The organism is Hymenobacter metallilatus (assembly GCF_003944705.1).
GTDB classification, from domain to species: domain Bacteria; phylum Bacteroidota; class Bacteroidia; order Cytophagales; family Hymenobacteraceae; genus Hymenobacter; species Hymenobacter metallilatus.
Genome location: NZ_RWIS01000015.1, coordinates 57672 through 143523, shown reverse-complemented (window position 1 = coordinate 143523; position 85852 = coordinate 57672). Strand labels below are relative to the sequence as shown.

Annotated in this window: 68 protein-coding genes, 1 tRNA gene, 1 other RNA gene and 2 riboswitches (1 of these 72 running past the window's edge); of the genes, 30 read left to right on the top strand and 40 right to left on the bottom strand. The window is 61.4% G+C overall.

All coding sequences use genetic code 11. The annotated features are described in order from the left end of the window. Positions 1-230 precede the first annotated feature (230 nt). Complete coding sequence (locus EI290_RS19265) at positions 231-599, top strand: DoxX family protein (RefSeq protein WP_125433293.1); 369 nt, start codon at positions 231-233, stop codon at positions 597-599. 168 nt (positions 600-767) lie between these two features. Here EI290_RS19265 and EI290_RS19260 read toward each other — a convergent pair whose 3' ends face one another. Then, complete coding sequence (locus EI290_RS19260) at positions 768-1790, bottom strand: J domain-containing protein (RefSeq protein WP_125433292.1); 1023 nt, start codon at positions 1788-1790, stop codon at positions 768-770. Positions 1791-1998: 208 nt separating this feature from the next. Next, complete coding sequence (locus EI290_RS19255) at positions 1999-2901, bottom strand: histone deacetylase family protein (RefSeq protein WP_125433291.1); 903 nt, start codon at positions 2899-2901, stop codon at positions 1999-2001. 254 nt (positions 2902-3155) lie between these two features. On the opposite strand from EI290_RS19255, the gene EI290_RS19250 reads away from it, so the two are divergent. Both EI290_RS19250 and EI290_RS19245 read left to right on the top strand, forming a co-directional pair. Next, positions 3156-4157, top strand: coding sequence for a Kelch repeat-containing protein (locus tag EI290_RS19250; protein WP_185817079.1), 1002 nt, complete (start codon positions 3156-3158; stop codon positions 4155-4157). Then, a complete protein-coding gene (locus EI290_RS19245) occupies positions 4141-5475 on the top strand; it encodes a DUF4270 family protein (protein ID WP_185817078.1) in 1335 nt (444 codons plus the stop codon). Before EI290_RS19250 ends, EI290_RS19245 begins: the two co-directional genes overlap by 17 nt. A 124-nt stretch (positions 5476-5599) precedes the next feature. On the opposite strand, the gene EI290_RS19240 is transcribed toward EI290_RS19245, so the two are convergent. The 3 genes from EI290_RS19240 to EI290_RS19230 all read right to left on the bottom strand — a co-directional run bounded on the left by EI290_RS19240 (position 5600) and on the right by EI290_RS19230 (position 7956). Then, positions 5600-6337 (bottom strand): LytR/AlgR family response regulator transcription factor, encoded by a 738-nt coding sequence (locus EI290_RS19240; RefSeq protein ID WP_125433288.1) that lies wholly within the window; start codon positions 6335-6337, stop codon positions 5600-5602. Continuing rightward, positions 6312-7373, bottom strand: a complete 1062-nt coding sequence (locus tag EI290_RS19235; RefSeq protein WP_185817077.1) for a sensor histidine kinase — start codon at positions 7371-7373, stop codon at positions 6312-6314. Before EI290_RS19235 ends, EI290_RS19240 begins: the two co-directional genes overlap by 26 nt. Before the next feature lie 130 nt (positions 7374-7503). After that, positions 7504-7956: a hypothetical protein gene (locus tag EI290_RS19230; RefSeq protein ID WP_125433286.1), complete on the bottom strand. Its 453-nt coding sequence runs from the start codon at positions 7954-7956 to the stop codon at positions 7504-7506. A 1015-nt stretch (positions 7957-8971) separates the two neighbouring features. On the opposite strand from EI290_RS19230, the gene EI290_RS19225 reads away from it, so the two are divergent. From EI290_RS19225 to EI290_RS19215, 3 genes are all read left to right on the top strand, one after another. Beyond that, positions 8972-10258, top strand: a complete 1287-nt coding sequence (locus tag EI290_RS19225; RefSeq protein ID WP_125433285.1) for a PcfJ domain-containing protein — start codon at positions 8972-8974, stop codon at positions 10256-10258. 309 nt (positions 10259-10567) lie between these two features. Continuing rightward, a complete protein-coding gene (locus tag EI290_RS19220; protein WP_125433284.1) occupies positions 10568-11401 on the top strand; it encodes a TIGR02452 family protein in 834 nt (277 codons plus the stop codon). Between the two features lie 240 nt (positions 11402-11641). Then, on the top strand, positions 11642-13045 hold the full coding sequence (locus EI290_RS19215) for an RtcB family protein (protein WP_125433283.1): 1404 nt from the start codon (positions 11642-11644) through the stop codon (positions 13043-13045). 556 nt (positions 13046-13601) lie between these two features. On the opposite strand, the gene EI290_RS19210 is transcribed toward EI290_RS19215, so the two are convergent. The 3 genes from EI290_RS19210 to EI290_RS19200 are packed head-to-tail and all read right to left on the bottom strand — an operon-like array spanning position 13602 to position 15362. Beyond that, positions 13602-14126 (bottom strand): MOSC domain-containing protein, encoded by a 525-nt coding sequence (locus EI290_RS19210; RefSeq protein WP_125433282.1) that lies wholly within the window; start codon positions 14124-14126, stop codon positions 13602-13604. A gap of 51 nt (positions 14127-14177) precedes the next feature. Beyond that, positions 14178-14603, bottom strand: a complete 426-nt coding sequence (locus tag EI290_RS19205) for a hypothetical protein (protein WP_125433281.1) — start codon at positions 14601-14603, stop codon at positions 14178-14180. Positions 14604-14657: 54 nt separating this feature from the next. After that, entirely contained in the window at positions 14658-15362 is a 705-nt protein-coding gene (locus EI290_RS19200) for a VIT1/CCC1 transporter family protein (RefSeq protein ID WP_125433280.1), read from the bottom strand. A 119-nt stretch (positions 15363-15481) separates the two neighbouring features. Here EI290_RS19200 and EI290_RS19195 point away from each other — a divergent pair, with 119 nt between their 5' ends. Then, a complete protein-coding gene (locus EI290_RS19195; RefSeq protein ID WP_246009005.1) occupies positions 15482-16168 on the top strand; it encodes a Dps family protein in 687 nt (228 codons plus the stop codon). Between the two features lie 106 nt (positions 16169-16274). On the opposite strand, the gene EI290_RS19190 is transcribed toward EI290_RS19195, so the two are convergent. Then, complete coding sequence (locus EI290_RS19190; RefSeq protein ID WP_125433279.1) at positions 16275-16745, bottom strand: low affinity iron permease family protein; 471 nt, start codon at positions 16743-16745, stop codon at positions 16275-16277. A 238-nt stretch (positions 16746-16983) separates the two neighbouring features. On the opposite strand from EI290_RS19190, the gene EI290_RS19185 reads away from it, so the two are divergent. Next, a tRNA-Leu gene (locus tag EI290_RS19185) sits at positions 16984-17065 on the top strand. A 136-nt stretch (positions 17066-17201) separates the two neighbouring features. Next, positions 17202-19079: a DUF4153 domain-containing protein gene (locus EI290_RS19180; protein ID WP_125433278.1), complete on the top strand. Its 1878-nt coding sequence runs from the start codon at positions 17202-17204 to the stop codon at positions 19077-19079. A 69-nt stretch (positions 19080-19148) separates the two neighbouring features. Here the strand turns inward: EI290_RS19180 and guaA are convergent, their stop codons facing one another. Next, positions 19149-20681: a glutamine-hydrolyzing GMP synthase gene (gene guaA, locus EI290_RS19175; protein ID WP_125433277.1), complete on the bottom strand. Its 1533-nt coding sequence runs from the start codon at positions 20679-20681 to the stop codon at positions 19149-19151. Positions 20682-21009: 328 nt separating this feature from the next. Here guaA and EI290_RS19170 point away from each other — a divergent pair, with 328 nt between their 5' ends. The 6 genes from EI290_RS19170 to EI290_RS19145 all read left to right on the top strand — a co-directional run bounded on the left by EI290_RS19170 (position 21010) and on the right by EI290_RS19145 (position 24683). Continuing rightward, complete coding sequence (locus EI290_RS19170) at positions 21010-21486, top strand: carboxypeptidase-like regulatory domain-containing protein (RefSeq protein ID WP_185817076.1); 477 nt, start codon at positions 21010-21012, stop codon at positions 21484-21486. 124 nt (positions 21487-21610) lie between these two features. Beyond that, positions 21611-21707: signal recognition particle sRNA small type (gene ffs / locus EI290_RS19165), an RNA gene on the top strand. Positions 21708-21924: 217 nt separating this feature from the next. Continuing rightward, positions 21925-22581 (top strand): fructose-6-phosphate aldolase, encoded by a 657-nt coding sequence (fsa, locus tag EI290_RS19160; protein ID WP_125433275.1) that lies wholly within the window; start codon positions 21925-21927, stop codon positions 22579-22581. Positions 22582-22676: 95 nt separating this feature from the next. Beyond that, complete coding sequence (locus EI290_RS19155; protein ID WP_125433274.1) at positions 22677-22880, top strand: fructose-6-phosphate aldolase; 204 nt, start codon at positions 22677-22679, stop codon at positions 22878-22880. A gap of 47 nt (positions 22881-22927) precedes the next feature. Continuing rightward, on the top strand, positions 22928-23617 hold the full coding sequence (locus EI290_RS19150; protein WP_125433273.1) for a cell division ATP-binding protein FtsE: 690 nt from the start codon (positions 22928-22930) through the stop codon (positions 23615-23617). A gap of 175 nt (positions 23618-23792) precedes the next feature. Next, positions 23793-24683 (top strand): glycosyltransferase family 2 protein, encoded by an 891-nt coding sequence (locus tag EI290_RS19145; RefSeq protein ID WP_125433272.1) that lies wholly within the window; start codon positions 23793-23795, stop codon positions 24681-24683. A 67-nt stretch (positions 24684-24750) separates the two neighbouring features. Here the strand turns inward: EI290_RS19145 and EI290_RS19140 are convergent, their stop codons facing one another. Beyond that, on the bottom strand, positions 24751-25620 hold the full coding sequence (locus EI290_RS19140; protein ID WP_125433271.1) for a hypothetical protein: 870 nt from the start codon (positions 25618-25620) through the stop codon (positions 24751-24753). Between the two features lie 164 nt (positions 25621-25784). Here EI290_RS19140 and EI290_RS19135 point away from each other — a divergent pair, with 164 nt between their 5' ends. The 3 genes from EI290_RS19135 to EI290_RS19125 all read left to right on the top strand — a co-directional run bounded on the left by EI290_RS19135 (position 25785) and on the right by EI290_RS19125 (position 29777). Continuing rightward, positions 25785-26936, top strand: coding sequence for a DegT/DnrJ/EryC1/StrS family aminotransferase (locus EI290_RS19135; protein ID WP_125433270.1), 1152 nt, complete (start codon positions 25785-25787; stop codon positions 26934-26936). 164 nt (positions 26937-27100) lie between these two features. Further along, positions 27101-28807: a flavin monoamine oxidase family protein gene (locus EI290_RS19130; RefSeq protein WP_125433269.1), complete on the top strand. Its 1707-nt coding sequence runs from the start codon at positions 27101-27103 to the stop codon at positions 28805-28807. Between the two features lie 160 nt (positions 28808-28967). Beyond that, entirely contained in the window at positions 28968-29777 is an 810-nt protein-coding gene (locus EI290_RS19125) for a M48 family metalloprotease (protein ID WP_125433268.1), read from the top strand. Positions 29778-29861: 84 nt separating this feature from the next. On the opposite strand, the gene EI290_RS19120 is transcribed toward EI290_RS19125, so the two are convergent. Continuing rightward, on the bottom strand, positions 29862-30584 hold the full coding sequence (locus EI290_RS19120; RefSeq protein WP_125433267.1) for a M48 family metallopeptidase: 723 nt from the start codon (positions 30582-30584) through the stop codon (positions 29862-29864). On the opposite strand from EI290_RS19120, the gene EI290_RS19115 reads away from it, so the two are divergent. Together EI290_RS19115 and EI290_RS19110 are read left to right on the top strand one after the other, a co-directional pair. Then, positions 30532-31731, top strand: a complete 1200-nt coding sequence (locus EI290_RS19115) for a Gfo/Idh/MocA family protein (RefSeq protein ID WP_262706474.1) — start codon at positions 30532-30534, stop codon at positions 31729-31731. The two genes, EI290_RS19120 and EI290_RS19115, sit on opposite strands and share 53 nt — an antisense overlap. Then, complete coding sequence (locus tag EI290_RS19110) at positions 31728-32462, top strand: EcsC family protein (protein WP_125433266.1); 735 nt, start codon at positions 31728-31730, stop codon at positions 32460-32462. The genes EI290_RS19115 and EI290_RS19110 overlap by 4 nt, the downstream gene beginning before the upstream one ends. 210 nt (positions 32463-32672) lie before the next feature. Here EI290_RS19110 and EI290_RS19105 read toward each other — a convergent pair whose 3' ends face one another. Beyond that, positions 32673-33113 carry a guided entry of tail-anchored proteins factor 1 gene (locus EI290_RS19105; protein ID WP_125433265.1) on the bottom strand — a complete coding sequence of 147 codons (441 nt, stop codon included), beginning with the start codon at positions 33111-33113 and terminating at the stop codon, positions 32673-32675. 448 nt (positions 33114-33561) lie between these two features. Then, positions 33562-33653: riboswitch (SAM riboswitch) on the top strand. A gap of 285 nt (positions 33654-33938) precedes the next feature. On the opposite strand from EI290_RS19105, the gene EI290_RS19100 reads away from it, so the two are divergent. Further along, positions 33939-35396: an amino acid permease gene (locus EI290_RS19100; RefSeq protein ID WP_125433264.1), complete on the top strand. Its 1458-nt coding sequence runs from the start codon at positions 33939-33941 to the stop codon at positions 35394-35396. Between the two features lie 109 nt (positions 35397-35505). After that, on the top strand, positions 35506-36384 hold the full coding sequence (locus tag EI290_RS19095; RefSeq protein ID WP_185817075.1) for a CPBP family intramembrane glutamic endopeptidase: 879 nt from the start codon (positions 35506-35508) through the stop codon (positions 36382-36384). A 117-nt stretch (positions 36385-36501) separates the two neighbouring features. Here the strand turns inward: EI290_RS19095 and EI290_RS22955 are convergent, their stop codons facing one another. From EI290_RS22955 to EI290_RS19050, 9 genes are all read right to left on the bottom strand, one after another. Further along, positions 36502-38016: a TSUP family transporter gene (locus tag EI290_RS22955; RefSeq protein ID WP_125433262.1), complete on the bottom strand. Its 1515-nt coding sequence runs from the start codon at positions 38014-38016 to the stop codon at positions 36502-36504. Positions 38017-38162: 146 nt separating this feature from the next. Further along, positions 38163-39878 (bottom strand): NADPH-dependent assimilatory sulfite reductase hemoprotein subunit, encoded by a 1716-nt coding sequence (locus EI290_RS19085; protein WP_125433261.1) that lies wholly within the window; start codon positions 39876-39878, stop codon positions 38163-38165. 5 nt (positions 39879-39883) lie between these two features. Then, entirely contained in the window at positions 39884-40624 is a 741-nt protein-coding gene (locus EI290_RS19080; protein ID WP_221766285.1) for a DUF2490 domain-containing protein, read from the bottom strand. A 32-nt stretch (positions 40625-40656) separates the two neighbouring features. Further along, the gene (locus EI290_RS19075) at positions 40657-43560 is read right to left on the bottom strand and encodes a TonB-dependent receptor (protein ID WP_125433259.1); all 2904 of its coding nucleotides are present in this window, start codon (positions 43558-43560) and stop codon (positions 40657-40659) included. Positions 43561-43849: 289 nt separating this feature from the next. Continuing rightward, positions 43850-45703 carry an assimilatory sulfite reductase (NADPH) flavoprotein subunit gene (locus tag EI290_RS19070; RefSeq protein WP_125433258.1) on the bottom strand — a complete coding sequence of 618 codons (1854 nt, stop codon included), beginning with the start codon at positions 45701-45703 and terminating at the stop codon, positions 43850-43852. A 227-nt stretch (positions 45704-45930) separates the two neighbouring features. Continuing rightward, positions 45931-46698 carry a uroporphyrinogen-III C-methyltransferase gene (gene cobA, locus EI290_RS19065; protein WP_125433257.1) on the bottom strand — a complete coding sequence of 256 codons (768 nt, stop codon included), beginning with the start codon at positions 46696-46698 and terminating at the stop codon, positions 45931-45933. 183 nt (positions 46699-46881) lie between these two features. After that, positions 46882-48171 (bottom strand): sulfate adenylyltransferase subunit 1, encoded by a 1290-nt coding sequence (locus EI290_RS19060; RefSeq protein ID WP_125433256.1) that lies wholly within the window; start codon positions 48169-48171, stop codon positions 46882-46884. A gap of 95 nt (positions 48172-48266) precedes the next feature. Further along, positions 48267-49175: a sulfate adenylyltransferase subunit CysD gene (gene cysD, locus EI290_RS19055; protein WP_125433255.1), complete on the bottom strand. Its 909-nt coding sequence runs from the start codon at positions 49173-49175 to the stop codon at positions 48267-48269. Positions 49176-49351: 176 nt separating this feature from the next. Further along, on the bottom strand, positions 49352-50137 hold the full coding sequence (locus EI290_RS19050; protein ID WP_125433254.1) for a phosphoadenylyl-sulfate reductase: 786 nt from the start codon (positions 50135-50137) through the stop codon (positions 49352-49354). Between the two features lie 317 nt (positions 50138-50454). Continuing rightward, positions 50455-50546: riboswitch (SAM riboswitch) on the bottom strand. 282 nt (positions 50547-50828) lie between these two features. On the opposite strand from EI290_RS19050, the gene EI290_RS19045 reads away from it, so the two are divergent. Further along, positions 50829-51062: a hypothetical protein gene (locus EI290_RS19045; RefSeq protein WP_125433253.1), complete on the top strand. Its 234-nt coding sequence runs from the start codon at positions 50829-50831 to the stop codon at positions 51060-51062. On the opposite strand, the gene EI290_RS19040 is transcribed toward EI290_RS19045, so the two are convergent. The 8 genes from EI290_RS19040 to pseB all read right to left on the bottom strand — a co-directional run bounded on the left by EI290_RS19040 (position 51059) and on the right by pseB (position 61380). After that, on the bottom strand, positions 51059-52540 hold the full coding sequence (locus tag EI290_RS19040) for a lipopolysaccharide biosynthesis protein (RefSeq protein ID WP_125433252.1): 1482 nt from the start codon (positions 52538-52540) through the stop codon (positions 51059-51061). The two genes, EI290_RS19045 and EI290_RS19040, sit on opposite strands and share 4 nt — an antisense overlap. A gap of 161 nt (positions 52541-52701) precedes the next feature. After that, positions 52702-54075, bottom strand: coding sequence for a DUF7033 domain-containing protein (locus tag EI290_RS19035; protein ID WP_125433251.1), 1374 nt, complete (start codon positions 54073-54075; stop codon positions 52702-52704). 81 nt (positions 54076-54156) lie between these two features. Further along, entirely contained in the window at positions 54157-55461 is a 1305-nt protein-coding gene (locus EI290_RS19030; RefSeq protein ID WP_246009003.1) for a hypothetical protein, read from the bottom strand. An 8-nt stretch (positions 55462-55469) separates the two neighbouring features. Next, entirely contained in the window at positions 55470-56510 is a 1041-nt protein-coding gene (pseI, locus tag EI290_RS19025; protein WP_125433250.1) for a pseudaminic acid synthase, read from the bottom strand. Positions 56511-56562: 52 nt separating this feature from the next. Beyond that, a complete protein-coding gene (pseG, locus tag EI290_RS19020; RefSeq protein ID WP_125433249.1) occupies positions 56563-58047 on the bottom strand; it encodes a UDP-2,4-diacetamido-2,4,6-trideoxy-beta-L-altropyranose hydrolase in 1485 nt (494 codons plus the stop codon). Positions 58048-58165: 118 nt separating this feature from the next. Then, positions 58166-58891: a cytidylyltransferase domain-containing protein gene (locus EI290_RS19015; protein ID WP_125433248.1), complete on the bottom strand. Its 726-nt coding sequence runs from the start codon at positions 58889-58891 to the stop codon at positions 58166-58168. A gap of 131 nt (positions 58892-59022) precedes the next feature. Next, complete coding sequence (gene pseC / locus EI290_RS19010; RefSeq protein ID WP_125433247.1) at positions 59023-60198, bottom strand: UDP-4-amino-4,6-dideoxy-N-acetyl-beta-L-altrosamine transaminase; 1176 nt, start codon at positions 60196-60198, stop codon at positions 59023-59025. 162 nt (positions 60199-60360) lie between these two features. After that, positions 60361-61380: a UDP-N-acetylglucosamine 4,6-dehydratase (inverting) gene (gene pseB, locus EI290_RS19005; RefSeq protein ID WP_125433297.1), complete on the bottom strand. Its 1020-nt coding sequence runs from the start codon at positions 61378-61380 to the stop codon at positions 60361-60363. A gap of 223 nt (positions 61381-61603) precedes the next feature. Here pseB and EI290_RS19000 point away from each other — a divergent pair, with 223 nt between their 5' ends. Next, positions 61604-63430: a hypothetical protein gene (locus EI290_RS19000; RefSeq protein ID WP_125433246.1), complete on the top strand. Its 1827-nt coding sequence runs from the start codon at positions 61604-61606 to the stop codon at positions 63428-63430. Between the two features lie 59 nt (positions 63431-63489). On the opposite strand, the gene EI290_RS18995 is transcribed toward EI290_RS19000, so the two are convergent. After that, positions 63490-64806, bottom strand: a complete 1317-nt coding sequence (locus tag EI290_RS18995; RefSeq protein WP_246009002.1) for a glycosyltransferase family 4 protein — start codon at positions 64804-64806, stop codon at positions 63490-63492. Positions 64807-64914: 108 nt separating this feature from the next. Here EI290_RS18995 and EI290_RS18990 point away from each other — a divergent pair, with 108 nt between their 5' ends. From EI290_RS18990 to EI290_RS18980, 3 genes are all read left to right on the top strand, one after another. Next, entirely contained in the window at positions 64915-65298 is a 384-nt protein-coding gene (locus EI290_RS18990) for a hypothetical protein (protein WP_125433245.1), read from the top strand. A 74-nt stretch (positions 65299-65372) separates the two neighbouring features. Then, the gene (gene ffh, locus EI290_RS18985) at positions 65373-66722 is read left to right on the top strand and encodes a signal recognition particle protein (protein ID WP_125433244.1); all 1350 of its coding nucleotides are present in this window, start codon (positions 65373-65375) and stop codon (positions 66720-66722) included. Between the two features lie 205 nt (positions 66723-66927). After that, on the top strand, positions 66928-68799 hold the full coding sequence (locus EI290_RS18980; protein ID WP_125433243.1) for a CHRD domain-containing protein: 1872 nt from the start codon (positions 66928-66930) through the stop codon (positions 68797-68799). Positions 68800-68959: 160 nt separating this feature from the next. Here the strand turns inward: EI290_RS18980 and EI290_RS22895 are convergent, their stop codons facing one another. The 6 genes from EI290_RS22895 to EI290_RS18950 all read right to left on the bottom strand — a co-directional run bounded on the left by EI290_RS22895 (position 68960) and on the right by EI290_RS18950 (position 81087). Continuing rightward, a complete protein-coding gene (locus EI290_RS22895; protein WP_125433242.1) occupies positions 68960-73099 on the bottom strand; it encodes a T9SS type A sorting domain-containing protein in 4140 nt (1379 codons plus the stop codon). Between the two features lie 492 nt (positions 73100-73591). Further along, the gene (locus EI290_RS18970; RefSeq protein WP_125433241.1) at positions 73592-75154 is read right to left on the bottom strand and encodes an NFACT RNA binding domain-containing protein; all 1563 of its coding nucleotides are present in this window, start codon (positions 75152-75154) and stop codon (positions 73592-73594) included. A gap of 9 nt (positions 75155-75163) precedes the next feature. Next, entirely contained in the window at positions 75164-75664 is a 501-nt protein-coding gene (locus tag EI290_RS18965) for a hypothetical protein (protein WP_125433240.1), read from the bottom strand. A gap of 6 nt (positions 75665-75670) precedes the next feature. After that, positions 75671-76438, bottom strand: a complete 768-nt coding sequence (locus EI290_RS18960; RefSeq protein ID WP_125433239.1) for an MBL fold metallo-hydrolase — start codon at positions 76436-76438, stop codon at positions 75671-75673. A 107-nt stretch (positions 76439-76545) separates the two neighbouring features. Further along, on the bottom strand, positions 76546-76923 hold the full coding sequence (locus EI290_RS18955) for a response regulator (RefSeq protein WP_125433238.1): 378 nt from the start codon (positions 76921-76923) through the stop codon (positions 76546-76548). Positions 76924-77004: 81 nt separating this feature from the next. Then, on the bottom strand, positions 77005-81087 hold the full coding sequence (locus EI290_RS18950; RefSeq protein WP_125433237.1) for a PAS domain S-box protein: 4083 nt from the start codon (positions 81085-81087) through the stop codon (positions 77005-77007). 121 nt (positions 81088-81208) lie between these two features. Between EI290_RS18950 and EI290_RS18945 the strand changes: the two genes are divergently transcribed. Continuing rightward, complete coding sequence (locus tag EI290_RS18945) at positions 81209-82348, top strand: glycosyltransferase (protein WP_185817074.1); 1140 nt, start codon at positions 81209-81211, stop codon at positions 82346-82348. Continuing rightward, on the top strand, positions 82345-83253 hold the full coding sequence (miaA, locus tag EI290_RS18940) for a tRNA (adenosine(37)-N6)-dimethylallyltransferase MiaA (RefSeq protein ID WP_125433235.1): 909 nt from the start codon (positions 82345-82347) through the stop codon (positions 83251-83253). Before EI290_RS18945 ends, miaA begins: the two co-directional genes overlap by 4 nt. On the opposite strand, the gene EI290_RS18935 is transcribed toward miaA, so the two are convergent. Next, complete coding sequence (locus EI290_RS18935; RefSeq protein ID WP_125433234.1) at positions 83237-83677, bottom strand: hypothetical protein; 441 nt, start codon at positions 83675-83677, stop codon at positions 83237-83239. The genes miaA and EI290_RS18935 overlap by 17 nt on opposite strands. Before the next feature lie 297 nt (positions 83678-83974). Continuing rightward, positions 83975-84946, bottom strand: coding sequence for a 6-phosphofructokinase (pfkA, locus tag EI290_RS18930; RefSeq protein WP_125433233.1), 972 nt, complete (start codon positions 84944-84946; stop codon positions 83975-83977). 275 nt (positions 84947-85221) lie between these two features. Here pfkA and EI290_RS18925 point away from each other — a divergent pair, with 275 nt between their 5' ends. Next, the gene (locus tag EI290_RS18925; protein ID WP_125433232.1) at positions 85222-85653 is read left to right on the top strand and encodes a tellurite resistance TerB family protein; all 432 of its coding nucleotides are present in this window, start codon (positions 85222-85224) and stop codon (positions 85651-85653) included. A gap of 83 nt (positions 85654-85736) precedes the next feature. Here the strand turns inward: EI290_RS18925 and EI290_RS18920 are convergent, their stop codons facing one another. After that, positions 85737-85852, bottom strand: the final stretch of a protein-coding gene (locus tag EI290_RS18920; protein ID WP_125433231.1) for an aspartate aminotransferase family protein. 1078 nt of this gene lie beyond the right edge of the window; 116 of the gene's 1194 nt are visible here — the last part of the coding sequence; its start codon lies beyond the right edge, outside the window; it ends in the stop codon at positions 85737-85739.

The window sequence follows — 85852 nt, the reverse complement described above, 5'->3', positions numbered from 1 at the left end:
GTTAGCCTGCTTTCGCCGCGTGGTCGTTGATTACGAATTCACTCCCGCTAGCCATGTTGCTTGGCTATTACTAGCTAACATCACTATGTCGCTCAATCGGGTCTGAATTCCCAAACACGCTCTAAGTTTAATGGTACGCTTCCCTGCCTGCTTACTACATTGCGCGAATACATTTTATATTTCAGGGAATTGTACACTCATTTCTCCACTTTCAACCCCCCTCACTGCGTATGTCTGCTTCTACCCGCAACATTATTGCCTGGATTCTGCAGGGACTACTGGGCCTGGCCTTTATTGCTTCCGGTGGGCGCAAGCTCCTGAATCTGCCCGAAACCGTGGGCATGTTTGGCCAGCTGGGCCTGCCCGGGGCACTGGCCTACGTGGTGGCAATTGGCGAGGTGCTGGGCGGTATTGGCCTGCTCATCCCGCGCCTGGTGCGCCCGGCAGCCCTGGGCCTGATGCTGATTATGGCCGGGGCGGTGGTGATGCACATCACCAAAATTCCGGGCGGAATAGCCAATGGAATTCCGGCACTGGTGCTGCTGGTGCTGCTGGGCGTGGTATTCTGGCTGCGCCGTCCGACATCAGCAGTGGCCTGAGCCGAAAAAACCCAGCAATAAGGGCCGGGAAGCAACTTGCTTCCCGGCCCTTATTGCTGACAGGACTTACGCACTAAACTTGTAAAACACTGCGAGACCCTGCGTATTCCTATGCGAAACACCGCGAGAAATGAAGTAGGGCAGCGGTTTGCCTAAGTCCTCGTTGAGTTAGAGCGTGTGGTGCCCTTCGGCGGCCAGCTCCCGCAGCAGCTGCCGGAGGCCCGCTGGCTCCCGCACCAGTTGCGTAACGTGCAGCAGGTAGTCGGCCTCGGCGCGCAGATGGCGCTTTATCGTCCGGATTTCCTGTTCCCGCTTTTTGCCGGTGCTGCCGCTAAAGCCATTCTCGCCGTATTTCAGCTCGTTGAGCTGTTGCTTCAGCTCGGTTTGCTGCTGGTGCAGTGCCTGGGTGTAGCGGGTCAGCACGGTGTCGTCGGCGGCCGAGGCGGGGGTTGTGTCCGAAAGCAGCTGTAGCAGCGTGTACAAGTCGTTGGTTTCGTAGGCCTCCGTGATGCGCTGCATCAGCTGGGTGCGCTGCTGTTGGGTGGCTTCGTCCTGCACCAAATCGGGGTGGTGGGTGCGGGCCAGCTGGCGGTAGAGGTCTTTGGTATTGCGCAGCAACTGCTGCTCGGCGGCGCGGGCGGCGTGGGCAGCGGCCTGCTCGGCGCGCTGCTGCTTGGTTTTGCGCCGGGCCTGGGCCGCCGCAGCCGCCTGCTCGTGGGGCGGCAGGGTGGGCTCGGCGGGCCCGGTGGCAGCAGGTTCGGGGGCCTGCACTGGCGGCTCGTCGTCGTCAGCATCGGCCCGGCGGCGGGGTGCATATTTGCGCAGCATCTCGGCCGCATCTTCCCCAAACCGCTCTTGCAGCGCCCGGGCATTGCCCACGATGAGGGCCGTGAGCTGCTGCTCCTCCAGCCGGCTGAAAATCCCCAGCAACAAGGCGTTTTCCAGGAGTGGAAACAGCGCCTGACGGGCCTGCACCACGGTTGCGGCGGCGGGGCCCACCTGCTGCCAGTAGCGGCGGCGCGCCTCGGCCTGCTCCTGCGTCAGGTCCCGCAGCCGCTGGCGTAGTCCTTCCACCTGCGCCACGGCTTCCCGGAACGCTCGTTGCGCCGGGGTGCCCGGCGCTTCGGCTGGCACCGTTGTAGGCAGTTGGTTGGCAGCAGGTAAGTCGGTCAGCGGGTTGTGCAGATTCATGCTGGCAAAGGTAGATGGCTGGATGGTCGGATGGATGGAGGGTTGGATGGATGAAGAATTGAGCTGTCATCCAGAGTGCAGCGAAGGGCCTTTTGATAATAGAACGCCTCTTGTAACAACCATCTGTTTAGACGTGATGAGGTCCTTCGCTCTGCTCAGGATGACAAACTTACTACCTACCCATTCGCCCATTCAGCCAAACACCCATTCACCCAAACACCTCATAAGCCACCCGAAACGTGTTGCAGTGGGCGTCTACGATGTCGCGGAGCTGCTCGGAGTAGCCGCCGCCCATGCTCACGGCTACCGGTATGCCCGCCACCCGACACTGGCGGAGCACGAATTCGTCGCGCTGGCGGCAGCCGGCCTGGGTGAGGGCCAGCTTGCCGAGCTTGTCCGTCGCCAGCACATCAACCCCGGCCTGGTAAAAGATGAAGTCGGGTTGCACTTCGGTCAGCAGGCGGGGCAGGGTTTCGGCCAGAATGCCCAGATAGGCAGCGTCCTGGGTGCCCAGTTCCAGGGCCACGTCCAGATCCGACTGCTCCTTGCGCAGCGGATAGTTGGCCCCGGCGTGCATACTGAAGGTGAATACGCGGGGCTCGTCGCGGAAAATGCTGGCCGTCCCGTCGCCCTGGTGCACGTCCAGGTCCACTACCAGCACCTGCCGGGCCCGGCCGTGGTGGAGCAGGTGGGCGGCGGCCACGGCTATGTCGTTGAGCACGCAAAACCCCTCGCCCCGGTCCCGAAAGGCGTGGTGGGTGCCGCCGGCCAGACTCAGCCCGATGCCATCCTGCAACGCCCGCCGGGCCGATTCCACGGTGCCGGCCACGCTGCTCAGGGAGCGGCGCACCAACTCGGGGCTCTGCGGCAGGCCCAGGCGGCGCACCTCGGCGGCCGAGAGCCGCAGCTCACGCACCCGCTGCCAGTAGTTGGGGGAATGCACGCGCAAAATGTCTTCTTCCGAGGCTAGGCCGGGGTCGTAAAAATCCTGGGGCGGGGCAATGCCCTGCCAGAGCAGCTGCTCCCGGATAAGGGCGTACTTGGCAATGGGGAAGCGGTGGCCGCTGGGCAGACTGATGCTGTAACGCTCGGAAGTGGCAAGGCAGGGCATAGGACAGAGCCAGAACGCGGAGCCAGCACCGGAAGTTTTTCATTTTTTTTCGGCCTCCTGGCAAAAAAAATACGCGGCCGGACTGCCGATGAAAAGCCGGAGGTGGTCTGTGGTATCGGGCCGTTGGTAGAAAGTAGGGCTGCGGCGGAAGTCGTAAAAACAGTGGTTGCATGACCCAGGGGCCATTTCCGGGTGCAACCGTTTGGCGTGGCCCCCGGCTCTCCCTGCCAACACCAACCTATTCTTTCCCCATCATGAAACACGCCCGTGTACTACTCTGGCTGCTGCTGCTGGCCTGCATCACACCCCTGCTTTCCTGCTCCGACGACGATACCGACGCCGACACCGAAATTGTGGGCGACTGGACTTCCCGCTCCCAGTTCGAGGGGCTGGCCCGCAACTCAGCCGTCAGCTTCACCCTCAACGGCAAGGGCTACGTGGGCCTGGGTACCGATGGCGTCGACCGGTTCAAGGATTTCTGGGAATACACGCCCGGCACCAACACCTGGCGGCAGGTTGCCGATTTCCCCGGCGCGGCCCGCATTCAGGCGGTGGCCTTCACGGCCGGCGGCAAAGGCTATGTGGGCACCGGCTACGACGGTACCAACAAGCTCAAAGACTTCTACGCCTACGACCCCGCCGCCAACAAGTGGACCAAAGTGGCCGATTTTGCCGGTACGGCCCGCTACGGGGCGGTGGCGCTGGGCATTGAGGATAAGGGCTACGTGGGCACCGGCTACGACGGTAACTTCAAAAAGGACTTCTGGCAGTATGACCCCAGCACCGACCAATGGACGCAGAAGCCCAGCTTCGGGGGCAACAAGCGGGTGGGGGCTGCTGCTTTCACCCTGCACGAAACCGGCTACGTGCTGGCCGGCTCCGACAACGACCTCATCCTGAGCGATATGTGGGCCTACAACCCCGCCACCGAGCAGTGGACCGAGCGCCACAGCCTTACCAATAATACCGACGAGGACTACGACTATAGCAGCGTACCGCGCACCAGCGCCAGCACCTTCGTGGTGAACAACCGGGGCTTTATTGCCCTGGGCACCAACGGCGGCTACCTCACCTCCTGCTGGGAGTACAACCCCGACGACGATACTTGGGTGGCCAAAACAACCTTTGAAGGGGCGGCTCGCATTCAAGCCGTTGGGTTTGGGCTCGGCGACTATGGCTACCTGGGCCTGGGCACCACTGGCAGCACCCGCCTCGACGACTTCTGGCAACTCTCTCCCGATGCGGAAAGTGAGTAGCCGGCTGAACCAGGGTGGGCGGTGGCTGCAACGGGCCGCCCACCTGCTGCCGGCCCTGGGGCTGGCGGCCCTGCTGGCGGCCTGCGAGGTAACCGGCGAGCTAACCCCCGACGAAACCGACCAGGTACAGTCGGGCACGGTGTACGTAGATACGCTCACGGTGCGCATGTCCACGGTGCTGGTCGATTCGGTGCCAACGTCTACCAGCGACTATTTGCTGGTGGGCCAGGTGCAGGATGCGCGGTTGGGCACTGTTACGGCCCGCAGCTACCTGCGGCTGGGGCTGAGCGGGGCTTTCCGGCCGGACGCGGACGCGCAGCTGGATTCCCTGGTGCTGCATCTGCCCCCCGACACCTACCGCTACGGCGACACCACCCAGCTGCAACACCTGCAGGTGCACCGCCTCACCGAGGCATTGCGGCCTGGCACTACGTACTACGCCTTCAACTCCCGCGCCTACGAGGCCGCCCCGCTGGGCACCCGGGCCTTCCGGGCCCGGGGCAAGCTGGCTACCATCCGGGTGCGCCTGACCGATGCCTTGGGTCAGGAGCTGCTACGGGCGGGCAGCGGCCGGCAGCTGACTTCCAACGACGAGCTGAATGCCCGCCTGCCCGGCCTGGCCCTAACGCCCGGCACCGCCGACAATGCCGCCCTGCTGCGGCTGCTGGCCACTTCCACCAGCCTGCAGTTGCAACTGTACTACCATAGCCCCGCCACGCCCGATGTGAGTACCCTCTACGCCTTCACGGCCGCGGCCGTGAACCAGCACTTCTACCAGCTGCACGCCGACCGGCGGGGTTCCCTGCTGACTGCCCTGACCACCACGCGCCAGAGCCTGCCCAGCGCCCGCACCGCCGCCGAAACCTACCTGCAAGGCGGTCTGGGCCTGCAAACCAAAGTGGAAATTCCCTACCTGCTGCGCCTCAATGAGCTGGGCGGCACCTGGGTAATCAACTCGGCCCAGCTGCTGGTGGAAACGGTGGCCGGTACCGAGTCGAGGAACCTGGCGGCTCCCGGGCAGCTCACGGTGCAGCTCACCGACCGGGGCAACCACTCGGGCCGCTTCCTGACCAACAGCAGCGGCACGGTCCTCACCGTCAGCTACCAGACGGGCGTTTCCCGCAGCACCAATCTGGAGCAAGGGCGCTACGTGTTTTCGGTGCAGGCATATTGCGAGGCCGCCCTCAACCACACCCTTGCTAACAACGGCCTCCTGCTAGCCCCCGCCACCCCCGACACGCCCGAGCGGGCCGTGCTGGGCGCCCCCGGCAACACCAACCCACCCCGCCTGGCTGTGTACCTGACGAAGGTGAAATAATAAACTGGAACTGTCATCCTGAGCAAAGCGAAGGACCTTATGGCGTTAGAACGACTACTGCACGAGTCGTTCCAGTGTGACAAGGTCCTTCGCTTTGCTCAGGATGACAGTTCCAGTTCACCACTCAGTGCATGTTCCGGTCTTCAATCAGCTTAAAGAAGGCTTCGGCGTAGGATTCGCCAATGGGAATGATGGCCTCGCCCATGTAAATGCGGTTTTTACGGATGGAGTCGATGTGAGCCAGGGACACGATATAGGAGCGGTGTACGCGCACGAAATCGGGGCTGGGCAGCCGGTCCTCGAAAGCTTTCAGGGAGTTGAGCGTGAGAATGGGTCGGGCTCCGGCGTAAATCTTGATGTAGTCTTTCAGGCCCTCCAGGTAGCGGATGTCGCGCAGGTTCAGGCGCTGAGTGTGGTAGTCGGCCTTCACAAAAATGTATTCCTCGGTGGAGCTGGCCGGGGCCGGCGCGGGGGGCAGCACTACCGGGACCGGCTCCTGGGGGCGCGGGTGCAGGCGGTCCTGGGCCTTCTGGGCGGCCTGCACAAACCGCTCGAAGGCAATGGGCTTCACCAGGTAATCCACGGCATTCAGGTTGAAGCCCTCCAGGGCATAGGCCTCGTAGGCAGTAGTGAAGATAACCAGGGCCTGAGGCTGCATACTGCGCACAAACTCCACGCCCGTGAGGTCAGGCATCTGAATATCCAGAAACAGCACGTCTACGGCCTCGGTTTGCAGCACCGTGAGGGCCTCCAGGGCGCTGCGGCAGGTACCCACCAGCTCCAGAAATGGCACCCGCTCCACGTACGAAGTCAGCAGGCGCAGGGCCAGGGGTTCATCATCCACGAGCAGGCAGCGAAGCATGGGCAAGAGTTAAGGTGAGTTCCACAATAAATTCGTCGGTGGTTTCTTCCAGGTGCAGCTGGTGGCGGCCCGCGGGATAAAGCAGGCTGAGGCGCTGGCGCACGTTGGGCAGCCCGATGCCTGAGTTGGGGTCGTGGCCGCCTATGGCCGGAAAGCGGGAGTTCTGCACCGTAAACAGCAGTTGGTGGTGGCGCACAATCAGGTCTACGGCAATGCGTGAAAACTGGCGGCTGCTCACGCCGTGCTTAAACGCATTTTCCACGAACGGAATCAGCAGCATGGGCTCAATCAGGGCCCCGTCCAGCGGCCCGTCCACCGTAAACCGAATGTCCACCTGCTCGGGGTCGAGGCGCAGGCGCTGCAGGTCCATGTAATTGCGTAGGTACTCTACCTCCCGGGCCAGCGGCACCCGTGCCGCCTCCGACTCGTACAGCATGTAGCGCATGAGCTGGGAGAGTTTCAGAATAGCCTCCGGGGTATCGTCGGATTTGAGGTGGGCCAGGGAATAGATGTTGTTAAGCGTATTGAACAGAAAGTGGGGGCTCACCTGCGACTTGAGAAAGGCCAGCTCGGCCGAGAGCTGCTTATTGGCCAGCTCCTGCCGGGCCCGCTCCGTGGTAAACCACTCGCCGGTAATGCGCATACCGCTGCTCACAATCCAGGCCAGTACTCCCATCAGCCACAGGCCCTGCGGGGGGCGGGAGTAATGCACCGCCCCCACCGGATGATGCGGGTGGTGCGCCAGCAGGCCCGCCATGCGCAGCAGCATGGGCAGATACACCAGGGCCAGCAGCCCGGCTGCCAGCAGAAAGTACAGGGCAAACTTTTTGCGGGCGTACAGCCGCGGAATCAGGATGTAGTAGTTCAGGTAGAAGTAGCCCGCCAGCGTGAGCGGGAGCAGTACGCTTTTGAGCCTGAACGGGGGGGGATTTTCGGAGAGCAGGCGCGGAATTGCCGCCACGGCCACCCACGCGGCCACGTGCACAATCACGCGCAATACCTGCTGGCGGGTCGGGCGGGGCAGTTGAAACCTCATGCGGGAAGAAAAAACACAGGCCGGCAAAATAGGGTAGCGCGGGAAAAATAGCATACGCCGCAACGCGAGAAGCCCCGGCCGGCCGCTGCCCGGACTCCTCGCGTTACGGCGGCCGTCGGCCGTTGCGCCGTTAACGGCCCCCGCCGGGAGGTGGGCTCATGCGCTGCATCCGCTCCTGCTTTTTGGCCTGGTACTGCTGAAATTGCTCGGGCGTGAGCACCTCCTTTAGCTTGGCATCGGTGCCTTCGTCGAGGGTGCGCATCTGCTGCATCCGGGCAGCACGGTCTTCCGAGCCGCCGCTGCCGCGCAGGGCCTGCATCTGCTGCCGCTGCTCCTGCTGAATGGCGGCCACCTTGGTTTGCTGGTCGGCCGTCAGGTTCAGCTCCTTGGTCATGTCGGCCAGGCGGTTGCTAGGGCCCCGGCCACCGCGGCCCTCCCCGGGCTGCCCGTTGCCGTCGGGGGTGGCTTGGGCTTTTACTTTGTCTTTTTTGGCCTTGACCTTGGTGGGGGTAGTCTGGGCATGGGCGGCCGGGGCGGCGGCCAGCAAACCCAGCAGGAGGGAGGCTGCCAGTAGCTTTTTCATAGGAAGTTGATAGGAGAGGAATCACACTGCTGCTTCGCTCAAGGTTAGCAGCTCATCAAACCTAGCGGGTAGGGCGCCGGCGCCCAAAAAACATCTGCCAACCTCTGGTTTCCCTCGACGCTCCCGCCCATTCCTGGCCCTGTGGGCTTTTCCAGTGATGGTAGCAGGCAGTACGCCGGCTGCCGCCCATAGCTTTCACGCATCCATTGGGGTAACGGGCGGCACCACCAGCTATATACTACACACGACGGTGCTGTAATTATTGTTTGTATTTATCTTCAACAATTGAGAGTTCATAATTTCAGTAAAACACAATTCGTGAACAGATAAAAAATAATTAAAAAAATATTGTGCGGGTATTGACATAAAGAAAATAACTTTTCTACCTTTGTCACGTTCAAGCGCACTACTGCTGCTTGCCCCACTACTTCATCTGCCATGCGTCGCCACTTTTTCTACAATCAGCCAATGCTCAGTGGCCTGGATCGGAAGATTCAGCCGGGGTTCGGCGCGCTAGCTCGTAGATGAGGTTCATTACCTGACACCATCTTATGCAAACGCCCGAATCCTGCCAGATTCGGGCGTTTTTGTTTCATTCTCAGCCGCTATTCAATACCCATTCCCATGCTACGCTTTATGAGTTACCCGCCAATTGGGCCGTGGCCTCTTGCCCTGCCCGGGCGGAAACCCGCCTGCCCTGCGCCTCGTTCTGCGCCCCAAACCGGCCGGAGTTCTTCTTTGCTCAGCTAGCCCCAGCGTATAGCAGGGTCGCTGAAAAAAGTAAACAGTCAATTATTTTCTGCCTACTGCTTACGCTGCAAAATATGCAGTGGCAGAAAAATATTGCCCATTGATTTAGCTGGTTGTTTACGTGCGTTTCCATAATTCCTGATGCTTGCATCAGGCCGAACGAGTGTGCCTTTTTCTTTTCAGATACCATGATTTCAATTGGCAGCCGCTACCCACGTAGCGTCCCGTTTTACCTGGCCGCTTCCTTCCGAAGTAGCACCTTCCGATGTCAAACCGAACGAAACCTCTATCGGCTCAGGCCCAAGCCACCGAACGAGCCCTTACAGTTCTAGCCAACCGGCCCAGCTCCCGCAAGTGGTCAGTTTTGCGCCAGATTCAGGCCATCTGCGTCGGCCGTTCCGTTGCCGCAGTACACGCCCTGCTGGAGCCCGATTCGGTTGGGGCGCTGGTATACTGCCACTGCCTGCAAGGCCGCCCCAACGCCGAGCAGGCCCGGGCCCGCACCGCCCTACTGGCATTGGCCGCCCATACGCCCCACCTGTTTACGGAGCCCCGGCTGGTGCCGGCCCTGGCCGCGCTGGTGCGCTGGTATCATTGCCGGCGGCGCGAGCTGGTGGAGTGGCAACCCCGGCGCCGCAACGTGTACCGGCAGCTGTATAGCCTGGTGCGGCACTTATTCGATGAGTTCGGCGACGTGCCGGGTTGGGTGATTGAGGCCTGGGCAACAGGCCAGCTGGAGCAAAGCGGCGCCGATATGGCCCGCCTGACGCTGCACCTGGGCCGCGGCCAAGCCCTCCGGACCTTCGCGGAGCTGCCCGAAACGCTTAGCCGCCGCCTGGAGCACGAAATGCGCCAGGCCCCGTACGAGTATACCCTGGTGCAGGCCCTGCGCTACGCCCAGCTGGCCACCCGCCAGGCCCTGCCGTTGCTGGAAGCCGTGCTGGCTACCCGCTTCGGCCGGGAAACCAGCCCCGACGATGCCTTCTGGCTCCGCGTGGTGGAGTTTTTTCGGGATGCGCCCATGGTAGATGCCAGCCAGTTTGGGCCGGTGTGCGAGTGGCTGCACGTGAAGCGCACGGTGGGCACCGACGGGGAGCCGCCCCAGCCGGGATTGTCGCTGAAGGGCCGCAGCATGGCCGCTGTGCTGGCCCAATCGGGGCACTGGCACCGCCGCACCCACCGGGCGCGCCGCTACTGGGGCTACGATGTGGCTTTGCATACCGCCTGGAGCGGCTTGCCGGTACCGGACTACGCGCCCACCGCAACCGGCCGAATCCGGATTGTGCAGCTGCGGAGCTACGCGGAGCTGCTGGAGGAAGGCAGCGCCCAGAAGCATTGCGTGTCGTCGTACGTGTACTCGTGCCTGCGGGGGCAGTGCGGAATTTTCTCCCTGCGCATCAACGGGGTGCGGGCGCTTACCCTGGAGGTGCGCGCCAACCGTCAGCTGGTGCAGGTTCGGGGCCGGGAAAACCGCCGGGCAACTGAGGCGGAACGTCAATGGCTCGAACAATGGGCGGCAGTAGCCGGCCTGAGCCTAAGCGCCACCGCCTGATGCCGCCCGCGCCTCCAACTGCCGCCCCGGCCCCGGTTCGCCGGCCCGTGCCGCCAGCTGATATCAGGGCCTTTATTGAGTTCCTGTTTGTGCTTTCCACTTCATCCGCGGCCGGCGGCAAGTAGCCCCAGGCTGGCCCCGGACTTTGCCCGAATTATTCGATGTGCCTCATTATGTGCGCAATTCTTACCCGTCCTATTCACTTTCCTATTCGCGGCCCCGGGAGTAGCGTTACCCGCTACTCTATCCGCTGTGCTACTCCCGGGTTGCGTCTTGATTTACCTGATTGCTTTTCTTTCTCTTTTCCCCATGAACCGTGAAATCCGTCAACAAATTGCCCACTCCACGCTGGCCGCCTTGCAGGCCGGTGGCTACCAGCCGGCTGGAGGGGCAACCGTGTCCCTGGCCGCCGGGCAGCGGGCCGCCGAAACCGGCAGCCGCCTCTACCATCCGGCCGATGCCGAGCTGCTGCTGCGCGAGCTGCACGCTGGCCCCGGCCGCCCGGCGGAGGTGCGCGTGTACCCGGCCAGCACGCTGGAAGCGGCCGCCCCGCTGGTCGGCGAGTTCGGGAAAGTGGGCTGCCTCAACTTTGCCTCGGCCCGCAACCCGGGCGGTGGGTTTCTGGGAGGCAGTCAGGCGCAGGAGGAGAGCCTGGCCCGCTCGTCGGGGCTGTATCCCTGCCTGAAGCAGTTCCGGCAGATGTATGCCCACAACAACCGCCCGGGTAGTACTGGCCTCTACAGCGACTATCTGGTGTATTCGCCGGGGGTGCCGGTGTTTCGGGGGGAAGCCGGGGAATGGCTGGCCGCGCCGTTTCACCTCGACATCATCACGGCTCCGGCCGTGAATGCCGGGGCCCTGCGGCGCAACTTGCTGCCCCAGCTGGAGCCGGTGCTGCGCCACCGCCTGCGGCTGGTGCTGGCCACGGCCATTCGCCACGGGGTAGAGGCGCTGGTACTCGGGGCCTGGGGCTGCGGCGTATTCGGCAATGACCCGGCCCAGGTGGCTCGTTTGTTTGCCGATGCGCTAGCCGACCCGGCCGTTCGCACCCGCTTCCGCCGCCTCGACTTTGCCATCCTCGACCCCAAGCCGCCCCACGCGGTACTCCGCGCCTTCGAGCAGGCGCTGGGCGCCGGGGCCTGATTCGGGCCGGCCGCCTCACTTTGGCTCCTGCCGGGCCAGGCGTTTTTTCTCTTCATTTATCTGTCTGCTATTCAGACATACCGTTTGGGAAGGCGGCTGACCCTTCAGGGCTGCCGCCCGCCGGAGCAGCCCGGTCGCCCGGCTGGGCGGCCAGCTGCTCCCTTCCGACGGGTTTTTTTTCGTATTCCACCCCACGGGCGGGCCCCAAAAATGGCTTCGCCTCGTGTACTACCCCTTCGTATGGCCTCACAACTACGCGGCAACGACCTTCGCCAACTGGGTTTCCCGGAAGGTCGGGCCATTGGACTGGCGCTGGCTCAGCTCCAGCGCAAACACCTCAAAAAACTCTCTCAAACCGACCAGCTGACTTTATTGAAGGAACTGCTGGCTAATCCCACGGCCTTCCTCACTCACCTCGACTGGAGCCACACGGCGGCGGCTTTGTTGCCGGCCCCCAGCCGCCACATTGCCCTCACCGAGCGCAAGGACTACACCGTATTCGGGGCCGAGCACATCGAGGCGGGGGCTATTCACCAGATGGAAACGGCCATGAAGCTGCCCGTGACGGTGGCCGGAGCCCTCATGCCCGACGCCCACTACGGCTACGGCCTGCCCATTGGCGGGGTGCTGGCCACCGACAACGCCGTTATTCCCTACGCCGTGGGCGTGGATATTGGCTGCCGCATGGCCCTGTCGGTGTTTGCGCTGCCGCCCAAGCACCTGGAGCAGCGGGTGCCGGAGCTGCGCAAGCTGCTGCTGGAGCACACCCGCTTCGGGGGCCGGGACGTATTCCGCCACGGCCAGCGCCAGGACCACGCGGTGCTCAGCCGCCCCGAGTTTCAGGACGTGCCGTTTCTGCGCAACAAGCTCGATACGGCCGCCGCGCAAATTGGCTCCTCGGGCGGCGGCAACCACTTCGTGGAATGGGGCGTGGTGGACATCCTCGACCCGGCCAACGAGCTGGGCGTGCCGGTGGGGCAGTACCTGGGCCTCCTCTCGCACTCCGGCTCCCGGGGGCTGGGGGCCAGCGTGGCCAACCACTACACCAAGCTCGCCCAGGACACCTGCCAGCTTCCCGCCGAAGCCCGCCACCTGGCCTGGCTGAACCTCGACACCGAAGCCGGGCAGGAGTATTGGGCCGCCATGAACCTGGCCGGTGACTATGCCTCGGCCTGCCACTACCAGATTCATCAGCGCCTGGCCAAAGCCCTGGGTGAGCGGCCCTTAGCCAAAGTGGAAAATCACCACAACTTTGCCTGGAAGGAGCAGCTGGCCACGGGCCAGCAGGTGGTAGTGCACCGCAAAGGAGCCACCCCGGCCGGGGTGGGCGTGCTGGGCATCATTCCCGGCTCCATGACGGCCCCCGGCTTTATTGTGCGGGGGCGGGGCGAGGCCAGCTCCCTCAGCTCGGCCTCCCACGGGGCCGGCCGGCTGATGTCGCGCACCCGGGCCAAGCAGGAGCTGGGTGAGGCTGAGGTGCGCCGCTACCTCCAGCAGCACGCGGTAGACCTCATCGGGGGCGGCCTCGACGAAGCGCCCCAGGCCTATAAGGACATCCGCCAGGTAATGCAAAGCCAGACTGCGCTGGTAGATGTGTTGGGCTCCTTTACCCCACGCATTGTACGCATGGAAGGAGGAATGTGAGAATGACCCAAAAAAGCCCGTTCTACCAGAGGTAGAACGGGCTTTTGTTTAAAGATGAAAGTACAATCAGGGCCGGTGCCGACGGTGTCGACAAGGGGCCGCAGCCTGAGCAACGCCGTGCCGGTGCGTAAGAGCACACTGGGGGCCGGTTGGAGCGGGCAGCAAATCAGCCAGCAGCAACAAAGCAACTGCTGTAGCGGCCAGGTTTGGGGTGGAAACGTGCGTATCCATGCTGAACAGAATGCGTCATACAATAAAAACTGGTCGACGGCCCGCTACCGGTGTGAAGGCGCTGGGCAATAAGATAAGGCAAGGGCAGGGGCCAGCAGAGCCGAAAGTCTCAGTGGCCTAAGTGGAAGTATATACGTGTGCAAAAGTAAAACGGATTGGACCAGTACGTGCTTTAAGCCGGCTGAGCGGCAAAATACCGCCGCCCAATATAGGATTGGACTCGACAAAAACTACAAGCCGCTAGTTGGTTAAAATTATAGCGTTAGCCATGGTCAACTCCGCATGGCTGGTTTCCCCATTACCCCACAATTGGGTTATCGGGCCATTATTCATCTGTTGCAATTACCCGCACCACGTCGCCTACGGTAAGCGTGCCACCCGTGAGAATACGGGCCGTGAGGCCGCCATGGCCCCGCATGGCGTTATAGCCACCCGGCCCCAGCTCTTCCTCCATGCGCGAGCAAGGGTGACACTCCCCGGTAATTTCCAGCACCACCTGCTCCCCGATGCGTATCCGCCGGTTTTTCAGCGCCAGCAGGTTCAACCCGCTTACTACTAAGTTGCGGCGCAAGCGGGCAGGAGCTACCGGTTCCGAAAGCCCTAGATAACCCGCCACGGCCCCTAGGTGCTCCTGCTGAATGAGCGTTACCTGACGCTTGCCACCGGGTTTGGGGCGGGCATGGTCGCCTTGCAAATGACGGTCGGTTTCGGCCTCCGCAGTCAGTACCGCCTGGAGGGGCTCCCGCCGGCCTGGCCGCAGGCCAATCCACTCGAGGCGCCCCTGTTGAGGCAGTGTGCCCAGCAGCCGGGCAATGGTTGATTTGTCGTCGCCGAAGAAAGGGAAGGGCATGGGGGCTGGTTAGTTGAGAAGGAGCAGTGAAAGCAAGGAAGACCAGTTGCACTACCGGATTTCAGAATGACGAATCTGCCCGCCCAGGTTGCCAGCGCGGGCCAGCAGGCCCACACTAAGAATTGCTCCCAGTAGGGCCGCCAGGGCCAGCGGCCGGGTGCGGTGGCGGGCCATTAGCCCCAGCAGCGCCGCTGCGCCCGTTAGCTCCAGTGCCCAGAACCCCAGCTCGGCGGCTTGCTCGTGGGCTTTAATCAGCTGGAGCCTGACACCGGGAATACCCTTGGCTACCTGCTCCGCGCCCTCGCCGCTGAGCTGAGTAGGCAGACACAGCACTGCCGCCGCCAGCAGTGTAACAAGCCCGGTGCGCACGAGGGTGGAGTTGGCTTTGTACAGGCCGGCGGCCAGCACCAGCAGCCCAAACAGGCTACCTAGGATAGGCGTGTGGTTGAGCAGGAGGTGAAGGTGGGCTTCGTTCATGGCGGCTGCGAGGAAAATTCAACGCTGACAGAGGCTCAAGGTAGTAAACGACCGTTAGGGTGCCTCAAATTGGCGGGCTACCAGAAATGCTGCTCCCGCCGCCAGGGCTCCGGTGCCGGCCATTTTCAAGGCTCCCCATACGGGCGGCTGGCCTGTCATCCGGCTTTTCAGGTAGCCAAATACGCACAGGCACACCAGCGTGATTACCGCCGACCACAGCAGTCCTTCGGTAGGAGTGGCAGTCAGGAAATAGGCGCTCAGAGGAATCAGGCCCCCCACAGCATAGGCTGCGCTGATGGTAACGGCACTTTTGGGAGCCTGGCGGGGGTCGGGTTTCTCCAGCCCTAGTTCGTACTTCATCATGAAGCGTACCCATTGGTCCCGGTCGGCGGTAAGCTCCTGCAGCGCCAGGGCCCTGGTGTGCTCCGATAGGCCCATTTCAGCCAGTAACTCGTCTACTTCGGCCTGCTCTACCTGCGGTACCTCGGCTACTTCCTGATACTCGCGCTGCAGTTCGGCGGCATAGTGCTCTACCTCAGTGCGCCCAGCCAGGTAGCCGCCCAGGCCCATGGCAATTGAGCCAGCCACAATTTCTGCCAGACCGGCCGTAATAACCAGCCCCGACGACTGTACTGCCCCACTCAATCCGGCGGCCAGCGCAAAAGGCACCGTTAGGCCATCCGACAGACCAATGACGATATCCTGGAGCATGGCCGAGCTGGTCAGGTGCTCTTCCGGGTGGGGGTGCGTGTGGTTCATGTGGCTGAAATTAGGGCGCTGAGGCTAACCTGAAGCCCACTCTGCGCGTATGGTGAACAGAGCGTACGGCATATCGGGCCGCACGTTTACCCCCTCGAATTTATTCTTCTGACTGAATCATGGCTAAAACACCCGCCACCAAAGCGGCCGCCCCGGCCGCTGCCTCGAAAGCCGTTGCTCCCAAAAAAACGTCCGGGGCTGCTGCACCCAGAGCCGCATCCAACGGCCAGGCCAGACCCAGCGTGCAGCCCATCATGAACCAGCAGTTCAATGCCCCGGCTCCCTTGCAGAAATATGGTACCGTGTCGCAGCGCCTGCCCATCGGCCTGGACGCCGATACCCGCCAGAAGAGCGTGGAAATGCTGAACCAGCTGCTGGCCGATACCTGCTCCATCCGCGACATGTATAAAAAGCACCACTGGCAGGTAGTAGGGCCCACGTTTTATCAGTTGCACCTGCTTTACGATAAACACTATGAGGAGCAGGATGCTTTGGTGGATATGATTGCCGAGCGCATCCAGATTCTGGGCGGAGTGGCCTTGGCTATGGCCGCCGATATTGCGGAGGCCACCAGCATTCCGCGCCCCCCCAAAGACCGGGAGGAAGCTCCGGTGCAGGTATCCCGCTTGCTGGAAGCTCATCAGATTATCCTCAAAAACGCCCACGACTACGCCAAAAAAGCCGACGATGCCGGCGACGATGGCACCAACGACCTGGTGGTCAGCAACGTGATGCGCACCAACGAGCTGCAAGTATGGTTTGTGTCGGAGCATGTGGTAGATACCCCACTAGCCCGCGCCGAATAGGTTACTTCCTGATAAGTATTAAAAGCGGCTTCTGCTGGTGCAGGAGCCGCTTTTTTGCGTACGGCCAGAACGGCAACGTGAGAACTGTCCTCCGCAACCGGTTCGCTTACCTGTGGGCCCGTTTCTTCTCCTGATGGTTTTCCTCGGCCTCTTCCACGGAGTGTGTGCGGCCCAGGTCGTGGTCCTGGCGGGCCTTTTCGGCCAGCAGGCAGAAGTAGCCATGTAGCAGATTGATTTCTTCTTCCGTAAAATCCTGAGCGTTGATCAGCCGGTTACTGGCGCCTTTATGGGCAGCAATCAGCTCGTTCAGCTTCAGGTGCAGCACCAACGAATCTTTGTTCTGGGCCCGCTGAATCAGGAATACCATCAGAAAAGTGATGATGGTGGTGCCCGTGTTGATGACCAATTGCCAGGTTTCTGAGTACTGAAACAGCGGCCCCGTTACAGCCCATACCAGCACGGTGCCCAAGGCCAGGCTGAACGCCAGGGTGGAGCCCGACCAGGCCGTAACGGTTCCAGCTAAGCGGGCAAAAAAAGCGGAGCCGGTTGGAGCGGCTGGAAGTGGGGCAGGAGGCATATGCAAAAGCTACAGGACGGTGAATAGTCCCTAATAAGCGGTAAATACGTGAGGGAGAAATGAATTTTTTACGGCTGACAATGAGCAGGAAAGCCGCTGGAGTGGTTGGCCGCCGGGAAAAAAAGCCAGGTATGTTTGTTCGCTTGGCCCCAACCCTCTACTTTTGTCCTCGATTCGCCGCCTCAGTGAGTCCGGAAGCTCCGGCTTTTGTTTGTTACAGGAGTGCTTGCCGTTATCTGCGCACGTGGTGAAACTGGTAGACACGCCATCTTGAGGGGGTGGTGCCTTCGGGTGTGGGAGTTCGAATCTCCCCGCGCGCACTCTGAACCTGAAAACCGCTTCGGCCCGCCGAAGCGGTTTTTTTGTGCCCGGCCGGCTGTTGCTGGTTGGCTGTGGGCCCGGAGTAGGGCAGGTGGCGCACTTTTCGTTTCTTGAAGGCCCTATTCTGGTGTCTTCATGAAACTACCTTCCTTGCAGCATCTGGCTGCTGAAGCCGCCCGCGTGGTGCGGCGCTTCCCACTGACCCTGCTGTGTGCTTTTGTGCTGTGCGGAGTAGGCATGAACCTTGTGCAGCTTTCCTATCAGGAACAAAAGCAGCTGACTTGGCTATTCCCGGTGCTTTCGGCGGCCATGCTGGGCCTTTCCTCCACGCTGGCAGTGGCTCTCACGGCCGAGCGGTACCGGTGGCCGCTGCCGGCACGTTGGGGGGCATTGGCCCTGTTGGCGGGTTTGCTGGCAGGCTGGTACGCGGTGGCCCCACCCGAGCCGACTCCAGTGTGGGGAAGCCGATTGGCGCTGCTGCTGCTGGGGGCGCACTTGGCGGTGGCCGCCGGGCCCTACCTCTCTGAGCTGCGCCGCTCGGCCGATACGCCCGGCTTCTGGCGCTACAATGAAACCTTGTTTCTGCGCATCCTCACGGCCGGGCTGTATTCGGGTGTGCTGTTTGTGGGGTGCGCCCTGGCCCTTACGGCCGTGAAGCAACTCTTCGACGCTGACATCAACGAGCGGTGGTTCGGCTACCTGTTCGTGGGGCTATCCACAGTATTCAATACCTGGTTTTTTCTGGCTGGTGTACCGTATAATTTCGAGGCGCTGGAAGAAGAGGCTCCATACCCTAAGCCCCTGAAGCTGTTCACGCAGTTTGTGCTGCTGCCGCTGGTGGTCTTGTACCTAGGCATTCTGTACGCTTACCTAGGCCGCATTATACTGCTCTGGACCTTGCCCAAGGGTTGGGTATCGTTGCTGGTGCTGGCCCTGGCCGTGGCCGGCATCTTCGCCCTGCTCCTGATTCACCCCATCCGTCAAGCGGCCGAAAATACCTGGATTCGTACGTTCGGGCGTTGGTTCTACTTGGCCCTGTTCCCGCTGCTGGGGCTGCTGGCCGTGGCCATTGGCACCCGCATCCGGGCCTACGGTATTACCGAGGAGCGGTATTTTGTATTGGTGCTGGCGGCTTGGCTATTGGGTATGGCCGTGTATTTTCTGGTGCGGCGCGGACAGGGCATCATCTGGATTCCAGCCTCCCTGGCCGTGGTAGCTTTTCTGGCAGCTGGCGGGCCCTGGGGTGCCTATGCCGTGGCCGAGCGGAGCCAGTTGAATCAGCTGCGCGAAATCAGCGCCCGGTATGGATTACTGCAAGCGGGTAAGCTGGACGGGGCCGGGGAGCGGATGCCCAATCTGCCAGATTCGGTCCGGAAGCGCATCAGCTCGGTGTTTGAGTTTTTTGCCGACCGGGAAGCGTTGGAGCGGCTGCAACCGTTGTTTGCCGCCAGCCTTACCTTACCCGATTCTTTGCTGCACGAGCATTCCTGGAGCCGGGAAATGTGGCTTCGCAACCGGCTTACTGATGCCAGTGGCATTGTGCCTACGGGACGGTACGAAAAATTCAATGTCATTGAAGATCAGGCACGTTTCACAAATGGCGACGACATGTACGAGTTAGGCTCGGGCCGGTACTGGCTGCGCGACATCGACCTCTCCGAATTTCGGGATACTGCCGCTGACAGCGTCTTACAGCAGTTAACTACTCCCACCGGTGTCTTTCGCTTACGGGCCCAGGGCCGGGGGCGGCAACTGGTTCTGGAGCGGCAACAGGCTACCGGCAACTGGCAGCAGCAACTAATGCTGACACCAGGTACCCTGGCCGATTCGCTGGCCCGGGTATATGGCCGCCACCCCGAACGCAACATCAACATGACCCGTGGGCTTGGGTTACGGGCTGAATCCAAAAGGATAAAGCTGCGGCTATTTCTGCAAGACCTTGCGCGCCAGGAAACGCATGATACGGTGTTGTACTATTATTCTGGCCATGCACTCCTGGAGGTAACCAATTAAAACATAAAGGGGCCGCTGGCACAATGCCAGCGGCCCCTTTACTCAGTTACTCCGTTACTCAGCTACTCTCTATTCCCACTCAATGGTTGCGGGTGGCTTGGAGCTGATATCATAGACCACGCGGTTGATGCCGCGCACCTGATTGATGATGCGGTTGCTCACGTCGGCCAGGAACTCGTAGGGCAGGTGGGCCCAGTCGGCCGTCATGCCGTCCACGCTGGTTACGGCGCGCAGGGCCACTACTCGCTCGTAAGTCCGCTCGTCGCCCATTACGCCCACGCTCTGTACGGGCAGCAGCATCACGCCAGCCTGCCACACCTTCTCATACAAGCCGTGCTCTTTCAGGCCGTTGATGAAGATGGCGTCGGCGCGCTGGAGCAGGTCCACTTTCTCGGGCGTAATGTCGCCGAGGATGCGGATGCCCAGGCCGGGGCCGGGGAAGGGGTGGCGGTGCAGAATATGCGCGGGCAGCTCCAGGGTGTGGCCTACTTCGCGCACCTCATCCTTAAACAACGCCCGTAGCGGCTCCACAATGCGCAGGTTCATCTTCTCGGGCAGGCCGCCCACGTTGTGGTGGCTTTTGATAGTCACGGCCGGACCTTTCACCGACACCGACTCAATTACGTCGGGGTAGATGGTGCCCTGCGCCAGCCACCGGGCCCCCTCTACCTTCTGCGCCTCCCGGTCGAACACCTCAATAAAGGTGCGGCCAATGGCCTTGCGCTTCAGCTCCGGGTCGGTCAGGCCCGCCAGCGCATCATAAAATTCCTGGGAGGCATCCACGCCCTGCACGTTCAGGCCCAGGCCCTGGTAGGAGTGAAGTACCTGCTCGTACTCGTCCTTGCGCAGCAGCCCGTTGTTCACGAAGATGCCGTGCAGGCGCTTGCCAATGGCCTTGTGCAGCAGCAGCGCCGCCACTGAGGAATCAACCCCGCCCGAGAGGCCCAGAATGACCTGATCCTCTTCGCCAATGGTACGCTGCAGAGTTTCTACCATCGAATCCACGAAGTGCTCCGGCGTCCAGCTCTGGTCCAGTCCGCAAATGTTCACCACAAAGTTTTGGAGCAGGGTTTTGCCATCCGTTGAGTGCGTCACCTCGGGGTGAAACTGGATGCCATAGGTTTCCTGGCCCTCAATTTTGAAGGCTGCCACGGCCACCTCCGGAGTGCTGGCAATGGTGTTGAAGCCCTGGGGCAAGGTCTTGATGGTGTCGCCGTGCGACATCCATACCTGCGACTCGGTGGGTACGCCGTGCAGCAGGGGCGAGTCGTGCAGGACGCGGCTGAGGCGGGCCCGGCCGTACTCCCGGATGGTAGCCGGCAGCACTTCACCGCCTTGCTGGTGGGCCAGCAGCTGTGCCCCGTAACATACGCCTAGTACCGGTACCCGGCCCAGGTAGCGGCTCAGGTCGGGGTTAGGCGAGTCGGCGTCGCGCACGGAGCAGGGGGAACCCGAAAGCACAACGCCCCGGATGTCCTCAGTGAGGTCCGGGGCGTGGGTATACGGATGAATTTCGCAGTAAACATTCAATTCCCGGATGCGCCGGGCAATGAGCTGGGTGTACTGCGACCCAAAATCAAGAATCAGGATTTGTTGAGGCATGGGCAAAATTAGCGCACAGATTTCAGACCAGACCTACTCCGGCCGCTTTTTCTGCGCGCTATGGTAGCAGGCAGTGCCAGCCGGCCAGCCCAGAGAGAAACCACATGACTCAGATGAAACAGATGTCACATTGGTAGCTGGTGGATAGGCTACACCCGTATCAATGGGTAGCCTCTGGTGCCAACAGGAGCCAGATTATGGGTTCGGTGCAATGCTTTTCTGCGGTTAATGCTAGTCACAAACAGGGCCATGATTGCCTTTCCGAACGCCGGATATGAGGGCATATTTGTACACGCTTCAGTACTTACCCCTCACCTGCCCGGTTGCTATGCACTCTACTCTACCCCTCTTGGCCTTGTCGTTGCTGGGTGCCCTGGCGCTACCTGGTATTGCCTTAGCGCAGCAGCCTGCCGAAGTAGCTGCCCCCGAACCCGCCGCAACTCCGGCTCGCCCCGATCTGCTGGCCGAAGCCCTGCCCGCCCCCGCAGCCCGGGAAGCTGGTGCGCCTGCCAAACGGATACTGGCAGGAAATGTAGTAGATGAATGGGGCAACCCGTTGATGGGGGCTACGGTTATGGTAACCGGCGACCAGCTCCATTCCGTGAGCACCAACTCTTCTGGCGACTATCTGCTGCCAGTCACCGGCCCGGCGCCGGTAGTCCGGGTGAGCTTTGCGGGCTATCAGGATGCCGAGCGTATTGCCCGCGGCCCAGCTGATCTGCTCTTTAAGCTTGAACCCATTACCGGCTACAAGCGCGACCTGAAAAAGCGCAGCAAAGCAGCCGTGAAAGCCTGGAAACGCTAGAACAGCGGGGTGTAGCATCAATCAGATGCAAAAAAAGGCGCTGATTCTCTTACTGATATCCGCACGGCGGAAAAAAGATTGGCGCTAATACGTTACATCCGCTGAATAGGTCCCTATCTTTGCACTGGCGAGTCAGAACGACCAGCTCCTGTTGAACTCCCCCAGGACCGGAAGGTAGCAAGGGTAAACGGTTGAGCGGTGCGATTTTGGCTCGCTTTTTTTTGACTATTTCTTACGCGGACTCCCCGGATTTTGTGGGCGGTTTGTTTCCGGTAATAACCATAGAAAAGCGGCCTCTCAGGCCGCTTTTTGTATTTAATTCAGCCCTATAACTGCCGGGTCAGAAGTGCGCTGTCCACAAAATCCGGGTAATCCGCAAGAAATCCGCGTAATCAGTGATTAGCTTTGTACGCATTGTTGTTTTCCCAACCTACCCGCATGAAATTTTTCATTGATACCGCCAACCTGAAGGAAATTCAGGAAGCCGTGGAGCTCGGTGTGCTCGATGGTGTTACCACCAACCCTTCGCTCATGGCCAAGGAAGGCATCAAAGGCACGGATGCCGTGATGTCGCACTACCGCCAGATCTGCGAGCTAGTGGATGGCGACGTGTCGGCCGAAGTAATTGCTACCGACTTTGAGGGCATTATCCGGGAAGGGGAGGCCTTGGCTGAGCTGCATCCCAACATTGTGGTGAAAGTGCCCATGATTCGGGAAGGTGTGAAGGCAATCCGGTATTTCTCGGAGAAAGGCATCAAAACCAATTGCACGCTGATTTTTTCGGCCGGGCAGGCCCTGCTGGCCGCTAAAGCCGGAGCCACGTACGTGTCGCCCTTCGTGGGCCGCCTCGACGATATTGGCGCCGATGGGCTGCTGCTGATTCAGCAAATCGTGGATATTTTCAGCAACTACGGCTACCCCACCCAGGTGCTGGCGGCCTCGGTGCGCCACGTGCCTCACCTGATTCAGTGCGCCGAGCTGGGGGCCGACGTAGTAACCTGCCCCTTGAATGTCATTACCGGCCTGCTCAACCATCCGCTTACCGACAAGGGCTTGGCCACCTTCCTGGCTGACCACAAGCGCGTAAATGCGTAATTTATGAATTGAGAGTTATGAATTATGAATTATGAAGCTGGCCTCCCCATTTACTCATAATTCGTAATTCATAACTCATAATTCCCCCTCCCGCCATGTACATCATCAAAGTAAAAGGCAAAGCCAAAATTCCGGACTATATCCAGCTGCGGGATGAAGAGTTTGTGCTGGTGGCCTACTTCCGGGCCGACCGTCCGTTGAAAGACCTGCACCGGTATGGCCTGGAGGGCAAAGAGGAGGCGTTGTCTGGCGTAATTACCGGCCTGGAATTTGGCAAGCTGCAGAAGCTAGAGCTCTGAGCCCAACGCCTGACTCCCCGTATGCATAACGCCTTAAGTTCACTACTATGACCATTCTGGAGCTGCACGACGCCTACATCATGCAGGATGTGAATACGGTACTGCAGAAAGTAACGTTTGCGCTGGAAAAAGGAGAGTTTGCGTACTTGGTGGGTCGAACGGGTTCGGGTAAAAGCTCCCTGCTCAAGACCCTTTACGCCGATTTGCCCCTGCCCGCCGGCACTGGAGCGGTGGCTGGGTTTGCCCTGCCGAAAAAAGGCAGTACCGATAAAATTCCCTACCTGCGGCGTAAGCTGGGCATCATCTTTCAGGATTTTCAGCTGTTGTTCGATCGGACCGTGGCCGAAAACCTGTTATTTGTGCTCAATGCTACCGGCTGGAAAGGCAAAGCCCGCAAGCAGCAGCGGATTTCGGAAGTGCTGATGCGAGTAGGCTTGGCCAACTCGGCCGCCAAAATGCCCCACCAGCTTTCGGGAGGGGAGCAGCAACGGGTGGTAATTGCCCGGGCCCTGCTCAATGAGCCTGTGTTGCTGCTGGCCGATGAGCCCACCGGCAACCTCGACCCCGATGTGGCCGACAGCATCATGCGTCTGTTCCAGGAAATTAATAACTCCGGTACGGCCGTGCTGATGGCTACGCACAACTACCAGCTCATTCAGCAGTATCCGCACCGGGTGCTTAAGTGCGAACAAGGCCACCTGATTGACTCCGCCGTTACACCCTTTGAGTTAACCTAGCGGAGGTACTTCGTAGGTGCCTGTTCGAGCTTCGGGCGCTACGAGCCAGCGGAACGCGCAAAAAAATGCGGGTTGCTGACAACCTCCCCGGTAATTTGCGGCTCCTGCTCCCGGAGCCGGGCCGCGAAGCGGCCGGCCCCTTGCTATTTTCTTCTTTCTGCTTTCTTTGCTGAGCATGACAGGGCTTTCGGTACTGATTCCGGTGTTCAACTACGATGTGCGGCCGTTGGTCCGTGCCTTGCTGGCTCAGGCACCGGATTGGGGTGGTCCGGTTGAAATTCATTGCCTTGATGATGGTTCGCAGGAGGAGTTTCGGCAGCAAAACCGGGAGCTGGGGCAATTGCCAGGCGTTGTGTACCGGGAGCTTACCCAAAACGTAGGCCGGGCCGCCATTCGCAATCAGCTGGCCGCATCGGCCCGCTTTGCGTGGCTGCTGCTGCTCGATAATGACAGCCGACTACCAGATGCCCAGTTTCTGGCGCGGTACGCCGCCGCCCGAAAGCGGGCTCCGGTATTGTCGGGAGGAACGGCCTACGAAATGGCTCCGCCGCCCGAAATGGCATTGCGGCTGCGCTGGCTCTATGGTCGGCAGCGGGAGGCCCGACCGGCTGCTGTGCGCCAGCAAGCACCGCACGGCCAACTCACCCTCAATAACCTCTTAATTGAGGCCGCCGTGTTCCGGCGGTTGGGGCTGGACGAAAACCTGACCCGCTACGGGCATGAGGACACTAAATTTGGCTGGTATCTGCGGCGGGCGGGCGTAACCGTGCTGCACCTGGATAACCCCGTACTGCATGATGGTCTGGAGCCCGCGCCGGTGTTTCTGCAGAAAACCCACGATGCGGTGCGCAATCTGGTGCAGCTGTATCGGGCTGAGGGCCTGGGAGCCGATACTAAACTGCTGCAGGCTGCTCTGCGCCTCAAGCGGTGGGGGCTTAGCGAAGCGGTGCGTACTGCCTTTGGCTTACGACGGGAGCAGGTACGGCGCAACCTGCTTTCCAACCGGCCCAGTCTGCGCCAGTTGGATGCCCTGAAACTATACTGGTTGCTGAACGAGCTACAGTAGCCCGTTCTAATAACGCAAAAAGCGGGTGCCGGTAGGCACCCGCTTTTTGCGTGTAAAGGCAGCAGAATTAGTCGTTGTCGGTATTTTTTACTTCCGACTTTACTTCCTTGAACGCGCCTTTTACGGCTCCTCCTACTTTTTTGCCCGCGTCTTTCACATCGGTAGCAGTATTGCTGGCGGCCCGGCCCACGGCAGAGCGCTCATCCTGAGTTTCGGCGGCTACGTTGTTGGCACCACGTGCTGTAGCATCGGCTCCCTGAGCTGCCCGGGCTTCGGCCTTATCGTATGACTTGAAAGCGGCGTATTTCAGCTTCTCTTTCTGAATTTCGGCCAGGTCACCGGCCGGAATATCCTTCTTTACTTTATCGTACGCCTCATCCAAAGCGCGCCATTCAGCATTGATGTTGCGCCAATCGTCGATGTCGTACCGGTTTTCGTTTTGCTTAATGTCATTCACGAAGGCCTCATACGTCTGGCGGGCATTGGCGGCCGTGAGGCGGCTGGCCGGAGAGCTGGGCTTGTAGTACTGGCCCATTTTCATGGTTTCTGTACCCGTCATGGCCGCTGTGGCACCGGGGCGGTTGCGCCAAGCCATTTCGCGCTTATCGTAGGCCGTGGTGTAGCGGGTGCGGAGCTGCTCAATCTCCTGGCGGCGGGCATCGTCGTACTGGTCGGCGTAGCGGTCCACGGCGGCTACTTTAGCATCAAAATCAGACTTCAGCTCGGCGGTTTCCCGGTCGTAGTCGGCCTGAGCCTCCGAGGCTACTGCTTCGGTTTTGGCTTCCGTGCTGGCTACGAAGGCTTTAAAATCGTTGTAGGCCTGGTCGCTTTCGGCCGATACTTCCTGTTTTTGGGCCTGGTTACAGCTGGAAAGGGTAACGGAGCCGAGCAGCAGCGTGGCGGCAAGCGCCTGCAGAGTGATGGTTTTACGGAGCATGGTAGCTAAAATAGGTGGGAGAGAAACGCACCAGCACATTAAAGGGGCGCGGGGCTTTTCTTAACGAAAGTGCTACGGCTGTGGTTGCGAACAACGGCGGCAGTGCCTGCAAGGCGAAAGGGCATCCTATCTTTGGTCTCGTTCGTGCTTCGTTTACTCCTTGTATGGCATCTGCTCCTGTCCCTGCTATTCACCTCCTGGACCTGGCGGCCCAGCACGCCCCCATTCAGGCCGAGCTGGAAGCTGCGGCGCGCGGCGCGCTGGCCGCCGGGCAATTCATTCAGGGGCCGGAGGTGGCCTTATTTGCCCAGGAGCTGAGCCAGTATTTGGGCGGACCGCACGTGGTGCCCTGCGCCAACGGCACCGATGCGTTGCAGCTGGCCCTGATGAGCCTGAACCTGCCGGCCGGCACCGAGGTGCTGGTGCCGGCCTTCACCTACGTGGCTACTTTGGAGGCGGCGGCGGTGCTGGGCCTGGTGCCGGTGCCGGTGGAGGTACTACCCGATACCTTCACCCTCGACCCCGCCGCCGCCGCCGCCGCCATAACGGCGCGTACCGGGGCCCTGGTGGCCGTGCACCTGTTCGGGCAATGCGCCGACCTGGAAGCCCTGCGCCGGCTGGCCGACGAGCGGGGCGTGGCCCTGATTGAGGATAACGCCCAGGCCATTGGGGCTACTTTCCAAACCAGCCGGGGCGAAACCTGGGTGGCTGGCACAGTAGGAGAGGTGGGCACCACCTCGTTTTTTCCAAGCAAAAACCTCGGTGGCTTCGGGGACGGGGGGGCACTATTCACCCAGGATGCCGGGCGGGCGGCCTACCTGCAACAGCTGGCTAACCACGGCCAGACGCGCAAATACCACCACCAGCACGTGGGCCTCAACTCCCGCCTTGATACTCTGCAAGCTGCCCTCCTGCGGGTAAAGCTGCCTCACCTGCCCGCCTGGACGGCCGCCCGCCAGCGCGTAGCGGCCCGCTACGACGAGCTACTGTCGGGTATATCGGGCCTGCAAACGCCGCACTGCGACCCGCGCAGTACCCACGTATTTCATCAGTATACCGTAACCGTAGCCGATGAGCCCGGCCGCCGCAACGCACTGCAGCAGCAGTTGGCGGCTCAAGGGGTACCTAGTCAGGTGTATTATCCGTTGCCCAACCATTTACAGCCGGCCTACGAGCACCTGGGCTACCGGCTGGGGCAGTTTCCGGTGGCCGAGCGGCTGAGCCGGACGGTGTTGTCACTACCCCTCCACCCGATGCTCACGGCGGCGCAGGTGGAGTACGTAGCCGATGCAGTGCGCAAATTTGTGGATGCCTAAAAATTAGGGCCATAGCTGGTGGTACGGGTTGCCCGGCAACGCAGATCGAGGATTAAACCCAACGGGAGGCGTGTGCGGCAGGAAAATGGTTTCCGGAATAGGACGGTGACCAGAATCCTATTTACTTCCGGCTGCTTATTCCCACCACTAGTCCTTCCCTTCATATGACGAAACCGTTTACTCCTTCGGCGGCGCGTACTCCGCTGCTGCGCATGCTCCAACAGGTATTTCGGGCGGTTTCCATTGCTACCGAGCCGGGTGCCCCTTCGGCCGATGAACTGGCTGAGCAGCTGGTGACGCAAAGCCGCCGCCGGTTTCTGGCCCGTTCGGCCCAGGCCGGAGTGGTGCTCGGCGCGGGCTCTTTGCTGAGCGCCTGCGCCGAGCTGGCCGAGCCGGTAGCGCCCCGTGGCAGCATCAGCGCCGCACAGGCGGCTAAAAGCGGGCAGCCCCGCATTGTGGTGGTGGGCGGCGGTATGGCTGGCCTCAACTGCGCCTATCAGCTTCAGAAGGCCGGGCTGGTGGCGCAGGTGTATGAGGGCAGCAACCGCCTGGGGGGGCGCATCTACACAGCCCGTAACCTCATGGGCCAGGGATTGACCACCGAGCTGGGAGGCGAGTTTATCGACTCCGGCCACCGCGACATGCTGACGCTGGCCAGTGAGTTTGGCCTCCCGCTCTACGATGTAGAATCGGCCAGCGAAACGGCGCTGATTAAGGATGCCTACTTTTTCAACGGCCGCCACTACAGCCTCAGCGAAATTATCAGCGCCTTCCAGCCCTACGCCCAGCAAATCGGGGCCGACTGTCGCTCGTTGCCTAACGTAATTACGTACGATAACCTGACACCGGCCGCCGCCCGCTTCGATGCCATGTCCATTGCCGGCTATTTCGATTCGGTGGGGCTCACGGGCGTAATCCGGGAACTGCTGGACGTGGCCTACGAAACGGAGTACGGCCAGCCTATCGGCCAGCAAACGGCCATCAATTTTCTCTGGCTGTTTTCGGCTGATACGCACAAAGGATCCTTCGATATTTTTGGCAGCAGCGACGAGCGGTACAAGGTGCAGGGCGGCAACAGCCGGCTGATTGAAGAATTGGCTCAGCGCCTGTCGGGGCACTATACCCTGAGCCACCGCCTGGTAGCCGCCCGCAAAACCGCCGCTGGCCCCTACGTTCTCACCTTCGAACAGCCCTCTGGCACCCGCGTGGAAGTAACCGCCGACTACGCCGTGCTGACGCTGCCCTTTACGCTACTGCGCACCCTGGACCTGACGGGCCTGAGCCTGCCCGCCTGGAAAGCCCAGGCCATTCAGCAACTCGGCTACGGCAACAATGCCAAGCTGATGCTGGGCTTCAATGGCCGGCCTTGGCGCGAGCGGGGCTACACCGGCTACTTTTTCTCCGACACGGCGACGCAGGGCGGCTGGGACAGCAGCCAACTGCAGCCCACAACCCAGGGCACGTTTACGGTGTACCTGGGCGGACAGGCAGCCGTAAATTTGGGCAGCGGCTCGCCCCAGTCGCACGTGAGTACCCATTTAGCGGTACTAGAAGCGGCCTGGCCCGGCACCCAGGGCCGCTACAACGGCCGCGTAGAGCGGTTTCACTGGCCCACTCACCCCTTCACCCGCGCATCCTATGCCTGCTACCGGGTGGGCCAGTACAGCACCATTGCCGGAGCCGAAGGCCGGCCGGTGGGCCGCCTGTATTTTGCGGGAGAGCATTGCAGCGCCTGGTACCAGGGCTTCATGAACGGGGCCGCCGAAACCGGACGAGAGGCCGCCGAGGGTATTGTCGCCGCCATCCGCACGGGCAACACGGCTGCGGTGCTCCGCCAGCGGCTTCGGCACCGCGCCCAACACTTGGCCTAAAATTCGGGTAATTACCGGCCAAAACGCCCCTTCTGGTTTCGCCGGGAGGGGCGTTTTAGCCGGTGCCTTGCTGGCAGCGGGTTGCCTGGCCGCGTGATTTGGCACCGTTTTTTCTTTTTGCCGTATCAATACCTCATTTCCTGACCTAAGCCTCCCTTTTATGCGCCGTTCTGTTCTGACTGTACTACTGCCCCTGGCCGGCGTAGCTGCTCTTACCACCGCTGCCATTACCAAGCCCGCTCAGGGCTTTAGTCTGTTTTCCATCGACCAGGATATTGCCCTGGGCAACCAGGTAGCACGCCAAACCGACTCCTTATACCAGGCCAAAGGCCAGCTGATGTCGCGTGCTGGCAATGCCCGCGCGTATCAGCTGCTGGATGGGGTGGTAAAGCGCGTGCTGGATAATGGCAACGTGAAGTACCGCACCCAGTTCCCGTGGGATGTGAAGCTCATCAAGGATGACGCCGTGCAAAATGCTTTTGCTACGCCCGGCGGCCACATTTACGTGTTTACGGGCCTGGTAAAATTCCTGGATAACGAAAGCCAGCTGGCCGGTATTCTGGGCCACGAAATTGCCCACGCCGACCGCCGCCACAGCACCCAGATGCTGCAGAAGCAGTACGGTACCAGCCTGTTGCTGGGGCTGCTGCTAGGCAACCGCTCATCGGGCCAGCTCGTGCAGATTGCGGCTGGCCTTGGCCAGCTCAAGTTCAGCCGTGCCTACGAGGTGGAGGCCGATAAGTATTCCACCATTTACCTCAACGGAACCCGCTACTACGCCTGCGACGGGGCGGCGGGCTTCTTCATTAAGGCTGAAAAGCAGGGTGGGGGCGGTACGCCGGAGTTTCTGAGCACCCACCCCAACCCCGGCTCCCGCATCAGCAGCATTCAGAAAAGCGCCCAGCAGCTGGGCTGCACCAACCGTAGCGTCAATAATACCAACTTCACCGAGCTGAAGCGGATACTGTAGTTTCAGGTAGGCAAATAACCACGGTGCCGCAGATGATGCATGGCCTTCATCTGAGGCACCGTGGTTATTTGCACCATCAGGGAGTTAGTCGGCGTCGGGATGAGACGAGGGACCCAGCAACACCTGGTTCAGTTCGTTTTTGTGGGTGCGCCAGTCGGGCATAAACTGATCCAGGAGGCCCCAGAACCGGGCATTGTGCAGCCGCTCGTGCAAGTGCGTCAGCTCGTGAACCACCACGTACTCCAGGCAAGGCAGGGGGCGCTTGATGAGCTCCAGATTCAGCCAGATGCGCCGGGCACCAATGTTGCAGGTGCCCCAGCGGGTACGCATCTGCTTCACGCCCCAGCTGGCTGCCTGCCGGCCCACCACCGGCTCCCAGTGCTGAAGCAGGCCTGGAATGCGCTGCTTCAGCTGCTGCCGGTACCAGGCGGCTAGCACGGCGGCGCGCTGGGCACTGGTGCTTTCAGAGGGAACGTGCAGGTGCAGTTGGGCAGTGGCCTCATCAAGCCAGGCGCGTGGCCGGCCGGGGGCGGTGGTTACCTGCAGTTCGTGGAGCCGGCCCAGAAAGGGGTGTTGCTCGCCCGATACGTACTGCAGGCTGGGCCGAGGTGCCCGGGTGGCAAACTGCTGCTGGTGCTTCTGAATCCAGGCGTGGCGGGCCTGCACGAACTCCTCCACGGCTGCGGCCGGGGTGTGCAGCGGCACTGCCACCCGAATCCGGCCGCCGGCGTACACCGTCAGCCGCAGGCTGCGCATGCGTTTGCGCACCAAGTCAATTTCCAGACCGGCAATAGTAGTAAGGGGCATAGGAACCCCAAAGATAATACTGCCCGGCCAGCCCGCCACGCGGCCGAAGCGGGAGAACCGGCCGTTTTTTCGCAGTTTGCGGGCCCTTTCCTTCAACGTTCCCGCAGTGCCCGGTTCCGCTCCGTTATTCCCTATTCAATTTGCTATCTGTGGCGTGGGTCACATCGGCCGCCGCCACGCCGCCCTGGTGGCCCGCCACCCCGAAGCCCAGCTGGCCGCTTTGGTGGATGTGCGCCCCGAACTGGCCACCGACCTGGCCCGGGAGTTTCCGGGTGTGCCGTTTTTTACGTCCCTGGAGGACTACTTGGCCCACGGCCCCGCCGCCGAGGTGCTGACGGTAGCTACCCCCAACGGCCTGCATGCTGCCCAGGCGCAGCAGGGCCTGCGGGCGGGCCGGCACGTGGTCATCGAAAAGCCCATGGCCCTGCGCACCACCGATGCCCAGGCGGTGATTGAAACCGCGCAGCAGAGTGGGCGGCTCGTGTTTGGCGTGATGCAGAACCGTTATTCGCCCCCGGCAGCCTGGCTGAAGCAGGTGGTGGAGGAAGGGCGGCTGGGGCAGGTGCATCTGGTGCAGCTCAACTGCTTCTGGAACCGCGACGAGCGGTACTACACGCCCGGTAGCTGGCACGGCACCCAGGCACTGGATGGCGGCACGCTGTTCACCCAGTTCAGCCACTTCGTGGATCTGCTCTACTGGGTGTTTGGCGATGTAGAAAACCTGCAGGCCCGCTTCCGTACTTTCAACCATAAGCACCTGACGGAGTTTGAAGACAGTGGCCTAATCAGCTTCGATTTGGTACGCGGCGGGAGCGGCACGCTGCAGTACAGCACTGCCGTGTGGGACCGGAATCTGGAAAGCTCCCTGACGGTGGTGGCCGAGCACGGCAGCCTCCGCCTGGGCGGCCAGTACATGGATAAGGTAGAGTACTGCCACCTGCGCGACTACCAACTGCCCGAACTCGCGCCTACTAACCCCGCCAATCAGTACGGCGCTTACCAGGGCTCGGCCGCCAACCACGTCCACGTCATCGATAACGTAGTGGATACCCTGCGCCAGCGCGGCCAGGCCACCACCAACGCCCTGGAAGGCCTGAAAGTAGTGGAAATGATTGAGCGGATGTATGCGTTGAAAGCAAAGCTATGAACTACCCTCAGCAAGCCCTAACCGACCTGCGCGACTGGCAGCGGCGGATGCAGCAGAAACCTACGTTGCTGAACCGCGTGACGCGCCGGGTGCAGGCCCGTCTGAATGCCCTGCTGCCCGAAAAGGTACACGTGGCTATTACCGTGGCCATTCAGAAAATGGTGCAGGGCGTGCTGTTTGGCTCCACGCACACTACCCAAAAGCCGGTGGTGGAGGGCACGTTGCAGGAGCGGGAGGAGCGGGTGCGGGCTCGCATTCGGGCGTACCGCAACACGGCGGCGGTGGAAGGCGGCGTGACCGGGGCCGGTGGCTTCCTGCTGGGTCTGGCCGATTTTCCGCTGCTGCTGGGCATCAAGCTCAAGCTGCTCTTCGACATTGCCGCCCTCTACAGCCACGATGTGCGCCAGTTCCCGGAGCGGCTCTACCTGCTGCACATCTTCCAATTGGCCTTCAGCAGCCAGCACACCCGCCGCGAAACCTACCGCCAGCTCGCCGACTGGCCCACCACGCAGCAACACGTTACGGCCGAGTCGTTCGACTGGCGCACCTTCCAGCAGGAGTACCGCGACTATATCGACCTGGCCAAGCTGGCCCAACTGGTGCCCGTCATCGGGGCGGCGGTGGGAGCCGTGGCCAACTACCGCCTACTGGAGCAGCTCGGCGAAACGGCCATTATGTGCTACCGCCTGCGGTGGTTTGCCGAACATCCGCCCCTGCCAGAGCCGCAGTAATATGTCGTAGTCATAGTGTTATCCTGAGTGCAGCGAAGGACCTTTTAACGTTAGAATGGTTGCCGTAGCAATGACTCGTTCTATCGTTTGAAGGTCCTTCGTCTCCGCTTAATTCGCGGAATGCTCAGGATGACAGTTCTGGTACTAAATCAATACACAAAAAAGCCCCGACGAACCTCGTCGGGGCTTTTCGGTAAGTGGGAAAGAGGCTTAGCTTTTGCCTTGTTTCATGCCCTGACGGTGGGCTTTGTGCTTGGCCATTTTGTCGGCCTGGCGCTGGGTGTACTTGGCGTACTGGTCGGCGCTCAGGATTTGCTTCAGCTTGGCATCGTACTGAGCTTTTTCGGCCTGCATGGCGGCGCGGTGCTGTTTTTTATCGGCGGGAGAGGCAGTGCCGGCCTGGGCTTTGTGGGCGTCCATCTGCCGGGCACGGTCGAGGGCCAGCTGGCGTACCTGGGCAGTTTGGGCGGCCGAGAGGCCGAGCTGTTTGGTGAGGGCCTGGGCGGTGTGGTCGGCGCGCTGCTCGGGCGTTTTAGCGGCCTTGTCGCCTTTCATGTGCCGGCCGTGGGCGGCTTTCACGGGCGTAGTTTGGGCCGAAGCGGCAGCGGCGGACAGGGAGAAGGCGGCGAAGAGAACCAGGAGCTTTTTCATGAGGCTATGTGAGTTGAGGTTGAATGCGAGTGAAGCCGCGGCGTACCCGCCGGCGGCTATTCCGACGGTTGCAACTCCGGTGCCAGTTTCGCCTAAAACCGGCCGGGAAAAAATATAAATTTCGCCGTTAAACCTTCGATTCCGGCGCGCGTCGCGGGTTTTTCGGCTTAGCGGCAGGCGTAGCAGGCCGCCTGTTCAGAGGCGAGCAGGCGGGCGTTATACCGCTGGGTCGGCGCCAGGGAAGTGGACAATGAGTAAAGCTGTTTGGAAAGTAGTTGACAGCCTCAGGGAGAGAACCGTCAGGCTTTACGGGGCCTAGCCTGACGACCCAGAGGCGGCAGAGTGCCGGCTTTCGTTACGGTTTACAGACGCTAAAACAGGTGGGTTTGCGGGGGCAGCAATCCAGCTTTACCTTTGCCGCATCAATTCTTTCTAGCCCAAAGGATTGTTTTTATACAGAGGCGCTGAGAGACAGGCTCGAAGAAGCGTCGGCAACCATCCGCAACTCCGGAACGGTGCCAATTCCTGACCATATAAAAACAACTTGCCGTGGACTTTTCGCCCCGCTTACTTGCCCGTTCCGTTGTATCCGCTGCCGTGCTGTGCCCGTTAGGCGCGCCCACGGGGTGTTGTTGCGCGGGTTGTTGTAGCTAGTTTGGCTGCCGGGCCGGTCTCCCGCTAAGGAGGCAGCGGCCCTATTCTCCTGGTTCCGGCCCGCCGTGGCCCGAACGGCTGCGCGCCCGCTGAGGCGGGGCAGGAAGCTTTATCTGCTTTTCTCTTTCTCTTTTTTACGACCTGTCGGGCCGCGGCCCGATGCACCTCTGTATGCTCAGAAAATCATTGGAACTGCTACGGCAGGAGGCCGCCGAAACCGGCGCCGGAACGCTGAAACGAAGTCTGAACGGCTTCAACCTCATTGCCATCGGCATTGGGGTGATTATTGGGGCGGGTTTGTTCTCGCTCACCGGCATTGCCGCCGCCAACAACGCCGGCCCGGCCGTGACGCTCTCGTTTGTGGTAGCGGCCGTGGGCTGCGCCTTCTCGGCGCTGTGCTACGCCGAGTTTGCCTCCATGGTGCCGGTGGCCGGCTCGGCCTATACCTACGCCTACGCTACCATGGGCGAGCTTTTCGCCTGGATTATCGGCTGGGATTTGGTGCTGGAGTACTCGGTGGGCGCGGCCACGGTGGCCATCAGTTGGTCGCAGTACCTGCTCAAATTCCTGAGCAAATATGGCATCAACCTGCCCCCGCAGCTGGTGATGTCGCCCTTTGAGACGGCCAAGCTGGCCAACGGGGCTGAGGTGCACGGCTTCGTGAATATTCCGGCCATGCTCATTGTGCTGGCTATTACCATGATTATTATCCGCGGCACGTCGGGCTCGGCGTGGTTTAATGCGCTGGTGGTCACGCTGAAAGTGGCCGTAGTGCTGGTGTTCATTGCCCTGGGCTGGCAGTACATCGACCCCACTAACTACCAACCCTACATCCCGGAGAATATCGGCGTGTTTGGGGAGTTTGGCTGGAGCGGCATCCTGCGCGGGGCGGGCGTGGTGTTCTTTGTGTTCATCGGGTTTGATATTGTGGCCACCATGGCCCAGGAAACCAAGAACCCCCAGCGCAACATGCCCATCGGTATCATCGGCTCGTTGCTGATTTGCACCGTGCTGTTCGTGCTGTTCGGGCACGTGATGACGGGCCTGGCCAACTACACCGAGTTCAAGAACAGCGCCGCGCCGGTGGCCATTGCCATCGAGAAAACGCCCTACGCCTGGTTGTCGTCGGCCGTGATTCTGGCCATCATCATCGGCTACACCTCCGTAATTCTGGTGGATTTGCTGGGGCAGAGCCGGGTGTTTTTCAGCATGGCCAAAGACGGCCTGCTGCCCCCGGTTTTCGCCCGGATTCACGAGCGGTTCCGCACGCCGCTGCAGTCGAACCTGCTGCTGGGGCTGTTCATTGCGCTGTTTGCGGGCTTCGTGCCCATTTCGGTGGTGGGCGAGATGACGAGCATCGGCACGCTGCTGGCCTTCGTGATGGTGTGCGTGGGCATCCTCATCATGCGCAAGCGGGAGCCCGATGCCCCGCGCGGGTTCCGCACGCCCTGGGTGCCAGTGGTGCCCATCCTGGGCATTCTCACCTGCGTGGTGATGATGGTGTCGCTGCCCTGGGAAACCTGGCTGCGGCTGGCCGTGTGGCTGGCTATTGGCCTGGCCATCTACTACGGCTACGGCCGCAAGCACAGCAAGCTGGGGCAGGCTGGGGAATTAACTATAGAGAAGTAAAAATTGGCGAGATATGCCAGCTGTGACAGCCGGGGCCGCAAGGCCCCGGTTGTTTGCGTTTAGGAGCAGTTTGGACGTAGCTTTAGGCGTCGTTTTATCCTGCTTTTTCGTGGAATCTATTATTATCGAAGCGCCCGTGGTGGCAACCAACCCGCCGGCTACAGTGTACCCGACTATCAAGGAAAGCTGGGCGTTTCTGGGGTGGTACCTCTTGCTGTCGTTACTGATTGGCTTACCCATTCTTCTGGTTGGGGAGAAAATGCTGGAAATGCCCCGGCCGGTGGTGTTATTTCTCGGTGTAAGTGCCGCTAACTGTAGCGTGCTGGGTTTTTTGCGGTGGAGAAATAAGACGCGCTGGCCCGGTATCAATCTGCACGGCCAGGTACCCGGCTGGCTGCTGCTCGCCTTGCCGGTGCTGGTGTTGTCGGCCGATATGGTCCTGACGCTGGTTCATCTGCTACATCTGCCCACATTCTCCTCCGGCGAAACCTATCGGGAACTGATGAAAGTACCGGTCGTTGGGTTTCTCATGTTGTGCATAGTGGCCCCGGTAATGGAAGAACTGTTGCTGCGCGGGGTGGTGCTCCAGGGCCTGTTGCGCAATTTCCCCGACCGTCCCTGGATTGCCATCGGCCAGTCGGCCCTGATTTTCGGGATTATGCACCTGAATCCGCCCCAAAGCCTGGCGACGTTTGGGCTGGGGCTGCTGATGGGCTGGTTGTACTTCCGTACCCGCTCCCTGTGGCTGTGCATGGGTGTCCACTTCCTCAACAATTTCTTTGCATTCAATGCCATGCTGCACCAAAAAGAAGGTACAGCCACCGACGATGTGGTGGCTGCTTTCGGCTCGCCCTGGGCCTACGCGGCAGTAGTGGTGCTGAGTGCGCTGGTATTGTTCTGCTTGCTGTGGATGGTGCAGCGCACTACTTCCTCATCACCGGGCCAGGCATCAACCCAACCAGACGCGCTGCTGCCAGAAGGTATATAAACGGCTACTGCAAAACCCTGCGCCTACCAACGCGAACCACTGCGCGAAAACCAAAACCGCCCCACCGGCATGTTCCGGTGGGGCGGTTTTGCGTCAAAACACCAGCTGAAGCGTGTGCTACATAAACAGCTTACGCAGCGCCCACAGGCTCCACACAATTACCATCAGGCCTACGCCCACGAACATCCAGCGCACGGGCAGGCGGCCGGCCAGGCGGGCGGCCAGGGGCGCGGCGGCCACGCCCCCGATGATCAGGCCCAGGATAATCTGCCAGTGCGAGATGCCCAGGGTGGCGAAGAACGTAACGGCGCTGGCAAACGTGACGAAGAACTCCGTGACGCTCACCGAGCCGATAACGTACTGCGGGGTGCGGCCCCCGGCAATGAGCGTGCTGGTGACCAGCGGCCCCCAGCCGCCACCCCCAAACGAATCGAGGAAGCCGCCGGCCGCGGCTAGCAGCCCTAGTTTCCGGTGCTTTTTGCGTTGCTGCGTCTGGGCAAAGGCCTTGGTGATGATGCGCACGCCCAGCAGCAGCAGGTACACGGCCAGCAGCGGCTTCACATAACTGCCGTATTTCTCGCCGAAGTGCGACAACAGGTACGCGCCCGTAATAGCCCCCAACACGCCCGGAATCAGCAGCACTTTGAACAGGCGCTTGTTCACGTTGCCGAAGCGGTAGTGGTGGTAGCCCGAGGCTCCGCTAGCAAACATTTCGGCGGTGTGGATGCTGGCACTCACGGCGGCTGGGCTGATATTCAGGCTCATCAGGCTGATGGCCGTGACCACGCCGTAGCCCATGCCCAGCAGCCCATCAATGAGCTGGGCGCCGAAGCCGATGGCCACAAAAATCCAGAAGGTTTCGGCGTGAGTAGCCGCGCCCCACACCTGCTGCCAGGTGAAGTAGTAGCTCAGGATGTTGAATACCAGCATAGCCGCAAAGGCCAGCAGGGCCCCGGTGGCAATCTTGCGCCACCGCGCCGCCGCCGGCGACTCGTAGGCCGGGCCGCCGGTTAGCTCGGCCGTTACGGCGTTCAGGGATTTTACCTTGTGAGCGAAGTCGCCGCCCACCTTCTCCCGAATCTGGGCCATGCGCTGGAGCACTTCGTGCAGCTCGTCGGGGAGGGTGTGGGTGAGCATTTCGCGCAGGCGCTTGGCAATGGTGGGCGACTTGCCGTTGGTGCTGATGGCAATTTTCAGGTCGCCCTTCTGCACAATGGAGCCCAGGTAAAAGTCGCAGGCGGCGGGCGTATCGGCCACGTTGCAGAGCAGGCGCTGGCGGGTGGCGTCGGCCTTGATCTGCAGGTTCAGGGCTTTGTCGTTGGTAGCCACAATCACCAAGTCGTGGCCGACGAGGTGGGTGGGGTCGTAGGGCTGCTCGCGCAGCTGCACGGCGGGGTGCTGGCCGGCCAGCACCCGCAGCTCGGGCCCAAACCAGGTAGCCACCACCGTAATGGCCGCGTTGGGGCTGTTGGCCAGCATGGCCGAGAGCTTCTCAAAGCCCACGGCCCCGCCGCCCACCAGCAGCACGTGCAGCTGTTCCAGCTTCAGAAACACCGGAAACAGCCGGTTGCCATCGGGCACCGCGGGCGGCGGCTCGGGCTGGGGCAGGGCGTTGTTGGAGGAAAGAGGCATGGTGGTTGGTGATGGTTGGGGTCGGATGCAGGAAGGAAGTTGGCCGTCATGCTGAGCTTGCCGAAGCATCTCTACCGCTGGCTAACTCAATCGTGAGAACGAAGCGGTAGAGATGCTTCGGCAAGCTCAGCATGACGTTCTATCGGTTACTCGTGAAACGTGAGGCCGCTTGCGGTGGGCTGCACGTAACCCTGGCGGATGACGAAATCACCAAACCGCTCCTGGGGCTGGCGGTTCTGGGCGTAGTCGGCGAGCAGGGGCGTGAGCTCCCGCACGATGCCGTCTTCGTCCAGCATTTCCTTGTAGAGCTTGTTCATCCGCTCCCCGTTGAAAGCGGCACCGAGGTAGAGGTTGTAGCGGCCCACGGCCCGGCCCACCAGCCCGATTTCGCCGAGGTAGGGGCGGGCACAGCCGTTGGGGCAGCCCGTCATCCGCAGCAGAATATCGTCCTGAGCCAGACCCTGTTGGCGAATCACCCGGTCCAATCTATCCAATAATTCCGGAAGATACCGCTCGGCTTCCGCGAAGGCCAGCGTGCAGGTCGGCAGGGCCACGCAGGCCAGCGCCCCGCGCCGCAGCCCGGTGAGTTCTTTGCCGGCCTCCACAGCCACACCGTGCCGCTGCAGTACCGCCTGCACACTCAGCCGGTGCTCGGGGGCAATGTTGGCGATGATAAGGTTCTGGTTGCCGGTGAGGCGGAAGTCGCCGGTGTGGAAGCCCGCAATTTCGCGCAGGGCAGTTTTGAGGGCATAGCCGTCCCGGTCGAGGATGCGGCCGCCTTCCACGAACAGCGTGAGGTGGGCCCGGCCATCGGCCTGGATGGACCAGCCGTAGGCGTCGCCGGAGCTGCGGAACTGGTAGGGGCGGGCGGGCTCCACCGTGAAGCCCAGGCGCTGGTCCAGCTCGGCTTTGAACACGTCGAGGCCTACGCGGTCCACGGTGTACTTGAGGCGGGAGAACTTGCGGTTTTCCCGGTTGCCCCAGTCGCGCTGAATCGTCACGATTTTCTCGCAGGCGTCCACCACCTTCTCAGTGGGTACGAAGCCGATGATGTCGGCCAGGCGGGGGTAAGTGTCAGGCATGCCAAAGGTCATGCCCATGCCGCCGCCCACGGCCACGTTGAAGCCCACCAGCCGGCCCCGTTCCTCAATGGCAATCAGGCCTAGGTCGTTGGCGAAGATGTCGGTATCGTTGTAGGGCGGGATGGCCAGGGCAATCTTGAACTTGCGGGGCAGGTAGGTTTTGCCGTAGATGGGCTCGGCGTCCTCCTCGCCCTCGTTGGGCGCGCTGGTGAACTGCGGCTCCCCGTTCAGCCACAAGTCCCAGTAGGCCGAGGTTCGGGGCGTGAGGTGGGCGCTGATCTGCTTCGACACCTCGTACACGGCCGCGTGCAGGGGGCTCTCGTGCGGGTTGGGGTTGCACATCACGTTGCGGTTCACGTCGCCGCAGCCCGCAATGCTGTCCAGCAGGGCCTCGTTGAAGCCCTGGATGGTTTTTTTTAGGTCGCGCTTGAGCACGCCGTGCAGCTGGAAGGCCTGGCGGGTGGTGAGCTTGAGCGTGTGGTTGCCGTACTCGTCGGCCAGCTCATCCATGCGCAGCCACTGCGCCGGCGAGGCAATGCCGCCCGGCACCCGCACCCGAATCATGAGCGAATACAGCGGTTCCAGCTTCTGGCGCTTGCGCTCCGAGTCTAGGTCCCGGTCCGTCTGCTGGTAGGAGCCGTGGAACTTGATCAGGTGGGTATCGTCGGGATAGAGGGCGCCGGTGAGCGGGTTCACGAGGCTTTCGGCCAGGGTGCCACGCAGGTAGTTGCTGGCTGCCTTGACGTGCTCGACTTCGGAAAGTTTGGGAGTATCAGCCATGAGAATCAGGGAGCTGGGGAGGATGCCGGAGCAGCCGGAGCCGCAGGGCGTAAATCGAAGTTGTGGAAGTAGAAAACCCGGATGGTGTGCTGGTTGCGGTAGGTGCTACCGGCCGGCAGCTGCTGAAACAGGTGCATGTAGCCGGCCTGCAACTGGGCATGTTTGCTGAAGGGGTACACCACGCCGGCAAACAGCCGATTCTGGTCGAAGTAATTCAGCCGAATTTCCTTGCCGAAATTCATCATCACTTCGTTGTTGAGCAGAAACTGCCAGCCGCCGGGCTCAAAACCCCGCTTGGTAAGCGGCAGAAACAGCGCCGCGTTGTAGCGGGTGCGGTAGTTGAAATCGAAGTCATCGGTGCGCTCATTCTGCCGGATGGTGCGCCGGAATCGTTCTTCCAGCCGTACCCACTGCATCAGGCGGGCCTTCGGAAACTTGCTGAACCACTGCACCTGCTGCCAGGGGCGGTGCTCCGGCTGGCCCACGGTACGGGCTCCGTCGGGGTAGTGGTGTATGTAGGCATAGCCCCCGGTCAGGCGCACGTCATCGGTGAGGTAGTACGTCAGGCCCACGCGGGTTACCGTCTGGAATTTGGCCTGCACGAAATGGTCGTGCAGGCGCAGGTGCAGGTCGGTCCAGCTGCCCCAGCGTTGCGAAAACCGGGTTTGGTTGAACACGCCCAGCCACGTCTGCTGCTCGCGCACATATTGCTTCTGCGCCAGCAAAGGCCGGGTCAGAAGCAGCAAGCCACAAAAGAGAAGGAGTCGTTTCATCACACTTACCGCAACACGGTATTATCAAACGTCAAAGCCACGTAGTACAGGCCCCCGATGGTGGGGCCGGCGGCGTACTGGTAGTAGCGGTTGTTGAAGAGGTTGGCGCCGCCGGCTTTGATGGTGGTTTTGAGGGCAGGCACGCGCACGTTCACCTGGGCATCCACGGTTTGGTAGGCGGGCACGCGGCCGTTGGCCAGGGGGCTTTCCCAGTAGAAGGTGCTCTGGTGACGCCACACCAGGTTGAAGCCCACGTTGCGCACAATTTCGCGGTTGCCGAAGCTCACGTTGGTGACCCAGTGCGGGGTGTTGAAGCCCGTCACGAAGATGTCGGGGGCGTTGTTGGCCGACAGGGCGTTGTAGTTCACGTTACCGCCCAAGGTGTACTTCTGGTAGAAGTTGTAGGTGACCCCCAGCGTGGAGCCGTAGCTGCGGTAGTTGTTGCGGGCGTTGGTGTACACCCGGTACCGGTCCTGGCGGGCGGCGCGGTTGCTGTTGAGAGCCGCCAGCACGGCATCATCGGAGCCTACCGGCACCTGCTGGCCGGCGGCGTTTTTGGGCACGCTTACTTCCACTTGGCCCAGAAAGCCGGAGTAGATGTTCACGTAGGCGTCGGCGTCGATGGAGAGTCGGTTATCCAGCAGCACGCTGCGGTAGCCCACCTCGTAGGCGTTAATCTGCTCGGGCTGCTCGGTGGGCAGGTTGCCCACCTGCAGCACGCCCCGGATTTCGGGACGCAGGGCGGCTTGGCTGGCGGTGGTGCCGGCGTTGGCGGCCACGTAGGCATTCACGGCGGCGTTGAACTGCGAAATAGAAGCCAGCGTGTAGGAGTTGTCGAGGTAGTTCAGCCCCTCGTTCACGCGGGCCAAACCGCCTACCCGGCGCACGTTGCCGTTGTTCACAAACGACAGCGCCTCAAAAAGTGACGGGAAGCGCCAGCCGTTCTGGTACGAGGCCCGGAAGTTGTGCAGGCCGCCGGCCGTGTACACCGCTGCCACCCGCGGGTTCAGCTTGGGGTTGAACTCCGGGTTGTAGTCGAGGCGCAGCGAGGCGGTGAGCTTCAGGCGGTCCTGCAGCAGGCGCTTGGTGGCCTGCCCGAAGCCCCCGATTTTCTTGTAGTACTGGTTCTGGCCGCCGGGCTGGGTGCGCTCGGTGAGCGGGCGACTGAAATCCACGAAGTTGTTGCCGTCCGGAATTACCTCGTAGAGGCGGGCATCGGCCCCCAGCAGCACATCGGCAAACTTCACCTGCGGGCCCAGGTTCCAGATGGCGTCGGTGTGGTAAGTGCGGCTGCGCTGGGTGAGGGCGGCCCCACCCGGGATGGGCGCGCCGGGCACGTTCACGCCGCTGTCCCAGTTGTTGGTTTTCACAATCTGGGCTTTCAGCGCGTCGAAGGCAGGCGTACCGGGCACGGCGCGGCCGGCGTCGGCCACGGTGCGGGCCTGCTGCATGGCCTGGGCCAACGTGGCTCCGCCACTCAGCTGGCTTTGCAGCTCCGTCCGGAACTTCGTGCCCCAGGCGGCGTTGGAGCCGTTCTGCAGGTCCAGGTTCAGGGCCAGCGGGTTGAGGTTGTAGGAGTTGCCAGTGTTTTCGACCAGCATGTAGGCGCGGGCCGTGAAGTTCTCGCCCTTCAGCTCCACCTTGTGGTTCTGCACCGTCACGCCATCCAGCTGAATCTTGTTGCCGCGCTGGAACACGCCGTCCATCAGCCCGAACCGGTAGCCGTAGCTCAGCTCCAGCTTATCGGTGAGCTTGTAGTGCAGGCTGGCGTCGGCCTTGATGTTGCGCACGATAGGGTTGGTGAGGTCCCGCTCGTAGTAGCCCGTGCGGCGCACGTTGAAGGTTTCGTTGCGGCCCTGGTAAGGAATGGTGATGCTCACGTTGCCGGCGTTGTCGTCGCCGTAGCGGTTCCAGAGGTCGGCGGCGGGGTTGTTGGCCCCGCTCAGCTCCGGGAAGCGCGGGTTAGCCGACGCTAGGTTCTGCGGGTTCTGGTCGTTCTGGGTGTTGGCGAGCCAGTCGGTGCCGCGCAGGAAGCTGCCGTTCACCTTATAGGCCCAGCGGCCCGAAGCGCCCAGGCTCTGGGCCCAGCGCACGGCCGTTTCCGTCAGCACGCTCGGGTCCCGGTCTTTGCCGTCCACGTGGTTTACGCCCACCTTCTGGTACACGCTCAGGCCCTGGTAGTTGAAGGGGCTTTTGGTGGTGAGGTTGGCCATGCCGTTGATGGCGTTCATGCCGTAGAGGGCCGAGGCCGCGCCGGGCGTAATTTCCACCGAAGCCACATCCAGCTCGGTGGGCCCGATGGCGTTGCCCAGCGGCACGCCCAGGGTGGCCGCCTGCATGTCCACCCCGTCCACCAGCTGCATAAAGCGGAAGTTGTTGGGGATGTTGAAGCCGCGGGTATTGGGTACTTTGAACGTGAGCGAACTGGTGGTCATCTGCACGCCCTTCACGTTTTCCAGCGCGTCGTAAAAGCTGGGGGCCGGGGTTTCCTTGATGGCCCGGATGTCGAGCTTCTCAATGGCCACCGGCGAGGTCAGCCGGCTTTCCTCCACCCGCGACGCCGACACCACCACCTCGTTCATCGACACGGCCTTCGACTCCAACTGCACGCTGATGGGCTGGCTGCCGCTGGCAATTTCCAGCTCCCGCGACTCGTAGCCCAGCGTGTTGAACACCAGCGTGAACGGAAACCGCAGCTTGGCTTTCAGGGCAAACTGGCCGTTACCGTCGCTGAGCGTGCCGGTGGTGCCGCCCTTCACAATAACGCTCACGCCCGGCAGCGGCTCGCTGGTAGTTTTTTCGCGCACGGTGCCGCTCACCGAAATCAGGGCCTCCTGGGCGTGCAGGCCGGTGGCGCTGGCTGCAACCAGCGCCGGTACTAGGAAGGAAGAGGAAAGAAGATGTTTCATCAATGTTTTTACAAGGGGAGAAAGGACCCGGGACGGGGCAGACGGCAGGCCGGCGCAGCCCCCGCGCCCGGGGCGCAACGGCCGTTACCGGCTACAACATCGTCTTGGAAAAACAGCAGGCATGGAACGGAAGAAGGGTTTTAGGGCTAGATCCCCTCCTTGGAAAGGAGGGGTTGGGGGTGGTTGAGTTTTAGAGTTAAGAACTAGAAGTAGATATCGTCCTGACGAGGATCAACCACCCCCAACCCCTCCTTTCCAAGGAGGGGAGCTAGTTTTCTAGCTCTAGTTTTTAGTACACATCCTCCAAGAACCGGCGCGACTTCTTGAGCTGGCGCAGGTACTCGGCGGCGTAGTCGGCGTCGTGGCCACTTTCCTGCTGGATGATCTGACGCAGGGCCTGCTGCACGTCGTGGGCCATGCGGGATTTGTCGCCGCACACGTAGAAGTAGGCGCCGTTTTCGAGCTGGTCGTAGAGGCGGCGGCTTTGTTCCAGCAGGCGGTGCTGCACGTAGAGCTTCTGGGTTTGGTCGCGGGAGAAGGCCACGTCGAGGCGGTCGAGGGTGCCGCGCTTGAGGTGTTGCTGCCACTCGGTCTGGTACAGGAAGTCGGTGGTGAAGTGGGGGTTGCCGAACAGCAGCCAGTTGCGGCCGGTAGCGCCGGTTTCGGCCCGCTCCTCCACGAAGGCCCGGAAGGGTGCTACCCCGGTGCCGGGGCCCACCATGATAATGTCGGTGGCGGCATCCTGCGGCAGCTTGAAGTACTCGTTGCGGTCCACCCACACCCGGGCCGTGTCGCCGAGGTGGAGGTGGTCGGCCTGGTAGCCGGAGCAGGCCCCGTGCTTGGCGCGGCCGTGGGTTTCGTAGCGCACGGCTCCCACCGTCAGGTGCACTTCCTCGGGGTGGGCCAGCAGCGAGGATGCAATGGAATACGCCCGGGCCGGCAACGGCCGCAGCACCGCCGCCAGCTGCTGCCCCGACAGCTCCACCGGAAACTCGGTGAGCAAGTCGGCCACGTCGCGGCCGTAGAGGTAGGTGCCCAGCCCGGCCGTATCGGCCAGGATTTCGCGGAGGCGCGGGTGCTGCGGGGCCACGGCGGCGTAGCGCTCCAGCACGTCGCGGGTGATGACCGACAATTCCAGCCGCTCGGTGAGGGCGGTGGTCAGGTCCAGCTCCTCGGCTTCGAGGCGCACCGGGGCAGCTTCGGACAGGCGGGCAGCCTGCAATACCTCCTGCACCAGCGCTGGGCGGTTGCGGGGCTGCACCATCAGGGCGTCGCCGGGCTCGTAGGTCAGGCCCGAGTCAGCCAGGGAAAACTCCAAGTGGTAGGTTTCTTTGGTGGAGCCCCGGCCGTTGAGCTGGATCTTCTCCAGCAGCTCCGCCCCGAAGGGGTTGCGGGCGTTGTACTCCACGGCGGCAGGCAGCGGAGCCACTTCCGGCGCGTAGCCCGCGCCCACGGCCGCTACTACCGGCGCGGCTACGGCTGCGCCAGCCGTTACAGGGGCCGGGGCGGGCTGCAGCTCGGCAATATGGCTAAGCACCTGTTCGGCCCACTGGCGGGTTTCGTCCTCGAAGGTCACGTCGCAATCCAGCCGTTCGGCCAGGCGGCGGCCACCCAGCTCAGCCAGGCGCTGGTCGAACTCGAAACCGGTCTGGCAGAACTGCAGGTAGCTTTTGTCGCCCAGGGCCAGCACGGCGTATTGCAGGTCGGGCAGCTTGGGGGCGCGGTTGCTGAGCAGGAACTGGTGCAGCTCCTCGGCCGCAATGGGCGGGTCGCCTTCCCCCTGGGTGCTCACCACCACCAGCAGCAACTGCTCGGTTTTGAGGTCCTTGGTGGGGTAGTCGTTCATGTCGCGCACCTGCGGCTGCAGGCCCCGGCGGCGGGCCGCCTCGGCCACTAGGCCGGCGGCTTTCTTGCTGTTGCCGGTCTGGGAGCCGAACAGGATGGTAAGCCGACTAGCCGCGGCGGCTTCCGCCACCGCCGGAGCCGGGGCCACGGCCGCAACGGGGGCCGCCGCGCCGGCGCGGCCGTAGAGGTAGCCGCTCAGCCACACCAGCTGCTGGGAGGTGAGGCCCGCCGCCAACTGCTGCAGCGCCTGGTCGTCGAGGCCAATGGGAAGCGTGGGGGAAGCTGAAAGAAGTGACATAGGACGTGGTGGTTGGGGCAGTGGGTTGGGCGGGTCAGAGAAGGAAGAAGTCATGCTCTATCTGGCGTCCGCTTGCCGAAGCATCTCTACCGCTTCGTTTGGGCGTTTCAGTAGCCCAGGGTTTAAACCCTGGGCTATGGAGCGGTTATCGGTGCTGTTACCTGATTAGCCAGCAGTAGAAATGCTTCGGCTTCGCTCAGCATGACGTGCTGCTTGTGACGTTCTGATCAGGCTACCGCCGCGTACAGTTCCGGCAGCAGCGCCAGCTTCTCTGGGGTGGCCAGGCGGGTTACTTCTCCAATAATGATGATGGCCGGCGCACCGATTTCAGCGGCGGCGGCGCGGGCGGGCAGTTCGGCAACCGGGCCGGTTACCAGCTGGGCGTGGGGCAGGGTGCCATTCTGGATGATGGCGGCTGGGGTGTCGGCGTGGCCCTGCTCGCAGAAGGCCTGTACAATGCGCGGCAGCTCACCCAGGCCCATGAGAATGACGGTGGTGCCGCGGGCGTCGCGGGCGGCTTCCCGGATGCTGCCGGCCAGCTCACCGGTGGCGGTGGTGGCCGTAATCACCCGGAACCCTTCGCTCAGGCCCCGGTGCGTAACGGGAATACCCGCCGCTCCGGCCGCGGCCACCGCGCTGCTGATGCCGGGCACATAGTCCGTCAGCAGGCCGTGGGCTTCGGCATAAAGCATTTCCTCCCGGCCCCGCCCGAACACGAACGGGTCGCCACCCTTGAGGCGCACCACGTGGCCGTAGCGGCGGGCGTAGTCCACAATCAGGGCGTTGATGTCGTCCTGCGAGTGGCTGCGCATGCCGCGCCGCTTGCCCACGGGCACCAGCACGGCCTCTGGGCGGGCGTGCCCGAGCAGGATGCGGTTAGCCAGCGCGTCGTACAAAATCACATCGGCTTCCGACAGCACCCGCGCCCCTTTGAGCGTGAGCAGCTCCGGGTCGCCGGGGCCGGCACCCAGTACCGTAAGGCGGGGCGTTTGCATCGGTGAATGAGTGAGTTGGTGATTGAGTGAATTGTCGGTCATGCTGAGCTTGCCGAAGCATCTCTACCGCTTTGCTTGGGCGGTTCAGGTTTAAACCCTGGGCTATGGAGCGGTTATCGGTGCTGCCATCTAATTAGCCAGCGGTAGAGATGCTTCGGCAAGCTCAGCATGACGTTCATCAGCCTAAATCGAGAAGGCCACGGGGGGCTGCATGGGCGGGGTGAAGTACTCGGAGTTGGCGGCTTCTACTAGGCCGGCGGCCAGGGTGTCGCCGGTTAGCTCGTCTACCAAGATGAAGGAGCCGGTGGTGCGGTTGTCGGCGTAGTTATCCACGGCCAGGGGCAGGGCGGTTTTGAGGCGCACCCGCACGATGTCGTTGAGCTGGGCCTGCTCGGTGTGCACCCGGGCGAAGGTCTGCACGTTCACCTTGTAGAGAATGGCCGACACAGCCGCTTTCGAGAGGGCCGAGTGGTGCTGCACCAGCAGCTTACGGCCGGGCCACAAAGGCTGCTCGCTCATCCAGCACAGGGTGGCTTCCAGCTCGCGGGTGAGGATGGGCTCCTCGGGGCCGGCCGGCACCAAGGCGTCGCCGCGGCTCACGTCCACGTCGTCGCGCAGGCGGATTACCACGGCCTGTGGGGCGGAGGCAGTTTCCACTTCCTGCTGGTTTACCTCAATGGCTTCAATTTCCGATTCCAGGCCCGAGGGCAGCACCCGCACGCGCTGGCCGCGGCGGTACTGGCCGCTCAGAATCTGGCCGGCGTAGCCGCGGTAGTCGGGCAGCTCGGGTGTCTGGGGCCGGATGACGTACTGTACCTGGAAGCGGGGCGCGGCCTCGGTTTCCTGGGCGCCGGGCACGCTTTCCAGGTGCTGGAGCAGGCTGGGACCGGTGTACCAGGGCAGGTGCTGGGAGGGCTTCACCACGTTGTCGCCCTGCAAGGCGCTCAGCGGAATGGCCGTGGCGGCGGGTAGGTGGAAGTGGTTGGTGAGCTCGGCGTAATCGGTGGCAATCTGGGCGAAAACGGCCTCGTCGTAGTTCACCAGATCCATCTTGTTCACGGCCAGCACAAAGTGCCGGATGCCCAGCAGCGCGGCAATGAGGGTGTGGCGGCGGGTCTGCTCAATCACGCCCTGGCGCGCATCTACCAGCACAATGGCCAGGTCGGCGTTGCTGGCGCCCGTCACCATATTGCGGGTGTACTGCACGTGGCCGGGCGCATCGGTGATAATGAACTTGCGGCGCGGGGTGGTGAAGTACTTGTAAGCCACGTCGATGGTGATGCCCTGTTCCCGCTCGGCCCGCAGGCCGTCGGTCAGCAAGGCCAAATCCACCACGCCGCCCGACGCCTGCCGCTTCTCCAGCGCCGCCAGCACATCCAGCGACACGGATTCCGAATCGTACAGCAGCCGCCCGATCAGGGTGCTCTTGCCGTCGTCCACGCTGCCGCAGGTAATAAATCGAAGTAAGTCCATGAGGTGAAATTGTGAGGTTGTGAAATTGTGAATTGCTGTGCTGGTGGGGTGAAGCGTGAGGATTTTCACAACTTCACCTTTCACAACTTCACCACTTAAAAGTATCCGTTCCGCTTGCGGTCTTCCATGCCGGCTTCGGAGATGTTGTCGTCGAGGCGGGTGGCGCCCCGCTCGCTTACTTTGGCCAGCAGCAGGTCCTGGATGATGTCTTCCACGGTGCGGGCGTCGCTTTCCACGGCGGCGGTGCAGGTGGAGTCGCCCACGGTGCGGAAGCGCACCTGCCGGGTCACGATTTCGTCTTCGTCATCGAGCTGCAGGTGCTCGGAGAGGCCCAATAGCTGGCCCGAGGGCAGCACCACGCAGGTGCGCTCGTGGCCGAAGTAGATGTCGGGCAGCGGAATGCTTTCGCGCTGGATGTAGCGCCACACGTCCAGCTCCGTCCAGTTGGAAATAGGGAACACGCGCACGTTTTCGCCCTTCTGGATGCGGCCGTTGTAGATGTTCCAGAGCTCGGGGCGCTGGCGCTTGGGGTCCCACTGGCCAAACTCGTCGCGCACCGAGAAGATGCGCTCCTTGGCCCGGGCCTTCTCCTCGTCGCGGCGGGCCCCGCCGATGCAGGCGTCAAACTCAAACTCCTCGATTACCTCCAGCAGGGTGTAGGTCTGCAGCGGGTTGCGGCTGGGGTACTTGCCGCCCGGCTCGCGCAGGCTCTGCCGCTTGATGGTATCCTCCACCTTGCGCACGATCAGCTTTTCGCCAAGTTGAGCGGCCAACTCGTCGCGGTACTGCAGCACCTCGGGGAAGTTGTGGCCGGTATCCACGTGCACCAGCGGGAAGGGGAAGCGGCCGGGGCGGAAGGCCTTTTCGGCCAGGCGCGTGAGCACAATGGAATCCTTGCCGCCCGAGAACAGCAGGGCCGGCCGCTCAAACTGCCCCGCCACCTCCCGCAGGATGTGGATGGCTTCGGCTTCCAGCCGGTCGAGGTAATCGAATGTGGTACTCATATCCAGTCTTGTTTTGTGTTCTTATCTGTCATCCTGAGCTTGCGAAGGAGCTTATCCCGTTTGCACGATGGTCGTTCAGGGTTTTTAGCCCGCGGAGGACGCAGAGGGTTTCGCAGAGGGCGCAGAGCTGTTCTGGTGTTATAAGGTCCTTCGTCGCCGCTTGATTCGCGGAATGCTCAGGATGACAGGTGGTTTGGTACCGGCTCCACCACTGGGTCGGGGCCGTCGTGGGGGGCGGTGGCGTGGAGGCCGCATTCTTTGGCCGAGAGGTCTTCCCACCACCAGCGGCCGGCCCGGAAATCCTCACCGAGGCGGATGGCGCGGGTGCAGGGCGCGCAGCCGATGCTCACAAAACCCTGCTGGTGCAGCGGGTTTACCGGAATGCCCTCTTGCTGCACAAAGGCCAGCGCCTGCTCCCAGGTCCAGTCGAAGAGCGGGTGAATTTTGACGAGCTGGTGCGCCGCGTCCCACTCCACCGGGTCCATCGTCTGCCGGTTCTGCGACTGTTCGGCCCGGATGCCGGTTACCCAGGCCCCACGGCCGGCCAGGGCCCGGTTCAGGGGCTCCACCTTGCGGATGTGGCAGCACTCCTTGCGGTTGTCCACGCTCTCGTAGAAGGAGTTCGGGCCTTTCTGCAAGAGCAGGTTTTCCAGGTCCTCGCGCTGGGGGGCGTACACTGCAATGGGCTGCTGGTACCGAATCAGCGTCTTGTTCCAGGTAGAATAGGTTTCCTGGAAGTTGCGGCCGGTATCGATGGTGAACACCTCAATGGGCAGGTCGTGGGCGAAAATCAGGTGGCTGATAATCTGGTCTTCCAGCCCGAACGAGGTAGAAAAAACGGCCTGACCGGGGAAGGTGTCGGCTACCAGACGCAGCCGCTCCGGAGCGGAGGCGGCCACTACAAGAGGGCGCAGGCGGTCCAGCAAGGCATGAACGGCCGGCGCAGCATCAGCTACAGGCATAGCAGGAAGGGGAGGAGGAAGCAGGCCACCGATGTAGGGCAGCGCGTTTCGGCCAAAGGATAGCTTCACGGAGAAACAGCCTTGGCAACGGCCCAGCGCGGTTTTCGGCGAAACAGAAATGGTCGTGCGCCTTTGGGCTTAGCTTACGCCATAAGGCATATCAGCTCAGTAGCAGGCGGCGCACAAATCAGCAAAAAGGAAGTTGTGCCTTAGCCCCGACAACAACACATGCCCATCAACCCACAACATCCATGCTGTACAGCAGAGAAGGTAGCAGAAGCGGCGGCGGTGTTGAACAAGGATTTCACGGCTTGTTGTTTTTATATGGTCAGGACTTGGCACCGTTTCGGTTGTTCCGCTGGTTGCCGGCGTTTCGTCGAGCCTGTCTCTCCACGCCTCTGTATAAAAACAATCCTTCAGTGGGGTAAAGAATTGATGTCCCAAAGGTAAGGGACAGAATTTTACACTTGCAAATTTTATTTTGGATTACCTCACTTCTGTATCTTCTTCCAGCTGGGGCAAATACCTCATATTGGATACGAAAACAAGTTTTTATAAGGTGTTCATAGCCAATTGAAAACAATAATGTAGGGCCTTTCTATACCGACATAACCCTTCTGGCTGGAAGCAGGTTAACCCCGCGCACCCATTGATAAACTGCCATATACAAAGAATTTCACCCCTGCCTTCTATGAGCTGGCAGGCCGCTGTAGGGGCGACGCTGGCGCTGGCCAACTGCGAACAACCATCCACCGCCCGGCCTGATCCGGCGCAGGAGCTGAATGCCGGCGGCACCACCGGCGACACGGTGCGCGGCCCCGTAGCGCCGCCCCCGCCTCCCGGTCCGCCCCGCGACTCCACCATTGCGCCGCCTACCGATACCACCCGCACGGACTCGACGCGCCATTCCGGCCGACAGTTTTAGGACTTTTTCAGGCGCTGTTGCAGGCTCTGTAGCAGCGCCTGTGCCTCCGGGGCCACGCCCGACACCAGCACCAGCCCACCGTACACGGCCGTGAGCACCCCGGAACGCAGGAGCATGGTGACGAAGGGCGAGCCGAGCGCCGGAACCAGCCAGCCGGCCACGCCCGCGGCGGCCGTAATGGCCAGCAGCAGCGGAATCTGTCGGGTGAAGGGCTGCATACCAAAGCTGCGCCACACAAACCAGGTGCGGGCCAGATTGATGCTGATTTGGGCCGCTACCGCTGCCACCGCCGCACCCACCATGCCCAGCTTTGGAATCAGGAGCAGGTTGAGCAGAATGGTAAGCACCGACAGGGACACGTTGAATAGCAGGTCGAAGCGGTAGCGGGGGGAGGTGACGAGAATTAGGCCATTAACGCCGGTGATGCCGTCGAAGAGGCGGCTGCCGAGCAGCAGGAGTACCACCACGGTACCCTGGGCGTAGTCGGCCCGCATAAGGGAGTAGATGAACTCCAGATTCAGGCCGATGCCCAGGGTCAGAAAGCAGCCGATGAGCGTATTGAGGCGGGTGGTGCGGCGGTAGAAGTCGGCCATGCCCGCTATGTTCTGCTCTTTCCAGTAATCGGCCAGGAGCGGAAAGGCAATCTTGTTGAGCGAGCGGGCCGGAATAGCCAGCGCCGTGCTGATGTTGAAGGCAATGCCGTAGATGCCCGCCGCCGCCAGGCTCACCTGCGCCCCCACCATAATTGTGTCGAGGTACATGATGACCGAGCCGGCCAAAGAGCCCAGCAGCGTGAAAGCACCCACGCCCAGCAGCTCCCGGACCGGCCGCACTGCCAGCACCGCCCGCTGGGGCCGCCAGTGCAGCTCCCCAATCCGCAGCAGATAGCCCGTGAGCAGCAGCACCAGCAGCCCGTTCACGCCCACGTACCAAAGCACGTAGCCGTGAAACGTGAGCCAGCCACCGGCAAAGGCCAGCGCCCCGGCCAAAATCAGTAGCCGCAGCAGAATATCCTGCAAAAACGAGGAAAATGCCGTGTGGTACAGGGCCTTGAGGTAGGCATCGAGCAGGGAGTACAGCAGCACGAACAGGGCAAACACGGCTCCCCAGAGGTAATAGGTTTTCAGCAGCGTGGCGTCGTGCTCGTACACTCCCAGCAACACCGGCCGCCCCAGTAGGTACAGGGCTAGCACCACCGCAAACCCCAGCAGCGGCACGCCCAGCAAAAATGGCAGAAACCCGTGGTGGCCATTTTCCCGGTTGCGGAAATAGGGAAAAAACCGGATGGCCACGCTGGCAAACCCCACTGCCGCCACTTGGGCAAACAGCGTGGCTACGCTATTCAGCGTGGTGGTCAGCCCCAGTTGCTGGGGCTCCAGAAACCGGGGTAGTACCAGCGTGGTGCTCACAAACCCCAGCGCCAGCCCTAGGTAGGAAATGATGGTATTACGCAGCCCCTGTCGCTGAACGATGCCCAAAAGGTGAAATGGTGAGGTGGTGAAATGGTGATTTACCGTTCTGTCATCCTGAATTTACGAAGGACTCTATTGTATGCAGGCGTCGGTTCCCGCAGAGGTTCGCGGAGGGATGCGCAGAGGTTCGCAGAGTCGTTCTGGCGTGAGAAGCTCCTTCGCGCTGCTTAGGATGATAGGGCGCTCATAGACGTGCAAATATCCTGGCCGTTGACGAAGGCTGCGTTGCGGCTGCGAAGGTACTCCATGAGGGCGCGGAATTCGCGCGGGCCGTTGCGGGTGTTGGCCGGGTCGAAGTTCTCGTTGTGCCAGAGCACCGTACACACGCCTCCGAACCGCTCGATTTCATGGAACATGGGCGTGAGGGCCGGCAGGATTTCGTCGGGGGCCAGTTGCAGGTAGCGCGGGTGGTGTAGCGTGGCATCCATCACGTTGAGCGGGATTTCCAGGAAATCAACTGCTTCACCTCGTTGAAAATTAAACGGACGGAAAGGCAAACAGTAGCTGTTGCGGAAGCCGTAATGCTCAGCAAAGCCTAGTGTGGAATCGTAGGCGAATTGCAGTTCATCCACGAGCATTGGGGTAATGCGAGGTTCCCAACTCAGGTAATGAAAGCGAAGTCCAAGGCCTGTCGGACCAAGATGGCAAATCTGCTCCGCATCCTGGTGCAATTTATTGGCATTGACGCAGGAACCCAGACTACCGTGCAGTTCAATACCAGACCGTGTTTTTAGTAGTGGTCTGAGTGCAGCAGTAATGCGGCGATATTGATAATCGGCGTTAGGTGTGCCGTTGGCTGCTTTGCGGTGCTCGGGCAGAAAGAAGAACGTGCTGCTCGCCCCGTACTCAGCTACGGTCTGCTGCACTTCGGCTAGATTGTCCCAGGCGTCCTTTTGGGTGAGGTGCTGCCAATAGCAGCGGGCAAAATCCAGCCAGTCGCGGCGCCGGAGGGCGGCTTTGGCGGGGGCTTTCCAGGCGCTGCAGAGGTTGTCGATGTCATGGGTGATGAAAGCGGCCCAGGCGCGGCCGTCGGCCCAGCGGCGGGGGCGCAGGGGCTGGCCGCCAGTGTGCTCCACGGCAGCGCGCAGCACCTCGAAGTAGTAATTCACCACCGGCACCGTTACAAAGTCGTAGCGTTGCTGCACGCTGGCTGCGTAGGGAAAGCGCCCGTGCTGGTCCCGCTCATCGGAGTGGAATTCCTGCCAGCCGCTGAGCAGGTAGAACGCCGCCGATACCACATCGGCATGAATGCGGGCCTGGCCACCGGGCAGTAGCTCCAGCAGCGGCTGGGTGGGCTGGTCGTCGAAGAAAAACGGCAGCGTCCGGTCCTGCCACTCCCGCCACACCGGCGGAGCTGGGTAGGGAGCCGTGTCCGCAAAGAAGTTGTGGTTCACGGCCGCTACCTCCACCTGCGGCTGCGTATCGGCATACCCGATGCTGACCGTGGGCACAGCATCATACGCCTGCCAGAAGTGTTGCAGCACATAAGCCAACCGAGTTTCGGCAGTAGTAGCAGGAACGGGCGGTAGCGGTGGTAGCATGGCGCAAGGTAATGGTAGAACGACTCTGCGCCTTCTGCGCGCGCGCAGCGCCCTTTGCGGGAATCGACGCTTGAAGCACTATTACCGGGGCAGCGGCAGCCACTCCGCCAGCAGCCGCAAAGCCCGCTGCTGACTGTGGCCCTCGTCGGGCGTGCCTAACGTGGCATTGTAGTAAGCGGCGCGACGGTAAAGATCCAGGGGCTTGTGTTGCTGCTGGCGCCGTAACCAAGTACCCAACTCCGGCAGGGTATTGGCCCGCGTAATGAGGCCGTGGGCCACGAACCCGTAGTAGTCATCGGCGACGCCGTGAGCTCCGAAACGCACGTACACGCTGGCCAGGTTGAGCAGAGTGGCCTCGAGGTGGGTGCTGGTATCGGCGGCTACCAAGGCGTCGTGGGCTTCCAGAAACGCAAATACATGCTGCTGGCGCGCATCCGAAAACTGCAGCCGGGGATGGCGCTGCTGCAGAAACGTGAAGTCGCGCGGGTCGCCGGGGTGGGGGCGTAGCGTGAAGGTCAGGTCGGGAAACTCCCGTAGTAGGTAGTCCAGCGTGTGGGTAATGGCCGTGAGGTCGTCGAGGGCATTGCAGGCCAGGGCCACCCGGCGCACCCGCGGGGCCTGGTTGCGGCGAGCTAGAAACTCGTCAGCTTTGGGCATGCCCACTAGCTCCGTGCGCCCGCGCACCGGGCCGCACTTCCGGTATTTGTCGAGGGCATCCTGGCCTTCCAACAGGCTCAGATCAAAGCCCAGGGGAGGAAAGTGGGTGCTCACGCTGGCGTGCTGCACATAGGCCGTGGGCACGCCTTCGGCCTGGCAAGCCAGCAGCAGGGCCCGGGCGTCGTCGTTGTGGTCGTTGGCGAATACCACGGCCCGGGGCCGGTAGTGGCGCAGGGCCCGGCGGTACACCTCGTAGTAGCCGATGGCGTTGAAAATCAAATCGAAAAACCGCCAGGCCCGCTCGCCCTCGGTGCGGCGCAGGGTCCGATACACCCTTGGCAGTTGCCCATAGTACAGTAGCTTCCGTCGCAAGGAAAGCCGGTTTACCTGCTGGTTGTAGCGGCCAATCTGCTTGCTCTGCCCCGCCACCAGCACCGCGTCGGGCCGGGCTTCACGGATAAAGTGTAGGGAGTCGTAGTTGTTCTGGCTCACCACGTAAAGCCACACTTTGCCGTGCAGGTTCTCGGGGTTTTTTACGGGCCGAAACACGTTGCCCACCAGCCGCAGGGCCGCATAGCCTGCTACTTTCAGCAGCCGTTTCCAGGGGCTGGCTGGGGAAATGGGCTCCAACATGTGCGCCGATAAAGCGGCAAACAGGTCGGTGAAGCGCAACTGCAGGATGTCGCGCAGGCGGCCGGCCGGAGTGGGCGGAACAGCAGATTCGAACATGGCAGCGGCTACAGCGCGTCCCAGGTGAGGGGGGTGCCGGCCTTCAGGGGCTGGCGGGCGGGCTTGCCCAATAGCTGGTCGTAATAGCGGGGGGGCAGGCCGTCGCCGGGGCGCACTACGCGTAGGTTCTCCTTGGTGAAGATTTCACCAGCTTGCATGTTCTGGGCCACGTAGAGGCTACGTTTGTAAAGGCGGCTTTTCTCCTCGGCCCGCTGCACGCCGTACTGCACCTGACCCAGCGCCTGCCAAGCCCGCTCAGTTTCGGTTACCAGCTGGGCCACTTCCTCAGGCTCCAGCGAGAAGGCCGAATCCACGCCGCCGTCGGCCCGGCGCAGGGTTACGTGCTTTTCCACTACGCAGGCCCCCAGGGCCACGGCGGCCACGGCCGCGCCCACGCCCATGGTGTGGTCGGAGAGGCCCACCAAGGCATCGGGAAACAGTTGCTGAAAGTGCGGCAGAGTGCGCAGGTTGGTGTTTTGCGGCGTGGCGGGGTAAGTGCTGGTGCATTTCAGCAGCACCAGTTCCCGGCAGCCCGCCTCGCGCAGCACTTGCACAGCCTCGGCCACCTCAGCCAGCTGACTGGCCCCGGTGCTCATAATCACGGGCTTGCCGGTGGCGGCCACCCGGCGCAGCAGCGGCCAGTCGGTATTCTCGAAGGATGCAATCTTGTAGGCCGGCACGTCGAGGGTTTCGAGGAAATCCACGGCGGTTTCATCGAAGGGCGAGCTGAAGGCCAGCATACCGTGCTGCCGGGCCCGGTCGAACAACGGCTTATGCCACTCCCAGGGCGTATGGGCCTCCTGGTATAACTCGTGCAGCTCCCGCCCAAACCACAAAGAATTGGGGTCGTCGATGCGGTAGGCCCCGGGCAGGGTCATGGTATCGGCGGTGTAGGTCTGGAGCTTGATGGCGTGGGCCCCAGCAGCCGCCATGGCATCCACAATGGCCAGGCCCCGGCTGAGGTCCTGGTTGTGGTTGCCGCTGAGCTCGGCAATGATAAACGGGGGCTGGTCGGGGCCGACGAGGCGGGAGCCAAAGGAAATAGTCATAGCAACGGAAGGCAAGAAGCCGGACAAGCGGCCGGGCCGACAACGCCCCGGTCTACGCCAGCCACACAAAAGTAACGGATTCGGGCGCGGCCGGAGCTACTTCGCTTACTTGGTACCCCGCCCGCTCAAATGCCTTCACCGAGGCCACATTCACTTGCTGCACCTGGCCCAGCACCCGCCGCACCCGCGGGAAATGCTCCAGCACCCGGCGCGTGCCAGCCAGCAGCAGCAGCGGCGCCAGTCCCCGCCCCCGATACCCGGCATCCAGCAGGTAGCTCAGGGTGGCTTCTTCGCCATCGACGGCAAACCGGATAAGGCCGGCGGGGCGTCCAGTGGCGGCGTCCTGGGCCAGCAGCAGCAGGGCATTGGGGTCGAGGAGGCGGGCAGCCAGCCATTGCTCGTGCGCGGGGCGGGGTACAGGAGTGGGGTTGAAGGAAAACTGCCGCACGGCGGGCTCGTTGGTCCAGGCCAAGAGTTGGTCGGAGTCGGTGGCGGTTACGGGCCGGAGGTAGAATGGCGGCGGTGGCAGCAGCAGCGCCCGGAACTCCTGGCGCAGCCGCGTGGGAGCCTGCCCATCGAACACCAGGCGTTGGGCGGCCCGCATGGCAAGAGCTACGCGCCGGGCTTCCGGCGAAGTCAGGATATTGGCGGCGGCGGCAAACGGACGGGCCAGGCCGTGGCCACGCAAATACTGGTCGATGTCGTGCTGGTTGTCGGCCGTGGGCAGCAGCAGCAGCAGCCCCCCGCCGGCCGCGCAGTACTCATAGCTCACGGTACTGGCCGAGCAAACCGCCGCTCCGCACTGGCGCATCAGTTGGGTTAGTCCCGAAGCTGATACGCTGCGGTGCAGCGTCAGGCGCGGGTGCTCCAGGGCCCAGCTTTGCAGACTTTCCCAGCCCAGGTAGGCGCTGCCCACCACTACATGCACGCGCTGCACAGCCGGCAGCTCCAGTAGCCCGGCGGCCACGCGCTGGGTCTGGTGAGTAGGGTCGGCTCCGCCCAGGCATACCAGCACGGTAGTCGGGTCAGGCTCCGCGAGAGAAGCGGCGGGGACGCGGAAAGCCTCCCGCAGCGGGACGTAGGCAGGCCCGCTGAGCAGCCGTGCCCCGGGCTGGCGCAACTCGTACTGGCTGGTTGTGAGGCCCCCGGCCGGATTCAGCACGAGGTCGGCGGCCAAGGGAAAGGCGTGCAAATCGTCGAGGCAGGCCAGGCGGGCCACGGCTCCGCTCACCGTGTTCTGGTAGTCGTAGCGGAAATCGTACCCGTCCAGCACCAGCACATCGGTAGCGCGAAGCACCTGCCGGACCAGATAGGCGGCTTCTTCGGCCAGGGGCTGGGCCGGCAGGGCCACTACCGCGAGGCCGGCGGTGCGCAGCAGCTGCTCCAAGACAGCGTCTGGCTCCCGAATCAGGAACAGTTGCTCGGGAAAGTCGGGCCGCAGAATTTCGGCCAGAGCCAGCAGACGCATCACATGGCCCAACCCGATGCGGGAGTTACCATCGGCCCGGAATAGCAGGCGGGGAGCAGCAGTATTCATTGCTCGAAGGTAATCCAACCCCGGTTGCTGAATAAAGTCAAAAATCTAACCTTTTCGCTAGCCAAGAGGAGAACTGGCCTTATAGCCTAAATTATGAGAGTTGATACCTCGGGTCAGCCTACAGTTTTTTCTGCTCGATGTGGGCGTTGAGGGTCAGCAGATCTGGGTGCACATCCAGCAGGGCAATCAGCTCGTCACCGGTCAGGGTATCGGCCCGGAAATCCTCCACCAGCTGCCGGATCAGCTCAAAATCTTCAATGGTGTCCACGGTCAGGCGGTAGTTGCTCCGGTCTGGGGTGCGGCGGATGTGGGCAAGTTCCACCCGGCCCGAGCGGTTCTGATGAATGTAGGGCGTCACATGCTCCCGGTCGGAGGCGGCGGTGGCGTGGCGGTGCGCCTCTTCCAGCAGTTCGCGGGAAAACACCTCGAAATCGAAGCCCCGGGGAAACGTGCGTTCCAGCACATTCGACAAGTACAGCCGAGGATTTCGGGCCGCCACATACTGTTGCACCGCCTCTGCCACTAGGGCCCCGTCCAGCAGCGGGCAATCAGACGTAACCCGCACAATTACGTCGAGGTGGTGGGCGGCGGCGCACTGCTGGTAGCGGGCCAGCACGTCGTCCTCGGGGCCCCGGGTGCAGGGGAGGGCGTGGTGGGTGGCGTAGTCGGCCAGCGGGTCGTCGGCGGGTTGGTCGGTAATGGCCAGGTGCAGGGCCAGGCCGGTTTGCCGCAGCCGCTGCACATGGTAATCCAGCAACGGCCGCCCCGCCACCGCTCGCAGCACTTTTCCCGGCAGCCGGGTACTGGTCATGCGGGCCTGAGAAATAATACCGACGTTGGGCAAGGGTAGGAGGGTAAGAGGGTAGGAGGGCAGTGTTAGAACAACTCAGCGAACCTCAGCGCATCCCTCCGCGAACCTCTGCGGGAAATGACGCCTGCACGAAGGGTTTTTCGCAAGCTCAGAATGACGAATTGCTAGCCAACCAATTCCCGGATGCAGTCAATGACGTACTTCTGCTCTTCGTCGGTGAGGCTGGGGAAGAGCGGAATACTGAGGCAGTGGGCGTAATAGGCTTCGGCCAGCGGAAAGTCACCGGAATGCCAGCCCAGGCTTTGGTAGTAGGGCATAGTATGCACTGGAATGTAGTGTACCTGAGCGAAAATCTGCCGCTCACGCAATGCATCATACAGGGCTTTCCGGTCGGGTACCTGAATCACGTAGAGGTGGTAGGCGTGGCCCGGAGCCCCGGCCAGAGGACGCACGGCGGGCATGTCGGCAAAGGCCGCATCGTAGCGGGCGGCCAGCTCCCGGCGGCGCAGCAGGCCCTCGTCGGCTCGGGTCAATTGACTGATACCCAAGGCGCAGAGCATGTCGGGCATCCGGTAGTTGTAGCCTAGCTCCTGCATTTCCATGTACCAGCCGCCGTCGTTGCGCTGCAGGTGGGCGGGGTCTTTGCTGATGCCATGGGTACGCAGGCGCAGCAGGTGCTCGTACAGGTCACGGCGGTTGGTAGTAATCATGCCACCTTCGCCGGTGGCAATGTGCTTAACGGGATGGAAGCTGAAAATAGCCAAGTCGGCAAATTGCCCGTTGCCGCAGCGCTGCTCCCGGCCCCGCGAATCGGTGAAAAAGCCGCCCGGCGCGTGGCAACTGTCCTCAATCATCCAGAGGCCAAACTCGTTGCAGAGCTGGCGAGCAGCTTCCAGATTCACCGGCAGGCCAGCAAAATCCACTGGAATCAACCCCTGGAAGTGGCCTTTAGGGTGACTTTCCAGCAACTGGCGCACGGCTACCAGATCAATCAGGGCCGTGGCCGGGTCGATATCCACAAAGTGTACTTCGCCGCCGCAGTACCGTACGCAGTTGGCCGAGGCGGCGAAGGTGATGGGAGTGGTGATGACGCGCTGCCCCGGCTGCACGCCCAGCGCCAAAGCGCACAAATGAAGGGCCGCTGTACCGTTAGCTACTGCCACGGCGTAATCAGCCCCCACGTAAGCCGCAAACTTCTGCTCGAACTCAGCCACCTTCGGCCCCTGCGTCAGATAATCAGAGTACAGGGTTTCCGTCACGGCCTGCACGTCCTCGGGCGTGATGTGCTGGCGGCCGTAGGCAATGGGGCGGGTAGGCTGAAATGAAGGCGTCGTGCTCATACAGGTTCAAAAGTAAACTGCGCCCTTCACACTACCGGCAAAAACTGTCCGGTTGAGCAGCGCGAAGGACCTTATTACAACAGAACAATGTCGTTTTCACGAGGATTGTTCTGTTGTAATAAGGTCCTTCGCGCTGCTCAGGATGACAAACAAAACCTAGCCTTACGCCTCAAACCCCGCGTCCACGTGCAGGCGGATTTCCTCGCGGATTTGCTCGGCTGAAAGCCACTCGGTGTTATTGGAGGAATCATAGTGAAAACCCGGCTCCACGCGGCGGCCGCCGAAGTGGCGGATGAAGTCGTCCACATCCCAGCGTGGAGTGAAGGGCAGGATGACATAATACTTGTCCAGCTCCACAGTGCTTAGGGCGTCGGTTTCGGTTATCATTTCCTCGTGCAGTTTCTCGCCGGGCCGGATGCCTACAATTTCCTGGTGGCAATCAGGGCCAATGGCTTTGGCCACTTCCGTGATTTTGTAGCTCGGAATTTTAGGTACGAAGATTTCCCCTCCCCAACTGTGCTCCAGCGCGTACAGCACCAGGTCCACGCCTTCCTCCAGAGAGATGTTGAAGCGTGTCATGTCGGGGTGGGTAATGGGTAGTACGCCTGAAGCCCGCCGTTGGAGGAAAAATGGCACCACCGAGCCCCGGGAGCCAATTACGTTGCCGTAGCGCACCACCGAAAAGCGTAAATCCCGGCTGCCCTTCATGTTGTTGGCGGCCACAAACAGCTTGTCAGAGCAGAGCTTGGTAGCACCGTAAAGGTTAATAGGAGCTGCGGCCTTATCGGTGCTCAGAGCCACCACATCCTTCACTCCGCAGTCGAGGGCGGCGTTAATCACATTTTCAGCCCCGAAGATGTTGGTTTTGATGCACTCCATCGGGTTGTACTCGGCGGCGGGTACCTGCTTGAGGGCGGCGGCATGCACTAGTATATCAATGCCCTCACAGGCCCGCTTCAGCCGGTCGGCGTCGCGCACGTCGCCGATGAAGTAGCGGATGGCTGGGTACTTGGCGTGCGGAAACTGCTGCGACATTTCGTACTGCTTCAGCTCGTCGCGGGAGTAGACCACCAGCCGTTTTACCTGCGGGAACTGCTCGAAAACTGCCTGAACAAACTTTTTGCCGAACGAACCGGTGCCGCCGGTAACCAGAATGGATTTGTGATTGAGGTCGAGGGCCATATCAAGGGAACAGGGCCGGGCGTAGTGCCGGCCAGGACTAAGGAGGGCAAAAGTAGGCATTCCGTCCGGAGCTTGCGTAGTTTTGCCGGCGTTCCATTTTTTGCTTGTCATCCTGAGCTTGCGAAGGACCTTCTCCCGTCTGGACTACTACTGAACAGCTCGTTCTGGCGTGAGAAGGTCCTTCGCGCTGCTCAGAATGATAATGGTCTTTCCCGCCCTCATCATGTCCGATTTCGCCTTTCCTCACCCCATCAAAGTCATCATCTGGGACCTGGATGATACCTTCTGGCGCGGTACGCTCTCGGAGGGCGTGGTGGAAGCCCTGGAAGAAAACGTGCAACTGGTGCGCGACACTGCCGCCCGGGGCATCGTGCACACCATCGTCAGTAAAAACGACTTTGCTCCGGCCGAGGCCAAGCTCATGGAGATGGGTATCCGGGAGTTGTTCGTATTTCCGCAGATCAGCTGGCAGCCCAAGGGCCCTATTATCCGGCAGCTGCTGGAACAGATGCAGCTGCGCGCCCCCAATGCCTTGTTCCTCGACGACAACCCCATTAACCGGGCTGAGGCCGAGTTTTACAACTCCGGGCTGCAAACCGCCGACCCCCAGGATCTGTCCCGCCTGGCCCCGCTGCTGCGGGCCAGCGGCAAGCCCGACCCCACCTTCTCGCGCCTGGAGCAATACCGGCTGCTGGAGCGGCAGCAGCAGGCCCGCACTCAGTACAATGATAACCTGGCCTTTCTGCGCGACGCCCAGGTGCGGGTGGAACTTCGGGAGGGCGAGGCCGTGCTACCGGACCTTAACCGGCTGGAAGAGCTGATTAACCGTTCCAATCAGCTCAATTTCACCAAACAGCGTGTTACCAAAGCCGAGCTGGAGGTCAGCCTCCAGGACCCCAGCCGCCGCTGGGGCACCGTGCGCGTGCAGGACCGGTTCGGCGACTATGGGCTGGTGGGCATTTACTGCCTGCACCGGCCCGATAACCGCCTGGAGCAGCTGGTTTTCTCCTGCCGCATCCTGCATTTGGGCGTGGAGCAGTGGATCTATGCCCACTTGGGCTTCCCGCAGCTGAAAGTGCAAGGTGATGTTGCTACCGAGCTGAACCAGACGGAAACGCCCGACTGGATTACGCTGCAGGAACCCGCCGCCACCCCGCTGCAACCTGCCGCCGCTCAGGCCGCCAACCGGCTACGGGTGCTGTTGAAAGGGGGCTGCGACCTGGGCCAGCTTACGCCCTTCCTGCAGGCGTTTGCGCTGGACGTAACGGAGGAGTTCAATTTCAATAATGAATACCAGATTCCGGTGCACCTGGAGCACACTTTGCTGCTGCGGGCCAGCCAGGAGTGGCCCGCCGCCGAGCAGCAGCGCTTGGCGGCCGCCCTGCCGTTTCTGGGCCAGGAAGCTTTTGATACCAAACTCTGGGCCGGTGACTACGACGTGCTGGTGTACAGCCCCCTCATGGACTACACCCAGGACGTGTACCGGGAGCGGACCACCGGCCGCCGCATACCCTTCGGAGCCTACCAGAACCTTACTGCCCAGGACCCTGCTGCCCAGGCCGCCCGTTATGCCCAGCGTCGTTTTCAGGGGCTGAATGAGGCGTTTCTGCGGCGGTTTGCCCAGGAGTTTGAGCACGAGGGCCAGATTTCAGCCGATGAGTTTCAAGAAAACCTACGGTGGCTGCGGGCCCAGGTGTCGGCTGCGGTGCCCATTTTCCTCCTCAACGGGGCCGAAATTGAGGTGCCGGGTTCCGGCGAAATCGGTGCCCGGCAGCGCCATCAGCTGCTGAACCAGGCTTTGGCCGACTTCGTGGCTACGGCGGCCAACTGCTTCGTGGTGGACGTGCGCGACTTCGTACAAACCCCCGCCGACGTTACCAACAACCTGCGCCACTACCACCGCCAGCACTACCGCACCCTGGCCCAGCGGCTGGCCCAGGGCATTAGTCAGTGGCACGGCCGAACCTTAAGCCATTCTGCCTGGACCGACCTGAAAGCCCGCGCCGCCAGCCTGGTGCCAGGCAAGCTGCGCGGGTTGCTGGGGCGGTAAGAACGTGTACCCCGAAGCACAGCTTCGGGGTACACGTTCTGGTATGGCTCCTGCCTCAACTACTTCCGCACCAGCTCTGCCAACTCTCCCGTCAAATGTCGGCGTGAGTATCGTTCGGGGTGGCCGCCGGGCAGATCCAGGTTGGGGTTGATGCGCCACTGAGCGGCCAGGGTTTCCAGGGTTTCCAGCATCTGGGCGTAGGCGTCGTAGGGGAGGGCGCGGCCGGCCCCGCAGGCTTGCAGTAGCTCGTCGGCGTCGGAGCCGGCGGGGCCTACGCACAGGATGGGCTTGCTGGTAGCCAGGTACTCGAACACCTTGCCCGGCAGAATGCCCCGGTTGTTGGCCACGTCCGGTATAGCCATCAGCAGCACCGTACTCCGCAGCAGGTACTGCACCGACTCGTCGTGGGGCACGAACGGGATGAACTCCGCCGCCTCCTGCAAACCCGCCTCCCGGGCCTGGCGCTGAATACCCTCGGACGCCTTGCCCACGAAGCGCAGCCGCAGCGGCACGTCGGGGTGGCGGCGGCGGCACTCGGCGCAGGCGCTCAGCAGCAGCTCGATGTGGTAAGTTTCGGAGATGGTGCCGGTGTGGGTGATGAGCAGTTCGTGCTGAGGCGGCTGGCTGGGCTCCTGGAAGTCGTCTTCGTCATAGCCGTTGGGCAGGACGTGGATTTTCGCCGGGTCAATCTTAGCGGACTTGCCCAGAAACAGCCGCTTGGTGTGGGGGCTGGTGACCAGCACGGCATCGGCCTGCTCCAGCACCTGCCGCTCGTAGCGGGCATCCAGCCAGCGGGCCAGGGGCAGGTGATTTAGCTCCTTATAGTAGTAGATATCCGTCCACGGGTCGCGCATATCGGCTAGCCAGCGCAGGCCGAAGCGGCGCTTCAGTTCCAGCCCGATGAGCTGGGTGGAATGGGGCGGGGAGGAGGTCAGCACGGCGTCGAACTGCTCGCCGGCGGCCAGCAGCCCGGCCACGGCGTCCAGCACGAAGCGGTTCCAGCCCCGGCGGGCATCGGGAATGAACAGGTTGCCGCGCACAAATTTGAACAGCTGCTGCACCCGGCTCGTCTTGCTTTCCCCCACAAAGCCGCCGTACGGTACCTGCTTGCCCGTGAGCCGCTTGTAGCTGTCGAAGGGCTCGAAGGTGCCGGTCCGAATCACCCGTACCCCGGCGGGTACATCGGCGGCCAGCGAATCGTCGAGGACCGGGTAGGCGGCCTGGGCGGGGTCCACGGTAACTACGGTGGGCTCGACGCCGAGCTGCGGCAGGTGCTTTACGAATTTGAGGCTGCGCTGCACCCCGGCCCCGCCCGAGGGCGGCCAGTAGTAGGTAATCACCAGCAAACGCAAAGGGCGGGCAACAGACTCGGGCACGGGCAGAAAAAGCATCAGTGAAGCCGCGAAGGTACGCACCCGTGGCCTTTCGGGGTTTTCTGGTTACTTTTGGAGGCTGAACCCGGTTACTCTCCCGTATACTCCGCTATGGCTGCCGATTACACCGACCTACTGTCCCTGATGGGCGACGTCCTCCGCGCCGTGGACCGGCAGACCGAGGAGAATAAAAAGGACCTTGCCCGGCTAACTACCGTTGTAGAGCAAATGGGCGAGAGAATGGAGCAGCGCATGGAGCAGTCCGACGCCCGCTTTGAAGCCATCTTTAACCGCTTTGCCGAAGCTGTAGCCGACGGATTCATCCGCGTGGAGAAAAAGATAGACGGCGTAAAGGAAGAAGTGAGTGAGTTGCGCACCGACGTGCAGCACATCGACCAGCGGCTGGAGCGCTTGGAAGCCCGCCCTAGCACCGACCCCGACGTACTCCGCCGTTTGTCGGTGCTCGAGGACATTGTGCTCCGCAAAGCCTCCTAAGACCTTCCTAACCGAAATCAGCGAAATCAAAAAATCAGCGCAAACGAAGTTCTGCGTAGCAAAATCAGTGATTCATGTTCGATAACCTCAGTACCAAGCTCGACCGCGCCTTCAAAACCCTCAAAGGCCAGGGCTCCATCACCGAAATCAACGTAGCGGCTACCGTGAAGGAAATCCGCCGGGCCCTGGTGGATGCCGACGTGAACTACAAGGTGGCCAAGGAAGTAACCGACAAGATTAAGGAGGAGGCCATGGGCCGCGACGTGCTCATCAGCGTGTCGCCGGGCCAGCTGATGACCAAAATCGTGTATGATGAGCTGACCCAGCTCATGGGCGGCGAAAAGCAGGACATTCAAATCAAAGGCGACCCGGCCGTGGTGCTGCTGTCGGGTTTGCAGGGGTCGGGCAAAACCACCTTCGCCGGCAAGCTGGCTGCCTACCTCAAAAAGCAGGGCCGGAATGTGCTGCTGGTGGCCTGCGACGTATACCGCCCCGCCGCCATCGACCAGCTGAAGGTGCTGGGTGAGCAGGTAGGCGTGGAGGTGTACTCGGAACCGGATAACAAAAACCCGGTGCAGATTTCGCAGAACGCCATTGAGTTTGCGCGGAAGAACAACAAGAAAGTCGTCATCATCGACACCGCCGGCCGCCTGGCCGTGGATGAGCAGATGATGGCCGAAATCGAGCAGGTGAAGCGGGCCATTAACCCCGCCGAAACCCTGTTTGTGGTGGACTCCATGACCGGCCAGGACGCCGTGAATACCGCCAAGACCTTCAACGACCGGCTGAACTTTGACGGTGTGGTGCTCACCAAGCTCGACGGCGACTCCCGCGGTGGGGCGGCGCTGAGCATCCGGGCCGTGGTGGAAAAACCCATCAAGTTTATCTCCACGGGCGAGAAGATGGAGGCCCTGGACATGTTCTACCCCGACCGGATGGCCCAGCGCATCCTGGGCATGGGCGACGTCATCAGTCTGGTAGAGCGGGCCCAGCAGCAGTTCGACGAGGAAGAGGCCAAGCGCATCAACCAGAAGATTCGCAAAAACCAGTTCAACTTCGATGACTTCCTCTCCCAGCTGGAGCAGATCAAGAAGATGGGCAACCTTAAGGACCTGGTGGGTATGATTCCGGGCATGGGTAAGGCCATGAAGGACGTAGAAATTGACGACGACGCCTTCAAGCCCATTGAGGCCATCATCAAGAGCATGACGCCCAAGGAGCGGGCCCAGCCCGAGCTGCTGAACGGTAGCCGCCGCCGCCGCCTCGCCAAGGGCTCCGGCACTGATATTCAGCAGGTAAACAATTTGATGAAGCAGTTTGAGGATATGCGCAAAGTAATGCGCACCATGAACAAGATGAGCCAGACCAAAGGCGGAATGCAGCAGATGGCCCGCATGATGGGTATGAAAGGCCCCCTGCGCTAAACTACGGACATAAACGGCCGGATTTGAACGGGGCCGTTGGTGCAACGCGCCCGGTAGCTGTAGCTGCCGGGCGCGTTGGCGTTTGGGGGAAAACGGCCAAGGCCCGAATATTACACGAAACCTATACGGGCTAATGTGGTAGGTATAAGGAAAGTAACATTGAAATTTTTTCTTTTTCATTCCTTATATCCTTCATTCTACCACCATGAAACAGCTGTTTACGCGAGTACTGGTTTGCCTGCTCTGGATGTGGAGCTCCGCCGTGTATGCCGACCATTTGCGGCCTCATCTGCTGCTGGGGGCCTCGTTGGGGGGCGACCAGGAGGTACCGGCCGTAACGACTACTGCCAGGGGCGCGGTAAGCTTCACGCTCAATGCCGGCAAGGATACGCTCTTTATTTCCGGCTCCTTCAGCGGCCTGAGTGGACCCGTAACCATGGCCCACGTGCACAATGGCTTTCGTGGAGTGGCTGGGCCGGTTGTTACTGACCTGATGCCTTTTGTGCGGGGTAACCGGATTCAGGGCTTTCTGACGGGTGCCAACCTGGACCGGGCCAAGCTGGACCGCTACCTGCGCGGTGGCTACTACATTAATGTGCACACGGCCGCTAACCCCGGCGGCGAAATCCGGGGGCAGATTGAGCTGGAAAAAGATGAAGAATTCGTGGCGGCGCTGTCGGGCACGCAGGAAGTGCCACCGGTAACCACCAATGGAACGGGCATAGGCACGTTTAATCTGTCCCAGAACCAGGGGCGGCTGGCGTTCCGGGTGGTAGTGAGCGGGCTGAGCGGCCCCATTACCATGGCGCATTTTCACCAGGGAGCCACGGGCGTGGCGGGCCCGGTGGTGCTGGACCTGATGCCTTATATAAGTGGCAACGTGATTGAAGGCGAAGTGACCCCAACTCCAGCCATTGTAACGGCTATGTTAGCCGGTCAGATCTACATCAACGTGCATACGGCCGCCAACCCCGGCGGCGAAATCCGGGGGCAGCTAATCCGTGAGGCCCGCTACCTCAGCCACGATGCCCGCCTCGACGGGGCCCAGATGGTGCCCGCCGTAACGACTACCGCCCGGGCCGTATCCTTTCTGCGCCTGAACACCACCCTCGATACACTCCAGATATTTGTGAGCCACACCGGCCTGAGCGGAGATGCCACGGCCTTTTCCCTGTTTCAGGCCGATGCCGGCCAGGCCAACCCCGCTACCCCGCTGGTAACGGTGACGTTGCCGGCCGGTACACCCAGCGCCTTTTCGGTTCGGCTAACCAATCTTTCAACCGCAGCCGTTAATCTGTTTCTGCAAGGCGGCGTGAACATGGTGCTGGCCACGGCCGCCCGGCCAAGCGGCGAGGTGCGGGGGCAGGTGTATCGGTTGGCGCGGGAAGGCTACGTGCTGGCCCTGAGCGGCAACCAGGAGCGGCCCACGCCCGTGGTAACCACCGGCTACGGTGCCGGTTTCGTAAGCATGGACCGCAACCAAAGCAATGTACACTTCACTATTTCCTGGGGCGGGCTGAGCGGTCCGGCCACCATGGGGCACTTCCACACCGGGTTGCGCACCCAGGCCGGACCAGTGGTGTTTGATTTGATGCCGTTCTTCAATTCGGCCTCCAACGCGGCGGAAGGCTACTGGCTGGCTACAAATGCTGCCCCCAACGATACCCGCCCTTTCACGGCCCGCCGGGCCCTGCAGTTCCGCCGCGACAGTGTGTACGTGAACCTGCACACGGCCGCCAACCCCGGTGGCGAAATTCGGGGACAGGTGCTGCGCGGTGCCCGCGACCTGAACCTGGTGCTGGCAACTCAGCCCGCAGTACTGGCCGCTACCGGTTTCTCGGTGGTGCCCAACCCAGCCCAGGAGGCTGCTACCGTTTCGTTTGAAGCCCGCAGCACGGGACCCGGCACCCTGTTCCTGACCGATATGCTGGGCCGCCGAGTACTGACCCGTGCGGTGCTGATACGAACCGGTGTGAATCAGGCGGTAGTACCGCTGGCGGACGTAGCGCCGGGCGTGTACATGCTGTCAGTAGAGCTGGCCGGAAGCCGCCTGACTACCCGTCTCATAGCCCAGTAGCCGCCACGAGAAGCCCGTACGGGTTACTTTCATTCTTACCGTACAGCCTCAACCGCAAAGAGCCCCGCCGGACAACCCGGCGGGGCTCTTGGTTAACAGGAATATGAAACAAACACCGGCAAATCAAGGCCCGTTGTGGACAATGAACGGCTGGAGTGGCCTAGTTTTTTACCATGGGAAGCGTAAGGATAGTTGTCTGCCCACTCACTCGTACAACGTAGGAGCCCATAGGCAGGCCGGGAGCCAGGGGATGCTCCTGGCCACCGCTAAGCTGCGCCTGGTACACACGGCGGCCGGCCAGGTCAAGTACCTCCACCTGGTAGATGCCGGTGGGCAGGGCTTGCAGATCAAGGGTGAAGCGGCCCTGGTGGGGGTTGGGGTAAAGCGAGGCGGTACCCTTCACCCGCTCGAAGCGCACAGCACGAACCATAGTGTACATGCCAGGCCCATCCAGATCTACCTGATGCAGGCGGTAGTACAGGATTTTAGAGCTTAGGCGGGCCGCCCCGGCATCGGCAAAGCGGTAGGCGGTAGCCACCGACGTGGTGCCCTGCCCCTTCACGGTACCTATCTTCTCAAAGTCGACGCCATTGAGGCTTCTTTCAACTTCAAACCGGTCGTTGTTAAGTTCCTGGGCCGTGCTCCAGGTAAGCAAGGCATCCTGGCCGGCGGCCCTGGCCTCAAAGCTGGTAAGCGTAACGGGCAGTGGCCGGGTAATCGTCACGTCCTCGTTGGTAGAGCTGGAGGCCGAATAGTTGCTGCCCCCGGCCGCACCCAGGCTGCCATCCGTGGTGGCCGCATAGTTACCGCCTGGCGTTACGGTAGCCGCCGCTGTTGTGCGGAAGGGGTCGGTGTAAGTGACGGTGGCGTTGGCCTGATAGGCTACGTTGTCCTGTGCCGATGCTACTAGCGTAGTCCGGAACGTGATGGTGAGCGTGGCTCCGCCTGGAATAGTCAGGTTGCCAAATTCGGCCTGGCTCACATTGTTGTTGGGCAGGGTAGCCCCGCTTACCGGAGTAGTTGTCCCGCTGGCGTCGCGCACCGTAATAACGGGAGTGAAGCCGGCATCATACCGAACAATGTTGTTAGCCAGAGCTGCCAGAACCTTTACTCCGGTAGCCTGACCACCCGTGTTGGATACGGTGATGGTGAAGGTAGCAGGTTGTACGCTACTGCCCGCCCCGCCCGTACGCTGCACATTTGGGGTAGAGGTAGCCATAGCCACCGACAGAGCCGGCAGGCAGGGGCCCGCTCCCCCGATAATGGTAGAGCCGACATCCGTCACGTTCAGCACCGGTGTCCCGGCCCCCCCGTTGGCTGCCCCAAAGGCGGTAGTACCAGTATTGGCGCCGGTGCTGCCGCGGGCACCACCGGTATTTACCTCGGTGCCCAGGTCGCTGTTGCTGAATATGAAGCCGCCGCCGCCGCCGCCGCCGGGGCCATACGTGGTAGCTGAGCCAGTGAAAGCATTGCCGCCGATGCCGCCCGTTGCCGTGAGGGTGATGTTGGCTACGCCGCCCGTATTGGTGGCCAACAGTACCACGGTGCCACCGGCACCCCCGCCGCCTCCGCCGTTGGTGTACGTAGTGGTTTGGCCGGCAGTAGGTGCGTTACCACCGCTGGCGCGCAGTTCGCCGGTTCCGCTGAGGTAGCCGGTGCGCAGCACCACAATGCCCCCGCCAGCACCGCCGCTGCTTTGAGTGCCAGCTTCTTCCGAAGAACCGGCCCCGCCGCCACCGCCCAGAAACCAACGGCCCAGCGACCCGCCAAAAGCGGCGCCACCAGCGGCCCGAACCGTACCATCAGTCGAGCCATTATTACGACCTCCCAGGCCGCCAGCGGCATCGTTGCCGCCGCCGCCGCCCCCGCCGCCACCGGCGTTGGTGGTAGTAGCCAGGAGGTCCGTGGCTCCGCCTCCCGCATTGCCGGGGCCTCCTCGGCCCACACTGCCGTTTCGGTAGCCCTCTACTCCCGTGTCCACCACGGCAGTGCCGTTGAATACATAGCGGGGGGTACCAGCCCGGCCTTCTCCCTTAGAGCCGTGTGCGCCAGCGGTGGTAGTGCTGGCCAGGTTACGGAAATCAGCGTCTGTGTAGGCGGAACTGCCCGTGTACTGACGGGCTGCTCCGCCCCGGAATCCTTTACCGCTCATATCCAGCCGGCTGCCAGTGCCGGCAAAAGTGGTTTGCCCGGCTACATCCAGCACCAACAAACCTCCCGCCTCACCGTTCCAGGCGGTGCCCGTTACAGTGCCCGTTACGGTGAGGGCCGAATACTGGGGCACCCGTATTACCTGAAAGCGCCGCTGCCCGGTGGGGGCGGAGGCATCGGTATAATCGACCCGCTGGTATACACGGCCCAGGGCTTTGGCCAGGGTAAGGGTGCCGCCGGAAAGCGGAACGGAGTTGGTTGCAATGGCATATTCATAGTAGCCTGCCGTAAAGGTGCTACCCCCAATGTTGCCGCTTCCACTGCCCCCTGATGTGCCATTTCCGTAAGTGTCGGCGTTATCAGTATTGAGGTCGGCCCCCTGGGTTTGCAGAATCAGCACCAGGTCGCCGGCACTGATGGGAGTTGAGCCACCCACAGCCGCCCCCAGCGTCAGGCTGGTGGCGTTGGCCGCGGTGGTAGCGCTGCCCGGGAAATAGGTATTGGGCACTGAGCTGCTGGTCAGAGCGCCGGGGCCATCCTTGCCGGGAGTGGCGCAGGCGGTAGCAGCATTGCTAACGCCCTCCACCAGCGTTGTAATAGTAGCCGTATTGTTTGCCGCTACCGGATCAGGGGTAGCGGTACTTACACCCGTGGTGGCTGTTACCGAGCCCGAGGCCGGGGCCGTGAAGCGTACAGTGTTTACCACCGTTGGGGCCCCGCTGGCCAGGCTGGCCGTAGTTGCAAACGTAACCAACCCACTGCTGCTGTTGTAGGAGCCACTGGATACCACTACCCCCGCAAGCCCGGTCGGTAGCTGCACCGTGGGCACTACGTTGGTGGCCGTTTCGGTGCCCAGGTTGCTGGTGTTCACTGTATAGGTAACCTGCGCACCCGGACTGGCCGAAGTTGGCCCACTGATGCTGGAAGCCAGGTCGGCCCCCTTCACAATAATGGTAATATTAGCCGGACTGGACCGGTCGCCCAGCACGGAGGCTACCGTGTAAGGAACCGTTACAACACCTGCAAAAGTAGCCACCGGCGTAAACGTTACAACGCCGTTGGAGCCCAGAGTAAACGTGCCCTGACCAGCTACAGTGTAGGTATTATCCAGGGTGGTGGTGCTGGGGTCGAGGTCTACTGAGGCCGGATTGAGGTTGCTGCCCTGGGCTACATCATTGCTCAGAATATTGAGCGAAACGGGCACATTGAACACGGTGCCGGCCACATCGTCGTTGGCGAAAGGAGATTTTACAATGGCCAGGTTTCGGATTTCATGGAAATTATTGCTTCCGCCGGTAGAGCCCGAAAAACCAATGCGCAGGTTAGCCGGGGGAGTAGAAATGGTAACCCGGTTAACCGCCGTAGTTACGGCATTGCCGTGCTGAATGCGCACCGTAATCTGGTAGGTACCGTTCGACTGCGGAATCACATCAATATAAGCCCGTCGGAAGTCGGCACTGCCCTGCTGGGCCCGAGCCGTGGCCACATCCAGGCTGAAGGGTAGGGTACCGCTGCCTGCCAGGTAAGGATAGTCCGTGGAGCTCTGGCCGTTTCCGGCACCCCGCAGCGTTACAGCATCGGGCTGGGGGCCCGGCCCCCCCACGCGGCCTTCCGTCGGGTTGGAGAAGTTGCCGAATTCATCAATGCCAATGCCCACGTAGCCATTAGGTACGCCGTTGCTGACCGGATTCACCGTTTTCTGGGCATATCCCAACGACCCACCCGATGCTCCACTGGTAAATGCCGCCGCCGAAGTTTTGTCGGCATCAATCAGAAAGACCGAAAATCCATCGGCGCCGTTGCCGCCGTAGGAGAAGAATTCAAACGAAATACTGAACCCAGACGGAGCCGGAAAGGAAGCGTTGTCGATGGCGTAGCCCGATTGGTTACCACCGTTGTCGGTCAGGCGCAGGTAGCCCGAGCCATTTGCATCGGTGCCGCTGGCCGCCGTTAGCACAGCGGTATTGGGGTTGCCGCCCAGGGTGAAGCCCGAGCCAGAAGTAGTGCTGTTTTTGAAGGACTCAACCCGGGGGAATTGAGCCAGCGCAGTGGTGGCGCAAGCCAGCCCAATACCTAGGGCCGCTGTTAACCGTCGGATACAGATAACCGATGCCCGACGCCATACGGTGGAGGGAAGAGGTATACTCATACAATACAGGAAAAGAAGGTGAAACTGTTACGAGCCCAACTCAGCTGAAAATCAACAACTGACACTATCCACTATAGTACCTTATTCGCTGCAATGATATAGAACATTTTCAGTGTCGCAATAAATTGTGCTGTATGTTATAAATTGTATTTGAATAATTAAAATACTGCTATACTGAGTTTGTTAATGCGCTTTGTAAAAGCGCGTAACTTCATAATATGTTGAAAGAGAATAGGTATTGCAGCCAAGGTCTATTGTCTTGGTTGTGGTGAGTACCGTTGAGCTTATGGTTATTCTTATACTTGTATTTTGTAAAGCAAGAATATTGTAATTATGGTTATGTTACTATTCCAATAGTAGTACTATGTGGCAAACCCATGTTAGTACATAAACCGGTACCACGCTGGCTATCAGCCAACATGAAAAACCAATCATATATGTGAAAACATATAAAGGAGGACGCTCGGGGTAGTAGCGGTAGTTTATACCTGGCTACTCCCGCTCAAATGGGTTGGCTGGCACAACTAACAGCACTTGCTCCCGCTCCACTACTACCTGGCCCGGCTGCGCGCCCTTGGGTTTGCGAACAAATTTTTTGGGCGTATAAGTAACCGGACACAGTGAGTCGCTTTTGCGGCGGGAATACCACGCCGCCAGCTGGGCCGCCCGCTCCAGTACGGGTTGCGGAATGGCCTGCCCGGCTTTGTGACGAATAACCACGTGCGAGCCAGTTACATCCTTGGCATGCAGCCACAGGTCGTCCTTGTGGGCGTAGCGCTGGGTCAGCAGGTCGTTGTTGGGCGCGCTGCGGCCTACCAGAATGGTAAAGCCACTATCCTCGAACACCTTAAATGGTAGTTCCTGGGGGGCTTTGCTGGCAGCGGCCGGGTCGAGGCCGTATTGCTTCCGCCACTGCCGGAGGGTACGCAACTCCCCGGCGGGTAGGGCCGCCAGCTCCTCCAGCCGCTCCAGGGCGGCCAGGGCCTCTGTCTCCCGCCGCTCGGCCCGGGCACTCAGCTCCTGGGTTTCGCGCTGCTGGTTTTTAGCTTTCCGATACAGATGTTGGGCGGTGCGCTGCGGCGTTTCGGTGGGCTTAAGCTTGATAACGCGCGGCTGATTATCCTGATAGAAATCAACTACTTCTACCTGGGTAGCTCCGGCCGGAATCTGGCTGAGGTGGGCCATAATCAAATCGGCAGTTTGGCGGTAGCCCACGGTATGTTCCAGAGCGTGCAGACGCTTACGGGCGTGCTGGGCGGCGGTAGCAGCTTCGTCGGCACGTTTTTCCAGCAGCTGCCGCACCTGGGCGTACTCTGCTTCATAGGCGCGGCGGTTCAGCAGCAGGGGTACAAACCGCCGGACGGCCCCAATGGGGTCCAGGACTGGCAGAGTGAGTTCAACGTCGCCCACCGGCAGTAGACTCAGGCGGGTACGGTCGGTCAGGCGTGTGATGTAGAAAGCAGCCGGGTGCTCCAGCGTTGCCGCTACCTGTCGCACCAACTGCCACTTGGTATCCAGGGGAGCCGGGTCGTAGCCCTGGGTGCGCAGGTACGCCAGCGCCACGTCGCCGAGGCTGGGGTAGGCTTTCAGCGGGTTTGGCTCCTGCGGGTCCGGGGCAACGGCGGCCGTGGGCTGCAACTCGGCATCGGGGAGGTAGCGCTGATGAAACAGCTGGGCCGCCGCATCGGGCCGGGTCCGGAAAATAGCGTTGGGCCGGGTGCTGTAGAGCTTCAACACCAGCGTAGCCCCGCTCCGGAAAGTAGCTTGCAGCACCCGGTCCTGGGGCCACGCTTCCACCGTAGCTACTTCCTGCCCCAGCAGCTCCGGCAGCAAATCCACGGAGTTCTGCCGGGCCCGGTGGAACGACTCGGGCAGGGCCAGCAGGATGCTTGCGGCTGCCAGCGTACATTTCAACCAGAATTCGGCGGTGCCATCGGTCAGGCCAATCACCAGCTCATCTTTTTCCTGCGAAAAGCACGTAACCACGCGGTAGCCTTGCAGCTGCCGCGTGAGGGCCGGAGCCAGCTGGCGCAGGAAGTAGTAGTTGGTGTGCATGTTTTTAAACTAACCTTTGGCAACCTGTTGCAAAAAAAGAAGGCGGGTTAGGATATGTCGGTTCTCTGCAACTGCCAGTCTGAAGGGAACCAGAGTGAATACCAGCACAAACAAAGGCAGTATAAACGGAACCAGCAGATAGCCGGGGTGCCCGTTGGCTTCCAACATGGGCGCCCACAACAACGCTGCCATACAAGCGGCGAGTACGGAAGAGAGAATGAGTCCACTCCAGAATGCGCCCATACTGGCTTGCTGCTGAAGTATAAGCTTGGCACCAGGGCCTTGTGGATTTGGTTCTATCCAGCCAGTAATCTGTGGTCTGGTAGCCCAGTTGGTAAGTAGGGAAAGCCGATAAAGGGTAAACGGGCTGCCCTCAATAACACCGCGGAACGCGGCATCTTGATGACCCCAACTATGCGTCCCAGTTGTATTGGCACGTATTACATGCAGGACTTCATCTGGGGTAAAGTCCGTTACAAATACTTCTTCAAGAGAGGGGACCCACTGCATATCTACTTACACCTCCACCCGCAGCCCATCATACGCCAGCCGGATAAAGTCCGGCAATTCGGCTTCCACTTCCCGGTGGCGGCCCAGCTGGTGGCTGATGTGGGTGAGGTAGGCCCGGCGCGGGGCCAGGTCCTCCAGAATGGCCACAGCCTCCTGCAGCGTAAAGTGCGAAATATGTTTTTCGTGGCGCAGAGCATTGAGCACAATCACCTCCGAGCCGCGCATTCGCTCCAAGGCTTCGGGCGCAAGGTGGTTGGCGTCCGTCACGTAGGTGAAGCCGCCCACCCGGAAGCCCAGCACCGGCAGCTTGTAGTGTAGCGCCCGAATGGGCTGGAATTCAATTCCTTCCACCCAAAAACTGTCGGTGTCGCTCAGGATGGGGTGGAGTTGTACCTGCGGGATGCCGGGGTACTTGTGCTCGGAGAAAATGTAGGCATACTCGCGCCGTAACTGATCCAGCACGCGGGGCTCGGCATGTATGGGCATATCCCGCTGCTGCCGGAAATTGTAGGCCCGAATATCGTCGAGGCCGCCGGTGTGGTCCTTGTGCTCGTGGGTGAATACCAGCGCATCGAGGTGGTTGAGGTGCTCCCGCAGCGCCTGCTGCCGGAAGTCGGGACCTGAGTCGATAACAATACTCTTGCCCTGCACCTGCAAATGCACCGATACCCGCAGCCGCTTGTCGCGGTAGTCGACGGAGCGGCACACGGCGCAGGAGCAGCCAATAATAGGTACCCCCTGCGACGTGCCTGTACCGAGGAAAGTTACTTCCACTTCGTTTGAATGATGAGTGCTGAATTATAAAGTATGAATTAACCGTTGGCAGTCAGTATTACCGACTCGCCAATTCATAATTCAGCACTCATAACTCATAATTCCCTCTACCCCACATACTGTTTCACCACCCGCACCAGGGCGTCAAAATCCAGGGGCTTGGGCAGATAGTCGGTTACGCCCGCCTCCCGGAACTGTTCCATGGAGTAGTTGTTGGCGTTGCCCGTAATGGCAATTACCGGAATTTTGGCAATGCGTGGATCCGGGTTACGACGGATTTCCCGAGTGCATTCCATGCCATCCTTCACCGGAATATTGATGTCCATCAGTACACAGTCGATGGGCTGGGTTTCTATCTGTTTGATGACTTCGCCGCCGTTCTTGGCCGATACAATACGGTACCGCTGGAGTTCCAGGATTTTTTTAGTCAGGTTCAGAATAACGGAGCTGTCCTCAGCAATCAGAATCGTTTTGGAGTCGGCCATGGGGAGGGAGATGTAGAGAAGTTCGTGAGGGTTGAGGGAGAGAGGTGAGCAGTAAAAGCCTGAAGCAGAGGAAAAGAGCAGCTAGGGTGCCTGGGTAAGCGTGGGGTAAGCTGCCTTAAATTGTGCAAAAAAACCAAGCAATTGTTGAAATTCTTCGACGGTATTCTCCGTACGGCCATTTTTCAACTCATGTTCCAGTTGTTTCGCACTTTCCGCCATATCCTGGATACCCAGCGTGAATCCAGTGCCTTTCAGCTGGTGCAAATGTGGTAAAATCTGCTCGTACTGCCCAGCGGCTACCAATTCGGCAGCTTCGGCCAGTACCTGCCCGGCCTCCTGCTCAAAGTCGGCGTAGAGCTGAGCTGCAAACTCGCCGCCACCTAGTTGGCGCAGCTGCTCCACCACATCCAGGTCGATGCAGTCGGCCGGGGCCGGGGCGACTTCCGGCTCGGGGAGCGGGACGTTAGCCGTGGCTTTCAGGGAGTCGGCCAGGGGGGGGCCGTCGGTCCAGCGGCGCAGCACGGTGTACAGGTCCTGGCTTTTCACGGGCTTGGAAACGTAGTCGTCCATGCCCTGCTGCACAAACCGCTCCGCATCCTCCTTCATGGAGTAGGCCGTCATGGCCACAATAGGCGGGCAGGCGGTGCCCAGGCGCTGGCGGATTTCCTTCATGGCCGTCACCCCGTCCATTTCCGGCATCTGGATGTCCATGAAAATCAGGTTGTACTGGGCGCCCGGGGCCGTGGCCCGGCTAATGGCCTCAAACCCATCCGAGGCCACCACAATGTCGCAGCCCAGCTTGTCGAGCAGGCGGGTAGCCACCTTCTGGTTGATGGGATTATCATCCACGAGCAGCACTTTGGGAGCCGTTTCGAAGCGAACCACCTCCTGGGGCCGCTCCCGGGCCAGCAGCCGTTCCTGCACAATCTCCTCCTCGTTCAGGGCCACCCGGCAGCGCATCGTGAACCAGAACGTCGAGCCTTCGCCCACGTTGGAGTACACCCCGATTTCGCCCCCCAGCAACTCGGCCAGCTGCTTACTGATGGCCAAGCCCAGGCCGGTACCACCAAAGGCTTTGGTAGGCGTAGTGTCGAGCTGGGTGAAGTTGGTAAACAGTAGTTTCTCGTTGTCCTCGGAGATGCCAATGCCAGAATCTTGTACGGCAAACCGCAATACGTGCTCCTCTCCATCGGTAACGGTGGAGGATACCACGATGCTCACGGTACCCTGAGCCGTGAACTTGATGGCGTTGGAGGTGAGGTTGCTCAGGATCTGGAGCAGGCGGGTTTCGTCCGTAATGATGAAGCGTGGTGTGTGGGGGGCAATGTGGTAGGTAAAGGTGAGGTGCTTTTGATTGGCTCGGTTGGCAAACAGGGAGTGAATCTTGTCCAGGGTGTAATGCAGGTCGATGCCCGACTCGTTGAGCTGCAGCTTGCCCGCCTGAATCTTGGACAGGTCCAGGATATCGTTCAGAATGGCCATTAGGGCATCCGACGACTTGCGCAGCGTATCCACGTATTCTTCCTGCTCCTCGGAGGCCACCGTCTGGTGCAGCAGGTCAATCATGCCGATGATGCCATTCATGGGCGTGCGAAGCTCGTGGCTCATATTGGCCAGAAACAGCGTTTTCGCTTCCAGAGCCAGCTCGGCCGCTTCCTTCGCCCGGCGCAAATCATCCTGCATCTGCTTCAGGCCCGTAATGTCGCGGGCAATGCCCTCGGTGCCACTGCCGGCCTCATCGGTTACGCGGCGGGCGTTTACCAGCACGCTCACCGAGTGTCCATCCTTGTGCCGCATGGCAATTTCAAAGTTGCGCGCCTCTCCGTGTAGCCGCACCTCTTCCAGCAGGGTGGCCCGCTGCAGGGGGTACATATAATAGTTGCCGATGTAGTTACCCAGTGCCTCCTCAGGGGTATAGCCCAGCATATCGTACACCGAAGGACTGAGCAGGGTAATCATGCCGTGCCCATCGGTGCGGTAGTACACATCCTGAAACGACTCAAAAATGGCCCGGAACTTCTCTTCCTGGGCGGCCAGTTCCAGCTGGCTCCGTTTTTTGTCGGTGATGTCGTGGGCAATGCCCGAAATTTCCTCGAAGGAGCCGTCGTCCAGGTAAATGGGGTTGAGGTAAATTTCCCGCCAGCTGTCCAGGCCCCGGGCGTCGCGCAGGCGCACCTCGAACCGCTGCGGATGGCCCTGAAAGGCCTTGCGGTAATTGTCGATGAAGGCCTCGCGGGCATCTTCCTCCATCAGGGCCACATCGGCTTGCCAGAGGTTCACGTTCAGGGCCGGGTACACCCCGTTGCGGCGCAGGAAGTAGGCGGCGTAGTTGCGGTTGAATGACGAGAGACGGGAGTGGGTATCCACCGACCACATCAGGTGGGAGCCACTCTCGAAAATGGCGTTAAGGCGGGCGTTCTGCTTCTGAATCTGTACCTCGTTGCGCTTGCGCTCAATGGCCAGGGCCACTTGGTTGGAAATGAAGTGCAGAATCTCAATATCAGTGGGCGCGTAGGCATCGGCCTTCTGGTAGTCCTGCACCGCAATTACCCCAATTATCCGCTCCCCGATACTGAGCGGGGAGCAGAGCATCACCTCCGGCATCAGCCCATAGGCCGTAATGGTGCCGTTGGCAATCAGCTCCTGCAGCTCCTCGCGCAGCAGGTACTGCGGCCGCCCCGTCCGGATGATGTACTCCGATACCCCCGAGGAAAACGGCCGCGCCATCATGCTCTGGTCGCCCTGGGCGTTCTGATCAACGAAGTAGGCAAACTGCAGCTGGGTGCGGGCCTCGTCGCAGAGGGCAATGTAGAAGTTGTTGGTTTCGATGATCTTGCTCAGCTCCCGGTGAATGGCCCCGTACAGGGAGTGCAAATCCTTGGAGCTGATGGCCAGGTTGGCAATGCTGTAGTATACCTTTTGCAACCGCTCGGCCTTGATACGGTCCGTAATGTCGTGCAGAATGGCGCGGGTGCTTACCGGCTCGTTGTCCTGCCAGGAGCAGCTGATGGACCCAATGAGGTGCACCGGCTTGCCCGATTTGGTCAGGAATACCGTTTCCAGCTTGTTCACCTTCTCGCCCTTGTACAGGTTGCGCAGCTGATACAGCAGCTTGGCCTTGTAGTAGGGGTGCACAATATCGGAGAGGGTGAGGTGGGGCAGGTCGGCATCTTCGTAGCCCAGCTTCTCCTTCCAGGCCTTATTCACGAACAGGAAGCGGTTATCGATGCTCAGGTTCTGAATCAGGTCGTGGGCGTTGTCGAGGAAGTCCTGCAGGCGGTTGCGGTTGTCGGTGAGGGCGCGCACGGCCACCTGCTTGTCGGTAATGTCGCGCCCCACGAACAGAATGCCGTTGATGGTGCCCTGGTCGTCGCGCTCAAACTCGGAGTGCCAGAAAAACGTGCGTCCCTGCCCGGATATCGTGAGCAACGAGCGTTCAAAAAAGTCCTGGAGCTGCTCCTGCTCAATGGCCCGCTGAAACGCAAAGCGGCGCGGGGCCTGCTCGGCCTGGGGAGCAAACAGCGTAAAATACTCGCGCCCGATAAGAGTGGCTGCCGGCCGGCCCGTCACCTCGCAGAAATACTCATTTACATCCTGAATGCGGGCCTCTTTATCCAGCAGCAGGTAGCACATGCCCGCCCGGCTGAGCACGTCGCGAAATTGTCCCCGCGAAAAATGGCTGAGAGGAGCATCCAGGGTACTGGGTTTGTCGGCTTCCGCGGGCAGGGGGGAGTGTACGTACTGCACAATGTCGCGCAGGCTCACCAGCACCAGGGTAGTGTCGCCGGTGCCAATACGGTTAAGCGTGGCCCAGGCTTCCAGGCCCAACCCATCGGAGCGGTGCCCGCTCCACCGGAACGAGGCAGCTTCTCCGGTGCGGCTGCAGGCCAGAATCTGCTCGCGCAGGTGCAGCTCCGATGTTAGCTGAATAGGGGAGGAGGGTTCCGGAATCAGGGCAAATGCCATCAGGCCGGTACCCAGTAGCATGGGCCGGGTAGTGCCCAGGTAGGCCACGGCCCGCTGGTTGCAGTCGAGTAAGGTACCGGTGGCATCGTACAGCAGCAGGCCGTCGAAGGACTCCTCAAACAAGGCCCGGTATACCTCGGGGGCCAGGCTGGAGCCGTGCGAGGGAGCGGCGGCCGGCATATTCGACAGGATGGACATGGACAGGAGGGATGCGCGGGAGAAGATGGGCCTGGAAGGGCGGGCCCCGGATGAAGTTCTTAAATTTGCGACAATTCCTGAAACTACCGCTTTTCCCGCCGCGGGAACCTGTTTTGCTTCTGTGCCTGCATCCCTGGTTTTTACCGTTACCACCGACCTGAACTACGACCAGCGGATGCAGCGCATCTGCGGCTCACTGGCCCATGCGGGCTACGCAGTGCTGCTGGTGGGGCGGCAGTGGCCCGCCTCTCGCCCGCTCACTCCCCAGCCGTACCGGCAGCACCGGCTGCGCTGCTGGTTTGGGCGGGGCAAGCTGTTTTACGTGGAGTACAACCTGCGCCTGCTGCTGTACCTGCTGGGCCAGCGCGCCACCGCCTGGTGCGCCATCGACCTGGATACGGCCCTGCCCGTGTGGCTGCGGGCCCGGCTGGGTGGCCAGCCGTTTATATATGATGCCCACGAGCTGTTTACGGAGGTGCCGGAGGTGGTGGCCCGGCCCCGGGTGCAGCGCCTCTGGCGGGCCATCGAAAACTTTATCGTGCCCCGGGCCACCCTGGCTTATACCGTGGGGCCGGCGCTGGCGCAGCTGTTCGAGCGGCGCCACGGCCGGCCGTTTGCCGTCGTCCGCAACATCAGCCGGCTGGTAGAGCCGGCGGCCGGGGCTCCAGCGTCACCGACTTCCGCTCCCGTCATTCTGTACCAGGGCGCCCTCAATGCCGGTCGGGGGCTGGAGCCGCTGCTGGAGGCTATGCCCCAGGTGCGGGGCCGGCTGGTTATCTGCGGGGAGGGCGACTTGTCGGCGGAGCTGCGCGCCCAGGCCCGGCGGCTGGGGCTGCTGGACAGCGGGCAGGTGGAGTTTCGGGGGTACGTGTTGCCGGCCGAGCTGCGGGAGCTCACGCGGCAAGCCACGGTGGGCGTGCTGCTGCTCGAAAACCAGGGCCTGAGCTACTATTACTCCCTGGCCAACAAATTCTTCGACTACCTGCACGCCGGCGTGCCCCAGGTGGTTATCGACTTCCCGGAGTACCGGGCTCTGAATGCACAGTACCAAGTAGCTGACCTGATTCCGGACCTGGAGCCGACCACGCTGGCCGCCGCTCTCAACCACCTGCTGCCGGAGGTCGGGGATGCCGCGCACTACCAACGGCTGGCCGAAAACTGCCGCCGCGCCCGGCAGACGCTGAACTGGCAGCACGAGGAGCAGCACCTGTTGGCCCTGTATGCGCGGCTTCTTTCTCACTCCCTACCTTCTGCCTCATGAATCTGCTGACTGAACTGGCCGCGGCCACCGGGCCCACCCTGCTGGTCATCAGTGGGCCAACGGCCGTGGGCAAAACGGCCCTGTGCGTGCAGCTGGCCCGGCAACTGGGCACCGAAATCGTATCGGCCGACTCCCGGCAGTTCTTCCGGGAGCTGACCATTGGCACGGCCAAGCCTACCTCCGAGGAAATGCAAGGCGTGCCCCACCACTTCATCAACTCGCACAGCATAACGGAGGAGTACAACGCCGGCCGCTTCGAGCAGGACGCCCTGGCGCTGCTACACGAGCTGTTTCAGCAGCACCGGGTGGTCATTCTTACCGGCGGCTCGGGGCTGTATTTGCAGGCCGTTACCGAAGGTTTCGATGCCCTGCCCGCCGTAGACCCCGCCGTGCGTCAGCAAATTAAGGCTGAATTGGAAGCTACCGGTCTGGAGCCGTTGGTGCAGGAGCTGGCCCGCCTCGACCCGGTCACTTACCAGCGCATCGATAGGCAAAACCACCAGCGCGTGGTGCGGGCCCTGGAAATAAGCCGGGGTACGGGCCAGCCGTTCAGCTCGTTTCACGGCCGCGCGGCCCCCGACCGGCCATTCCGGACCGTCAAAATTGCCCTCAACCGGGAGCGGGAGGAGCTGTACCAGCGCATCGACCAGCGCATGGACCAGATGCTGGCCGAAGGCTTGGAGGCAGAGGCCCGCGCCCTGTACCTCTACCGCCACCACAATGCCCTCCAGACCGTGGGGTACAAGGAACTGTTCGATTACTTCGAGGGCCATTACGACTATGCCGAGGCGGTGCGCCTGCTCAAGCGCAACTCCCGGCACTACGCCAAGCGCCAGCTCACCTGGCTCCGCCGCGACGCGGAGTACCAGTGGCTGCACCCCAAAGAGCTTACCATACCCGGCTAAGCTGCACCTGCGCCCCCGGCAGAATAGTGGCCCGCGTATCGTTCTGCAAGGCCAGGCGGCCCCCTAGCCGCCAGGTGCGGGCCGGGTTCAGGGCCGCGTCGGCGTATATAGATATGATGTACCCTACGTGCAGCCCTCGCTCCCGGTGGGGTTCGTACTCAAACTGCTGCTGGCTATTGAAGCCCGCCGACAACCACCCGTGCTGGGCTGCATACCCCACAAAGCCTCCGCCACCCACGCCAAACTCCACCGTACGGTTGGCCCCAAACGGCAGCCAGTGCAGCTCCTGCTCCAGATTTACGGCCCGGTACGACTGCGGAATTGTGTAGCCGGCCCCGAAGTCATAGGGCTGAGAGCCGGTGATAAGGGCCACCCGGGAACTCAGGCGGGCGTGGCGCCCCAGCTGGCTGGGGAGCGTATTCAAGGTGGGCTTTGGTAATCCAATAGTCTCCTGAGCCATTAAGGCTTCTGCCAATGCCAACCCGCACCACGTGTTGCCGTGCCGCTACCGGCGGGGCAGGTTGCTGGGCCTTGGCTGAATGCGCAACCAGTGCGCTGGCTACGAGTAGAGGATACGTGTACTGCATACTGCTGAAAAAATAAGTAGTGAACAAGGAACTAATTCGGATAATCTTAAACACAAATTCCCTACCAGAAACCAAATTCTGATAGGGAATTTTGCAAAATAGTTGTTGTTGCTGCTGCTAGTAAGAAAAAGCCGCTACACGCTCAGGATTTCTACCATTCGCATAAAGCTCTGGTTGATGAGCTTTTTCTTGTGAATGGTATCGGTGAAGGGCGTGTACACCAGCTTGCGGTCCACAATGCCCGCCATTACGTTGCGCATCCCGTTGAGCAGGCCTTCCACGGCGGCAATGCCAATCTGCGAGGCCAGCATCCGGTCGGCGGCGGAAGGGGAGCCCCCGCGCTGAATGTGGCCGATGATGGTCACGCGGGTGTCCAGTTCCGGAATGGCTTCCTTTACGCGCTGGGCTACGTGGTGGGCATTGCCCTCCTCTTCACCCTCGGCTACCACTACCAGAAACGAGGTTTTGGAGCGTTGCCAGCTGGTTTTCAGGTTTTCCACCACTGCTTCCGTCGACATCTGGGTTTCCGGAATCATCACAATTTCGGCCCCGCCCCCAATGGCGCAGGGAATAGCAATGTAGCCCGAGTCGCGGCCCATTACCTCCACGAAGAAGCACCGGTCGTGGGAGTCGGCCGTATCCCGGATTTTATCAATGGCTTCCAGGGCGGTATTCACGGCCGTATCGTAGCCGATGGTGTAGTCGGTGCCGTACAGGTCGTTGTCGATGGTGCCGGGGGCACCTACCGTTGGAATGCCAAACTCCTGCTCAAACAGCATGGCCCCGGTAAAGGTACCGTTGCCGCCAATGGCCACCAGCCCATCAATACCGTGGTTTACGAGTTGGTCGAAAGCCTGCTGCCGGCCTTCCTTGGTCATGAACTTCTGGGAGCGGGCCGACTTGAGGATGGTACCGCCTTTCTGAATGGTGTTGGCCACCGAGGCCGAATCCAGCTTCACAAACTCGCCTTTGATCATGCCGCTGTAGCCGCGCATGATACCGTACACTTCGATGCCGTGGTACACGGCCGTGCGAACCACCGCTCGGATGGCCGCATTCATGCCGGGCGCGTCGCCCCCACTGGTGAAAACTGCAATGCGTTTCATCTATTCTAAACTACTCTTCCGTACTCAAACAAAAGCCTGGCCGGAGCCAGGCCGGGCAAAGGTGGCAAATCCCGCGGGAAAGGTAAGCGCCAACGCCGTGAAATATAAATTAACCCCGATAAATGACTGTTTTCAGGCTGAATACGTATGCAGCGTATTGGAGAAATGCCCGGCTCTGAGTATCTTCCCTGTGTAGTGCCGCGGCCCCGCCAGGGGCCGTACTTTTTTGTTCCTGCCCGCCCCCACTTCCCACCATCCTCAACCTAGCTGCCCGTATGTTTGGTTTCTTTGAAAACGAGCAAACCCGTAAAGTGAAAAGCCACCTGATGAACCTGGTGGCCCTGGCCAAAGCCGACGGCCACATTGATGAGCGGGAAATGAGCTTTATTGCGGCCGTGGGCAAAAAGGGCGGCCTCCGGGCCGATGAAGTCCGCTCCATCGTGGGCAACAGCAGCAACATCCACCTCATCATCCCCGACAACGATTCGGAGCGGTTCGACCAGATTTTCGACCTGGTAGACATGATGCTGGCCGACGGCATCGTGGATGACACTGAAATCAGCTTCTGCATGGACATGGCCGAAAAGCTCGGCTTCCGCCAGGAGGTGGTCAGCCGCCTAGTCCGTCATATTTCGCAGTGCGTGAAGGACGGTATGGAGCGGGAGCAGATAAAAGATGACGCGCTGGCTTTGTTGAATAGCAATTAAAAATTGAGAATGAAAAATTAAAAATGGGCCGTTCAAGCATCCCGAAAGAGATATTTGAACGGCCCATTTTTAATTTTTCATTCTCAATTTTTCATTGCCGAAACCGCCCGCAGCAGCCCTGCGCAGGCTTCGTCAATCTGCTCAGAGGTAATGGTGAGGGGTGGGGCAATGCGTAGGGAGTTGTCGCAGAACAGAAACC

Excerpts from the sequence above, each read along its gene's own strand:
- EI290_RS19265 (WP_125433293.1), top strand. The coding sequence starts at position 231 with ATGTCTGCTTCTACCCGCAACATTATTGCCTGGATTCTGCAGGGACTA.
- EI290_RS19260 (WP_125433292.1), bottom strand. The coding sequence starts at position 1,790 with ATGAATCTGCACAACCCGCTGACCGACTTACCTGCTGCCAACCAACTG.
- EI290_RS19255 (WP_125433291.1), bottom strand. The coding sequence starts at position 2,901 with ATGCCCTGCCTTGCCACTTCCGAGCGTTACAGCATCAGTCTGCCCAGC.
- EI290_RS19250 (WP_185817079.1), top strand. The coding sequence starts at position 3,156 with ATGAAACACGCCCGTGTACTACTCTGGCTGCTGCTGCTGGCCTGCATC.
- EI290_RS19245 (WP_185817078.1), top strand. The coding sequence starts at position 4,141 with ATGCGGAAAGTGAGTAGCCGGCTGAACCAGGGTGGGCGGTGGCTGCAA.
- EI290_RS19240 (WP_125433288.1), bottom strand. The coding sequence starts at position 6,337 with ATGCTTCGCTGCCTGCTCGTGGATGATGAACCCCTGGCCCTGCGCCTG.
- EI290_RS19235 (WP_185817077.1), bottom strand. The coding sequence starts at position 7,373 with ATGAGGTTTCAACTGCCCCGCCCGACCCGCCAGCAGGTATTGCGCGTG.
- EI290_RS19230 (WP_125433286.1), bottom strand. The coding sequence starts at position 7,956 with ATGAAAAAGCTACTGGCAGCCTCCCTCCTGCTGGGTTTGCTGGCCGCC.
- EI290_RS19225 (WP_125433285.1), top strand. The coding sequence starts at position 8,972 with ATGTCAAACCGAACGAAACCTCTATCGGCTCAGGCCCAAGCCACCGAA.
- EI290_RS19220 (WP_125433284.1), top strand. The coding sequence starts at position 10,568 with ATGAACCGTGAAATCCGTCAACAAATTGCCCACTCCACGCTGGCCGCC.
- EI290_RS19215 (WP_125433283.1), top strand. The coding sequence starts at position 11,642 with ATGGCCTCACAACTACGCGGCAACGACCTTCGCCAACTGGGTTTCCCG.
- EI290_RS19210 (WP_125433282.1), bottom strand. The coding sequence starts at position 14,126 with ATGCCCTTCCCTTTCTTCGGCGACGACAAATCAACCATTGCCCGGCTG.
- EI290_RS19205 (WP_125433281.1), bottom strand. The coding sequence starts at position 14,603 with ATGAACGAAGCCCACCTTCACCTCCTGCTCAACCACACGCCTATCCTA.
- EI290_RS19200 (WP_125433280.1), bottom strand. The coding sequence starts at position 15,362 with ATGAACCACACGCACCCCCACCCGGAAGAGCACCTGACCAGCTCGGCC.
- EI290_RS19195 (WP_246009005.1), top strand. The coding sequence starts at position 15,482 with ATGGCTAAAACACCCGCCACCAAAGCGGCCGCCCCGGCCGCTGCCTCG.
- EI290_RS19190 (WP_125433279.1), bottom strand. The coding sequence starts at position 16,745 with ATGCCTCCTGCCCCACTTCCAGCCGCTCCAACCGGCTCCGCTTTTTTT.
- EI290_RS19180 (WP_125433278.1), top strand. The coding sequence starts at position 17,202 with ATGAAACTACCTTCCTTGCAGCATCTGGCTGCTGAAGCCGCCCGCGTG.
- guaA (WP_125433277.1), bottom strand. The coding sequence starts at position 20,681 with ATGCCTCAACAAATCCTGATTCTTGATTTTGGGTCGCAGTACACCCAG.
- EI290_RS19170 (WP_185817076.1), top strand. The coding sequence starts at position 21,010 with ATGCACTCTACTCTACCCCTCTTGGCCTTGTCGTTGCTGGGTGCCCTG.
- fsa (WP_125433275.1), top strand. The coding sequence starts at position 21,925 with ATGAAATTTTTCATTGATACCGCCAACCTGAAGGAAATTCAGGAAGCC.
- EI290_RS19155 (WP_125433274.1), top strand. The coding sequence starts at position 22,677 with ATGTACATCATCAAAGTAAAAGGCAAAGCCAAAATTCCGGACTATATC.
- EI290_RS19150 (WP_125433273.1), top strand. The coding sequence starts at position 22,928 with ATGACCATTCTGGAGCTGCACGACGCCTACATCATGCAGGATGTGAAT.
- EI290_RS19145 (WP_125433272.1), top strand. The coding sequence starts at position 23,793 with ATGACAGGGCTTTCGGTACTGATTCCGGTGTTCAACTACGATGTGCGG.
- EI290_RS19140 (WP_125433271.1), bottom strand. The coding sequence starts at position 25,620 with ATGCTCCGTAAAACCATCACTCTGCAGGCGCTTGCCGCCACGCTGCTG.
- EI290_RS19135 (WP_125433270.1), top strand. The coding sequence starts at position 25,785 with ATGGCATCTGCTCCTGTCCCTGCTATTCACCTCCTGGACCTGGCGGCC.
- EI290_RS19130 (WP_125433269.1), top strand. The coding sequence starts at position 27,101 with ATGACGAAACCGTTTACTCCTTCGGCGGCGCGTACTCCGCTGCTGCGC.
- EI290_RS19125 (WP_125433268.1), top strand. The coding sequence starts at position 28,968 with ATGCGCCGTTCTGTTCTGACTGTACTACTGCCCCTGGCCGGCGTAGCT.
- EI290_RS19115 (WP_262706474.1), top strand. The coding sequence starts at position 30,532 with ATGCGTTTGCGCACCAAGTCAATTTCCAGACCGGCAATAGTAGTAAGG.
- EI290_RS19120 (WP_125433267.1), bottom strand. The coding sequence starts at position 30,584 with ATGCCCCTTACTACTATTGCCGGTCTGGAAATTGACTTGGTGCGCAAA.
- EI290_RS19110 (WP_125433266.1), top strand. The coding sequence starts at position 31,728 with ATGAACTACCCTCAGCAAGCCCTAACCGACCTGCGCGACTGGCAGCGG.
- EI290_RS19105 (WP_125433265.1), bottom strand. The coding sequence starts at position 33,113 with ATGAAAAAGCTCCTGGTTCTCTTCGCCGCCTTCTCCCTGTCCGCCGCT.
- EI290_RS19100 (WP_125433264.1), top strand. The coding sequence starts at position 33,939 with ATGCTCAGAAAATCATTGGAACTGCTACGGCAGGAGGCCGCCGAAACC.
- EI290_RS22955 (WP_125433262.1), bottom strand. The coding sequence starts at position 38,016 with ATGCCTCTTTCCTCCAACAACGCCCTGCCCCAGCCCGAGCCGCCGCCC.
- EI290_RS19085 (WP_125433261.1), bottom strand. The coding sequence starts at position 39,878 with ATGGCTGATACTCCCAAACTTTCCGAAGTCGAGCACGTCAAGGCAGCC.
- EI290_RS19075 (WP_125433259.1), bottom strand. The coding sequence starts at position 43,560 with ATGAAACATCTTCTTTCCTCTTCCTTCCTAGTACCGGCGCTGGTTGCA.
- EI290_RS19070 (WP_125433258.1), bottom strand. The coding sequence starts at position 45,703 with ATGTCACTTCTTTCAGCTTCCCCCACGCTTCCCATTGGCCTCGACGAC.
- cobA (WP_125433257.1), bottom strand. The coding sequence starts at position 46,698 with ATGCAAACGCCCCGCCTTACGGTACTGGGTGCCGGCCCCGGCGACCCG.
- EI290_RS19060 (WP_125433256.1), bottom strand. The coding sequence starts at position 48,171 with ATGGACTTACTTCGATTTATTACCTGCGGCAGCGTGGACGACGGCAAG.
- cysD (WP_125433255.1), bottom strand. The coding sequence starts at position 49,175 with ATGAGTACCACATTCGATTACCTCGACCGGCTGGAAGCCGAAGCCATC.
- EI290_RS19050 (WP_125433254.1), bottom strand. The coding sequence starts at position 50,137 with ATGCCTGTAGCTGATGCTGCGCCGGCCGTTCATGCCTTGCTGGACCGC.
- EI290_RS19045 (WP_125433253.1), top strand. The coding sequence starts at position 50,829 with ATGAGCTGGCAGGCCGCTGTAGGGGCGACGCTGGCGCTGGCCAACTGC.
- EI290_RS19035 (WP_125433251.1), bottom strand. The coding sequence starts at position 54,075 with ATGCTACCACCGCTACCGCCCGTTCCTGCTACTACTGCCGAAACTCGG.
- EI290_RS19030 (WP_246009003.1), bottom strand. The coding sequence starts at position 55,461 with ATGTTCGAATCTGCTGTTCCGCCCACTCCGGCCGGCCGCCTGCGCGAC.
- pseI (WP_125433250.1), bottom strand. The coding sequence starts at position 56,510 with ATGACTATTTCCTTTGGCTCCCGCCTCGTCGGCCCCGACCAGCCCCCG.
- pseG (WP_125433249.1), bottom strand. The coding sequence starts at position 58,047 with ATGAATACTGCTGCTCCCCGCCTGCTATTCCGGGCCGATGGTAACTCC.
- pseC (WP_125433247.1), bottom strand. The coding sequence starts at position 60,198 with ATGAGCACGACGCCTTCATTTCAGCCTACCCGCCCCATTGCCTACGGC.
- pseB (WP_125433297.1), bottom strand. The coding sequence starts at position 61,380 with ATGGCCCTCGACCTCAATCACAAATCCATTCTGGTTACCGGCGGCACC.
- EI290_RS19000 (WP_125433246.1), top strand. The coding sequence starts at position 61,604 with ATGTCCGATTTCGCCTTTCCTCACCCCATCAAAGTCATCATCTGGGAC.
- EI290_RS18990 (WP_125433245.1), top strand. The coding sequence starts at position 64,915 with ATGGCTGCCGATTACACCGACCTACTGTCCCTGATGGGCGACGTCCTC.
- ffh (WP_125433244.1), top strand. The coding sequence starts at position 65,373 with ATGTTCGATAACCTCAGTACCAAGCTCGACCGCGCCTTCAAAACCCTC.
- EI290_RS18980 (WP_125433243.1), top strand. The coding sequence starts at position 66,928 with ATGAAACAGCTGTTTACGCGAGTACTGGTTTGCCTGCTCTGGATGTGG.
- EI290_RS22895 (WP_125433242.1), bottom strand. The coding sequence starts at position 73,099 with ATGAGTATACCTCTTCCCTCCACCGTATGGCGTCGGGCATCGGTTATC.
- EI290_RS18970 (WP_125433241.1), bottom strand. The coding sequence starts at position 75,154 with ATGCACACCAACTACTACTTCCTGCGCCAGCTGGCTCCGGCCCTCACG.
- EI290_RS18965 (WP_125433240.1), bottom strand. The coding sequence starts at position 75,664 with ATGCAGTGGGTCCCCTCTCTTGAAGAAGTATTTGTAACGGACTTTACC.
- EI290_RS18955 (WP_125433238.1), bottom strand. The coding sequence starts at position 76,923 with ATGGCCGACTCCAAAACGATTCTGATTGCTGAGGACAGCTCCGTTATT.
- EI290_RS18950 (WP_125433237.1), bottom strand. The coding sequence starts at position 81,087 with ATGTCCATCCTGTCGAATATGCCGGCCGCCGCTCCCTCGCACGGCTCC.
- miaA (WP_125433235.1), top strand. The coding sequence starts at position 82,345 with ATGAATCTGCTGACTGAACTGGCCGCGGCCACCGGGCCCACCCTGCTG.
- pfkA (WP_125433233.1), bottom strand. The coding sequence starts at position 84,946 with ATGAAACGCATTGCAGTTTTCACCAGTGGGGGCGACGCGCCCGGCATG.
- EI290_RS18925 (WP_125433232.1), top strand. The coding sequence starts at position 85,222 with ATGTTTGGTTTCTTTGAAAACGAGCAAACCCGTAAAGTGAAAAGCCAC.